Below are 115,343 nucleotides of genomic sequence, written 5' to 3' on the forward strand. Positions count from 1 at the left end.
CGGAGCGTTTTTATTATCAAGTCAATGTAGAGCCGACGTTACTCTCGATCCCTACCGTAAAATTCTGGATGCAGCCTTTGGCTGAAAATTTTTTCATCCATGGCTTTAACGCTAATCATGAGTTTAATCTGTATGTCGTAAATGGTTGGGAGGCTGAAGACCGTTATGTACTAGAATTCGTGGACAACGGACGCGGTATTCCTGCGGAGCGTTTAAATAGCGTGCGAAGCACACTGTCTAACCATGATGATGCATCTTCCAATAGTATCGGTTTACGAAACGTATACACGCGCCTTCACTTCTTCTATGGAAACAGCCTTTCTATAGAGATTGAGAATAATAAGGAAGCCGGAGTCAAGATTTCTGTACGGATTTCAAAAGAGGTGATTGAACATGTACAAACTGATGATTGTGGATGACGAACCTCAGATTTTAGAGGGAATGAAGCGAATCCTGGATTGGAAACAATACGGATTTGGTCGGATCGAAACCTGCGAATCTACGGAGCAGGCCATGTCCAAAGTGGTAGACCTGCTGCCGGATGTCGCCATATTCGATGTTTGCATTGGCAAGGAACTTGGATATGAAGCGATCCGCAGACTCAACGAACTTCAGATCCCTACAAAATATATTATTATGAGCGGTTATAGTGAATTTAAGTATGCCCAAGAAGCCATTAGCTGTGGTGTCAAAGACTATCTGCTCAAGCCTGTAGAACGTACCAAGCTACAGCAAGTGATTGAGAAGATCATAGTCGAAGATCTGGGCGGTTCGATAGGTAATATGAACGGCGAGAGCTTGAACAAGGATCCGGTATTAGGTGTGAGCTACGACAGCTTATCCAAACTGGTCAACCGTATTCTACTGATGATCAAGACAGAGTACGCTCAGAATATAACCTTAAAATCAGTGGCAGAGCGTTTCCAGATGAACAGCACCTACCTTGGACAATTGTTTCTTAAAGAAACCGCTATGAAGTTTTCAGAATACCTAATGGCTTACCGAATGCTTCTTGCACAAGAACGAATTCAATCAACAGATGAAAAAATTTCCTACATCGCGTTTTCCGTCGGCTATAACAATCTCAATTATTTCTATACGCACTTTCATAGCTTTTTCGGAAAATCTCCTTCTGAACTGCGGGGAAAAGGTTAACAACGAACGCTGCGAAAAAGGAGGATATCGATGTTTAAGCACCCAAGACACAGACGCATCTTAATGATCATCAGTCTTATATTGCTACTCATATCATATACAACCGGCTGCTTCCGGCAGCCTGGTCATAACGACGATAACTATGATGGTGACACGGTAAACCTGATCTATTATACGATAGGAGAGCCAGACAAGGATCTACGGATCGTAAACGATAAAATCAATGAAATCATGGCTCGTAAAATAGGCGTAACGATCACCTATGTCAAGGTAGGTTGGCAGGATTATGAAGATCGGCTGAACACGCTTATATCCGCCGGAAGTCCATTTGACATTGCTTTTGCACCCGATTATGCAACCAGCGCGATGCGCGGCGCATGGCTGAGACTTGATGACTACCTTGTAGGCCTGGGTAAGGAGATGTACGACGCCATTGACCCAACCTTTTGGCAAGGGGTACGTATGTACGATGGCAGCATTTACGGTGTGCCGACCAATAAAGAGTTAGCCGTGCGTGATCAGTGGATGTATCCCGCTTCCATCGTAAATAAGTACAATATCGACATTACCAAGTACAATACACTGGAATCGCTTGAACCGTTGCTCCGGATGATAGGGCAGGAAGAGCCGGCATACATGCCCATGGAATTGGACCGGGATTCGCACAACTTCTTCGCTCTCCATGGATACGAATATATTATGAACCACAAGCTTCCCTTGATGATAAAATCTCTGGACCCGAGCGCCCAGGTGGTGAATATCTTCGAAACACAGGAAGCGCGGCAAGTACTGGATACGTTACGACGTTATTACAAAGAGGGCTTCATTAATGAGGACGCCGCGCTGCGAGAGCCTGGAGGACTTAAACGAGGAGCCAAAGTGTTCTGGAAGTCCTCAGGTGGCGGTCCGCTCTCGGAGACGACTTGGAGTAAGGATCGCGGCTACAAGGTTGTAGCGAATCCCGTAACCCCAAGCACCGTCACCACGGAATCCGTTCGGGGAGGCATCATGACTGTTAATGCCAATACCAAGCATCCCGTAGAGAGTATCAAGTTTCTGAATTTACTCAATACGGACCCTGAAATACGAAACTTATTCAATTATGGGATTGAAGGCGTGAACTACACACTGGATGAACATGGGCAAGTGGTTCTAACTACGGGCAAAGACAGCAATGGCGACCCAATCCCGGATGCACCTGTAAGCAGCTACTCAGGAGTACAATACACACAAGGTAATTGGTTTATCCTGAACACCATGGGCGGCGATAACCCGGAACCCCTCGACAAATGGAATCAATTCCGTAAATACAACACTGGCGTCATCAAGTCTACCGTGCTTGGATTTACTCCTGATCTATCCAAACTAACCGCCCAAACCGATAACATCGAAATGGTCTGGCAGAAATATTATCCAAGCCTCATGACGGGCTCCGTCGATGTTGACACGATCCTCCCCAAGTTTAACGAGGAGCTAAAGCATGCAGGCATGGACGAAGTACGGCAAGAAGTGCAGAAGCAGTTGGATGCTTGGCGGGGCGAAAGGAAGTAAGTGCTAGCAGCTCCGCTTTCCGCGAGCGGAGCGGGTCCAATATTGAAAAGTTGATAATATCAAAAAAAGAGACCCTGAAGCTATTAGCTTCAGGGTCTCTTCACCGATTTTTCCGAATTGTATATCGGTTCTTCCGTATATGTTGACTTAATTTACAGTTATATTTTTTACCTCTGACATATTCCCCAAATAATCTTCCAATGTAATACCAATGACGGATCCCTTCTTAGGCACAGCAAGTCCATTCAAATCATGATATCCCCTAATAAAGTAATCCGTTGTTGTCCCGTTATACTCTTTCTTAGGTTTTACCGCTTCGCCATTGATTGTAATGTACATATGCCACCAATCTTTTGATGAAGGAACATCAATCCCTAATGTATTGCCATCGATATAGTAACTGCCATCGAATGGTTCGGAATAAATATCTTTCATTTTACCTGCGTAACTGACGGTATCAATGGCTTTGCCTGTAGAATCCAAATTTGATATTTTTAAGAGGTAACGATCATCGTCTTTCACGGGCACTTCAAATTTGGTAGAAGCCAGATTTTTATCTACCGTCTTGGTGTACGTATCTTTTCGGCCATCGGTAAAGCTTAAGTCCAATTGAATCTTACTACCGCTGTTTTCTTTGCCCCAGCTTATATCAAATCCTTCATTCGTTTCATTAACCTTAACATTTGAAAGGTAGTCCTTCCTGTTAAGAGAAATGATAGCCGGCTCACTTTCCGTATTATCAGGGCCAACAGCAGTTAATTTAAGGGCCACGACATGTTTATCTAGGTTTTTCACATAAAAATTGTCGCCGTATACGCCGCCCAAAAACTCCTCTTTACCATTATTCAGCTCTGCATAAAGATGGTATTGTTTTACCTTGCTATAATCTTCTCGATTCCATACGACATTGATCTCATTGGTGTTAAACCTATTTTTGACTTCAAATCCACTTGGCGTACTTGGCGTATAATCTTGCCCATCTGTGAGTTTTAGCTCACCAATATTGACTTGATAATCTTGGACAGACTCTCCCTTTGGATCAAACGCAAGTCCTAAGACCGCAATTTCTCGATTCGCGTAAGCGCTTAAATCAAGTTTTGCTGTGACATAGCCTTTTGTTTTCTCACCGCTATTAGGTACAGCGATATATTCAACTTGATCGGGAGCATCTTTGAAGATAATCCCTAACTGAATCTCAGAACGATCTTTAGCTGACGTTTTGTTATACGTAATCGAAGCTGTTGATGTACTCTTTACATCCAGATCAGTTTTATAAAGGCGCAGGAAGTTTTTCGCATCTAGGGTTCCGTTCACGACAAGTGAGCTTCCACCTTTGTAGCCACCAATCTGTTGATAGGTGAATTTATCGCCGTTCTCCACTGAGTTCCCATAATCAAAATCCGCTTGCAGCTTGGTTCCCTCTGTATCGATCCACCACTGCCACGTTGGAAGAATATCCTGTAAATTGATGTTTGACCACTCTTCGTCATTCGATACTTTGCCATTCATATAGTATCTCATGCCGTGCCCCGTATTAAAGTTCGTCACAAAGGTGCTTTCATTAATGACGGAACGTTCTGTGATGTATCTGGAAATCCCTGTCCATTCCGAGGCGTCTTTCACGCCCACATCGGGTCTTGCGTACCCTTTCTGTTCCTCCGTATCGGTCGGATCAATCTTAACGCCGGTATACCACATACGCTCACGCTCAGCGATCATCCACTGATGATCGTCATCTCCCCGAAGGTTCTTGCTTGGATCGCCTAGATGCTCGTCCAGCGCATGCTGAACGAAATTTCCGCCCAATGTTGCAATCGATGTCAATGGATTCCCTGTCTCTTGATCTAAAATGATATCCATATTGCGAGTCGAGTTATGGGATCCCCCAAAGCTTCCCATTCCTGCCTCTACACCGGAAAAGACTGTTTTTAGCGGATCTATGCCTCTCCGTTTCGCTTCTTCGACGGTTTTCTTAATATACTTTTGATCCGTACTATCTCCATTATTCCAACCATCCGGCGAATTCCAGTTATAGTTCATAAAGACAGAGTTATTTATGGTTCCGCCCATTTCGTCATCTCGAACAAAAGAGCTGTGGGATGGAATAAGCGAAGGCTGATAGGTCAGTTTCCCCTGTTTATCATCCACCGTGTCATACCACTGTGTGTATACCCCTGCATCTATCAACGTTTTTGTGAATGCTTTATATTTCTTAATATGTTCAGGTTTGATCGAGGTTTCCTGGTTGATGAAATACCCGTCAAAGCCGAAGTATTCCTTCATTTCAATCAGCTTCTCAGCTACAGGGAATGTCCCGTCTTCTCGTTGTTTGAGCAAAAGATCATATGGCTGTCCTCCGCGCGGAATAAATATGCAGCCTACGGATTTCACACCATTTTTGTGGGCAGCATTCGTATAAGCCGGATTAGGTAAATCTACGATACCGAATTCAAATGCTCGTTTCTCCCACGATTCGTTAGGGTCGTATAAGTTGGAGGGCACATCCTCAGTTGCTGTTCCATGCCAACCGCCATAATAGTCTGTATACTGCCAGAAATTAAATAAATAGTTCGAAAACTCGTTATTGTAAGGTGTAGATCCAAAGAAATAGTTGTCATAATCCCCGGTCAAGTTAAAAAACTCGGTTTCTGGACTTAATTTCGGATTGGCTTGTGTTGGTGCAAATGACTGGTTTCTTTTTTGTAAAGGCACATGGGCTCTTAATCTTTCTGCATCCGGGTCAGTCTCTGGATTCCAATTCTCAATGTCCACAGCTCGATATCCGTGGGTTACCGGTTGATTCTTCTTAAAGACAGCATCGCCTGTAGGCGGCATGGCGTCTCCTGCAAACACATGAAGGGGAGGTGTTGAAAGCGTCATCACTAATGCTGATAGAAGTGCTAGTTTTCTTTTTTTCACTGATCTTTCCTCCTAGGTTGTAATGTTGGCCCTCTGCATACTTGAGGCGATGGAGACTAGTGTTACGTATAGACTGACAGTCCCAGCATTTTTCCAAATGAATGAAAGGGGTTTCATAAAGACTGTGAAAATGTACATGGCACCGCCTCATCCACGCCTTGCCGGCTGGTTTTGAAGCATATCAGTACCATGCAGAGAATTGATTATTGAGAAGATCGGCAGCAGATAGATACTCTCGTACACAATATTACCATAATCAACCGCGCATTTCTTTGTATAAATGGGACATATTTTTGCTAGAAAAGGACATACTTCATGTGGTTTGGAAACTCCTGACCTCATCGCTGCCAGTGATGTTAATTCATTCCATAACTTGACTAACAAAAAATTGCGTGCAATGACGGTTGGCTACCTCCGATAGAGAAAGGTTCGACCAAAAACGTCATATTACCTGTTCTATGTCCGGCGCATATAGGCACGTACCGTTAGCGGTGCAAATACCGCAACAATGGCAAAGGCTCCAATGAGGGAGAAGGCAAGATCCACGGCAATCGTTCCGGTGTTCGCAAGATCTCGAACGGCAGTGACCAAATGCGAGATCGGGTTGATGTTCACGAACCACTGGAGCCATTCAGGCATAGTATTGACCGGTACGAAAGCGTTGGAGAGGAAGGTGAGCGGAAACAGCACAATCATCGAGACCCCCTGTACACTTGAAGCAGTACGAGCAATCACGCCAAAGAAGGCAATAATCCAGCTGATGGCCCAGGAACACACAATTACTAGAATCCCGGAGATGGCGACGTACACAAGGCCTCCCTCAGGCTGATCGATCGGTCTCAAGTCGGAGCCGAAATATGATGCTTAGGCTAAGCACCAAAATAAAAAACGCAACCCTTAAAAGGTTGCGTGAAATACGAAGTAAACCATAGTTCTATTTCAACTTTGTTTTAATTGGAAGAAGCAGATCCAATTGAATAACTTTGTCCATTTTTTCATTGCTCAATTGATATTGATTGATGTAATTTAAATGTTCTTCCATTGAGCCATTCATGCAATCTGGGTCTCCCCAATTCGGTTCATATTCATTGCTGTTATTAACCCATTCGCTAAGCCAACCCCATTCCTCGAAATTCCCCATAGGTATCATATGGGCAGCATATAAACCGCCAAGAAATTTCTTTTTAACAAATGGTTCATTTACTTCCATATCGTCTGGAATGGTGACCCATCTTTCATACCCATGGTCAGACCCATCAGGTTTAACTCCATTCGGATGGTTAAAGCCATATTGACGTAGATCAGGCTTGAGACTGGCAAGATTCGTCTGAATCATAAATTGTTGAAGTTTTACCCCTGTATCATATTCCGGTGTACCGCCTACCAATTGTATTGAGGCCACTGTTGATGGGGGTAAATACACAATTCTTACATCCTTTAGCTGTGATAATTGATTGTCGGCCATATTCAAATCATTCATGGTTACTTCCTCCTTTAAGTTTGATTTTATTTCCGGGAGGGTTTCAATCATCTGCCACATCTTTTCATCTGCAAATCCCAGATTCATTTCCAATCCAGTATGATCTCTGAGAACGATCACAAACTGTTCCAAAACTGTCCTAACCTCCGACAATGCCGTTATTTCATTGGATAGTTCTTTGATCTTATCTTGAAACACAGCCATTGCTATCCTTGATTCCTTACTTTGCAAAACGCTCTGGATTTCTTTTAATGGAATTCTCAGCTTTCGTAAGATCAATATTTGTTCCAATCTTTTCAACGAATCTTCATCATAGGTGCGATAAGCATAGCCCTCCTTCTTCGAGCTCTGAAGCAGTCCGATTTGCTCATAGTATCTGAGTGTTCTTGTTGAGATTTGATAGCTTTTTGTAACCTCGCTTATTGTCTGGAGCTCCATGTTTTCCTCCTTTCAATTACCAGCTTAAAGTACGACACGACGTCAAAGTCAACTGTTCTATTAACAGTATTTCTTATTGCGATTTCGTAGAGTTTCACCATAGGCCATACTTAGCTTGGACTCCGTATGCCACATGGCCGCATACTTCTCGCCTTTTTCGAGAAGCTCCTGATGAGTTCCCCCTTCTGCCATTTTGCCTCCATCCATCACCAAAATCTTGTCTGCATTTTTAATAATGGAAAGCGTATGGGCGATCATCACGACTGTTTTTTTCTTTCTCAAAAGATTTTTAATGGCTTCTTTTACGGCTAATTCGTTTTCTATATCCAAAGACGCTGTAGCTTCATCTAGCAACAAAATAGGACTGTCCTTTAATATAGCGCGCGCTATAGATATTCGCTGTCTCTCGCCCCCGGAGAACTTATTGCCGTTTTCTCCGGCCATCGTATAGTAGCCTTGCTCCAGCTTTTCAATGAACGCATGGCAGCCTGCTTCCTTCGCTGCCGCAATAACCTCTTGTTCCGTGGCTCCCGGTTTCGCATAACGGATATTGTTTAGAATGGTATCGTTAAACAGAAAAACATCCTGGTCCACCATAGAAATCTTCTGCAGCACCTTCTCTGAGGTAACCTCTTGAATATTTTGCTTGCCGATATATACATTGCCGCGATCCGGTTCATAATATTTGGTTATCAGATTTAAAATGGTTGATTTTCCTGATCCGGAAGGTCCGACAATAGCCGTAAATTTTGCCGAAGCCATCGTAATATTTATGCCGCGCAAAACATCTTCGCCTTTGTTATATGCAAAATCCACATCCTGAAAAGTGATACTGTAATCCCCCGGTACAAGCGGATTCTGGTTTAACGGCTCTTCCGGTACCTCAAATAATTGTTCAATTTGCTTTTTGGCAATCATTAAATTTTTATAAGAAGTTAAATCGACAAACAAGGTGCCAAACAATTTACATGTGAACAGCGGTACAATTCCAATTAGAAAAAAGGAGGAGGCGTCCAACCCCCCGTTCATCCACTGATTTCCAGCCAGAAATAAAACAATAGGAAGACTTAGCCAGCACAGTATACTAAAAACGGTGCCGATCGGTATAACTTTTATTTCATATATATAGCTAATGTCACTATAAGCCTTCATAGATTCCGTAGTTGCTCTGTTTTTAATACCGCCCAGTCCATACGCACGCATCGTTTGAATGCCGTTTATATACTCGACTACCGCACTTGTATTGCTGGTCATAATCTCTTTTTTCCGGTTGCCGTATTTTTTCACCATAAGAAAAGAAAGATAGAGCGATGGAATCAGAAGCAAACCTGCGCTTAAAATGACCGTCCCGGCAGGTGCATAAATCGTTGCAACATAACCTGTAAGCAATAAAGCAAATGAAGCATTTTTAATAATATCGCCGATTTTATGCGTCAACACTTTCTCATAGCTGTTAACACTGGCAGTTGCCGCATTAATATACTCACCGGTTTGCGCTTTGGTAAAGGAAGAGAGCGGAATCTTCCTCATTTTATCGCCCAAAGCAAGTCGCAAAATTTTGCTTACGCCCGCTCCTCCGATTTGCCCTCTGGTATAACCATACGCATAAACAACTAAACGAATAAGAAATATGACGCTTAACAGGAGGATCGTTTGGTATAGCATTTGTGGCGTCAATTGCTCCGTCATTAAAGCTTTAATAACATGATACAACACGATAAAATTAAAGCCTGCCAGCATACCTTCAATTACATTGAATAAAACAGAGATATAAACGGAGGCATTCTTCTTAAATGCTTTTTTATAGTTCATTTTCCTGAATCTCCTCCACAAATTCGTACGTAATTTCTCTAGCTTTACTGTAATTTTGCCAGGCCTTTCTGTATGACGGACTCTTCTCTAGCATTTCCTGATGAGTGCCGCATGCCTGAACAGTCTGATTCTCTACAATCGCAACCCGGTTGCAATGCTTAATAACACCAAGCCGGTGTGCAATAATAATGACGGTTTTGCCGACGCAAAGCCCAGCTATAGCTTGATCAATTTCAGCTTGATTCTCCGGGTCAGCCGCAGAAGTCGCCTCATCCAAAATGAGAATCGGGGAGTTTTTCAAAATAGCGCGTGCTATAGCAATCCTCTGTTTTTCGCCACCCGAAAACCGGGTGCCATAGCTGCCTACCTTGGTATCGTAAGCGTCCGGCAGAGAATGGATAAAATCGTCTATCTGCGCTTTTCTGGCCGCTTCCCTTACCTCCTCCAGTGTTGCATGAGAACCCATTACAATGTTTTCAAAAACAGTGCCGCTCGTTAAAAAGGACTTTTGAAACACAATAGTGATATGTTTTAACAGTTCCTCATAGTCAATGTCTTTAACATTTATATTGCCAATCAACACTTCACCCTGATCTGCATCATAGAAACGGGAAATTAATTGAACGATTGTGCTTTTTCCGGCTCCGGAAGCGCCAACAATGGCTATTCTCTCATTTTCATCAATCGACAAATTGACATTTTTCAGCTGCTCCTTTTGGCCGTCATACGAAAAGCTGACATTTTTTAAATGTATGGCATAATGGCTTGGAAAAGCTTTGCCCTTCTCAAAGACCGGCGTCTCTAAAAAAGCGTTGCACTTCTTGACTGCGTTTAACACTTGTGCAAAATTAGAACCCAGCTCCTGCAAAGGACGCAGCTCAGTTAAATACAAGGAGCCTACAAAAGCAAACAGGATAAACATACTGCCTGTCAAACTGCCATTTAGAAACCACATGCCACCGATCGGAACCATAAGCAATAAGCCGCATTCTATAATAATGACATAACTGGCATAGGGCGGGCCCATTTTCAAAGACATTTCCTTCCAAACATTAAACTCATCGTCTACAGCGTCAGCATACTTTTTAAACGATTTACTGCTCATATTGTATGCCTTAATTAAGCGCATTCCTTGAATATACTCTATAATGGCCGCATTCAAGCCAGCTATAGAACGTGTTGCCCGGTCCATCAACTGATTCGTGCCGCGGAACATAACCGCCATTACTGCAACTGCAATGATTAACGGGATCAATGAAATGAATGCGAGCGGCAAATTGACTGTGCACAGATAGATAAAAACTGCTACAGGACCGCTCATATAAAATATAAGCTCCGGCAAATGATGGGCTAAAAAAAGCTCCAGCTTTTCAATCTCCTCATTTAACAAAGACTTCATTTCTCCTGTATGGCGTTCATTTAAAGAACCTAGTGAAACTTGCGACATATGTTCTGTAACCCGGCAACGCACTTCAAATAAAGTATTATAGGCCCCTTTATGAGACAATGTAGCTGAAACAGCAAACAATCCGAAACGAACAATAATTGCCGCTGCCAAAAGCAATAAATTTTGCGCAAAAAAGGATTCTGTTAACTGGTTATGATAGACGCGCTCTATAATGCGGTAAATCACAAAATAAGGTACAATCGTAGACAATCCGCTAATGAACGAACACAGAACTGATAAATACAAATAAATCCTGTTTTTCCCTGCCCAAGCAAGGAGTGTGGTTATTGGATTTTTTTCTTGTTTCCGCGTTTTTTCCATTACCGTTCCGCCTTTGCCTTGTAATTTGCAAAATAATGAATGGTGCGCTGTTCATTTTCTTCATTCAGAAGATAGTCCTCCTGCATTCCTCCAGTTCCAAGCCTAACAATACGGGTGCAGCAAGACGCAATAAATTCCAAATCATGTGTAATAACGAAAATGATTTTATTGGCTGCAGCCAAACCGCGCAAAATTGAGGCAACATTGTGCATACTGCCAAAATCCAGGCCGCTTGTCGGTTCATCAAACACTAAAATTTCCTTCTTGCTGATTATACTGGCTGCTACCGCCAGCCTCTGCTTTTGTCCTCCTGATAAAGTGTTAGGATGGCGGGTTGCAAATGCTGCCAGCTCCATATGTTCTAATGCTCGCCATACAGCATGCGGATCGGCGTTTTTCACACCAAAGGCGCATTCCTTCTCAACCGTTTCAGCAAACAACTGATAATTAACATCCTGCATAACCATGTAAGCCAAGCCAGCTTGTTTTTTGGCAGTTAACTTTTGACCATTAAAATCAATACTGCCGGAAGCAATTTTATGCACCCCGCACAGCGCTCTGGCAAAGGTCGTTTTTCCTGCCCCATTATGCCCGGTAACAGCAATAATTTCGCCGCTCTTGGCGGTTAATTGAATGCCTTGCAATACTTTTTTCTTGTTATGCGAAACAGCAACATCTCGCATAACAAGTTCATGCAACGGATCACGATTCCGAGGCTCCGGCTTATCGTGATGGCTAAAACGTACTTTATTCAGTTCAAGCGCACGCAAACCCATTTGTTGCCGATCCTGGTCCGTTAGACGCAAAAAAGCTTCCCGCGTATAGACAGACATAACTCTTCCTCTGTTTAACACAATTGCCTTATCTATTAAATCTCTCAAATAGTAAATCCTATGCTCCGATATAATAATTGTCTTACCCTGCCTTTTTAATAAGGCAATCATATCCTTCAGCTCTTCAATTGCTTCGGCATCCAAATTAGACGACGGTTCATCTAATACAAATACCTCTGGTGAGACTGCGTATACACTGGAAAAAGCAATCTTCTGTTTTTCCCCGCCCGATAAATGAAAAATATTACGCTTGCGCAGTTTCTCCAAATGCAGCTCTTTCGTTACTTGCTGCATCCTCTCCTCCATCTTTTCTCTGGGGTACGCCATATTTTCCATTCCGAATACAATCTCACTGTCTGTATCCACATTAAAAAACTGGGATCTAGGGTTTTGAAAAACGGTGCCGGTCAATTCGCTCAATTCATACATTTCTCTGCTCTCCACAGCCTGTCCGTCCAGCAGCACTTCACCCTCGCGCTTCCCATCATAAAAATAAGGAATCAAACCGTTTATAGCACGAACCATTGTCGTTTTGCCGCAGCCGCTTTTTCCGCATAATAAGACGCATTCTCCTTTATTAACATGAAAACTGATATTTTCGACGCCCTCGTCCTGGTCATTCGCATACGAAAACGAAAATTGAGAGATTTCTAACATATAAACACCCCTGCCACAACATAAAATGTGAACAATAATGCTGTCAGTACATCAATAAATTGAAAAGACACCTGTTGATAACAGGTGCGCTCTTTGGGATTCTCTATTCCTCTGGTTATGCTTGCAGCAGCCAATTCATCAGCAATTTTAGATGCTGCCATCAATAAAGGAACATAGACGCATTCAACCGTCAGCACAGGCTGCTTTAGAAAGCCAATCGCTGAAGGAGAAATGCCCCTCAATTTCATCGCATCCTTAATATACCGCCAATCTTCGCCTATCATTGGAAAGTAGCGCAACATTACAGCAAGCGGAATAATGGCTTTTTTAGATATGCGGATTTTGGTTAATGCCGTCATAAACTCATTAATTTTTGTCGTTCCAACCAATAGCCCCCCTAATACCACGCAGGGATAAATCTTCCTGATAAACATGGCAAAGGATACAAACATTAGCTCCCATGCGCCAGACAGAAACTTTTCGCTTAACAGTTGTACAGCAATAATGGAGCCGTAGCCAAGTATCATTTTTAATGAAAAGGAATACACCCCCATAAGCAAACAGAGCAGAAAGATCATAGCCATTAAAATAAGCTCATATTGAAAAGAAGGCGATACAAAAACTGCGACATTGGCTAATAGTAAAAGATATATTTTCATTCTAGGATCAAGCTTGATAGCGGAAATATGCGTTGGTACATGATCCTGCTTATACATACCCATCTTCTCCCTCAATCTGCCAACACCCCTGATTTCTCAAACTGCTTTCTCAGCAGTCTTTTGCCTAATAGAGCACTAATCCATGCACACAGCATGGTGCCGACAATCATAGCTGGAAGCATCCAGGATTGTGCAGTGGAAAGCATAGTATCCATATAAGCCTGCTCTGTTCCTTGTCCAACCAAATACTCCCTATAGGCTTGCTGATTAAACCACAACATAATATATGAACCCATTGGATGAAGCGAAAAGATAATATAGCTGATTACATTAGCATTCATGCTCTTATATTTGCCGATAGAAGCAATCAGTTCCCCTATAACCGCTAACAAAACACAAGTCAGTGACCATAGCCAGTACATCCCCGTTACAAAAGTAATCATGGCCAAAATAATCCCCAAAATTAAAATAGGACCAAAACGCGGCACTTTTGCTATCATTAATAAATAGATTGGTCCTGTCAGCAACGCGGCGCCTGCCGGCATTAAGAAGGTCAGCACCGGATTAGGCGCAAAAAAAGCTGCTCCAATCATCATGAACATAAAAAACAGAGCTGAAAAAACACCTGTAATAATTAAATCTTTAATACTAAGTGCTTGTTTTTGACCAGCTTGCCGATACATACTCATATCCCCATCCCTTTTCTGCAAATTGTATCTGTCTTCCTTTTTCAAAAACAATTGCTTTATAATTGATAATGATTATTATTATTAATTATATTGAAGTGAGAACTTTTTGAAATAGCTGTGAAGCGGATATGTCCAAATCTGGACAAGAATCGTCTGATTGAGGAAAGGAGGAAAATTATGTGTTCCCATCCTTTTGAGCGTCTTTTATTAGAAAATGGTTTTTCTAAATGCAAACAAGTCGGAAACTACAATCTGGCTGGAACCACTTATACTTTGGACCCGAAATTGGGCCAAGGTTATTACTGGATATATGATTACAATTCATTATTTTCTATTCTAATTCACAACTTTTATTTCTATGAGGACTTCCATTTCGATTTAACAATGCCTGAGCTTCTGACAGTTACATATTACGAATCTATCTCAGGCACGGAGATGGATCATCCGGAGCATGGCTTGCAGAAAGGGAGCATCCAATGTTATTGGGGAAAAGGGGAGAAATACCGTGCTTTAATTCACAAAGAGGTGCCTGTGCATTGTATTGGCATTGAACTTACGCCTGCTTTTTGCGACCAATTTTTGAGACAAAAATATGGCGAAAAGTCCGTTAATCTGTATCAAACATTAACCCAAATGGAAGAAACAAACTCCTTCCCCGAACTGGTTATGCTGCTTCGCCAGATTGCAGCTTATCGCGGTTCTTCTCTTGCTTCGGCCTTGTTTTATGAGGGGAAAGTGTATGAGGCGATCGCGCTTATTATTGAGCGGGAGCTGTCCCAAAAAAGCAACCAATGTCTGCGCATAACAACAAAGGATATGGAGCAGATCCAACATGTAGCAGCATATATAGACAGCTATTATGCACTTAAGCTATCGCTGGATCAATTAACTAAAATCACTTATATGGGAGCGACAAAATTAAAAAAACTGTTCAGACTCGTTCATCACTGCACCATAACAGAATATATTCAAAAGCAGCGCATTCATCAAGCAGAACAGTTGCTTACAAAAACGGATCTCTCTATTAACGAAATCGCCCGGACAGTAGGCTATCAAAGTGCAGGAAGATTTTCTGAATTGTTTAAACGTTTTGTTTATTTGACACCGACAGAATACCGGCAACGCCTGACAAAAAGCTGAACATCAAGCTGAACAATAAATAGGGGTCTTTCCAACCCTTCAACGCAAAAATAAAGAGTACCCTATAGAGTAGACATGTAAAAAGTCTACCTATAGGGTACTTTTCTGTATAATATAGGGATTTTTGGCATTAACCAACTCGAGAGTTTCCAACAATGCGCGTGATGTAGATCATAGTCACCATGGGTACATATTCGTAAACTAAAAATCAAGTAAGTACTTGCTTGCCAAATAAGAGAGGAGGATGAGCAATGAAACTGACAACGAGAGATAAAATTATGTCAGCTGCTCTTGAACATATGGCGCTCCACGGTTTTAAGGGAACCACCACGAAATGTATCGCCATACAAGCTTCTGTGAATGAAGCGACTATATTTAAGCACTTTAAGGGAAAAGATGAACTTATACATGAGGCGCTTGAACAGCAGATGAGCTTGGTTAAGACAGAGGTCGACACCTTTTTCCATACCGATCATGAGAACATCCGAGAGCTATTGCTGGCGAAGATTGATTTCATCAATCATATCTACGAAAGCCATAAGGACTTTTTCTTGGTCACCATTAAGGAAAAAGGCAGCAAAGAGCTCGAATTCATGTATCCGTCGATCTTTGAATACATCACGGAGGAGTTGGAAAAGGAACTTGCGAAGATGGCAGATGACTCGATTCCAGAGGAAGAGCTGCAGGCCATCGCCATGATCGCGAATAGCGTGCTCATGGCCATCATTCTTGAAAAGATGAAAGCCGAATGTTACGGGCATCCTGTACGACTGGATATCAAAAAGGAGATGCTCATTGAGATGTTAATTCGACTTTGGGGACAATAGAAATCATTTAAAGAGAGGTGCATTTGATGAAGTGGATGGAAAGAAAACTGGAGGATATCTTTAAGGCGCTTAAGACAAATAGAGAGAATGGCCTTAGCAGCAAGCAGGCAGCAGAGGTGCTGCAGCAGAAGGGCTACAATGAGTTCGAAGAGGAGAAAAAAGAGGGCATTGGAGCCAAGCTGCTGCATCAATTGTCTGAGGTAACGACGATAATCTTGTTGGTAGCAGCATTGATATCGACGTATCTAGCGGTTACGGAAGGGCATGGCTATGCGGAGCCGCTCGTGATCATCGCAATCGTAGCCTTAAACGCGGTGCTTGGCATCAGGCAAGAGCTTAGTGCAGAGAAGGCGCTTGATGCACTTAAAAATATGAATACGCCTGCAGCAAAGGTTGTACGAGATGGAATCTTGCAGCCCATCAATTCGAAGGAGCTAGTTCCAGGCGATATTATCGTGCTGGAAGCAGGAGACATGATTCCTGCAGACGCCCGTCTTATAGAGAGTTCCAACCTGCTCGTTGAGGAATCGGCCTTGACGGGAGAGAGTGTTCCATCCGAGAAAAATGCACGGGCAGAGGTGAAAGAGTCCGATCCGCTAGGGGATCGAGTCAATATGCTCTTCTCCGGCTGCTTGGTTACGAATGGCCGTGGCAGAGCTGTAGTAGTAGCAACCGGGATGGAGACAGAGATGGGAAAGATCGCTTCTCTTCTCAACAACACGAAGAAGTCCAAGACGCCACTCCAGCAGCGTCTGATAGAGCTTGGCAAGAAGCTGAGTTTGGTAGCGGTCGTATCTGGCGTCATCATCTTTGGTATTGGTCTTCTCCATGGAGAGACGATCATGGAGATGCTGATGACGGCGGTATCCTTGGCGGTAGCGGCCGTTCCGGAGACACTGCCGGTTATTGTAACGGTTACGCTAGCCTTTGGTATTCAAAACATGGTTCGCAAAAATGCGATCATTCGCCGCATTCCAGCGGTAGAAGCATTGGGAAGTGCGTCGGTTATCTGTTCTGACAAGACTGGAACGTTGACGCAGAACCAGATGACAATTAAGCAGGTCTGGGCTGTGTCTCACGAACCGAAGGCAGATACAGAAGCGTTTAATGATACAGAAACTGAGTTGCTCACGATGTTCAGTCTTGCGAGCAATGCATCGATTGAACTCAATAATGGCGAAGAAACCATCATTGGAGATCCAACAGAGACTGCGATTATTCGTTTGCTGCATCAAAAGGGAATGAAGAAGTCCGAGCTTGAGGCGAAGTATCCTCGCGTGCATGAGCTACCATTCGATTCCTCACGCAAGCTTATGACGACGGTACATCGCACGGAGGACGGATATATCTCCATTACGAAGGGCGCCTTCGACCGTATTCCGCTAGACCCTCATGCATCGTGCACGAATGAGTATCAGGTTCGAGCGAATGAGGTGCACGATAAGTTTGCAGAGCAAGCGCTGCGTGTTCTAGCGCTAGGGTACAAGCATTATGAGGAGCTCCCAGAGCAGCTGGATGCTGCTGTGCTGGAGCAGGGCCTTCGCTTTGCGGGATTGGTCGGCATGATCGACCCTCCTCGTCCGGAGAGCAAGGCTGCGGTACAAGCTGCGATGGATGCAGGCATCAAGACGGTCATGATCACAGGTGACCATATGGCTACAGCATCAGCGATTGCGCGCGAGATTGGTATTTTGAAAGAAGGAGATCTTGCCATCTCTGGAGCTGAGCTTGAGCGTATGTCCAATGAAGAGTTGAAGCAAAAGGTACGTCAAATCTCTGTATATGGTCGTGTTTCTCCTGAAGACAAGATTCGTATCGTACAAGCTTGGCAGGCTAACGGAGAAGTAGTAGCCATGACTGGAGACGGCGTAAATGATGCTCCAGCCTTGAAGGCGGCAGATGTCGGTACGGCGATGGGTATAACCGGAACGGATGTAGCGAAGAGCGCTTCCGATATGGTTCTTACGGATGATAACTTTGCAACGATTGTCGATGCAGTTGCGGAAGGCAGACGCGTATATGAGAATATCCGCAAGACACTCTATTTCTTGCTTAGCTGTAACTTCTCCGAGATTATGATCATGATTATTGCAGTTGCGTTTGGCTGGGGCCTTCCGGTTATCGCCATCCAATTGCTCTTGATTAACGTTGTCGCGGATGGGATTCCAGGCTTCTGCTTGAGCCGTGAGAAGATGGAGCCGGATACAATGCGTCAGAAACCGGTCTCTAAATATGCAGGCATCTTCTCTAACGGATTAGGTAAGAAGATTGCGCTTCAAGCATCACTCTATACGGTATTGACATTGCTTGGCTTCTATATCGGAAAGTTTGTTCACATTTCGGATCAAGTATCGACTTCCCATGAAGTTGGACAAACAATGGCCTTTGTTATCTTGGGCTGGTCCTCCGTTGTTCATATCTTCAATGTGAGAAGCAACACCCAATCGATCTTTACGATTGGATTCATGTCCAACCGTTCGTTGTTCTGGTGCGCAATGCTCTCCATTGCGATTATATTCGGAATTGCGATTATTCCTGCACTGATGGAGATCTTCCAGCTCGTTTCCCTAAGCTTCACGCACTGGGTGATTGTCACGATTCTCTCCATCGTTCCACTAATCGTTGTGGAGCTTGCGAAGCTCAGCAGGCGTAAGAAGCTAAGAGCACAAGGACAGTCGATTTAATTGGCAAAAAAAACGTCACTACGATTATCGTAGTGACGTTTTTATATGGAGCCTAGGGGGATCGAACCCCTGACCTCATCGCTGCCAGTGGAGCGACTGGAGTTTGTACATTAAGAAAACTGCGGAGGAAAGCCCTTTAGAGCTAGACCTTTTGAGGTTTCACCTATCTACATTCAAGTGGAACGTTGCTCTCACAAAAGAAAAAGTGTGACCAAAAACGTGACCAATTCTTTAAAGTTAATAGTTGGTCGATCACTTGGAGAGCTCTCACAATTGATTCACATAAATAGACGCTCAAGATCTCCCCGAACAATCTCCGAAACCTGATTTCCGATCTTCTTTCCATAATTATCATCAGCATCCGTGTACAGATTACCAAATATTTTATTCTGATTAGTGATCAACCACTTCTTCAATTGATTTGATCCTCTACCCGCTTCGAATCCTCTTTCGCTTTGACACTGTCAATCTCAGGCGTTATAGCTTTCTCTTGAATAGGGCTCGGTTCTCCATTAAGCGACCTATATTCGTGTCTACCATATTGAGAAACTTTCAATACTTCATTAACATCATTGGTCTTAGATTGTGCAAATGCTACAGATACGACTCATAGCGAAGAACCCCCAACAATAACAGCAATCTTTACTAGCTTTTCGAACCTAGTGTTATATCCCAAAATAAGAAACAGCAGACTAGGATGAAATTTCAGTCTGCTGTTTCTATTAAAATGACTTCAATGATTAAGGATTTGACGTCAATGTTATCAATTCCATACTACCCTTAATGCATATTCCGCCTCTCAGCTATGCTGTATATCTCTTCGCTTGTGTAAGAAACATCTCAGCGTATTGTCCATTCTTATGTAATAAGTCGTCATGACTTCCTTCTTCAATGATCTTGCCATCCTTCAGTACAATAATGCGATCAGCATGACGACAACTACTTAAGCGATGCGAAATCATGATCGTCGTCTTACCTTCGTACTGACTAGCAAAGTGATCGTAAATCTCTGCCTCTGCTTTAGGATCAAGCGCCGAGGTTGGTTCATCAAGAATGACCAGCTGGGCATCCTTCATATACGCTCGACTTAACGCAATTTTCTGCCACTGCCCGCCTGACAGCTCGTATCCACCATCGAACATCGGACCTAACTCCGTGTCCAGCCCTTCAGGCAAACGGCTTAACAGCTCTCCTGCACCCGATTGATTCGCTGCCTCCTTAATGCCGGCATCATCGGTCAAGCGATCCAATCGCCCCATAGCAATATTCTCCCTAGCCGTAAGCTGATACTTCATAAAATCCTGAAACACCACAGATACTCGATTTCTCATACTTTCTAAATTGATCTCGCGTATATTGATACCGTCAAAGTGAATGGTTCCCTCGTCTGGCATGTATAAACCTAATAAACACTTCACGAATGTGCTCTTGCCCGCACCGTTGGCCCCAACTATTGCAATCTTCTCCCCTGACTTGATGCGAAGGTTTATTCCGTTCAAGACAGGTGTAGACTGACCAGCATATGTGTATGTAAGGTTATTAATCTCAATATGACCCTGTAACTTATCGGGGAATTGTTCTGTTCGGCTATCACCCTCCCCTTCCGTTTCTAAATCGAGATAATGCAATACCTCACTCATAAATAAAGACTCTTCATACACATTGGCAATACTTCTCCCTAATCCAGCAATCATCGATTCCATTTGGAATAATGCTTGTGTTAACGAAACATAGTGCCCAACCGTCAGTGATCCCAGATAGCCGAACCAGACAAGCAGACACATGGAAATGATATTGAGAGTTGCATGAACTGAGTCTACGATCAACGTTTTCCAACTCGCCGATTTGCGTAATATATAACTTTCATTCGTTGTTTTCCAAAAAAGAGCTCGCCACTTCGTTAATAAATATTGACTGATATTATGTACTCGCAATTCTTTAGCTGCTTCTCTGCTATGAAGCATTAACATTAAGTATTGTGTTTTCCTTTGTGTTGGTGTTTGATGAACCATTTGTGCATACCTCTGCTGACCTAAGTAAGCACTTATCCATAAATTCGGCACTACCATCAGTAATACTGCTACAGCTAACACCCAGTGGAAAGAAATAAGTATATAGAACATACCAACCAGTGACACGATATTACGGAATATTCTCATAAATAATACAAAAATATTAAACCCCTTAAGATCCAAACCCATAGCCGTTCGCTCTAGCTGATCAAAATAGTCTGGACGATCAAAATAATACAAGGGTAACCGTGCTGCTTGTTCAGCAAGCATCTTCTCGAAATGGTACTTCAAATGCTGTTGCGCTCTAAATGTGATTAATTCTTCGATGACGACTAATATTTTGTCCAATAATAATAAAACACCCTGTAAAATGATTAATTGCAACGTATTCATGAGTGCGCCAGGCTGTTGATCGAATGCTGCTGTTACCGCATCAATCGTTTCTTTGACTAGGAAAATAGTCAATATAGGCACTAAGGAGGATAGAATCTTGATAAGCACTAAAGAAGCTGTCATGCCGGGAATAATCTTAAATATGAGGGGCATTAATCTATAGAATACCCCCAGAACAACTTTCTTCTTTTGCTTTAAACTAATCGTTGCTTTGTTATTTGAATCATTCTCCATTAATATCACCTATTTAATGAAACATATAATATAAATGAATGCGCATTTCTTCGAGAGGCATAAGCCTGCGTATCAAACTGCTGTTTTCAATCGGCCTTCCTCAACTAGACGTTTAAGTTGTCCCTCGTGGTTAATTATACTCTTCGTTCTGACTTGAGTTGTAGAATCCAGATAATAGAAGAATGGATAGTGACCTGTCTCTAATCTCTGCATATCTGAAGGAGCGATCTGTACGACTGGCATATTCAACTCGTAATCCTGGATATTCTGAAGTATGGACTCCTCATCTCCTTGCATCAATACAACGACCTGCACATCTGTATGTTGTTCATGAAAGTTCTTTAGTAGAGGGTAAACAAGCTTGCATGACGCACATCTCACCGAAGTAAAGGCAACCAAATAACCGCCGGATTTACGGGTTCGTTGAAGATCAAAGCTACCATGATTAATGGAGTCAAATTGTTGTTGAGGGAAAACCTTCCCCTTCGCAATTCCATGGTTTTCTTCGACCAAAGAAAATTCCATCTGATTATTGGCAGTTGTGACAACCTTCTTCTTGCCGATCTGCACAATGTAATAAGTCTGTACGGCGATTATTGCCCATAGAACTAAGTATGATATATCAAATATACTCATTATGCTTGTCCTCCTTCTATAACAACACCACGGTGTACTCCAGCGAAAAGATAAACAAAGGAAAACCAGCTAAGAAAAAAACTAGCTGGCTCTTAGTCTAGTTCCTAATTAACATTTGCAAGAAGTGGAAGTGGTTATTTCGTTCTTCCCATTCACTACGCATACTTCTTTTTTAGTCTCAATAAATTGCTCAAATGGATAATGTCCACATTTTTCGCCACATGAAGTTGTAGTTGTGCAAGCCATTATGAAAACCTCCTTTCTTGTAGGTCTATTTATAGTCAAAGGCATATGCCTTGGCTATCAAACTGCTGCTTTCAACTTACCCTTTAGGAATAAGGAATAAACTCATTTTACTAGTCCTTTTCTATGATCAAACCACGGTTTGTCCAAAGTGAGTACATACTAAGTATGCCAACTGTCATTCCTGCAATGCTAATCCATTGAATTGGATTGATCGTTACTAGTTGAACAGAAGATTGTAAAATGCAACTAATAAGTGATGCAAGGAATAACGGCGTTATCTTAATCATCGTACTCCAACCTAATTCCTCTTCCGTTGACTTACCAAAACAATTACAAACGACCTTCAACTTCTTTCTCATTGCCATTCCCGTTACGATATAAAAAGAGAGAAATAATAGTAAGGCAATAATTTCTCCAATAGAACGCGTTGGATCGAACAGCAGCATCAATGCGCTTACCATTTCTAAACCTATTACTAGCCATGCTAGAAATAAAGGATAACCAAGTTGACTAATCGTTTTTTTAAAGTCTTTATAACTAATTACTTTAGCTATCGAAGAATAACAAAGAATCGTACATAAAAATATGGATAACCCAATATCTACATTCACTCAAACCAACCTTTCATTAACTTATTAGATGATGGCGTGATAACATCCTTCTTTTGTGTGTATGTAACAAATCCTGGTACAATATCTATTTTACATCATGTATGGTAAAATAATAAATACCATTAATCAACGATTTTTTATAAAAATCAACTATTTTAACATTTTTTAACTCTGACATCAGAGTAACCCAGGCTCCTAAAGTGCCCCATAAAGAAATGAAGCGGAGACCAAGTATTTCTGACTGTCTCATCCCGGTAGATAGCGCGAGAAGAAACTGTTAACCGTATATTCTTATCCATTTCACATGAGTGAAACAAAGGGGATGTAATTTGATTAAACAAAAAACCGCCAAACACCCGGAAATCCTTGTGTTTGGCGGTTTCTTTAATTATGGAGCCTAGGGGGATCGAACCCCTGACCTCATCGCTGCCAGCGATGCGCTCTCCCAGCTGAGCTAAGGCCCCTTATTAAGCAAATTATTTTCAAAAATAGTACCTTAATAATATATCACAGCATTGTACTACTTGCAACAACAAATTTGATTCAATAGATCACGATTATACACCATTCAAAGCCCCATCTTTACTTCACATGTTACGCTATTTCCTCACCCTACCTGGATGAGAAAAAGTCCTCATATCCTTGAGGACTTCCTCTACCCTGCTATACACATACCGATCAGATGTTTGAGTCCGGCAGTGAATCTTTGGATAGCAGACTTTTTAATTCTTTCATAAACATGTTGATGTCTTTAAAGTGCCGGTACACCGAAGCGAAGCGAACATAGGCTACCTCATCCACGGGATACAGCTGTTCCATTAGAAGCTCGCCAATCTGACGACTCTCTACCTCGGCAGCGGCTGTTTTACGAAGTGCACTCTCCACCTCAGAGACGATCATATCCAGCTGGTCTGCAGATACAGGGCGTTTCTCACAAGCCCGAATTAAGCCGCGAAGTACTTTCTCTCGACTGAATTCCTCCCGGCTGCCGTCCTTCTTAATGACCATGAGCGGGGTCTCCTCAATCATTTCAAACGTTGTGAAACGGCGGCTGCACTGCTCGCATTCTCTGCGGCGGCGGATAGATTTATTCTCATTAGCTGGACGGGAATCAAGCACCTTCGTTCCGGCGTAACTGCAGTATGGGCATTTCATAAAGCTAAATCACTTCCTTTGTATGAACTAATCACATGGCTTCCAATCTAATTTCCATAAACTGGACTGCAATTGATTGTTATGAAGATTGCAGTTCCGAGACATAATACTTTTACCAACTCAAGGAGGTGAACAGATATGGGACAAGGCGGTAACAGCAGAAGCAGCAACAACCTGGTAGTACCTCGTGCAACTGGTGCCCTGGAGCAAATGAAATATGAGGTTGCTCAAGAGCTTGGCATCAGCATTCCACAAGACGGTTACCAAGGTAACATGACTTCCTACGAGAACGGTTCGATCGGGGGATACATTACCAAACGTCTGGTAACCCTGGCCGAGCAACAATTGGCTGGTCAATATTCCGGTCAATAATTAATTCTTCATTCAAAGAGTGTTAGACAGGCTTGGTTCTCAAGCCTGTCCAATGCTCTTTTTATTGTTCTTCCCGTTTTAGAACGTATCATACACATCGGTATATTGATTATAATAATAAATGACCCTTTGTACATAGTGACGGGTTTCCCCTATCGGAATGTTCTTGACATCTTCATATGTCCCGTCCCACATCCCCTTCTTTATCCAGTTGCGGACATTTCCCGGTCCTGCGTTATACGCAGCAATAACAGCAATCGGATTACCGTCCATTTCATCGTGGAGCTTCTTAATGTACCATGTGCCGAGCTGGATATTGGCATCCGCTTCATGCTTGACACTATCCAGTGTCACAGTTGGTAGCTTGGCCATTTCCATCGCCCAATTGGCCGTATCTGGCATGAGCTGCATGATCCCGAGAGCCCCTCTTTTAGACTCCTTACCCGGTTTGTAGTTGGTTTCTACTCGGATAATGGACGCGACCAGAAACGGATCGACTTCATAGTGAACAGCATGCTCGCGAATTTGATCTTTATAATAAATCGGATATAACCATGTCATCCAGATGTTATTCATGAAGAGTACCGCCACAAAAGAGATCAGCAGAACCAACAGCACACGTTTTTTACGAAACCAACTCATAATCCGTATAACCTATTCCACAGCTCGTCCACCTGCTGGCTCGTCTCTGCAAGGGTTCCGCTGTTATCGATTACGTAATCCGCCATGTTCTTCTTCTGTTCAATATCCATCTGGCTATTCAGCCTGGCCTCTGCCCGCTCTTCCGTAATCTCATCACGATCCACCAGACGACGAAGCTGTTTCTCTCTCGGTACATATACAACCATGACCTTCTCAAAAAGTAACTGCAGTTCTGACTCGTACAACAGCGGAATATCCACCACGACCAGTCGATCAGGATAAGCAGCTTCATAATCAGCCATCTGCTTCCGTATCTCATGCCGTATCGCAGGATGAGTAATTCCGTTCAGCGCCAGCCGTTTTTTATCATCATTAAAAATGATCTCGCTCAGCTTCTTCCGATCCAGCTGCCCGTCCGCTTGTATCACATCTTGTCCAAAGTACGCGGCCACCTCTGCCAAAACCGGATGGCCCGGGAGCATTACCTCCCGAGCAATTACATCTGCATCCACGAGAAGTGCTCCCTTCCGGATCAGCATGGAGGACACGGTGCTTTTACCTGTTGCAATTCCCCCGGTTAAACCGATATTCATGATTTCACCTCATAACAACTTCATTATACCCATGAAGATTAATAAAAACGCCGGCGCGTATGAGATAAATCTCATACCGCCTTTGGAAGCAACTCGAAACCCGGTTTTCATACCGAGCACGAGAAACAGTCCGCTAAACAGTGCAACCACCCCTGATGTCAATAAGGGTGAAAATCCGAGCATAGCTGCGCCAAGTCCGGCACCAAAAGCGTCCAGGGATAGTGCAATCCCTAGCCACATGGCCTCCCATGATGAAATGCTGCCGGAGTCGTCCATATCCGCCCGTGTAGGACTTCGCAAAATCTGAATAACAAGTCCCAGCTTGCGGATTTCCAGAGAGAACACAGCCGTTTGGGGCTGTGAACCAGCACCATCAGCAAGAACCGTAAGACCTGCTGTGCTTGCTTTTGGCGATATCGGTTCTGCGTCACCCGCACGATCTGATCTGGACCTGATCTGTTGAATAAAGGACCAACATCCGAGCGCAATAAGAATGGCCGCTCCGATCATCGAAGCAAATGCAGGGGAGAAAACCCGCTGCAATAATACCCCAGCCTGCATTGAGATACAGAGCACGAGACCCGAACACAGCGAAATAATAAGCACCGACAACAGCGGGATTTTCGTTCTACGCAGCCCGTATGTAATGCCGGCTCCAAAGCCGTCAAGGCTTAGCGCCATAGCCAGCAGTACAGGTGAAAAAATAAGACTGAGCACCCATTTCCCTCCTCCGGCCGTTAACGAGCTTTATCACACGTCTTTCGGCTATTCTCCAATAGTATATGGATTCAGGAAGTGATGGGTGCACGCCTATGACTTAACGTTTAACGGGCTGACAGCGTGGACAGTAATGGGTACCGCGGCCGCCAACCACCGTCTTCATGACTGGACCACCGCAGTTGTCGCATGGCTCGTCCTTCCGTCCGTAGATACGAAGGCTGTGCTGGAACATACCCATTTCGCCTTGTCCGTTCACATAGGATTTAATCGAAGAGCCGCCTGCTTTTACGGATTCCGACAGAGTGTCGATAATAGCCTCATACAAAGATTTCAACTCGGCATCGCTTAATGTATTGGCATTTCGTTCGGGATGAATGCCCGACCGAAAGAGTGCTTCATCTACATAAATATTACCGATCCCAACGATATATGCCTGGTTCAACAGGACAGCCTTAATTTTGGTCTTCTTCCCGCTAATAATTTCTTTAAATATATTAAGCGTAAATGTATCGTCAAGCGGTTCGATGCCCAGCTTCGAAAGCGGAGGATTGCTGAATTCCTCCCCTGAAGCGAACAGATGCATCGTTCCAAACTGACGAACATCCTTATAGCGCAGCTCAGTCCCATCATCAAAATGAAAAATGACATGCGTATGCTTCTCCACCGGATCTCCGGAAGAATAAAGTCCATATCGTCCCTCCATCCGAAGATGGGAGACGATCACCAGACCGTCCAGTTTGATTCTCAGAAACTTCCCGCGTCGTTCTACACCTTCAATGGTATGTCCCTGCAGAAGAAAAGCGAATGCCTCACTATCATCTGGGCGCTGAATGATCCGCGGAAGATTTACAGTGACATGATCTATATGTTTACCCCTAATGAGCTGATTAAGTGTTCTTTTTATCGTTTCTACTTCCGGTAATTCCGGCATGATGTCTTCACCTCTTCCCCATTATAACGGATGTGAAGCGTCTGCGGGACCACGGTTTTTGGAAAAAAGGCTGCTCTACCGCTTACTTCGCTTCGTACCAGTTCTTACCGTAACTTACTTCAGACTTCAGAGGAACTACCAATTCCAGCGCCTTGCTCATCACTTCAGGTACAAGTGTCTTCATCGTTTCCATCTCATCTTCAGGCACTTCAAACACCAATTCATCGTGAACTTGAAGCAGCATACGGCTCTTCAATTGACGTTCATGCAGCGCCGCATCCATATGAACCATGGCGAGCTTGATTACATCAGCTGCCGTTCCTTGAATCGGCGTATTCATAGCGGTCCGTTCGGCAAATGATCTAAGGTTGAAGTTACTGGCATTGATCTCAGGCAAATAACGTCTTCGTTCCAATAGTGTTTTGACATATCCGTACTGCTTCGCCTGCTTCACAATCTCATCCATATAACGGCGAACGCCTTGGAATACCTCGAAGTATTGATCGATAAATTTGGCTGCTTCTTTCCGGGTAATATTCAAGTTCTGAGACAGACCATAGTCACTGATTCCGTACACAATACCGAAGTTAACAGCCTTGGCCGATCGGCGCATGTTCGAATCCACATCTTCTTCGCTTACGCCGAATACATCCATAGCGGTCTTCGTATGAATGTCCATGTCATGCAAAAACGCTTCTTTCAGACGATCGTCGTCAGAGATATGTGCAAGAACCCGCAACTCGATTTGAGAATAGTCAGCCGCGAGAATAGACCAGCCAGGCTCGGACGGAACGAACACTTTGCGGAGCTTGCGTCCTTCTTCCAGCCGGATTGGAATATTTTGCAGGTTTGGAAATTGGCTGCTAAGCCGTCCGGTCGCAGCAATGGTCTGGCGGTAGTACGTATGCACCTTGCCGGTTTGCGGCGATATCTCCTTAAGCAATCCCTCCACATAGGTCGATTGGAGCTTCGCAATCGTGCGGTACTGGAGAATATAACGGACGATTTCATGATATGGCGCCAGCTTCTCGAGCACTTCCGCATCTGTGGAATAACCGGTCTTTGTCTTTTTGACGACCGGCAGCTCCAACTTCACGAACAAAATCTCGCCAAGCTGCTTCGGAGAATTCAAGTTGAACTCCGTGCCGGCAATCTCGTATATTTTCTCAACCAAAGACTTGATCTGCTCTTCGAATTCACGTCCGAGTTGTTTCAGATCTTCCACGTTAACTGATATTCCCTGCTTCTCCATGTCGGCCAAAATGCGGGACAGCGGCATTTCAAGTTCGTGGAATAGCGGCAGCATTTCGTTATGGCTCAGCTCCTGCTCCTGCAGTGGTATAACCTGGGCGACAGCTGCACATTTCCGCGCGAGATGTTTGCTGAGGATTTCCACATCCGGTATTTTGTATTTCGCGCCTTTTCCAAACACATCCTCATCCGAGGTAAGAAAAGAGAGGCCGTACTTGGCCGCTAAACCGCTGAGCGTTTGGTTTGATTCCGTAGGATCAAGCAAATATGCAGCCAAATGAACATCAAAGGATGCACCGGCAAAAGCGATACCGTGCCAATGAAGTGCCAGATCGATACGGTGCAGGTCGTACCCCCGTTTAGGAATACTGCTGTCAGCCAACCAGTTTCGAATAGGTTCAGCTGTATCTTCTTTCAACAGTTCGAACGGAACATAATATTGAAGGTTTTCCGTAGCCAGTACGATACCAATCACACTCGCGTGATGCGGATTATCTCCATACGTTTCCACATGCATAACCCTGATTTGATCAAGTAGATTTACGACCTCTGGAAGAAGGTCCACATCTACAGTCACTACTTCAACCTCGGCTTCAGGCTGCTCTGCTTCTGCGTTACCTACTCTGCCTGCATCCAGATTTAATCGCTCCAGTAGCGATTTGAACTCCAACTTCGCCAGTGCCGGTCCGGCGGTTTCCTTGTTTAGTCCATCAAACTTCATATCATCCCAAGACTGTTCCAGCGGAACCTCGCGGAATATTGTCGCCAGTTTTTTGCTCAATATGGCAGACTCGGCATTGTCCTCAATCTTTTCCTTCATTTTGCCCTTAAGCTCGTTCGTTCGGGCTAATACCTGCTCAACGGAACCGAACTCATGAAGCAGTTTAAGTGCCGTCTTCTCGCCGACACCCGGCACACCGGGAATGTTATCCGACGCATCCCCCATCAAACCTTTTAGATCAATAATCTGTTCGGGTGTCAGGTCATATCGCTCTTTAATCTGAGCTGGGCGGTACTGTTCAATTTCGGTTACGCCTTTGCGGACCATGCCAATCGTGATGTGGTCAGAGGCCAGCTGCAGCATATCCTTGTCCCCTGAAATGACCATAACTTGACGGCCCTGCTCATCAGCCTGTCGGGTAATCGTACCGATGATGTCGTCCGCTTCATAGCCTTTAATCTCGAATTGGGCTACTCCAAGTCCCTGCAAAAGCTCCTTAAGCAGTGGGAACTGTCCAGACAATTCCGGCGGCGTCTTCTCGCGCTTGCCTTTATAATCCTGAAAATCCGCATGACGGAACGTTTCTTTCCCCGCATCAAATGCAACCATCATATGTGTAGGCTTATGCTCGTCGATCAGACGAAGCAGCATCGTAGTAAATCCATAGACGGCGTTTGTCTGCTGCCCGCTGGCATTCGTAAGCGGAGGCATCGCAAAAAACGCACGGTAAATAATGTTGTTTCCATCAATTACAATCAACTTGTCCATTCAGGCACCTACCCCTTTATAACTTCCTTCACACATGATAACATAGGTTCCCCATAAAACCGAAGGCCGAGCCTAAGTCTCCTGTATATTCATAGGAAATAGGTGAACTACTCACCACTTACTCACTGACGCTCGTTGAAGTGGGAGCTTCTTGGGTAACATTTGCTTCTATTAGCCAAATGAATTCACCAAGCTCTAAGGGCAGTTCCTGCCCCGAAGATCAATGCCAATTAGTTGGCTAGTTTAAGCAGATTCAGACTTGCATTGAAGTCTCTGTCGTGATGTGCGTTACAAGATGGACAATCCCATTCACGCAAGTTTACGTTTTTGACTTCTTTGTTTTGGTATCCGCAGTTTGAACAAAGCTGACTACTCGCGTAATTCTTAGGCGCAACGATGATGTCACGACCTTTCCATTGAGCTTTGTACTCAAGCATCGTTCTGAACTTTGCCCAAGATATCTCGCTGATCGCTTTAGATAATTTGCGGTTTTGTAGCATATTCTTCACACGCAAGTCTTCGATCACCATTACTTGGTTGTCGTTTGTGATCTCATGGCTTACCTTATGGAGATAGTCATTTCGCTGATTATTGATCTTTTCATGAAGCTTGGCAACCTTAAGCCTCATCTTGTTGCGGTTTGCTGAGCCTTTCTTTTTACGAGACAGCGATCGTTGCAAAAAGGCTAAACGCTGTTCAGCTTTGCGAAACCACTTTGGATTCTCATATTTCGTTCCGTTCGACAGAATGGCAAAGTCCTTGAGTCCAACATCTATCCCTACACTAGTGTCTAGCCTAGGGAACAATTGTTCATTCTCCTCGACCAAGATAGAGATGAAATACTTATTGCTCGGTGTTTGAGAAATGGTAACAGATTTAATCAACCCTTGGAATTGACGATGTTGATTGATTAGCGTCTTGAGCTTTGGAATCTTCAAGTATCCACCGCCAATGCTCACCGTTCCCTTTTGGTTGTTAGTCGTGTAGCTCTTATGGTTGTCTTTCTTGCTTTTGAACTTTGGGAATCCCACAGATTTATCTCGAAAGAAATTAGCGTATGCCTTATTTAGATTCATTTGTGCATTAGCTAAAGCAAGGCTATCCACTTCTTTGAGAAATGGAAATTCTGTTTTGTATTGTGCCGGTGTAGGATACTTGATGGACTTATCCATGCTTTTTTGACATTCTTGATAAGAATTGATTCTATCAGCAAGCATTTTGTTATATACAAAGCGTACACAACCAAATGTTTTTGCGAAAAATATCCGCTGTTCCGCATTCGGATAAATACGATACTTGTATGCTTTTAACATTACCTACACCTACTTTCTGCCTTGTTTTTCAATATACTGTTTAATCGTTTCTATGGATGCGCCGCCTGTTGTAATCAAACAGAAACTTCTTGACCAAAACATTTCCTTCCAAAGCTTTTTGCGAACAATGGGAAAGTCACGTTTTATCAATCGAGAACTAGCACTTTTATACGCATTTAGAAATTTTGACAATTCACTATTGGGATGTGCTTTGAACATCACATGAATATGGTCTTTATCGTGATTCCAATCTTCAACCGTAATGTTGTATGACTGCCCTATTCTCACAAAAATGTCTTTAGCATAATTGGATAGGTCATCATCAAATACTTGTCTACGGTATTTTACTACTAGTACAAGATGATAATGCAGGAGAAAGACTGAATGTTTATTACTATCTAATTTCACTGTGTTATCAACCTTTCCTTATGTATAGACTGATTGTAACACGATTATCAGATAACTACGAATGCTTTGGCTTAACCAACCGAAAATTCATCTCCCACTTACTCACTGGGCTACGCCTTACACATTCCTTGAAGTGTAAGAATTCTTTTCGGAAATCTAATTAAAATAAAAAACGCCGGCTTTCGCCGACGCTCTATTTATTGGTTAAGATCTGGCCGATGCCCTGTCACCAGATAAACAGTGCTTTCTCCGATATTCGTTGCATGATCGGCAATCCGTTCAATGTAGCGACCGACCATGACGAGCAGCATCGCCTGATTCGCTGTCTCCGGATCACCCGTCAGATGCGATAATAGATCATGAAAGATCACACTATAAAGATGATCAACTTGATCATCAACCTGTGCCATTTTGTAGGCCATATCCGTATTCTCTGTCAAATAGGACTCGATGGATTCCGTTACCATCGATTTCACAATATCTGACATGCGGGGAATATCCACAAGCGGCTTGATCAGCTGCTGGCCTTGCAATCGAATGGTTACCTTCGCAACGTCACGTGCCAGATCGCCCATTCGTTCCAGATCACTCGCAATCCGAAAAGCAACCAAGATTCGGCGCAAATCCTTTGCTACAGGCTGCTGAGTTACAATAAGGCGGGAACCGATGTCCATAATTTGCTCTTCCATCGCATTCAAATCGGTATCCTGCTTAACGACATTTTGAGCTTTTTCCGTATCCAATGTTTGAAGTGATGACACAGCAGCCGCCAGTGCCTCCTCCATATGCGTACTCATATCCCGCAGCAGCGTTCTCAGTTCATCGAGCTGCTGATCAAACTCAATTCTCCGGATCATGTAAGATGCCCCTCCAATTCATTATTTAACAAGCGATCAGCCGAAGCGGCCGGAAATATAATCCTCGGTACGAGCATCAGAAGGTGTGGAGAACAATACATCCGTATCTGCCGACTCAATTACCTCACCATTTAGGAAAAATACTGTCCGACCTGATATCCGCGCGGCCTGGTGCATGTTGTGAGTAACCATAACAATGGTATATTTGCTCTTCAATTCTTGAACTAATTCCTCAATCTTAAGTGTTGAGATCGGATCTAATGCCGAAGTTGCCTCGTCCATCAACAGAATATCAGGCTGAACTGCCAAGGCGCGGGCAATACATAAACGCTGCTGTTGACCGCCGGACAGACTGAACGCGGAACGTTTCAAATAGTCTTTTACCTCTCCCCACAGAGCAGCCTGTTTAAGACTCTGCTCCACAATACCGTCCAGATCTGACTTGTTGCGGATGCCATGCAGGCGTGGTCCGTAAGCGATATTGTCATAGATCGATTTAGGAAAAGGGTTAGGCTGCTGAAATACCATGCCGACCTGTTTGCGCAGAGCCTCAACATGGACTTCCTCACTGTAAATTTCTGTACCGCCGATCTTCACGCTGCCCTCAATCCGTGTGCCCGGGATCATGTCGTTCATCCGATTGAGTGTGCGCAGCAATGTCGATTTGCCGCAACCGGAAGGACCGATAAACGCCGTCACCGTTTTTTCCGGTATATCAAGGTCCACACTTTTCAGCGCATGATAAGACTCGTAATAGAGATTCAATTTCTCAATATGAATAATGGCTTCCATAAAATAATCATGTCTCCTTCTTCTGAACATTCACGATATCGATTTGGCAGTTGCATCAAAGTCTTAGGTGTTCTTCTGATATTTGTTCCGCAGCCAGATAGCGAGCAGGTTCATAATGAACAGCATAATCAGCAGCAAAATAATACCTGAGGCAGCCAGTTCATGGAACTCCGAACTCGGTCTCGATATCCAGTTGAAAATTTGAATCGGCATTACCGTGAATGAATCCAGCAGATTTTCCGGCAAAAAGGCAACATAGGTGAGAGCCCCGATCATAATGAGCGGTGCCGTTTCCCCGATTGCGCGGGACAGTGCCAATATAACCCCTGTCATAATACCAGGCATGGCGGATGGCAATACCGACTTGGAAACCGTCTGCCACTTCGTCGCTCCAAGAGCATAAGATGCATCACGCCGGTTCTTCGGCACTGCTCGGAGCGCCTCTTGAGAGGAAACAATAATAATCGGTAAGACAAGCAATGTCATGGTCAATACCCCAGACAGCAAGCTTCGTCCAAGACCCATACCGCGGACGAAAATCGCGAGGCCGAGAATACCATATATAATAGAAGGAACGCCTGCAAGCGTACTGATATTTAGCTGAATGAGACGTACCCAGCGGCTTCGTCCGGCGTACTCCTCCAGAAATATCGCAGCCCCAACACCAAGAATAAATGATAGTGGTGCCATGAGCAAGAGCAAGTAAACTGTGCCAACTATAGGCGATTTCATCCCTGCCTTTGCTGCAATACGTGATGGATAATTCGTGAATAGTTCTGGCGAAAGCCTGTGAAGACCGTCCATCAAAATCGTCACGATTAATGCCATCAATGCCACAATTCCGATACTTGTACAGATCAGAAAAACAAGGTGCAGGGTGCGGTCGCCGCGGCGTCTCCGGGTTATGCCTTTGGTTTCGCCCAGATTCATTGATTCCATCTAATATTCCTCCCTGAAGCGGCGAGCAACCCACTGCGCCAAGATGTTAAGCAAAAAGGTAATGACAAACAAAGTCAGACCGACGGCAAAGATCGTTCCATATTCAATCGTTCCGCGCGGAACGTCACCGCTGCTGACCTGAACGATATATGAAGTCATCGTTTGTATGCTTTCCAGCGGATTGGCTGTCAGACGCGGTGTTGCCCCTGCGGCAACTGTAACGATCATGGTCTCACCAATCGCGCGGGAGAATGCCAGCACGAACGAAGAAACGACACCGGACATGGCAGCCGGCAGCACAATCTTCAGCGCCACTTCAAAGCGGGTGGCACCAAGTGCATAGGCTCCGTGCCGGAGGCTCTTCGGAACGGCTCGCATTGCATCTTCACTAAGAGATGAAATCATAGGCAGCACCATAATGCCTACAACAATACCTGCACTCAGTGCATTGAACAGGCTCATATCCGGAAATATTTTTTGTAATAAAGGTGTTACGGTCTCCAGCGCAAAATAACCGTACACAATCGTCGGCACACCAGCCAGCACTTCCAATACCGGCTTAACAACTCCCCGAACCCGGGCAGGCGCATATTCATTTAAATAAATAGCGGATGCCAAGCCGATAGGCACTGCGAATATAATCGCAATGCCTGTAATCAGCAATGTGCCGCCCAGCAGGGGCAGCACGCCGAATTCTTTTGGGGAGAGAATAGGGCTCCATACCGTTCCTGTCAAGAAGGACCATACCGGTACCTCTTTGAAGAAAATGATGGATTCCTGTAGAAGTGTGTACACAATACCGATGGTGGTAAATACCGAAAGCGCTGCGCATAATCCTAGAAAAATCGGTATGATTTTGTCGGATAAACGCGTTTTGCTTCTGCGGAACGTCATTTTCCCGGAACTACTCGCCACGGATGATGTTTTATTCATTCTTCTCTTCCCTTTCTATCCAAGACTTATTGAGCCAACTTGTCTTTTTCTTGTTGATACTGGTCATCTTGAAGTGGTACGAATCCAACCTCACCAGCCAGTGTTCCTGCGTTGCTCAGGTAGAAATCAAGGAAAGCCTTCACTTCTGGACGATCCATTTCCTTCTTGCTTACATAGATGAACAAAGGACGGGACAATGGCGCGTAGCTGTTATCTTTAATTGTATCTGTATTTGGTGAGACAGTAGCTGTTCCGTTATCAATAGGAACCAGTTTCAATTTGTCTTTGTTCTCTTCATAGAAGGAGAAGCCGAAGTAACCGATCGATTGTTTATCACCTGCTACACCTTGAACAATCGCATTGGTGTCTGCACTGAATGTAATTTGGCTGTCATTACGGCTAACTTGTGCTTCACCGTTAATAACTTCTGTGAAATAATCAAATGTTCCATGGTCCGTACCAGGAGAGTAGATTTTAATTTCCTCAGCAGGCCAACCTTCACGTACATCCGCCCATGTCTTTACTTTGCTTTCTGGCTCATATATTTTCTTCAGCTCATCAATAGTCAGCTTATCAATAAAATCATTCTCCGGATTTACAACAACAGCCAATCCATCATAGGCTACCATAACTTCGAGATATTCAAATCCTTTTTCCTTAGCTTCGGCAGCTTCCTTATCCTTAATCGGACGGGATGCGTTCGTAATGGCGATTTCGCCGTTCAGGAACCGTTTAAAGCCAGCGCCTGTTCCACCTGTTCCAATCGGAATGCGGACATCTTTGTTTACGGCCCCAAACTCTTCAGCGATTGCTTCTGTCATCGGATGAACCGTGCTAGATCCATCAATCTCAATCGTTCCCGTAAGTGAATCACTGGCTCCTGCGTTGTCGCCTTCTGTTTTCTTATCCCCGCCTCCGCAAGCTGCGAGCACTGTGCTCAGCATCATGATCATTACGAGAATACCTGCTGTTTTACGACCCCTTTTTCTAAACAAACCTATCCACTCCTTTAGATCTGGTCTCTTACTTATCGCTTTACAATATTGATATTAATCCTGAAATGTAATTTCAGTTATCGAGAATTGTAAACTCTGTGTAAATTTTTTTAACCATTTTCAAGATTTTCAGACTCAATTTGCGGATCATAGGAATGACTGACATTCATTTCGTCCAGCTCCTTCCTGACCCGCTTGACCCGTTCAGCCGCTTCTTCTGACAGATGATAGACCTGGCTGCCGGCGTCCCTCACCTCCTGAACCACTTGCTCCATCTGAACAAATATCCTGCCCCCTTCGGCAACAATGCTCTCACAAGAACGGATTTCCTTCAGACTAGAAGCGGTAACTTCAGCAGTTTCTGCAACGAGACGCTGGATCTGCAGCAGAAGATTAGAAATGTCTGCGGACAAGTTTCGTGTCTGTTTGGCCAAAGTCTGGACTTCTCCTGCGACAATCTGAAACCCATTCCCATGCTCACCCGCATGCGCTGCTTCAATCGAAGCGTTTATAGTGAGCAGGCTGCTGTGATTAGCGATCTCAGTAATTTGCTTGGTGATCGAGGAAATACTGTCGGCATTTTGTAAAAGCTGCGAGACAAAGTCAGCCCTCTCCTCCATACCATTGACTAGTCCTGTATATGAATTGCTTACCTGTTCCAGCTTCTCTTTTCCGTATTGAGACCATTCCTTCATCACTTGACTTCGGGTCTGCGTTACCTCTGCGGCCTCTGCTACTTGGCTTAAAGACTCTTCAATCTCAATAGTTTGACGATGGTTTTCATTTAAAGTAAATTCCCGTTTGTTCTCCGCTTCTTCTTGCAGTACGGTGGACAGATGCAATAAATCCTTCACGGTGAGAGCACCGATAAACTTGTCCTGATCTGTAATGAGCACACAATCATAAAACTGCGATTCCGGACGTTGCAATGCTTGGTGAAGCAGTTGTGATAGAGGATGCGAAATATCCACAACCATAGGCTTCATATCTGCAATACAGATTGCCGGGCGGTGATCATAAATTTCTCTGGAAAATCTGCCTGTCATACGGCGGTACATATCCCCCCGCATAATAAGTCCTTGAGGTTTGCCCGATTCACTGCAATAAACCATGCATGGTATTTCTCGATTAGCCTTGAACTTGTCCATCACTTCGCGGCAGGTCTCATTCGTCCCGATGACTGGAACCGGCCTGCATAAGACAAGCGCGGTAGTGTCTTGTGATTGTGTCAGATGATTATGGAGCTCTGGCTTATCATCACTTTCCGAATTCATCGTGCCGTGTGTCTTAAGTTGAAGCAGCGTCATGCAGCCCCACTCCTTTATCTAGTTCTTAAGACGCATCTTATCGAAGTAGTATTAACGGAATGTGTTTGGAATATGAAGGGAATGTAAACTCTTAAGTTTTTCTGCACCTTTCCACCTACATATAAAAAAAGCCCTCATCATTTAAGTAATGATGGGAGCTTTTTTAGGGTTTACTACCAGCTTATATCCTACACCCCGAATTGAGTCAATAAATACCGATTCGGGATCCAGTTCCAGCTTCTTGCGAAGAGAACTGACATGCACGTCGACTGTCCGCTGACCGCCAATGTAGTCGAATCCCCAGACGACATTCATGAGATCGTCCCGGGTTAAGACGACTCCTGGCTTTCTAGCCAGGTATAACAACACTTCAAATTCTTTTGGCCGGAGGTTAATGTTCTGACCGCCCAGCTTCACTTCGTATTTATCCGGAAAAATTTCGAGCTGGCCTAGTGTGATTACATTTCGCTGCTCTTCAGTCTCTTTTACTTCTTCAGTGTGTCCGGAAACCCTTCGCATGACGGCCGACACTCTAGCCAACAACTCGGATACACCGAAAGGTTTCGTAATGTAATCGTCGGCCCCCATTTTAAGTCCTTGCACAACCTCTTCCTCGGCATTCTTGGCTGTCAAAATAATAATAGGCGTCGTTATCCCTTGTTGACGAAGCTTCTCCAAAATGAGAAAACCGTTCATGCCCGGAAGCATCACGTCCAGCAATATCAGATCAAAAGATTGCTCACGCGCCCGGTCATACCCTGCCGTTCCGTGTTCCTCCACGGTGACATCAAAGCCTTCCTGCGTCAAATTATACGACAAGAGCCTTGAAAGTGTCGGTTCATCCTCTATAACAAGCAAACGTTGAGCCATGTTAACCCCGCCCTCAGATCCATATATTTTTAATACTTGTCACAGTATATCAACAGAATGTTATCCCAATGTTAAAAAGCAGCCTGACCTCTTAATCATTTTCTTGAAGAAGCGGCATTTCGATTACAAAAGAACTACCAAGGCCAAGCTCACTCTCAACCTTGATGGACCCGTGATGAAGATCAACGAGGTGTTTTACGATTGATAACCCGAGTCCGGTTCCACCTGAGCTCCGGGAACGTGCTTTATCCACCCGATAGAACCGTTCAAAGATGCGAGGCAGATCTTTTTTCGGAATTCCAAGCCCCGAATCTTTGACGATAAACTCAACGGTATCTCCTTGTTCATTCGGATGCATATCCCTAGCCATCAGCTGGACCCGTCCACCTTCCTGCGTGTAGTTGATAGCATTAGACAGGAGATTGGTAAATATTTGTCTGAGCTTATCCTCATCACCTTCCATAAACAACTCTTCCGGAACATGTAGACTCAGGCTGATTTTTTTCTTTTCAGCTTCAGGCCGCATAAATTCGACTAAAGATTCGAAGAACGTAGACAGATGGATCGGTGAAAACTCCATGGCAATCCGCTTGGATTCAATCTTGGACAACTCCAGGATGTCCCGGATCAACCGGTTTAGCCGCTCGGATTCATCATAAATAATCTGCAGGAAAGATCGTGAGGTCTTCTCATCCTTCACTCCCCCGCCAAGCAAAGTCTCGGCAAAACCTTTCACCGCCGCCAGCGGTGTCTTCAGTTCGTGAGAGACATTTGCGACAAACTCGCTGCGCATCCGCTCCAGTCTCCGGATATCAGTCACATCCTGAAGCAGGAACAGCATCCCGCGGTACGATCCGTCATCCTGAACCATAGCTACTCCGTCCAGACGGACTATGGACTCTACCGGAAAATACAAACTGCGTTCTTCACGAAAATTGTTTCTGTGTTCCAGCCCTTCCTCCATGAGCTTGGTAAGTTCATAATGCTGACGCAGCTCCCTGTAAGACTTACCAGTCACATAATCTGCCTTAACACCGAGCATTCCCTCCGCCGCCCGGTTCACCAGCACAATATTTCCGTCATAGCTGAGCATCACAATTCCACCGGTCATATTGTTAAGGACGCTTTGAAGGAGATCCTCGTTGTCCCTTATCGTCTGCAATTGAGTCTGAAGGCTGTCAGCCATTCCGTTGATTGCATGTGCTAGCTGGCCGATCTCATCCTTGCGATGAATTGGGACACGAGCGTCATAATCCTGCCGGGTGATTTGCCGTGCTACACGCGTGATTTTCTCAAGTGGAGATGTCAAATTAGCCGCTACTTTGTAGCTCACAAGGGCAGCAATGATAAACAGGATGACAAGCCCTCCGCCCATAACAAGCCATCCCTGCCAGACGCCTTGATCCACGGCTTTTAAACTCATGGACAACCGGATATATCCATCATAATCTCCCTGCTTTACAGGCAGCGCCACATACAGCATATCTTCCCCAAGTGTGCTACTGTAACGAATCGTACTGCCGATTCCTTCCTCCTGCGCTTGAACCATCTCTTCACGATACGCATGGTTATCCATCGATTCAGGATTACTCTCCGAATCGCCTATAACCGTCCCGTCTTTCGATATAAATGTTACCCTGGCATCTGCCAATTCCTCCAGCTGACGTGACTTCTCGGTGTAATACTGTATTTTCTGCTCCCCGCTGAGGGACGGGAAATCCAAGGTCGCTTGAATGAGATTGATTTCACGGACCATGTTTTCTTCCTGTATGGCAATATGGGATTGTTTGAACATACTGGCCATCGTAAATCCTGCGCCAAGCATGGATAAACCAATCAGTGTCATCATAATAAATGTAAGTCGATTACGAAACGGTTTCATCCATCTCTTCCTTTAACGGTGAATTAGGTACTTGCTTGAACTTGCGGAGCAGTGAATGAATAATCGTGGCCGCCGGCTGCTGAAACATAATAGACAGAACTACAGGCACCGATGCCTTCGGCGAAAAATAGGCTGTCGCCAGCACCATACCGAGCGAGATGTTACGCATGCCGGACGCGTACGTCAGTGTTACCTGCATCTCCCTCGTTCGATTTGGAAGCGAAAACGCACCATAATAACCAAGCCCGTAACAAATACAGATCAATACAATTACAATGGGTACAATGATGACCATCTCCTGCCTCATTCCTGCAGCATGAGGCGCGATGGCTGCAGCATTCAGCATCACCACTAGCATAAAGGCAATCTTTGATAAAGGCTGAGCGACCGGAGCTGACCAAGCTTTAGCTCTGCCTTTCGACAGCTCATACAACACCACACCTACGACAGTGGGTAGCACAACCATTTGCAGCAGATCAATCACGAGACCCGTCATATCCCAGGTCAACGAAGCCGTTCCGAAGTATAGCTCCATGAGTGCAGGAACAACCAATGGACTAAGCAGCGTATCCAGCACAACAACAGACAAAATAAACGGCACACTTCCACCCGAGCTACCAACCCAGAGAACAGACGACACGCCAAGCGGTATAATAGCAAACAGTACCAGTCCGGTCGTATATTCCGAATGTGGCCCGAACACAAGCGTCCCAAGTCCGTACGCCAACAGCGGTGCAGCAGCATGAGCAAGCAGCAGCGTCAATATGACAGGAAGCGGACGCCTCATCACCGCGCGCAGATGTCCAATGCCGCAGCCGAGCGCCATCACCAGTGTAATATACCCGAACAGATACGGGATGGTAGATACATACGGCAGTAGGTGATTTGACAGAAACCAGCCCATTACAAGCGATCCGGGTATCAGAATGAAAGTGTATTTTTCAAAACATGCAGCAAATGACAAGCCGAATTGTTTCACACTTCTCCTCCTGCCGACTTCTTTTCTTTGTTTTCAATGATAAACCTCATTTTCCTGAACCGCAACGTTCATATGATGAGTACAAAAAAATATCCTTCGGCAACAAATTTGCCGAAGGATACTTAAACGTAAATGAGAACTTCATTAATTAAAGGAAAACAGGTTCCTTGAACATTTCGAGTTTGGCAGCCGAATCCTTGCTGACATCCGCATGAAGACTATTGCCATGGGAATCCATCGTTACGATAGCTGCAAAACCATCTACCTCAAGATGCCACATAGCTTCTGGTATGCCGAACTCCATAAAATCGACGCCGTTCACCTTTTTAATGCACTCTGCATAGTACTGTGCCGCACCACCGATCGCGTTTAGGTATACCCCGCCATGCTCTTGAAGTGCTTTCAGTGTTTTGGGTCCCATCCCACCTTTGCCAATGACTGCCCGGATGCCGAACTTTTTCAAAATATCTCCTTGGTAAGGCTCCTCCCGGATGCTTGTGGTCGGTCCTGCCGCCTTCACATGCCATCCCTCGTCATCTTTAAGCATAACGGGACCGCAGTGGTAAATAACAGCGCCGTTCAGATCCAGCGGTGCATCGTGATCCATCAAATATTTGTGCAGGGCGTCGCGTCCCGTGTGCATTTCTCCGCGAATGACGACCATATCTCCTACCCGTAGACTGCGGATTTGCTCTTCACTGATCGGTGTTTGAAGCACGATTTCCTTTCCTTCACGCTCTGCTTCAACTTCGCTAGACTCCGATGCGGCCACTGTAACAGCTTCCGTCTCAGCTTCGGTCATCGCGATCCCGCTTCCGCTTTCATACAACCACTCCTGAATTTCTCCGCTTTCCGCTTCGATCAGCACGCCTTGACGGCGGAATGCCCAGCAGTTATAAGCAACCGAGACAAAGAAGCTTGCCGGAAGCCTGTTCATCGCACCGACCTTGCATCCGAGAAGCGAAACTTCTCCTCCAAAGCCCATCGTACCGATACCAAGCTTGTTCGCGTTATCTAGAACGTAATCCTCTAGCTTTTGCAAATCCGGATTCGGATTTACATCTTCAATATGCCGGAACAACTGCTGCTTAGCCAGCTCGTAGCCTGTTGTACGGTCTCCTCCGATACCAACCCCGATAAAACCTGCGCTGCATCCTTGACCTTGGGCTTGATAAACTGCATGCATAACGCATTTACGGATCCCATCCAGATCACGTCCGGCTTTACCCAATCCCTCAAGCTCGGCAGGCAGACTGTACTGAATGTTCTTGTTCTCGCAGCCGCCACCCTTTAGTATAAGACGGATATCAATTGTATCCTCTTCCCATTGTTCAAAGTGAATTACCGGTGTTCCCGGCCCCAGATTGTCTCCGCTGTTCTTACCTGTCAGTGAGTCCACAGAGTTCGGACGCAGCTTGCCATCTTGAGTAGCCCGGATGACCGCTTTGAAAATATCCTTCTTCATTTCAATCTGGTTGGCCCCTACAGGAGTATGTACAACAAATGTAGGCATGCCCGTATCCTGACAGATCGGCGAAACTTGCGTTTCTGCCATCTCAATATTTTGCGCGATTGTTGCCAGCGCCAAGCCCGCACGGGTAGCCGCATCCTCTGCCTCACGGCCGCGTTTGACCGCTTTTCGAACATCTCCAGGAAGGTTTGTCGAGGTTTCCACGATTAGCCTGTATACACTCTCTTCAAAATGCTTCATGTCTGTTTACTTTCCCCTCTCTTTTTTAACCCGTTAGCTGTGTAAAGTGGTCTGAAATACTCTTATTTAGTCCTATCATATCATACAAAAAAGTTCATGAAAGGGTTTACTTTAAATTTAACTATTCTCTCAAATTGAGCTTTTCTCCCCTGTCTCCTAACCACGCAATAATATCAATCTTACATATATTGATGGAGAAGGAGGTGATCAAACATGAAAAAAGTTTCGATTTCTCAGGTGTTTCCAAGGCTAGCATTGTTCAGTGATGAGAACTATCGGGGTAGAAGATTTGTAGTGCGTGGTAACCTCGGAATCAGAAACCTCGATAGACTTTTCGGTGACATTGAAAGTCTTCGCTTCTTCTCTACTAATCCAAACGCCACTTTGGTATTATTCTCACGTCCGAACTTTAGAGGCGGCTTCAGAGTGTTCCGTGGTAACCGAAACATTGCGGATTTAGATGATATTATTAGAGGGGAAGATGTGGAATCTTTAGTTATGGCTAACTCCCGTCTCACGCTTGCTCAGATCCGTAATATTCGCGACACAGGCGTTCTGCCGCAAGGCTTTAGAAGAATCTAACCGTAAAGGCCCTGCCTCCGCTTGAAGCGGTAGACAGGGCCTTTTTGATGTTAGGGAAGTCGACGAATTAACCGTTAATAACCTCACCGCCGTTAATATGGATGATCTGTCCACTGACATATGAGGAATCAGAAGAAGCCAGATACACATACGCCGGTGCTAGCTCTTCCGGTTGTCCAGGTCGCTTCATCGGCGTGCTTGCACCAAACGTGCTCACCTGGTCTGCCGGGAACGTTGATGGAATGAGAGGTGTCCAGATCGGACCTGGCGCCACTCCATTGACACGGATCCCTTTATCGACGACATTCATAGACAGAGAACGTGTAAAGGACACGATCGCTCCTTTGGTCGATGAATAATCGATGAGTTCAGGACTACCCCGGTAAGCGGTAATGGATGCCGTGTTAATAATCGCACTGCCTGTGCCAAAATGCGGCATAGCCGCTTTCGTCATGTAGAACATCCCAAAAATATTAGTTCGGAATGTGCGCTCCAGTTGATCTTTGGTAATATCCTCGATCTTCTTCTGAAGACGCTGCTCAGCAGCATTGTTAACTAGAATGTCTAATTGACCAAGCTGCTCTACGGTCTGTTTCACTGAGTCCCGGCAAAATGCTTCATCCCCGATATCACCAGCGATAAGGATACATTTCCGACCCTCCTGCTCAACTTGGCGCTTCGTTTCTTCCGCGTCTTTATGCTCGCTCAAATAAACGATAGATACGTCGGCACCTTCCTTAGCGTAGGTTACCGCAACCGCTCTACCGATCCCACTGTCACCCCCAGTAATTAACGCAACCTTCCCTTTAAGCTTGCCGGCTGCTTTGTACTCGCTGGATTCATACTCTGGAAGTGGATGCATTTCCGACTCGGTTCCGGGACGATGATCCTGATGTTGCGGGGGGAGTGTTTGTTTTTGTCCGTCTTGTGGCATATTGCATTTCTCCTTTCAGGTCAGTTCATCTGTTTGCTTCTCATGGTTATACTTCCCTATTAGGATGCGTTAGGCCCGGGCATATTATCACAACCTCTTTATGATATGTTAATAACCACAAACGAGAGTTGATCAAACACAATAGCCTCAGACCTTTGAAAAATGCAAATAAACAAAAAAAGCCATCCCAGCAAATGGGATGACTTCTGATATGAAACATATTTTTTAAATAACTTGGTTATATACCATGAAGAAGATCATAATAATCAAACTGAGTGCCAACAGCGAGCTAAATGTGCGGAGCTTGGCCGTTTCAGGTTTCACATCTCGTTTCTCACGGATACCCGCAAGAGCACTTTTAAGAGGCTTGCTCATAATACCGCCGATGGCAAACATCGCAAGAAGCAGAACGGTGACGATAATCATCCAAGGTACCGAATACTCGTCCTTAGTCATCATGTAACCACCTGTTATAAGCTGAATAACTAAACCATATTGAGCAAATCGATTCGCCACACGAACCGTGTTCACCGCACCTTCCTGTGCGCCCAATGATAGTTTTTGAACGCCTCCTACGATAAACGGAAGAATCAGGTAAAATCCAACAGCTGCTGTTCCGATCATATGCAGCAGAAAGAAAATCTTATACATTATACTACTCCTCCAATTTAATTAGTGTGATATTTATTACACTCACTCTACTGAACAATATTATACTGAACAAATGGCATAAAGAAAAGCAATCCCGTCCCTAAAATTTGGAACGGGATTGCTTTGTCATTCAATCGTCAAAAATAGGTGGGGGAGTATATTACAGCTTCACCACGGAAGTGACATTGCGTACTGACTCTGCAGATTTATCGAGTGCAGCTTTCTCATCTGAAGTCAACTCCAGCTCGAAAACCTTCTCAATGCCGTCTCCACCCAGGATTGCCGGAACGCCCATAAACAGGTTGTCATAGCCGTACTCGCCTTCCAAAAGAGCAATGATCGGCAGGATACGTTTCTTATCCTTCAGAATCGCTTCAGTCATCTGTACAAGGGAAGCAGCCGGTGCATAGTAAGCACTGCCGTTACCTAGCAAGTTGACGATTTCACCACCGCCGACGCGGGTGCGTTGTACAATCGCTTCAATACGATCAGCAGGAATCAGCGTGTCGATAGGAATACCGCCAACGCTGGAGTAACGAACGAGCGGAACCATATCATCCCCGTGTCCGCCCAGAACAAATCCGCGTACGTCTTCAACGGATACGTTAAGTTCCTGTGCAATGAATGTACAGTAACGAGCCGTATCCAGTACACCGGACTGACCGATTACACGATTTTTAGGGAAGCCCAAAGTGTTATAAGCCACGTAAGTCATGGCATCCACCGGGTTACTCAAAATAATAACCGTGGAGTTAGGAGCGTATTTCTTTACGTTCTCACATACGGATTTCACGATTCCCGCATTGGTATTCACGAGGTCATCGCGGCTCATTCCAGGTTTACGGGCTACACCAGCCGTAATAATGACAACATCGGAATCAGAAGCATCCTCATAGTTGGATGTACCAACGATGTTGCTGTCAAAACCTTGAACCGGGCTCGCTTCCATCATATCAAGAGCTTTACCTTTGGTTGGGTTCTCGATCTGTGGAATATCCAACAGTACAACGTCACCCAGTTCTTTCTGTGCGAGCATAAGTGCAGTGGTTGCTCCGGTAAAGCCGGCACCAACTACAGTTATTTTTTTACGAGTAATGGCCACGATGTTTTACCCCTCCCTTACAAATTTTTAATGATTTCGTCCGCGAACTCGGAGCATTTCACTTCTGTAGCGCCTTCCATCAGGCGGGCAAAGTCGTAAGTAACGGTCTTATTATTAATCGATGTTCCCATACCTTTGTAGATGAGGTCAGCTGCTTCCTGCCAGCCAAGATGCTCAAGAAGCATAACGCCGGACAAGATAACCGAACCCGGGTTAACGACGTCTTTGTCAGCGTACTTTGGAGCTGTTCCGTGAGTAGCTTCAAAGATTGCATGTCCTGTCACATAGTTAATGTTCGCTCCAGGAGCGATACCGATACCACCAACTTGAGCTGCAAGCGCATCAGACAGGTAGTCACCGTTCAGGTTCAGTGTCGCAATCACATCAAAGTCTGTAGGACGAGTCAGCACCTGCTGCAAAGCGATGTCAGCAATAGCATCTTTAACGATGATTTTGCCAGCTTCTTCAGCAGCCTTCTGTGCTGCATTCGCTGCATCTACGCCGTCTTTTTCCTTGATAATATCGTATTGTGCCCAAGTGAATACTTTATCGCCAAATTCCTGCTCAGCCACTTCGTATCCCCAGTTCTTGAAAGCACCTTCGGTAAACTTCATGATGTTGCCTTTGTGAACGAGCGTTACACTCTTACGACCGTGCTTGATTGCATATTCAACTGCAGCGCGTACAAGACGCTTGGAACCTTCCGAAGACACTGGTTTAATACCGATACCGGAAGTTTCAGGGAAGCGGATTTTGTTCGCACCCATTTCATCCTGAAGGAATTTGATCATTTTCTTAACTTCTTCAGAACCTTCCTTGTACTCGATACCTGCATAGATGTCTTCTGTGTTCTCACGGAAGATAACCATGTCCACAAGCTCAGGACGCTTCACCGGAGAAGGTACGCCGTTGAAGTAGCGGACAGGACGCAAGCAAGTGTACAGATCAAGCTCCTGGCGCAGAGCCACGTTCAGGGAGCGGATACCGCCGCCGATTGGCGTTGTAAGTGGTCCTTTGATCGCTACGATATACTCACGAATTGCCTCCAGCGTATCATTTGGAAGCCATTCTCCATATGTATTAAAAGCCTTTTCTCCGGCAAACACTTCGTACCATGCAATACTCTTGGAACCGCTGTAAGCTTTCTCTACAGCTGCGTCAAGAACACGTTTGGATGCTCTCCAAATATCACGACCTGTCCCGTCGCCCTCAATAAAAGGAATGATCGGATTGCTAGGCACCTGCAGCTTGCCGTTATCAATCGTAATCTTCTCACCTTCAGTAGGTAATGCGAATTTCTCAAGTTTCATAAGTATGTATTCCTCCTTTGATTTGTTTGATCTCTACAATTCCCGTTAAAAAACACGGGTAAGGGCACAAAGAATACCGCTGCCTGTGGCAAATGTGCCGCTCAAGCGTTTTCTCTGCCCCTATTGTACATGATTGATAGTTAATTAGCGAAGTTCAACCGGCACATATTTTTGATCCGTTAATCCTGTGTACTCTGCGCGCGGACGGATAATCCGGTTACCGTCGTACTGCTCCAGAATATGCGCTGTCCATCCGGAAACGCGGCTGATTGCAAAAATAGGGGTGAATAGCTCATGTTCGATACCAAGTTGCGTATATACCGATGCCGAGTAAAAGTCCACATTGGGCTTCAGACCCTTCTGGCCGGTCACTGTCTCTTCAATCAGAACTGACATATCATACAGGGTTGTGTCACCCTTCATCTTTCCGAGTTCACGAGACATTTTTTGCAGATGCTTGGCACGCGGATCGCCGTTTTTGTATACACGATGTCCGAAACCCATGATTTTCTCGCGGTTGTCCAATTTCTCTTGAATATAGGCTTCTGCTTTATCGAGGGTTCCAACTTCGTTCAGCATCTTCATAACGGCTTCATTAGCTCCTCCATGTAGCGGGCCTTTGAGCGCACCGATAGCGGATGTAACACCCGAGTAAATATCGGACAGCGTAGCCACGGTTACACGAGATGCGAACGTTGAAGCGTTCAGCTCATGATCGGCGTGAAGCACAAGGGCCTGGTCCAGAGCTTTAATCGAGGTTTCATCCGGTTGCTCACCTCTGAGCATGTAAAGGAAATTCTCAGCAATAGATGCGCCAGCTTTCGGAGCTACAGGCTCTTTACCTTGACGAACTCGTGCGATAGCCGCGATGATTGTAGGCAACTGAGCTTGAAGCTGAACCGCTTTCTTTTCATTTGCTTCACGGCTCATATCGTCTGCAGATTCGTCATACAGTGCGAGAGCAGATACGGCGGATCGAAGAGCAGCCATCGTATTCGCATCTTGCGGATACAGTTTGATTTGTTGTATCAGTTTATCCGGAATAGCCGCGTAATTGCTCAAATCCTGTTGCAGCGATTGTAACTCTTGTGCGTTCGGAAGCTTTCCGAACCAAAGCAAATAAGCCACTTCCTCAAAACTGGCATGTTCTGCGAGGTCATCAATGTCATAGCCTCGATATGTGAGAACACCATCAACGATCGAGCTGATCGAGGAAGTTGTGGCTACAATGCCTTCCAAACCCTTGGTAGCTGTCATGCATCATCTCTCCTTTTTGTTCGGGATAAACTGCGTTGGATCGTCATGAAAATGTTTTCATGAAGCCGAATAATAAAGAAAAAACCTTGAAGAGGCCAATAGCCATGTTATCAGTCGTAAAACCTTCTCATATCATACTGGATAATGTCTGATATGTGAACAATGACAGAGTCATTCTCTATATCAAATTGTTTTATCGACATCATAAACTATTTTTTGAAATCACTTACAATTCCATTATAACCGTGATAATTATCATTGTCGAATCTTGATTTTTTCCATTTGATAATATCAAAATTGCATATATTGGAAAAGACCGGCCCCTGTACAATCAGGGATCCGGTCTTCGTAAAAATTAAAAACTGCAAAATTCCCAATGTTAACGCCGAAAAATCGTAATTTTGCCGTTCTTCATATTTTTCTTCATCCACTTCAGCAGCAAGAATCGATACAAAGGCCGTGTCAGAGGAAAAATCAATGTAAACCCAACAATATCTGTCACAAAACCAGGCACAATCAGCAAAATTCCCCCTGCAAAAATACAGAGGCCTTCTGCCATCGATAATCCGGGCACCATACCCGAGTTCATCTTCAGTTTGGCATCCTCCATAGCCTTACGCCCTTCAAATCTCATCATCGCAACACCGATGGCGGAGGTAAGCAGTGTCAGTAGTAGCGTATTCATGCCACCGACCCGCTCCGCTACTAAAGAAAATCCGAATATTTCAATGGCAGGCAGAAAAATAACGGCCGCCAGCATCCACTTCCACATGATTTACTACTCCTTTCCTCCCAAAAGAGAACCTCTTAAAGCATCATACAACTTGGGAACATTTTTATCCAGTCTTGCTGGTTTCCAGTCTCTATTCACCCATACATGACGCGTTGCGCCGATCACGAGTTTATCTCCCGGAAGCTCTCCTTCTTCTTGCTGTCCTACAGTATCCAGCAATCCCCGATCTTCATCATTCAGTCGACGCACCTCATACTCGTAATGAATCCGAAGCGGCGAGAAAACCGTCATACGTGTGAACACCGTTACAAGGTCATCGTATCGTGCCGGACTTTTGTACTGGATATCCAAATCCACGAGAGGGAGAAGGACGCCTTCCTCTTCCATTCCCCTGTACGTAAATCCCAGCTGCCGAATCATCTCAGTTCTTCCAATTTCAAACCAGTTCAAATAGTTAGCGTGATATACCACACCCATTTGATCGCTTTCTTGATAGCGTACCCGGAAGGATGTTGTAAACCAACGACTTACCTGTTCATCTGATACTTTTGGCATAAGTTCACCCCGTTATTTATAGAAAAAGCAATGGGCGATTGCTCGTCCATTGCTTTTTACGACTCTATTCTAACCCAAGGCAGAAGATTAGTTCTGCGCAGGGATTTGACTAACTTTAATCAGGTTTGTAGAACCGGATTTACCAAGCGGTACACCAGCTGTAATAACAACCAGGTCGCCTTCCTTCACAAGCCCGGATTTTTGTCCGCCTTGAAGGGCATATTCAAACATCTCATCTGTAGACGTAGCTCTTTCGCCTTTAACCGGAGTTACACCCCAAGACAATGCTAGATGTCTCATTGTTCTCTCCTGCGTCGTTACAGCGACGATAGGAGCCTTAGGACGGTACTTGGAAACCATACGTGCGGTTTGTCCGGATTCTGTCGAAGAGATGATCGCTTTCGCGTTCAAGTCCAATGCGGAAATAGCAACGGATTGGCTGATCGCTTCTGTAATACTTGTGTCCTGAGCAATACGCTGCTTCAAGAACAGGTCACGGTAGTTCAGAGCGGATTCCGCTTTTTCTGCAATACGGGACATAGTCAGAACAGATTCTACTGGATATTTACCTGCAGCTGTTTCACCTGAAAGCATGATTGCATCTGTGCCATCAAAGATCGCGTTCGCCACGTCACTTGCTTCCGCACGAGTTGGGCGAGGGTTACGTTGCATGGAGTCCAGCATTTGTGTTGCCGTAATAACTGGTTTTCCTGCAATATTACATTTTTCGATCATGCGTTTTTGCGCAAGAGGTACTTCTTCAGCCGGGATTTCAACACCCAAGTCACCACGGGCTACCATCAGGCCGTCGGAAACTTCCAGGATTTCATCCAGGTTATCCACACCCTGTTGGTTCTCGATTTTAGAGATGATCTGCACATGCTCAGCGTTGTGGCTCTTCAACAGTTCGCGGATTTCCAGTACATCACTGGCTTTACGAACGAAGGAAGCTGCGATAAAATCGATGCCCTGCTCGATCCCGAAAATAATATCGTTGGCGTCCTTTTCAGTAATACCTGGAAGGGAAATGTTCACACCCGGTACGTTTACGCCTTTTTTACTCTTGATTGTTCCGCCATTAACGATACGGCATTTAATCTCAGTGCCTTGAACTTCCACGACAGTAAGACCGATCAAACCATCATCGATCAAAATCGTAGATCCCACATGAACATCTTCCGGCAGTTCTTTGTAAGTAATGGAGAGACGGTTCTTGTCACCAAGGATTTCTTCGGTAGTAAGTGTGATGTATTCATCCTGCACAAGCTCCACCGGTTCCACTTCCAATTTGCCGGTACGGATTTCTGGTCCTTTCGTATCCAAAAGGATAGCAACCGTTTTGTTCAATTCCTGACTAGCTTGGCGAATGGTTTTGATCCGGTTGCCATGCTCATCAAAATCGCCATGGGAGAAGTTCAGACGGGCAACGTTCATGCCGGCCATAATGAGCTTCTTAGTGTTTTCCAACGATTCACTGGAAGGACCGATAGTACATACAATTTTAGTTTTACGCATTTGGGTTTCCTCCGTTTTTCAAGGGTTCTCTATATCTCTGTTCCAACAACTAAATCTACTACAAAACTTCTCGTTTGTATAGGAATTTTGTCATATATCTATAATCGAAAGTCCTTTCAAACGAGCTTATCAGTCTGTTCGGACACTGCATAGTCATAACTGCCAATCTTGCGGAACTTCCGATAACGGTCTTCTTTCAGCTCACAAGGATCCATTACAGACAGTTCCTTCAGATGGCGGACGAGTGCATCCTGAATCGCTGAAGCCGTCTCTTCATACCCTCGGTGCGCCCCACCTTTCGGTTCCGGAACAATCTCTTCAATGACTTCCATCTCGAGCAGATCCTCTGCAGTAATCTTCATCGCTTGTGCAGCCTGATCGGCTTTCGATGCATCTTTCCACAGGATAGAAGCTGCTCCGTTCGGTGAAATAGCCGAGTAAATCGCATTCTCAAGCATCAGGACACGGTTACCTACGGCCATCGCAAGAGCACCGCCGCTACCGCCTTCGCCGATGACCACACAAACAATAGGCACTCCGAGTGCCGACATTTCCCTCAGGTTACTGGAAATCGCCTCGGATTGACCTCTCTCTTCAGCTGTATTACCTGGATAAGCACCCTTTGTATCAACAAAAGTGATCACAGGACGCTTAAACTTCTCAGCCTGCCGCATAAGCCGCAGTGCCTTCCTGAAGCCTTCCGGATGCGCGCTTCCGAAGAAACGGGCGATATTATCTTTCGTATCCTTTCCCCGCTGCTGGCCCACAACTGTAACCGGGATACCATTCAGCTTAGCCAATCCGCCAACAACTGCCAGATCGTCACCGTACAGCCGGTCTCCATGCAGTTCGATGAAATCGGTAAATATCAGTTGAATCAAATCAAGCGAAGTTGGCCTCTGCTGATGTCGGGCCAGATGCATTTTTTGTGAAGGTGAAATCGAGGAATAGATCTCTTCTTCTAGACGACTATAGCGTTCTTCCAAACGAGCGATTTCATCCGTAAAATCGATTCCTTTTTCCTGTCCGAACTGCTTTAGTTCTTCAATCTTCTTACGCATTTCTGCAAGCGGCATTTCAAAAGGAAGTTCGCCTGACATCAAAATCCCCCTTTCGAGGTGTGCATTTCCAACAATCTTCCAAGCATCGTACGCAGATCCTTACGATGAACGACCATATCCAGCTGACCATGCGCCAGGTTGAATTCGGCGGTCTGGAAATCATCCGGAAGCTTCTGACGTATCGTCTGCTCGATAACGATGCGTCCGGCAAAGCCGAACACAGCACCGGGTTCAGCAATATTGATATCTCCAAGTGATGCAAAGCTAGCTGAAACACCACCTGTTGTCGGGTCTGTAATGACCGAAATAAAGAGGCCACCCCGTTCGTTGAACCTCGAAAGTGCTGCACTCGTCTTGGCCATCTGCATCAGGCTGAGAATACTTTCCTGCATCCGAGCTCCACCAGAAGTAGAGAAAATAATGAGCGGTAGCCCCTGATCCGTTGCAGACTCGATCGCCCGGGTAATTTTCTCGCCAACAACCGATCCCATGCTCCCAGTAAAGAAGTCGAAACTCATCACTGCCACGATAACAGGTTGTTCACTAATAAAACCTTTACCCGTGATTACCGCATCATGAAGGCCTGATTTCATCTTCTGCTGCTCCAATTTGGCTGCATAACCAGGAAATTGCAAAGGATCAACAGAAATCATATCGGCGTCAAATTCTTCAAAGCCTGTCTCATCCAGCGTCATGCCAATGCGCTCCCATGCGTTCAAACGCATATGGTGACCACACTCTGAGCACACTTTTAGATTTTTCTCAAGTTCCTTACTGTATTGAATACTGCCGCATTTGCTGCACTTATTCATTAGGCCTTCAGGAATTTCCCGTTTCGGACGTTCGCCTTCTTCTGGCTGTCCTGTTCGTCCAAGACGTTCCGAAGGAATGGTGGCATATTTTCTTTTTTTCTGAAACAGATCTTTAAACACAACTACACCTCTCCAGCCGCAAATTTGAATGGCCGCAAACTTAGCAAATCTGTACATCCAAGAGTGTTAAACTTATACTTCCTTAGATTCCAATAAACAAGCTTCGCTATGTATCCCTTAAGCTAGGGGTGCAAAATCGAATTCAACACTTCCTGTACTTCCTCAAGCTCTCCGGAGGGAACCAAAATCTCAAATTGTTGTTTGGAAAGATTTACAGGACGGCTCTGAACCAAAAAACCTTCTTCCGTAAGCTTGGTTTTAATCATTTCCGCCACTTTGGCGGTTGGCGCGATATAGATTACCGTCCACATGCCTTTCAGTTCCCCCTAATCTCGTGCCATAGGCATATCCTGTGCCGATATAATGGATAATGATAACACACTTCACTTTTTACCTCAACAAAAGAGGAAGGGGGTAGAAAGAGCATTTCCCCTTATCAAAAGGGGGATAGCAACACAAAAAAAATTAATCCCCTTCTGCGGTGTAAAGGGTTGCTTGCGGATTGTTATGGGCAATACGTGAAGAAGCGGCAGCGGCAATACCTGCTACAAGATCATCAAGAAACACATGTATGCTGTCCGTCTTCTCGTTCAATGTTTCAATAACTCCTATTTTTTCCTTATCTAAATAACCGAAGCTGGTCAGTCCGATCATACCGTAAATACTCGTAACCCCCAAAGCCATCGTTTCATCCACGCCGTACAGCGGCTCATCCTTCTCCATGATCGATTGAAGTGGCTCTGGAAGAAGCTTTTGCTCGGCCAGCTCATCCAGCGCAATTCCCGTAAACAGTGTGTACTGCACTTCTCTCTTTCCAAGCACTGCCCGCACGCTCTCTTCACACTGCTCCATCGTTAGGGTCGGATGATACTTTCTCTGCAATCGATAGACAATATCCGCAATGGAGGATACACTGACGCCTCTTCGGTTAAGCATACCCTCTGCTAATTCCATTGACATAACTAATCCCTCCCGCGCGTTAACCGGAACAACCGCTGCTGCGCCTTGGATAGGAAAAAGGCCTCGGTAACGATATTCCGGATATTGTTGTCCTGTAGTGTCCTATGTGTATGCGGGAGGGGTATGAAACGTTCATGAATTTTATTTAACGGGAGTAACGTCTATTTAACTTTAACAGTATCCTTTCCAAGCATGTCCTCCATGCGGGTAAACAATGCAGGGGATGGTTTAATCCGATAGGCGTCACTCAGACCGAGCACTTTCTGACTCCGCTCATAAAATAGCACGGTTGCCACGGATCCCGGGTGCTCTTGCAGAAGCTCCTTTAAGCGGGCCAATAGCTGCGGATCTTCCGCCTCCCGCGTAATCTTCACAAAGACGCGCTGTTCGTGCTTCACCGAATCCGTCCGTCCAGCAGTTACAGATCGAGCGTTCGTCTCAACGTTTGTGATGCGGGTCGTGGCATCCGTGTGGGAAACCGTATCCTGAACTATCGGTTTATCCGTCGGGGACACTATTAATGTTGACGTTTGTGGCGTTGTCCGGCGAGTTGAACCAGCACCTTGAGTAGCAGTTCCTCCTGTGCTCTTTCCGGCGGAAGCCGCACGGGCTCGGCCTCGGCGGATCAGCTGGATCAGCCGCTCTTCCTCCAGAGGAGCTAGCTCCTCTGCCAGCAGCTTAAATCCTTCATCCTGCTGCTGAACCTTGGCGCGAAGGGCGAGAAGTGCCCCCTTCTCAATCAGTTGGGCGCTCCGTTTCCATACTTCCGGGAACAGGACCACCTCACAGCGTTCGATCTGATCCTCCCATTCCATGAAGGCCATCGCTTTTCCCTGTTTGGTCGTAATTGTCTTCAGTGACACAACCATACCCGCCACCGTAACCACCGTATCGTCCGGCGCTTCCGTCAAATCCATCAACCGGTCTGCCCCCGATTTCTCAAGCAAAAGATCGTAATCATCGAGCGGGTGTCCGGACAGGTACATACCGAGCAGTTCGCGTTCCAATTCCAACTGTTGTCCCGCAGAATACGGGGGAATGTCCGGATATTCGATGTCCCAATTTGTCGTTTCTACAAAATCAAACAGCTGTATCTGCAAATCTTCGCGTTCTTTCCGCCACTTCACGGCAGCTTCTACGGTTTCATCCAGCATAGCTATCAGCTGGGACCGGTGCCCTGGGAGCGTATCAAAAGCACCCGCCTGAATGAGCGATTCAATAACCCGCTTATTGCACACACGCAGATCAACCCGGCGGCAGAAATCGAGCAGACTTTCAAACGGCTTGTCTTCCCGGATCTGGACGATATTTTCCACAGCCTGAGTCCCAACATTTTTGATTGCCGCCAGTCCAAAGCGTATCCCACCGTTTCGTCCTTCAGTCGCCAGGTTGTCTTCATCCGAATCGGAGCCGGAACGGCCCGATACCGGTGTAAACAAAGCTCTGCTTTCATTCACGTCCGGCGGCATCACATTAATGGTCATACGATGGGATTCAAGCACGTACTCCGCCACTTTCCGATGGCTGCCCATCACAGCCGTCAGCATAGAGGCCATAAATTGAACCGGATAATGAGCCTTAAGATAAGCTGTTTGAAAAGCCAGTACGCCATAAGCAGCTGCGTGCGCCCGCGGAAAACCATAGTCCGCAAAGCGTACAATCATATCGTACACCCGATTTGCATCCTCTTCGTTGTAATTCTGCTTCAAGCTGCCGGACACAAAATGGCCTCGCTCCCTATCGAGTACCTCCCGTTTCTTTTTCGATACCGCTCGTCTCAGCAAATCAGCTTCACCAAGCGAAAATCCCGCCATGGCCGAAGCGATCTGCATAATCTGTTCCTGATAAACAATAATTCCATAGGTATCCCCCAGAATCGGGATCAGGTCAGGGTGCGGGTATTCCGGTTCAATCATGCCATGCTTGGCCTGAATATATTTCGGTATAAACTCCATCGGACCGGGGCGGTACAATGCCAGAACGGACACGATGTCTTCAAACGCCGATGGCTTTAAATCCTTCAATACGCGGCGCATCCCCGCTGATTCCAGCTGAAATACACCTGTTGTTTCACCGCGTCCCAACATTTGATAGGTCCCCGGATCGTCATCAGGCACTTTCTCGAAATCCGGAGCCGCTTCACCAATCCAGTGCATAGTTCGCTCGATAATCGATAAGGTCCGAAGCCCAAGAAAGTCCATTTTCAGGAGGCCTATGCTTTCCAGATGCTCCATGGAATACTGGGTTAGCGCCGTCTTCTCACTGCCTTCCTGCAGCGGAACCGCATCGGTTAACGGATCGCGAGATATGACCACGCCTGCCGCATGAGTTGATGCATGACGAGGCATCCCCTCCACTTTGAGCGCCATATCGAGCAGCTCCCGAACCTTAGGTTTGGTATCGTACTGTTCTTTCAGACCAGGGCTTTCTTTCAACGCTCGTGATATGCTGATACCCAAATGATTCGGAATCAGCTTAGCCGCTCTGTCCACATCTCCATACGGCACATTTAATGCACGTCCGACATCCCTGACCGCAGCCCTTGCAGCCATCGTACCAAAAGTTATAATCTGGGCAACATGCTTCCGCCCGTACTTATGTACCACATAATCAATAACCTCGTCCCGTCGTTCGTCACTGAAGTCAATATCGATATCCGGCATCGTGACACGTTCCGGATTCAAAAACCGTTCAAAGAGCAGATTGTACTTTATCGGGTCCACATTCGTTATGCGCAGTGTATACGCAACAAGACTGCCGGCGGAAGAGCCCCTTCCGGGTCCAACGGCAATGCCCTGCTTGTGAGCGTGTGCGATAAAGTCCCACACGATAAGAAAATAATCGCTAAAGCCCATACTCTCAATGGTGTTCAGCTCATAATCCAGCCGGCGCTCCAGCTCTGCTCGGTTATCTGCCGATGTGAAGCGCTCTGTACCTTCATAACGTTCACGAAGACCGGCACCGCACAGCTGCCGTAAATAAGAAGCTGCATCCATCCCTTCTGGCAAAGGCCGGTATTCCGGAAGAATAGACCTGCCAAACTCCAGTTCAAGGTTGCACTGTTCCGCAATAGCGGCCGTGTTATCCACCGCTTCCAGCACGTGAGGGAACAGCCGTTTCATTTCGTCTTCGCTCTTCAAATATAGCTGGCTGGTTGGGATTTTGAGCCGGTCTTCGTCCTCCACCGTCTTACCTGTCCCGATACAGATTAACACATCCTGTACTTCCGCATCGGCTGACGTCAAATAGTGCACGTCATTTGTTGCCGCCAGTGGAATGCCCAATTCCCGGCTTAAGGCGATGAGCTGTGGATTGACTCGTTTTTGCTCCGGCAATCCGTGATCCTGCAGCTCCAGGTAATAGTCATCTCCGAAAACAGCCTTATAACGCAGCGCAGCAGCTTTGGCCTCTGCTTCCCTGCCGTGCAGCAAATGCTGTGGAACTTCTCCACCAAGACAAGCACTGAGGCATATAATTCCTTCATGATGAGACGCGAGCGCCTCCATATCAATTCTAGGTCTATAATGATAGCCTTCCAGATGGCCGATGGAGCAAAGCTTCATCAGGTTCCGATAGCCGGTTTCATTTTTTGCGAGCAGAATGAGGTGATAGATGGGCTGGTCTTTACGACTCCCCCGCTCCTTACGCGATCCTGCTGTAATATAAGCTTCACATCCGATGATCGGCTTTATGCCATGCTTTCTGCATGATTTATAAAATGGAACGGCGCCGTACATGACCCCGTGATCGGTCAGCGCCAATGATTTCATGCCAAGCGCTGCCGCTTCCCGTACAAGGTCTTCAATACGCGCCGCTCCGTCGAGCAGACTGTATTCGCTATGCACATGCAAATGCACGAAAGTACTCATCATTCGCCTTCCTTTCGCCCCTTAAATTCTTATTCTTATTTTATCATAATGTGGCTCTACCCGCCCATAGAATGAAATCAGGAGCATCTGGACAGGCGGTCAACACCGCCTTCCCGGCAAGAAAGGGGACAAAAAGGATGAGTATTTTTTTATCTAAAGCGATACTGGACTTTTTCATAGCTTTCGGCATCGTGGTTGGGGGGGCTATGGTCGGAGGGGTTGGCGCCGTACTCTCGATGCAGCCTCCGACTTTAACGATGCTTGACATTGCGGGGCGCATCAAAATTTGGGCACTTGCTGCCGCTGTCGGTGGAACCATTGATCCCATGCGTGTTATTGAGAGTAATATGCTGGATGGCAATTTGTCTCCCGCCATAAAACAGATTTTGTATCTGATCTTCGCATTCTTAGGGGCACATATGGGCAGTGAGCTGGTCAAATGGGTCTGCTCCAACCGGAGCTAATGTATGAGAATGCCTCCGTTCCGCCGTTTCCGTCCCTTTTATCAGGCCGCCTCGATCTTTGTGCTCGGTATGGTCATCGGGAGTGTCGTCTATAATTCGTTATACCACGCCAGCTACAACAAGTTATGGATGAATAACAAAGACCTGCAAGTCCAAATTCTCCAATATGAAGAAGATATCAAGACGTTGAAGAAATACAGCAAGCAGCCAACGGTCATCCGGGAAATTAAAATCCGAACGGAACAAAAATCCGAACCGATTGATTCCCTCATTGAGAAAGAAATCGTTCAGATGATGGGTAAAGATCTAGCAGCACTGCGGGGTAGAAGCATATTTGATATCGATACCGACAGTAAGCTCACACGCTCACTGCTGGATGATAAAATATATACCGTCCGGGATAAAGACTACAAGATCAAAATCAGGACCATGCTGGTCATGGAAGGCGTTCTGCAGATCTGGGTGGATATCGGCAACTAAAGTGGACATCACATCTGAATAGATTCATGATACAATACGAGTATTCATGTAACCATGTCCATGCCAAAGGAGTGCCTTTCTACCATGCTTGGTATTATCCGCTATGTCTTATTCGCAGTGCTGGTCATTTCCTGCATCACTGCTGCTTTATACAGCATCCGTGCCCGCAAAATGTCCGACCCGCTCGATCGAGGTATCTTTCATGCGTCGACGAATATCTATATGGGCATTATGCTGGTCGCCCTGTCTTTTATTGCCATGCTTATGTTCAGCGGCTCCACACCCGCAGTGATCGTTGAAGCTGTTTTCATGGTAATGGGCGCCTTTAATATTTTTGCTGGCATTAGAAGTAAAAGCTATTACAGCCGTCAAAAATCGGCTCGCAGCTAGAATACAAACATTCATTTAAAATGAAAAAGGGCTATTCATCGGCCGGAAATACTTCCGCCGGATAAATAGCCCTCTTTGTTATGTGTTCTGCATGAAACATATTCCGTTACCCTGGATCTATCGCCTGCAGTGTCATGACCGATTTCGCGATCAGGTTGGATTGGTGACTGATTTCGATTTCCATCTTGCAAGTCCGCCGGCTCATCTCCAGAAGTCGCGGCGTCACCACGATCGGATCCTCAATCTGAATCGGGCGGATGAAATAAGTGGACAGATTATCGAGCACGTGATCACTACCGCTAATGTCCTTGGCTGCTTTAAAGGCAGCTTGGCTCATAACTGTTGTCAGGACACCTTGCGAAATTGTCCCGAGTTCTGTCGCCATCTGTGGTGTGATAAACCCATTAAAGAACAGATTTCCTTCCCCATCCCGATCTTCAGCCATTCCATTCCAGATCAGCTGATCAAACGTCTCCCCCAGCTGAGGCTGATTACGGGCATTCCGCATCGCCTCAAGCACTTCTTTCCGTGTAACTGTGGCAACGAGCTTACGGTTGCGGTCGACGATGGGAAGGAAGTCAATGCCCTCCCACATCATAATTTGAGCAGCCGAGGCTAGTGATGTTTTTAAAGTGGCCGTAATCGGGTTACGGATAATCGCTCGTTCAATCGCCTGATTATCGGCAAGTCCGCCAACATCCTTTACACCAACGATGCCGATGACACGGTTCCACTCATCCGTAACTGGGAAACGTTGCTCTCCGCACTCCTTCGCCATTTCGATAAGCTCTCGAGCTGTAACCGAGCTCTTAAGCGCGTGAATTCTCGGTTTTTCGCCTGCGATGTCCTCGACAAGCATAATTTTTTTCTTGATTAGCCGGTCAAAAATGGCGCGATTGATCAATGAAGCTACGGTGAAGGTGTCGTGACGTGAAGAAAAGATTGGCAGTCCCAGCTGGTCTGCTAGCTGCTTTACTTCACGGCTTGTCCCAAAACCACCTGTTATGAGTACACCTGCTCCTTGCTCGAGGGCCAGAGAATGCGCATCCTCCCGGTTTCCGACAATCATCAGGCTTCCGGCATCAATATAGCGGACCATCGCTTCAACCTTCATGGCCCCGATTACATACTTATGCAGACTTTTATTAAGACCCTCAGCCCCACCGAGTACATGGCCCTCAACGATCTCCACCACATCAGCGAAGGTCAGCTGCTCTGAAATATTCCGCGGCTTCCGCTCAATACGTACAGTTCCGATCCGTTCCTTCGTTACAACAATTCCCAGCCCTTCTGCTTCCTTAACTGCACGGTAAGCTGTACCTTCACTTACACCAAGCTCTTTGGCGAGCCTCCGGACTGATATTTTGGTTCCTACCTTTAAACTTTCGATATGCTGTACAAGTTGTTCGTGCTTCGTAATTGTCTCATCTCGAACATCCAACTGTTCCACCCCCCTACTCAATCTGTACCATACTGTATCTATTATACCAGACATGCATTATAAAATAACATGCGACACAGCAAAAAACCGTTCGCCAGCGAACGCGAACGGTTTTTTTTATGTTCTATGAAGTAATTTTAGGCGCCACGGCTTTTTTGCTCCTCAGGCCATTTTAGCTGCCATTGGTTCATCTTTTCCTTTCGGATTTCATCCAATGCCTTCTGTTTCGCTTCATCTACACCAATCAAAATATGCAGATGCGATGCAATGACAAGCAGGGCGAATCCAGCCCATACAGCCCCAAACAGCGATGCCCAAGAAAAACCTCCTGCGAACGAAATGCTCGGCAGCGCATATACCAGCATCCCCAGCGCAATCAAGAGATAAGCGGAATGCTTAATCTTACTTTTCTTTTTCTTCATGAGTTATACAGCTCCTCTACTTTCTTCTGAACTCTATATTTCTACTCTATGAGGAGCTGGTCCAAAATATGAAAGAAGAATGAAGAGTGAGCAAAAAAAATCCGCGGCATCCGCCGCGGATTGTTAACTATTATGATTGAGTTGACCCATACAAATGCTGAAGACTGTCTGAAATAATTTTGTTCACGTCCTCAATAATAATGCTCAGACGACGCTCCGCATCAAACAAACGGCGGATGTTCAAGTTAAGACTCAGCACTTCAAACAGCTTCTCCATCTTTTCCATCTCTTCCTGTGAAGGCATATCGCCGGTCATGATTCGCTGCTGTACTTCCATCTGACGCTCACGGAAGTTATCCAGCATCTGCTTGCTTTCTGGATCGGCTTCAATCAGTTTCAATGCAGAGGTAATTTCCTGTACTTCTTGACTTTCCTTCATCGCTTTAGCCAAATCATTCGCCTTGTCATAAATATTCATATTTGTCCTCCTACCGTGCGGACTATCACCGCAACATATTATTTACTCTTATCTCCACAGCAAGGTAATGAACGACTGAAACATTCCGATAAGCCCGCCCAGCAGTACCCCAAGCCAGGTTATAGCTCGGAATTCCCGGCCCGATACGCTCAATATGACTTCTTCAAGACGTTCAACCGGAAATTTCTGTACCTGCTCCTGTACCAGGTTTGGCAGATCTACTGCCTTCATTGCTGCCGGAACGGCGTCCTCAAGCATTCGGAGTCCTTTATCGATCAAGCCTGGCAGTGCACCCTCGATTGCAGGAAGCCGGGGTGTGATGAAATCCGTGATTCGGACATTCTCCAGACGCTCAATCCATGCTTTCCACGGAATCGATTCTTCAAGCTTTCGCGTAATCAAACCTGGACCAAATTCTCCGGCTGCAGCCTCCACCACACGGCCAAGAGACATTTCTCCATATTGCTCCAGCTTACCTGATACAACGGAAACGATCGTCTGGCGAACCTTCTTTCCTTCCAGCTGACCGATCAGCATCGGCGTCAATTTCTGAACCAGCTTGTCCTCATCCACAAAAATAGCGGCCATCGTGCCGAGAAATCCCCCTGCCTTATCCATCATCGCAGAAGCCATTTCTTTAAGCAAACGTTGGCCGTCCGATGACAACAGCGTATCCCCAAGCTCCTTTAATACCGCTTCGGCAGCCACCTCACTCCAGCGCTGCCGGGTTTCCTCGGACCAGCCGGGAATCAGATCCTTCAGCGGCTTGTCTTCTAAGCCATAATCAGACCAGACTGCGGTCACCCCGCGGGCCGTCACCGATTGAGCTGTCAGAACAGCACGATCTTTCAACTGCTGCCACTCTTCCGGGCTCCACAACTTCAATGCCAGATCGCCCAGTGTCTGCTCGCTCTCCAAGAGGAACTTCAACTTCCGGTTTACCGCATCCTCCGCCTTCGTACGAAAAAGCGGTTTGCGAATCATTTCTTGAAGCCCTTCACTCGTCACCAGATAATCGGAGACCACTTCACCGAGAGATTCCGCAATCTCTTCCTTCCGCTTCGGAATCAGTCCAGGTGTAAAAGGCAGCTTCCATCCGCGTATACGAATTTCTTCACGAGGATGGAAGAGCATTTTAATTGCAAAATGGTTCGTAATGCCGCCGACAAACGCAGCCACTCCCACGTTCACCAATATAAACAGCCAATTCGGCATTTTTAAAGTCCTCCCTTTTTCCAAATCCGTACAATCACCAAGGGATATATGTCCTCATATGATGGATTACATGCAATGTTCAGATGAAGTCCAATCTGTCCACTAGACATCAAGTAGTTGTCGGAAGGAGATCCAAGATGTCCAAAACCAAGATATCGGTTCAACTGTTCCGCTCGGGCAATCTGCAGGATAACGATATCAAGCTTGGCGAGAAGCTGATAAAACTGCTCCGAATTCCAACAGAACAACCCATACAGCTTGCCATCGGCTCCTTCAAACAGGAGATACGTGTCATACCTGGGATAAAATCGACTGTACTCCGTATAAGCCCTTCCCTGTCAAGCAGTTCCGGACTTCTTCCTCAATCGGTTCTGAACGTCAAATACAACGTCGCCGACAAAACACTGCGACTCGGTCCCGTAATCGGAGTTATGATAAGCCGTTATGATCCAGAGGATCCAAGCAAACCCTTCGGATCGATCTCATCATTTTGCATGGAGATGGTCAATGCCTGTCAAAAATTAGGTGCGTATGTATACTTTTTCACCCCAGAGATGATCGGTCCGAACCCGTCAACACTTGAAGCGGTACGATATGACGAGGGTTGGAAGAGGGGGCCCGTACCCGCACCGGATGTGGTCAACAACCGGCTTCCCACACGCAAATTGGAGAATAGTCCTAGCGTACAGCATTTTATGAAAGAAGTAAAATCCAGATGGGGCACTCACATTTTTAACGAGAAGTTCCTGGATAAGACGGAAGTTTTTGATGCACTGGGCTCGGATGAGAAGCTTAAGAAATACTTACCCGAATCCTATTCACTGAAAAGCTACCCTATACTCAAAAAAATGTGTGCTGCATATCCGATGGTCTTTCTAAAACCGGTTCGCGGCAGTTTAGGCAAAGGCATTATCAGAATCTCCCGCCAGGCAGACGGCACCTATCAGACCCTAACCACCTCACTTGAGGGGATTAAAAAAAATAGTTACTCGTCCCTTACTAAGCTGTACAGCAGTCTATCCGACAAAATCAAAAAAAACCGCTATCAGATTCAACAAGGCCTGGACTTGGTCCGACTCCATAAAAAAAATGTGGACTTTCGCGCGCTCGTCCACAAAAACAAAAAAGGTAAGTGGAGTTTAACGTCCATTGTGGCCAGAGTTGCGGGAGGAAATCATTATGTATCCAATCTCGCCCGTGGAGGAACGCTGTCCACGGTTAAAGACGCGCTTGCCATGAGCGGTATCCCGCCTACCGCAAAGCTAACAGCGAGCAGCCGGATGGAGAAGGCTGCACTCGATATCGCCAAAGGCATTGAAGCAGCGATTCCTTCACACTTCGGAGAGCTTGGGATTGATTTAGCGGTGGATACTGCAGGACGAATCTGGCTTCTTGAAGTCAACTCCAAGCCGTCCAAGGGCGATAATGCTCCGCTCAATGTTCAGAAGGTCCGTCCATCAGCGATTCGCCTTGTCCAATACAGCCATTACTTGACTGGCTTTTAAAAAAGGAGCAACTATGCCCTCTGATTACATTGGAACACTCGGTGTCATGGTATGCCGGAGAACAGGATCACCTCCATTCGCGGAAAAGGAATATCTTCGCGAATTGTGCCTGGCATCTTCCTGCCTCGGCATTACCGTATTTGTGTTTTTCCCGGAGGATAAACCAGATTCAGTTAAGCTGAATCACCTAATCTCAGGCTATACCTACAGTCGCGGCGGCTGGGAAAAGAGAAACTTTCCTGTCCCGGACATTATATACGACCGCTGCCTATTTAAGAACACTGCTGAAACTTCTTCCGCTGCAGCGTTCCTGAGTGATCTGCCTGACAGCCGTTGGTCTATGTGGTCAAGGGGATTGCCCGGAAAAATCCGTGTGTATAATCTTCTAAAGCGTGAACAGTGCCTCTCGCCTTATCTCCCACATACCCTAATCTATAACGGGAGTGAATCATTAAATCAGGCTTTATCCCTGTTTGACGGGAAGCTGTTTCTGAAACCAAGCGGAGGCTCCCATGGCAAACATACCCTCTATGTGCATTGTACTGGTAATGAAGAAACCGTATTACAGGGAAGAGACCGATCGAACTCAATATTCAAGATGACTTTACCAACCGGTGAACTATCATCCTGGGTAAAAAAGTTCACCGGACGCCGCCGTTTTATCATTCAGCCATATTTAAAGTTAACCAGTCGCGCTGGCAAACCCTATGATGTCAGAGTATTGGTTCAAAAAAATGCACGGGGTCGTTGGACTACAACAGGGATGGCCGTTCGCCAGGGTCCGGCCGAAGGAATGACCTCCAACCTTCATGGCGGGGGCACGGCGTTACCCGTCCCTTCCTTTCTGGAATCTGAGTTCAGCGCTCCCGTGCCCGACAATATCATCGCCTGTATCAACCAACTGAGCGACCTCATCCCCCCCATTCTTGAAGGCGGATTTGGCCGTCTGGGCGAACTCGGCATCGATTTCGGAATAGACTGTTTCGGAAAGGTATGGCTGCTTGAGGTCAATTCAAAACCGGGGCGGCGCGCATTCAGGCAAACAGGGGACATTCCGGCAGCAAAGCTGTCAGTGGAGAACCCCCTTCGTTATGCACGTTATTTATTGCTTCGACAACTTAGGAGGGTTAATACATGAGTTTGACTTTTAGTAATGTTCACTTCTCGCATCAGCCCGAAAAAGTGGTCTTTATGTCTGGCTCGCTCATGAGAAGCCTGGGTCTTACAAGCAGGAGACAAATCCAGCTCCGCCTGGGCAGGAACACCATATCAGCTGCTTTGAAAGCTATTGAGCGTTCCGGCAAACATCTGTATTTGAGTTCCGGCATCCGTAACAGTGTTCACGTCCCAAGAAGCGGGCCAGCATATGTTCATATGCCTAAGGATGGAGAGATTCAGATCGGACCGGTAGTCGGAGTATTATCCGATGGCCCCTCTAGTCCCTCCAGTCCCTTCGGTGCGCGAACAGCTTACATTAAACAGCTACTGCGTGAAGGGAATAAAAAAATGTATGTTTATGCCTTTGCCCCACGGGATATCAATTGGCAGCGTGAGACCGTATATGCCTACTTTTTGGGTGCAAACGGCCAATTTATCCGCAAGACTGTACCGCTTCCGGATGTTGTCTATAATCGACTCCCGAGCAGACGCACAGACTTCTCGCCTTTCACTAATCAGCTGAGGGATCGGTTTTTGAAGCGAAATATCTCCTTTTTCAACTGGGCTTTCTTTAATAAATCAGATATCTATAACCAACTGGAAAATGATCTACAAGCAGGGCGGTATGTGCCTGAAACGTATTCGAATCCAAGCCCGGAACGCATTAAAGATATGCTGGAGCGCCATCGGTTCGTGTACTATAAGCCGTCCGCCGGAAGCCTCGGTAACGGGATCTACCGACTCACCTACCAACCCAAAAAAGGTTACTTCGCCCGCTACCGCAGCACCGGAGGAAACACACTGCTTAAGTTTCCTACATTCACAAGCCTCATGCGCCTGCTACAATCCAGGCACGGTTCCGGCCTGAAAAACTATGTTATCCAGCAGGGAATCCGGCTGATTGAAATTGATGGTTGCCCTATTGATTTCAGGTTCCATATGCATAAAGACGGCAGAAATCGCTGGTCAGCTGTCGGAATTGGAGCCAAGAAGGCCGGGCGGGGAAGCGTAACGACCCACATCAAAAACGGCGGTCAACTGATGACTCCAGAACAGGCCTTAGGCCGTGCGTTTGGTTCAAAGTCTCGGGAAGTTCTGGAGCGAGCTAAGCAGACGGCCGTAATACTTGCGGAAGCCATTGAAAACCACCACTCACATGTTCTGGCTGAAATCGGATTTGACATTGGAATCGACGAAGATGAAAAAATCTGGATGTTTGAAGCCAATTCAAAACCCGGCAGGTCAATCTTCAGTCACCCTTCCCTTCGAGTCGAAGGAAAAGCGTCGGTTGAACATATTTTTGAGCACTGCTTGTATCTCGGCGGGTTCCACAGGGGGGAATGATTCGTGACCAATCGACTTGAGGATGATACCAAACCTGTTGTCGCGATTCTTACAATGCATGATTCCGTCCGACTATTCCGCGGTAATCGGCAAAACTTTCACGAAATCATCAAAACCGGCAAAGATATGGGATATCTCGTCTATGTTGTCACCGTACGTGATCTAAAGCTGAAATCCGGCAAGGTCAGAGGTTTTACGCCTGGCAGTGACCCGCATTCCTGGGAGCAGAGGTTGTTTCCTCTGCCCCGGGTAATCTATAACCGCATTCCTTACCGTGAAGATGAAATGAAGCCGCAGGTACGGCGTAAAATAAAAGAATGTATGCGTCATCCCAACATGGATATTTATAATCCGTTCTTCTTTAACAAGCGGCGGTTATTCTCCTGGTTAGGCAAATCACGGCTGACCCGGAAATGGGCCCCGGTCACCAAAAAACTTAAGGGTCTGCCGTCTCTGTACGAAATGATAAGACTCTGCTCTTACCTCTACCTCAAACCGGAAGAGGGAAAGGCCGGTCAGGGCATCATGAGATTGAGATATCAAAAAAACAAACCTATGCCTTACCGGCTCCAAATTCAAAACAATAAAAACAGCACAACTTATAAAGCGGCAACACTTGAGAGGTTATGGGAACGTGTATATAAAGAAACTAAAGGTGAACCTTACATTATCCAGCAAGGAATTGAACTGACTGCCGTGCACGGACGTGCTTTCGACCTTCGGCTTCTGGTTCAGAAGTCGGATCTCGGCGTATGGGGGGTCACTGGAATTGGCGCCCGTATGGCGGGTACCCATAGCATCACCACCCACGTTCCACGTGGCGGTTCGATTGAGGATCCCGAGAAGCTTCTTCCGCCCCTGTTCGGATCGGAACAAACCGAGGGGATCCTGAGCAAAGTGCGGAACGCGGCCGTGCACATTGCCAAACAAATAGAGCAAGGCTGCCGCTACAGTCTGGGCGAGATGTCTATGGATCTCGGCTTAGATACGTCCGGCGAGCTATGGTTCTTTGAAGCAAACTCCAGACCGATGAAGTTTGATGAACCTGCTATCCGCAAGCGGTCACTCGAACGGATATTCAATTACTGCGAGTATCTTATAGAAAACAGATAATTTTATATTAAAGTGCGAGTTCAAAAAGGTCGGTTTTCAGCACCGAAGCTTATGCTTCCGATGTGCGTTTTTTCAAACGCTTCAGTTGGATGAAGCTATGGACTAAGGAGCGGAGCGTACGTTTTGGGTACGTGAGCACCTGAGATGTTTCCGGAGGAAACATACTTCGTAAGCATTTGCTTAGGACCGGCTGAATTCAAGATTCGATGCCGAGCCCACTTCCTGATTCACTTCGTGATCAAAAGCGGACTTTTTGAACAACCTCTTAAAGGAGGGGATCAAGTGGAGATTATGTCCATCTCGCCCGTCAATCCGGCAGACTGGCCAGACATTCGCGAGCAGTGCTATGATTTCATGTGCCGTTTCGGTAACCGCCGACTCACGCGTGAAGGGTGCAACACCTTGCAGAAGATGTCGTTTGATCAGGTGCAACATCCAGGTACATCTCTTATTGCAACAACCGTCCGCGGAGAGCATGGCAAGATGCCTGTTGGCATTTGCTTCGTGGCCGGTTTCGGAGAGGATGCATGCTTGATTGCTGTTCATCCGCTGTACCGGAACCGACATATCGGCACCTCCCTGATCCTCTTCCAGCTGTCAGTACTTGGGCGGCTGCGATGCAAGGTAGCCGCTGACAATTATTCAAGTCTTAAAATGTGTTTTCATGCCGGTATGCAAGCCGTATCTTTAGAGAAAGGCCCCACAGGAAAACATACGTTCGTCATGAGCGGAGAATGTGAAACGCCTGTCGGTGCCGGTTATAACTTAGACTTAGACTCTTACTCAAGAAGGTGAACCACTGTGTCTCAACCCGTCTTAGGTATCCTGACACTGTATTTGAACAACCGGAAAAGGCTTGAAGAGGTCCCTGTCTATGAGCGTATGATTACGGAAGGACGTGAACTGGGGCTGGATGTGTTCGTATTTACACCTGCTGATGTGAATTCATCCCAAGGGCTCATCCATGCCCTGCAGTTCAATCCGGATACCGGCAGCTGGACCAGACGGTGGCGACCTTTTCCCCATATGATTTATGACCGCTGCCGCATTCAAAAAAGTGAACGATTCCAGCAACTACTACGCTTTCGCTCACGATATAGACACCTTGTGTTTCTTAACAGACCGCTTCGCAATAAATGGACCGTTCATCAGACACTTTCCGGTCTTAAACGGTTTAGACCCCATTTACCTGATACAATGCTCGTAAATAGCATCGGAGACGTCAATCGGATGCTGAGCAAACATCATGCTGTCTACCTGAAGCCAATCAACGGAACGGGAGGACGCGGCATTTTACGAATCTCCAAAAGCATGGGTGTCCATAGCTCTTATGAGATCCATGGTCGAAACACAAACCGGAGTATCATCACCCCGAAGCGGCTTCCAGCAGCTATGCTCAGTTCATTCCTGTCCGGCTGGGATATCAAGGGCCGGTATCTGGTCCAGGAAGGAATTCCGCTTGAACTGCCAAGCGGAAGGGTTCATGATTACCGGATGCTCGTACAGAAAAATGGTTTCGGAGAATGGGAAGTAACTGGTTGTGTGGGCCGTGTTGGCGCGATTAACAGCGTGACTTCGAATCTGCACGGCGGCGGAAGAGCAACAGGGATGAACGAGCTGTTGGATGAATGGATTCCTGAAATACAGAAACGCGAAAAAGTACGAGAGGATTCTGCGAGGCTCGGCGTAGATATATCCCGTTACCTTGAGGAAAAATACGGGGCGCTTTGTGAACTTGCGCTTGATCTGGCTGTTGATAAATCCGGTCGAATCTTGCTTTTGGAAGTGAATCCAAAACCATCACGTGAGGTATTTTCACAGGTTGGCGATAAGGATGCTTATCGTTTATCCTTAATAAGACCGCTAGAATATGCGCTGTGGGTCTATAACAGCCGAAAACATTCGAAGAACGCCTAAAACAGCAACAGAGTAGCCCTGTCGAACTCGATTTGTAGTTATATTGTAAAAGCCCTGCCAAATCGGCAGGGCTTTCATACTTTATAATTCATTTACTCCACAGCGTTTTCATACAGATTCAACAGCTCAGGGAAAGATGTAATGATAGCGTCCGAGCCTTTCAGCTCCTGATCATTTCCGAACCCTGCGTACTGGCAGCCGATGACGGTCTGTCCGTTTTTCTTACCTGCTTCAACATCGGATGAACGGTCTCCTACCATCCATGCACGCTCGATACCATGGTTTTTAAGCAGGAGTGCTACCAAATCCACCTTCGAAGCCGTGCCATGCTGCCCAGCGCTGTAAAGTTCTTCGAACAATGGCATGATGTTCCGTGCGTCCGCGATGCCCTTCACATAATGCTCAAGTCCGTTGCTCGCTACAAACAAACGAACTCCACGGCGCTTAAGTTCCTGCAATGTCTCCCCCACACCGGGATACAGTACAGCATCTGGTTCCTTTAATCCTTCCAACTCCAATTGAAGCAGCAGTTCGTCGGCACGGCGGTGGGCTTCCGGAGAGCCATCAGGCAATACAATTTTCCATATATCCTCAAGCAGCATCCCCAAGCAGCCGAGCATCAATTCTTCTTTCGGTGTTTCTCCCTTATGAAGACCTTCCTCCCGCAATATGTCGAACAATTTATGATATGCGGGCAGCAGCAGTGTCTCTGTCTGAAACAATGTACCATCCATATCAAAAATCATCGCTTGCGGTTTGGTCATACTCTCGTTTCTCTCCATCTCTCTGTCATCCCCTTCATTTCCTCATGATGATTGTAATAATCTTCCCTCATCATAAAGGATGCCCCCCGCCCCTGCAAACGATATCCTCACAGCATCAGATAAAAAAGACATCGATATATGGCAAATAACGTACAACTTTTACCAATTATTATTGTTTATTAAGGTAATACTATTATCCACAATCTCAGTTATTTTACTGTACCCGTGAGGAGAAAGGATCATGATCAAAATGGAGCATGACAATCTTCCCCTGAAGCTTCGTGAGCTGCATAGCTGCATTGAAGCAGAACTTGAAAAATATGATGAAGAGGAATGGGGAGTGATTTTGAACCGATTCTTAAACCAATTGGAGATGAAAAGGCATAGAGCCAACCGTTTAACGGATATAAAAGAAGTCTGGCGCGCTCCTTACATATGGCTCATCATTGCCGGCGGAATTGCCCTGCCTGTTTTGCTGTTGTAATTTTTGTATGGTCGTCTCTGCTGCTAGAGGTTTGACTGCTGCGACAATACTGAGGGCTTGTCCTGATAAGGGGGCTTACCCAAACTTTCCTTTCACTATAAAGAGACGCTACGTGTACGCGTAGCGCCTAACAACAGACAAGGTAGTGCTCTAGGCAACAGATTACAAGCTTTTTAAAAAATCTTTTTCGTACCCCGATCTTCCTTAATAATTTCAACTGCTTCTCGAAAACGGATGGCATGAATGATTTCTCTCTCCCGCAAAAACTTTAACCCGTCCTGCAGGTCCACATCATCCGTCATATCGATCAGCCATTGGTATGTAGCTCTTGCTTTCTCCTCTGCCGCAATGTCCTCGTATAAATCTGCTAAAGGATCACCTTTGGCTTGGATATAGGCCGCAGTAAACGGAACGCCCCCCGCATTCTCGTAATAAAGAGCCTTGTCATGATTCGCATAATGGGCTCCGAGGCCTGCCTCCATCAGCTGTTCAACCGTAGCATCCTTCGTCAACTTATATACCATCGTTGCTATCATTTCCAAGTGGGCAAATTCTTCCGTCCCGATATCGTTGAGTACACCAATGACTTTTTCCGGGATTGTATACCGCTGATTCAAATACCGTAGAGCCGCCGCCAGCTCTCCATCGGCTCCTCCATACTGTTCTATCAGGAATTTAGCCATCATAGGATCGCACTTGCTGACCCTTACGGGATATTGCAACTTTTTCTCATATACCCACATGGGATGAACCGCCTCCTTATTTTAAGACTTGCTGACAGCCGAGCTGAATGACATATCGAGACAGCCCAGCTGCTGACACTGTTACACCTGCCAGGGCCACGGGGTCTCGGACCACTGAAACGGATATCTGGTATAGGAGTGACCGAAATTCATCAAAGGACCATAAAGATCCTGGAACTGCCTTGCCAAAATCATTCGTTCCTGAGCGAGCTTATTATACTGCTCTATGCTCTTCAGATCATTCGGATGTGTATTGAGAAACAGATTGAGCTCCAACAACACAAAATCGATAGCCTGCAGCTGCTCCAGAAGCTCATAATAACGGTGATCTCCGGGCTTAGGTCTGACTTCCTCCATGATCTACTCCCCTTTCAGTTTTCTAGAATTGTAGGGACTATAGAGAGCAGGCCACAACGTTCCATGCCTCAGAGCCTCCGCTGGACTGAACTGCGGCAGGCCGACTGGTTGAAATACGATGAATTGATTTACAGGAACAACATAAGTTCTATATGGTAGTGGAGGGCAAGGATCAAATGGGCCGCGATACGGGACGTACACACGTTCCTCAGGATTCGGTTTCAAAACATATTCCTCCTTCGTGTGGATTTCACTTCAAGCAGCACAAAATCTCGGTTCTTCGTAACTAACATATGTCATCCGCCCAGAAAATGAACTCAGAAAACACAAAAAAGCCCTTTTCTCCGCAAAAATAACGGGAAAAGGGCTTCTCGACAGCCTTATTAAAACTTGATCTTAATCTGGAACAACCCTGCCTTGCGCAAGGCTGAGTATAGAATGATGACCAACGGTCCGATGAAAAAACCAATCACTCCAACAAGCTTAAAACCAACATACATACTGATCAGGGCAGGAAGTGCTCCAATGCCAACCGCATCTCCTATAACCTTAGGCTCCAGAACACGCCGGATCACGGTTATGAGAATGAACAATATAACAAGCCCTATACCTGTAAAAAGATCGCCTACAAACAGCAGGTAGATTGCCCATGGAACGAGCACCGAGCCCACGCCAAGTATCGGTAAAATATCGACAATCGTAACCAATAGCGCAATAGCCAGCGGGTAATTTACGCCGAGCAGCAGGAGACCGAACAGTGTTATCACGTAAGTGAACAAGCTTAGAATTAACTGAGCCCGCAAAAAACCGAAGATTGAGCTTTTCAAGCTGCCGAGAACTTCATTAACTTGAGACTGTGACTTCTCGTCAAAGAAAGAGAGGACGCTTGCCCGCATCGTATCCAGACTGAGACTGAACAGATATAGTGCAACGCAGAAAACAATGGACGTAACGAACAAGTTAGGCAGCGTTTTGGCAAAGGATAGAAATGTAGATGAGAGCGTGTTAACCAAAGACTGCACATATGATGATATGTTAGACATAAATGCAGTTAAACTATCCGCTAGACCCGGTTGAATACCATTTAGCATACCTTGTGCTTGTAAAATGGTATTTTGCAAAAAATGGTTCGCCCCTTCAAAATACTGAGGAGCCTTACTCCAATACTCTACTAATTGGGCGAAAACCTGTAAGCCCATTATATATACCAAGAACATCAGTACGAGCAAAAACAGCGTACAAGTAATTGTTGCTGCCGCTGTCCGGTTCAGACGGGCTCTCTTCATTAGAAGACGGTTGAACGGCTCAAGCGATATAGCAATGATCAACGCCAGTAAAAAGGGGGCCCCTACGGTGAACATACCATAGATTAAAAAGAGGCCCAGACCAATAAAAACTAACTGCTTCCCTGACATAGTCCACCTCCTTACTCATCAAGTTCCGTTCTTTTTATTCCGGTTCTGAGACTTGGTCCGCAGCGCGCTTTTTGTGGATATTTACACGAGTGATGCGCAAGCGGGTGGCCTCCTCAACTTCAAAGACAACACCGTCAAACACAATTTTTTTGCCTTTTTGCGGGCTTCCCTCAAGCTCTTTAAACAACCAGCCGCCAATCGAGTCAACCTTCTGCTCCTCAATAGCTACCCCCGTCAGATCGTTGACATCCTCAATTAACATCCGGCCATCCACGGAAATCATATCTCCGTTCACTTCCACTTCAGGACGCTCGTCCTCAAATTCATCATATAAATCTCCGACAATCTCCTCAAGTATCTTCTCTGCTGTCAGAATACCAGCTGTTCCCCCATACTCATCTACGACCAGCGCCATCTGCTCATGCCTTGTCTGCATTAAACGGAGTACCTGGCTGATCTCCATAGACTCCGGTACGTCCATGATGGGTCTGGCAATAGCGGCTAAATCCCTCTGCTGTTCAGTAGGGGCCATGAGCAAATCGGTAATGTGGATGAACCCGATAATCCTATCCTTGTTCTCACTAGCTACAGGATAGCGGGAATGCTTCGTTTCATTCAAAATTCTTAGATTCTCATCCAAAGATAGATTCGTGTACAGAACATCCATATCCGTACGTGGAAGCATAACCTCTCTTGCCCGCAGATCAGAAAAATCGAACAGGTTGTCCATCAACTTCATTTCGTTCTCATCGATGACTCCGCTCTTGGCGCTCTCATTCATAAGAATGCGTATTTCTTCTTCAGAGTGAGCTGCTTCCGATTCACTCGCTGGTTCGATCCCAACCAACCGTAAAATACCGTTCGCAGATGCATTCAAAACCCAGATGACTGGAAGAAAAATACGATAAAACCACAGAAGTGGAGCGGATAAAAGAAGGGCTGTTCCTTCTGTTCGCTGAATAGCCAATGACTTTGGTGCAAGCTCCCCTAACACTATATGCAGAAATGTAATGATACAGAAGCCGATAGCGACGGAAATCGTCGTAATCAGAGCTCCATCTGTCATTCCCATTCTATGCATCAGTGGCTCTACTAATAGTTTTGAGATGGCCGGTTCCCCGATCCAACCTAGCCCCAATGAGGTTAATGTGATACCGAGCTGCGTGGCAGATAAATAAGAATCCAACTTTCGGTTCACTTTGAGAGCTACACCCGCCATGCGGTTTCCTTCGCTAACCAGTTGGGTTAGTCTGGATTGCCGCATCTTGACGAGAGAAAATTCGGCGGCTACAAACACGCCGTTCAACAGAACAAGCAGGAAAACCAAGAGCAGGTTTAAAATCAGTCTCCCGACCTCAAACTCCTCCATTGCGATACGCCTTCTTTCGGATTCTAGTTTGTAATAGCTTTTCTTGTTTTGAAATCAATACCTTTATAGTACATATCCGCAACGAGTAAATTCGGACCACAGCAACTTGCAGCGTCACAGTGGCAATTTACCGTCTGATTCAACGGATGACCCGTTGACCATGCATCAAATATCTCATCAAGCCTTTGGTCTTTTATGTTTCCAAAAGGAGGAATGTCCGCAAAGTCAGTCACGTAAACATCACCCGAGAACAGGTTAACATTAACACGATTCCGTCCATCCGGGTCGTTCCGAACCGTCACATTCGGTTCGGAACGAAGACGATAAATCAGTTCCTGGTCACTTTTATCGCTGTTGCAAGCAAAGAAAGGAAGTGTGCCAAAAAGCATCCACATATCCGGGTCACGAACGTCGAGTAAACGGTGGATCGCCGATTTCATGTCAGACAAAGACAGTACCGGCAGTGAAGCTGCGAAATTGGAAGCGTACATCGGATGCACTTCATGACGCTTGCAGCCCATCTGCTTGATCAACGTATGAATTCCGTCCAGCTTCTCATGCGTACGATAGTTAATCATAGACTCGGCCGAGATGAACATGCCTTCCTTGCTAAGCTTCTCTGAGTTGAGCATCATGGTATCGTAAAGTCGATACGCCGCCTCTTTGGACACGGGATGTCCACTGTTCGCAAAACCAACCTCATGAAAATCATCTCCGTTCAAATAATTGAACGAGATATGCATAACATCGAGATAGGGTAGCATTTTCTCGTACCTGCCGATTTCCAGCGTCAAATTGGAGTTAATCTGTGTACGGATGCCGCGCTCCTTGGCATACTTCAACAAGGGTACGATAACGTTATCCACCGTTTTACCCAGAAAAGCCGGCTCTCCTCCTGTAATGCTGATCGTCTGCAAATGCTCCACCTCATCCAGCCGCTTCAGCATGATATCCAGCGGCAGCATCGGCGCCTCTTTCATGACAAGCATATCGCCAACCGCACAGTGCTCACAGCGCATATTACATAAATGGGTAACCGTCATTTCCACACTGGTCAGTACATGTCGTCCGTGATCACGCAATGATGTGATCGGATCCCACGGATCATAACTCGGAGAAAGTGGTTTAAAGACTGGCTGATAGGTCCTTGCTGTATTACTCATTGTTTTCCACCTTTATTTCTTTTATTAACCGAATGCTTAAATTACAATCGATCTATGTAGTAACTTAAAAGTCTGGATAAGTCTATTCCCCTATTATAGCATACCCCTAAACCGGACTCTCATTGGCATCTACCTTATATCTCGCTTGGATCTGATCCCGATCTTATTTCACCGAATCCCCTGAACCACGGCGCCGCCGGAACATCCATGCCGGACTCCACCAATTCGCTTTACCCAGCAGCTTCATGAAAGCTGGAACGAGCAATACCCGAATGACGGTTGCATCTAGCAAGACGGCGACAGTCAATCCAAGGCCAATGGCTTTCATCACTTCATTGTCTGTAAATATAAACGCCCCTACGACAAAGGCCAGAATAAGTGCCGCACTTGTAATTAATCCTCCTGTGTTCTCCAGTCCCTCAGCCGTACTCAGCTCATTATCTCCCGTAGCCTCGTAGCTTTCCATGATACGTGATAGCAGAATAACCTCGTAGTCCATAGATATACCGAATACGACGCAAAAGATTAGTATGGGCAAAAGCGCAAAAATAGAACCGGTGTGTGTAATTCCAAACCACTGCGCGCCCATTCCTTCCTGGAACACCCACACAACGATGCCAAGTCCCGCTCCTAAACTGAGGACGTTCATAATTACCGCTTTCAGCGGAAGTATAACAGAACGGAAAGCAAACAGCAGCACGACATACGTGGTGACAAACACAAACAGAAGTACATAGGGTATTCCCTGCTTGATTTTCTCTACAATATCGAGCTTGTAGGGCGGAGTCCCCGTAATGTAAGTCTGAATCCCAGGCATATCCATATTTCGCAGTTGGACGATGAGTTCTTCTGTCACTTTATCAGAATCGCCATATTTCGGTACAATGGCAGCCGCAGCCATCTTGTCCCGAACAACATGATACTTCTCCAGTTGCTGACGAATCTCTGGCCGCGACAGGTACTCTGTTACTTGCTCAACGCTACCGCGGGAGACACTGGTGTAACTTTCCACCCGTTGAACGCCTGGGAGCTGCCGCACCTGATCCATGTAGCTCTTCATTGCCCCGACGCTTTGCGCTGTTTCATAGGAATCCGGCAATTCAACGGCTACCAATATCGAACTCAATTCCCGTATATCATAAGCCTGTTTCAACAGGTCATATCCATAACGGGATTCATAGGATGGCGGCAGCACCTCCGCCGCCGGAATTTCGACCTTCATGGATTTGACCGGATATATAGCAATAACCAACAGCACGATAACCGAAATGGAGATGATAATAGGCCGTGCCATGACAAAAGCTGAAATCTTACGCCACATGCCCGATTCTCGTCCATGGAGAGCATGACGAAAACGACTTCCGAAAACAGGCAAGGTATCGATTTTGGGACCGAGCATAGATAATAAAGCCGGCAGCAGTGTATTGGCAGCCAACACCGATACGAGCACGACCGCAATTCCACCGATACTGAACGACCGAAAGATTGGCAAGTCAATAAATGCCATGCCTAGAAAACCGATCCAAACCGCTGCACCTGAGAATACAACCGCTTTTCCTGCCGAATCGCATGAAATAGCTATTGCCCGCTCCGTGTTCCCTTTTGATATTTCCTCTCGGAAGCGGCTGACAACAAAGAGAGCATAATCTATTCCTACCGCAAGGCCCAGCATGGTAACTACATTCGGAAGAAAGTTGCTGATACTTCCATCAAAATCAGCAACAAAATAAAGCAAGCCCATCGTCACCATTACGCTGACCAAACCTGCAACCAGCGGCAGCACTGCTGCCGTAAATGTGCCAAAGACAAACAGCAAAATAAGAAGGGCCAATGGCAAGCCGATAATTTCTGCCGTGAAAATATCATTCTTCACAGCTTCGTTCATGTCCGCAAACACAGCTGTATTACCGGTCAGATATGTATCTGCTCCTGTAATCGGAGGGATGTCCGCTCTAATCTCATCAAAATGCTTCAGCGCCTCTACCGTATCTTCATTCAGCATTACAGTTACAGAAATAATATGATCCTGCCCAGGCTGCCTTGAAGCGATGTTGATAAACATATCACGAACATAGGGCTTGTCCTGCAGCAGAGCAAGTTCATTAAGTATCCGCTTCTGCTGCTTTCCTGTCGTCAGATTCTCGCCTTCTTTGCCCACGATGACGATATCGATTGTAGTTGAAGACAGGCCCAGTCCTTCCTCAAGCTTCTCGATCCCGATCAGGTATGGACTGTCTTCCGGTGAGAATCCGTTTTGCTGCAGTTGTGAGGGGAGCTGCAGTGCAAACGGAATTAAGACGCAGAACAAAACAAACCATGCAGCAACAATGGCACGGCGGAAGCGGTAAACAAAACGTCCCCACCTGTAAAGCATATTTCCCTCGCCATGTTGATTCACGGTTCATCCTCCTTGCATCTCTATTAATCTAGGTTGGTCTGTCCGGTACCGGCTATCATCACAGCAAGTGATTCCGACAAGTCAATTTCATAGAGTTGTCTAAGTTCCTCTCCGGCAGCGTTGTTCAATATACGAACCACTGGCCGGTGAGGCACTTCAGAGTGAATCTTGGAGACCACTCCGGTTTCCCCCGTTGAAAGTTGAACCGTCATCCCTGGGGGATATATGGCAACCCGATCCCGGAATATTGCAAGAAAACTTTGTTCATACAGCGTTCCCGAACCGGCGTACATTACTTCTACCGCTTGATGAGGCAGCATTGCAGGTTTGTATACCCGGTGTGTTGTCATCGCGTCATAAGAGTCGGTTATTGCGATCCATTTGGCATATTCATGGGTCTCCGGACCCTTCAGGCCTCTTGGATATCCTGAGCCATCCAGACGCTCATGATGTTGGAGCGCACAGTGCGCAGAGATAAGCGGAATATTCGGCTCGTCCTTTAAAATTTTGAATCCAATCTCGGTATGCTTCTGTACTTCCCGGAATTCCTCATCGGTCAATCGTCCCGGTTTCTGAATCAGACCCGGAGGAATCCGGGTTTTGCCGATGTCATGCATCAGTGCTCCGAGGCCTAGTACTCTGATTTCCTCCCGGCTGTAACCGTAGGAGATACCAAGCACCATTGAATACAGACATACATTCAGGGAATGCTGGTACAGGTTAAAATCATTCGTGTTCATATCGGTAAGCAGCACCATCGATTCGTCCACCGCCGATATTTCGTCCATGATCGTCTCCATCATCCCGGAAAAGGTTTTGCCCAAATGAAGAAAACTGCCTTTCATCGTTGGCCGTTCCTCCAGGTTCTTGAAGCCCGTTCGGATGGAGCGGATCGCCTCTAGCTTGGTCTGCTCGCTCAGCAGTTCCGGAATTACGATATCTTCTGTCTTCGCATCCTCTATATAAATATAACTAAGGTCTAGACCGCCCAACCGACGGATTAAGCCATCCGTCAGCTTCACACCCTCCGCGAGCAGAATCAATCCGTCGCTATTGTATATTTTTTTGCCAAGAACCATTCCTGGCTTCAATAAGTTTACGGGTATAAGACGCAAACTGCCACTTCCTCTGCATTTCGATATATGAATTGTTTCGCACCAAAAAATGTTGTGCTTGGGGTTTGTGAATGAAGGATTTCAAATTAATGCAGACAGCATTAATTACTGCATGATAAATAGCCAGAAAACAGCGGCCAGTACAAAACGGTAGATTGCAAAATGAGTCAGTCGGATTTTTTGGATCAGCTTCATAAATGCCAGAACTACAAAGTAAGCTACCACGAATGATACGATAAAACCGGTAATAAACAGTCCCAGCACATCTGTTGTAAAGTAACGATACGATTCCAACAGCTCATACCCTGCCGCCGCACACATAATCGGAATTGCAATCAGAAACGAAAAGTCTGCAGCTGCCTTGTAGCTCACTCCGCTCAGCATCCCTCCGGAAATCGTCGAGCCTGAACGGGAGAAACCGGGCCACAACACCGAAATAATCTGATACAAGCCGATCAAAAGCGCCTGCTTGTACGTCAGGTCATCCATATCATGGGCAGTAATCCGAGATTTTGTTTTATTGTACCACTCCGCAAACATCATAAATATACCACCTGCCACAAGAGCATACAGCACAGTTTGGGCGCTAAACAAACCTTTAATGAAATCCTTCGCAAAAAAAGCAACGGTGAGAGCCGGAGCTATCCCCAGAATAACATGCATAAGGTTCAATCTCTTCTTCGGTACCCCTTGCTTGAACAACGGTTCACTATGGCTCCAGCCCAGTAGATTCGTAATACGACTCCAATAAACAATCGCGATCGCGAGGATCGCACCGAGCTGAATGACGATCTCAAACGTCTTCATAATCGGTGTCTGATCGTCATACCCCATCACCTTAGCGGTTAAGATCATATGCCCCGTCGATGATACCGGAATAAATTCCGTTAGTCCTTCAACAATTCCCAAAATAATGGATGCGATAAAATCCATGGCCATCCCCTCTCATCCTTCAGCTTTGTCCTACTCATATGTATGCTCGGCCAAAGGAAGATAGTCGGATGTTCAGGATAACCACCGGGTAAGAAAGCTTTCCTCCAGCGCTCCAGGGCGCGAAAGTTCCTGCCTCAGCAGATCGCGGATGAACTCAGGAAGCATATAAAGTACATCTTGGCCTTTAGCCAATGTTTCATATCCGACTTTAAAGGTGAACATATCCAGCGTTCCAACAGCATACTCCCGGTCCTTCTCAATCGGTACACCTTGGATACTGGCCTGAGTTATTTTGTGGTAATGAAGACCTGCTTCGTTGTACAGTACCTCTAATCCATCTAGAGCCAAAACTCCAAGGACTTTTCCCCTAAAGCCAAAACCCATGATCTTCTTATTATAAAACTCAGGGAGCAAGCTCTCTTCCAGAGCTTGAAGAATATCGGAGCCACAAAGCTTCACAACGCAAGGATTGATAGGCGATGGACATAGACCATGTATCATTCCGACACTAATCTGTCCTGCAGGAAGATGACCAAGCAGCTGTCCGGAATTTACGATTGCAATATCTGTGTTTGTGTGATGGCGAACCGCCTGTGCAAGCAAATTGGCCAATGAGGATTCCTTCTCATAATCCACTTCAAGCTTTCGATCCGTAACCGCAACAGCTTCCTGCAAACGCTCTTCAGCTTGTTCACGATGTATTAACACAGCATTCTCCACTTCAAGATCAATCTCCGTACACTCCACAGGAATACAGCACCCGCTCATAACGGTAAAATGCTCTTGTGGAGCTTTGCGTTCCAGCTCGACTTTGCCTACATAATGACCGAATTTTCCAGCTCCACAAACAGCAGTTCCATTAATAAATAAAGGTTCCTCTAATACATGGTGGGTGTGACCGCCCAGAATGATATCGATGCCGGATACACGATCTGCTATAGCTTTGTCGGCTGTAATGCCTAGATGAGACATGACAATCACTACATCTACCTGATTTCTCAGGATTTGTACCTGTTCCGCAATTGAAGCTTCAGGATCCTTGGCATCCCAACCCAAAAGTTTATAAAAGCTGTCAAAAGCTGCCGTTGCTCCTGTTATTCCTACTTTAATGCCATTCTTCTCTAGAATGACATGCTCTTTCATCCAGACGGGGGGCTTGCCTCCGATAATCTCAAAAATGTTGCAACATACGACAGGACACAGCAATCCTGAATAAGCTGTTTCCAAAGCTTCCACTGGAACAGTCAGGCCTTCATTATTGCCGATCGTGATGGCGTCATAGCCGGTCAGATTTATCACATCCACATTTGCCTGCCCCATCGTACCTTCCGTCTCAACGGCTGCTCTGTCCATATGATCACCTATATCCAGGACTAACACAGCTTCTTCCCCTGCAGCTTTTCTTTCCCGGGAAATAACCGCCGCATTTGCACTCATCATTTCAAAATGGCTGTGAATATCGTTAGTGTGCAATATCGTCAGCTTATCAGTCGCCATCTGACTCATAGCGGCCCCTCCCCGTGACATAATCGATTTTTTCGGTCTTACAAGCATAACATTTTAACCAGGATTATGGTATATTGAAGCCCATAAGAATTCGAGGTGAACCTATATGAAAAATAACGTTCAAGTCTTACTTTTTGCAGGTTTAGCAGACCGAATCGGTACATCAGTCCTTAGCGTTCCCGTCAAGGAATTTCCCATCAGTACCGGAGAGCTTAAAGCTATTATCCGCGAGACCTACCCCCACGCAGGCTCGCTAATCGATATATCATTCGCTGCTGTAAACCAACAATACGCAGCTAAGGATAGCCTTATTACTGAAACCGACGAAGTAGCTCTGATTCCTCCCGTTTCCGGCGGTGACGGATTGTCTGGTGATGAAGAGGAACATATGAAACATGCTGGATATACACCGGATGGCATGTGTGTCATCACAACCGATATATTATCTCCTGAAGATACACTCGCAAAAGTTCTCCACCCAAACCACGGAGCCTCGTTGAATTTTATCGGAACGACAAGAGAGATGACAGGCGACCTTCGCACAATCACATTGGAGTACGAGGCTTATATCCCGATGGCATTGCAAGAAATGCAAAAAATCCGTTCTAACATTCAGACCTCTTGGCCTGGTACAGCATGTGCAATTTCACACCGGATTGGCACCGTCGATATAGGAGAAATCAGTGTCGTTATTGCCGTTTCTTCCCCACATCGTGATACATGTTATGACGCAAGTCGCTACGCTATCGAGGAATTAAAACGAACGGTTCCTATTTGGAAGAAAGAACGCTGGGAAGACGGGTCTCAATGGCAAGGGCCACAGACAGGGACTTGGGACCCACTCAAAAATGACTGTTAGTCAATAAGTCATTGTAAATCCATTTTTTTCTTGCTAAGATTGATTTATAATAAAACTATATACTTAATTACACAGGTAAGAGGTGCAATGATTTGAGAGTACACGTCACAGACCTGATACCCGGTGATACAATGCTGCGAGAAATTTTCAACAGAAATGGTGTCCATGTCCTAAAAAAAGGAACGATTGTTCAGCTCGAGGAAATATCTAGGCTTTTGCAGCATAGTATCGACTATATTGATATTGAACCCCGTGAGATCCTCTTGTCTATTGATCCGTCGTCTGAAACACCGGAATCACTGAACAAGGTCAAACCGCATTTTGACCAAGCCATTGACGGATTTTCCACTATTTTTATGGAAGCGTTTAAAACCGGAAAATTTAACAAAAGTGTCGTTGATGATTCATTTCAGCCTGTTGTTGGTTCCTTAATGGGACAAAAAGACGTCGTTTCTCTTCTTCTGCTACTGAACGGTAAGGACGATTATACATACAAGCATTCCATGCAGGTCGGTATGCTTTCCTATTACCTTGCTACATGGATGGGCTACTCCTCTAGAGAATCCTATGACATTGGCAAAGCTGGTTATCTGCACGATATCGGCAAGAGCAAAATACCGAAAGAAATACTGGACAAGCCTGGTAAACTCTCTCCTCAGGAGTTCGAAGAGATTAAACTGCATACGGTTTATGGTTATGATATCATTCGCGAGTCCATCGACGACAAGGTTACAGCACTTGTTGCTCTGCAGCATCATGAACGGGATGACGGAACTGGATATCCAAAGGGCCTTCGTGAAGAACAGATTCACCCATACTCTCATATTACAGCTGTAGCGGACGTTTACAGTGCCATGACGACCAACAGGGTCTATCAGTCCAAACAACAGCTGCTTATCGTTCTGAGGGAGCTCTACAGCCTTAGTTTCGGTAAATTGAATGGCAAACCTTCACATGCTTTTATCCAGAACATGCTTCCGAACTTTATCGGAAAAAAAGTCATTCTCTCCTCAGGGGAGTCCGGAATCATTATCATGAATAACCAATTGGACTATTTCCGTCCACTCGTTCAAACCTCTGACCGATTTATTGATCTTTCCAAGGAACGGGAATTCGCGATTCAAGAAATACTATTTTAATTTTAATTATCATCCACGAAAAAAGGGGTGTCCCAAAAGGTCCATTTACCTGGGACGCCCCCTCTGTCTGTTATGAGACGCTACGCGTACAAATCGTTCCTCCAATCGCTCTTGCCCCCGAGTTTCTTGAATTATTCCTTGGCGGAAGAAATTCGGGGACAAAGGCGAACGCTACGCTTTTACGGAATCGCTTTGTCCTCTCTGCTGCTTCGTGCATGCCCAATTCAAAAATACATAAACAAAGAAACCGCCCTTTGGTAGAATGGAAGTGTCGAGCAACCATCTAAAAAGAGCGGTTTCTTTTTACATTCAATATACCATGGACCAACTCTATCTGCCAATGGACTTAGAAGAGGACGTTCCGTCAAATCATCTTGTTCGTGTTGTGAATGAGGCCGTGAATCGGCTAGACGACAACATCTTTGCATCGGCCTGTCCCGGTGGTGGCCGAAACAGCTACCACTCTAAGATGCTGACTAAAGTCATTATTTACGCCTACACCCAACGCATTTACTCCTCTCGTCAATGCCGAAAGTGAGCCTAGAGGCCCTAGTGGCTTTCGCTCGCCCATAATCTAATCAAGAATAGCGAATGTAATATTCACCTATGTTAGAAAATAATCCGCCATCGTACAGAACAGGATCACCATACTGATCACCTGATTCAAATTGTAGGAGGCCACATTCATCCGCTTGCGATTTGATGGCTTAATGATGTTATGCTCAACTGCAAGCAGTATTGTCGCGAACAGGATGCCAATCAAGTACAACCAACCGAGATCTTGAAGAACGTACAGGGAGAATAGCAGAAGTACCATAATCGTATGCAAGCCGCGCGCAATAAAGAGCGCTTCATCCAGACCGAACACGCGCGGCACACTCCAGAGGCCTGTCTCGCGGTCGAATTCTATATCCTGTGTCGCGTAGATAATATCGAAGCCGCCGATCCACAGCATGACAATCGTGCCGATCACGAATGGCGTGAAGGCGAATTCGCCCGTTACAGCGAACCACGCGCCGATCGGTGCGGAGGCGATGGTAAAGCCAAGATACAGGTGGCAGAGCCATGTAAAGCGCTTTGTGTAAGAGTACGAGCAGATTAGTATGATGGCCACCGGCGACAACCACAAGCAGAGCGGATTCAGCATACCCGCTGCGAGTATGAAAATTGCAAAGTTGATGACAACGAAGGTCGTCACTTCACGTTCATGCAGTAGCTTGCGCGGCAGATGGCGATGCGCCGTACGCGGATTCGCCGCGTCGAATTGCCGATCAATGAGGCGATTAAAAGCGTTGGCTCCGTTACGTGCGGCAACAAGCGCAATAAGTGACCATAGGAGCACATACCCGGACGGGATGCCTCCTGCTGCCCACACCATCGAGATGAGTGCGAAAGGCAGGGAGAATAATGTATGCGAAAACATGACGAGCTCACCGAACATTCGGGTCTTGCGCGTAAACTTGCGAATCAGTTCCATGACCGGATCAGCACTCCCTTGCTTCGCAAGCTGTCAACACGTCGTCCAGCGCCTTCAGCATTGCATCAACGTCTTGAGACGGCATGATGATCGGCGGCTGGAAAGCCAGCACATTGCGGCCAGTGCCGTTCTTGCCGATAATATAGCCGAGATCCTTCATCTGTTCTAGCACAGCATCCGTCAAGTCAGCACTCGCTTGTGCATCTGCTCCGCGCAATTCCGCTCCGCACATAAAGCCTTTACCACGTACATCCACGATAAGCGGATGCTTCTCCTGCAGGATACGAAGCCCTTTAATGAGGCGTCCGCCCACCCGCTCCGCACGCTCAACCAGGCCTTCATGCTCGATATAATCCAGCACAGCCAGTGCTGTCACAGCTGACATTGGATTACCGCCGAAAGTAGACGCCGACGGTCGATTGAAGCTCGCTGCAATTACATCTGTCGTCGCAAATGCTCCGATCGGCACCCCGTTTCCGAGCGCCTTCGCCATCGCCATAATGTCCGGTACGACGCCGTAATGCTCCATGGCGAACATCTTACCCGTGCGGCCGAAACCAGTCTGAATCTCATCTGCGATGAGCAGAACGCCATACTGTTCGAGCAGCGCCTTTACCTCGCGGAAGTACCAATCCGGCGGAGTAATCATGCCGCCGTTGCCTTGAATAGGCTCAACAATCATCGCTGCGATCGTATCTCCCTTATTGTCAAGCACCTCACGGAGCGCTTCAACCGAGCGGCGTGCAGCCGTCTCATCATCCAGTTCCGGATCATAAGGGCGCGGAATGAACGTAACGCCTGTATCCAGGTGATCATCCGAGCGCCACATCGGAATACCTGTCACGCCCATCGTCAGATACGTGCGGCCATGCAGTCCGTACTCAAGTGCGATAAAGTCTCGGCGCTTTGTATGCAGCCGAGCAAGCAGCATAGCGCCTTCATTCGCCTCTGATCCACTATTGCAGAAGAAGGTGCGCTTCAGGCTGCCCGGCAGCACTCCGTTCGCTAACCGTTCAGCCAGATCGACCATTGGCTGCGTCAGATAGATCGTCGTTGTATGCTGCAGCGTCTGAAGCTGCTCGATCGTCTTCGCCGTAATCTGCTCATTGCAGTGTCCGCAGGCAACGACAGATACGCCTGCGAAGAAGTCCACATATTCACTTCCCTGCTCATCATACAGATATTGCATCTTTCCCCGCACAATTTGCGGCGGATTTCTGTAAAAATGATGCGTACACGGGAAAAAATATTGTTTACGCTTCTCCAATACTCCTTCTGGACCGATATATGACGCCTGCTGACTATGACCATGATCTTGATTCAAGTTACTCACGTTCATCCACCCTTTGTATATATGATTTCCCGCAAGAAGCGGCAGACAAGGATGTCTGCCGCCCTCCTTGAGTGCTGCGATGATGTATGACAGATATAAACAAATATTAATTAATCCCTATACCTCTACTGGCTCTAGCTTAAGCGCTTGACCGAACTGCAGTGAGCCAAGGGTATAGCCTGCAAAAACGGGCTGCATCCCCTTAAACAGAGAATCACACTGCGTCAGATCCTTAACGGCCTCCTTATAGACAGAGACGATATGGCCTAGCTGCTCAGGCGTATAAGTCTTACCTTCAATGCGGAAATGATCGACCCCTGCTTCGTGCAATTCTTTTAGCATAGGCAAATAGCACAGCTCTTTCGAGAGAGCCAGATGATTACGTCCGCTCCAATCACGGTATACCGGGTTCTCCCCTTTATCCGTCATAAGTACGAGGTACTGGTTATCGACGAATTTATTATCCTCTTCACCAATGGATTCCATCACTTCCGTGTTCTCGTACAGATCAAGCTCCAGATACATGACGATTGGCGAACCGTGCACAATAACCTCAATTGGAACATTCGTGTTGTCCAGCAGCTTCGTCAAGTCATTCAGAGGAAGCTCAAGCGAAGCATGAAGACGCTCCATATTGAAACGCTCATGATAGAGAGCAGCCGACATATGATTAAACACGTTCAGATTGAAATCCGCAACCATCGGCAACTGTACATCACGGAACTTATGCATCGCACCGATATTTGTCACGAGTAAGCCGTCCAATCCATAGAAGCCATTGCCTGCACCCGCACGAATAAATTGATTGTATTGCTCCATATGAAGCTCCGTCATCATTCTCGGCATGCCGAGCAGAATTTGTGTATGGCCCTTTTCAGCAGTAAGTGCCTCAATCTCTTCGCGGGTAAAAGGACGATCCGGCTGGTACACATCTCCGGTCAGATATATCACATCAGCGCCTGCTGCGAGAGCAGCACGGGCTTGTTCGACATTGTTCACATGGACGCTCACCTTAGGTGCTGCATGAGCAGTTCCTTCACGCTTTGCACTGCCCAATCTGTCACGGACTTGCTCTACACGATCAAGCTTAAGCTCACGCTCCGCCGTCGGCGTGCTGAAAACCTTGCCCGTGCTGTAAAACTTGCCTGTGCCCTCATAACGGCGGTTAATGTAATTCAAGCCAGGCTTATCGAAAGCATAGCCTGTCGAGAAATCACGCTTGCGATTCTCATACAACGCTTCTGCATCCTGCTTACGATTAAAGCCGATTGGATCGGCGATATAGCGATCAATTGCATCACCATAGCTATTGACAAGCAAGCGGAGAAACTCCTCGTCACGCATTCGTCCTTCAATCTTGAAAGACACAATGCCGGACTTGATGAGCTCTGGAATATGCTCATACATGTACATGTCCTTCGCTGCTAACGGATATTCCGTAGGATAGATATGCCCATCCTTCTTCACCCGATAATCCCAGCGGCAAGGCTTCATACAGCGTCCACGGTTCGCGCTGTTGCCATACAGCATTGAGCTAATCAAGCAGTTCCCTCCGTGAACCGTACACATGTCACCATGGATAAAGTATTCAAACTCCATGTCTGTCTTCGACTGTAAAAGTTCCGCTGTGCGCAGGTCCATCTCGCGAGAGGCAACGACACGTGTTACCCCCATTTCCTTCAGAGCTTCAATCATATCCATATTGTGAACATTCATCATTACGGAAGAGTGCACCGGGATATTCGTATAATTCATGCTCTGAATGAGTGGGAACACGGCCAAGTCCTGTGCAATGATGGCATCGGGTTTAGCCTCATTCAAGAAGGCAAAATAACGTTTAGCTTCATCCAGATCCTCTTCATTCATGAGATTGTTCACTGTAACATACGCACGCTTGCCGCGTTCATGTGTCATCTCGATTGCTTGACGAACTTCCTCATAGCTCAGGTTGTATCCTTTGCGCATCATACGCATATTCAGGGAAGGTCCACCAAAATACACCGCGTCACAATTCATATCAATAACTGATTTAAAAATATCAAATGTTCCAGCAGGAGCTAACAGTTCGACTTCTTTTCCGTTAAAAAATCTGGCCATAGTCGTTCCTCCTTACCACTCTGGGTAAACATGTTAAAATTTGAATTATATTAATTATAGCATCGAACATTCATATTGTGATTGAATTCACAAATTGTTAAATGTAAAGCGATTACATGACCATTCTACGGCTAGAAACCATCGTGAAAACACCAATACTATGATGTTAATCACAAATAACAAGGTGTGCGTTAGACAAACAAAAAGAAACTATTTTGAACAAAGATTGATCAGAATGGTTTCTTCTATATAGAACTGCTAATTTAGTTTTTAACAATAAGTTAAATATAATTTGTTATCTGTTCTTGATTTATAATTTTTTTTATTTTGAGATTAAATATCATCTGTACACACGTATAAATTACATTTAATATTAACAAAATTATTAGTATAGTAATCGCATTTGTTTGAAAAGGCATATAGTCACCAGTTTGTATAGATAGTCCCTTTTGTATTAATTGGCTTATCCAGATACTCGGAAAAAGTGTCACGATAAATGAGAAGCACAAAATTGGTCTATATATATTGATTAGCATTTTATTAATTTTCTTTGTTTGGTATCCTAATAAATCCAATACTAATATATCTTTTATTTTTTCTTGAAAATGGAGTAATAACACTAAATAAATTAAAAGGCAGCCAATTATACATCCCAATACTTGATTAATGACCCCACTCATGCGGTTAGATACCGCATTTTTATCCAATTCTATCAATCTGTCTGTCATCGTGATAGTCTTTCCACTGTGCATATTTAAAGGCTCCGTACTCAAAACGCCTGTATGAACGTTTTTCGGAATACCTAACCACTCGGCCACTTGCTTTTTAGAGATATAAATCGAATTCGTCTCTGCATTTTCAGCTATATCTAATATGATTGCCGTTTGCCTTTGTCCAGAAATCGTAAAATTAATTTTGTCCCCTTTGTGGAATCCATACAGTTCCTTGAGTGCCGGATTAATTAAAACTTGATTATCTGTTGGAATTGTCAATGATGTGCCTTGTTCATTTTTTAGTTCAAGCAGATGCACAGGTCCATCCATTCCAACGATCTGTTGAACAACTTCTTGTTTAGATTCAATTTCTATGGCGATAGGTGTTCGTAAATAATAGCTAACTTCATAATTACTTTCATCGTCTGTCTGATACTCGTCGTATTTTGTGTCAAAGCTATATCTATGTCCTTCTGTTTGGGATGTATATACTTTTTTACTACTTAAATTTAAAGAAATACTTATGACAAACAAAGATGTAACTATTCCTACAGTAATAACTGTTAATAAAATGGTTATTGGTTTTCTCATTGCTATCCTGACAGACAATTTATATCGTTTTGGTACAATATTTGCGAGTTTTTCAGCCAAGCGATTTTCTTTTTGCTTGTCTGAACCATTGAGAAGTAATGCTGTTTCTTTATTATAAAACGGGTAACAAGCCCAAAATGTAATAACGCACAAGACAATAACTACTGATACAACGCCCAACAGGAAACTAAAGAGATGAATACCTTTTTTTACATTTTCAACAGAATAAGCTTCAATGCTGGCAGTTAGTAATAGATCAGAACCGAACCATCCTAGTATCATTCCTAGCAATGAGCCTACTATTGAAATTAGGAAAGTAAATGAGATGAATAGAAAACATATCGTTTGATCAGTATAGCCTAAAGCCTTAAAACATCCGATTTCCTTTTTATGAAGAGTAAAATATCGTTTATAGAACATGTAGAAAATAAATCCAGTTATCAGAATTAGAATAATTAGAAAACTACGTGCAAGAATGGTATTGGATTGTAAAGCTGCAAGAAATTTTTCCTGATTATCCGTTAAAGTCTGGCCTAATTGAATCATTGAATTTAATGTACTCATATTTTCATCTACTGAGAATTGGACAAAAAAATACATAAAAGACGTCAATGTTACCAATGCAAAAAGGATGATAATATTGCTTTTCGTTTTTAAAAAGCTTGTAAATGACTGTTTAAATAAATATTTCATTTAATTGATCTCCCAATCTATTTCATTTGCAGATAAAGGGGTTTCATTCCATATATCTTTATAAACAGCACCATCTTTCACTGTAATGACTCGATCTGCCGTTTCGGCAATTTTTAAATTGTGAGTAGTAAAAATAACGGTTACACCATATCTCTTTTTGATTTCATGTAAAAGGGCGACAACTATTTTACTGTTTTCTTCATCAAGTGAGCCTGTAGCTTCATCGCAAAATAGAACATGAGGTTTTTTTATAATCGCTCTTGCAATGGCAACACGCTGTTGCTGACCTCCTGATAATTGAGATGGAAATTTAGATAGAATGTCCTCAATTCCTAATATTTTTGTTATTTCGTTATACGATAGATCTACTTTTTGAGGAGACATGCCAATTTTGATATTTTCTTCGGCGGTTAAATCTGCAAGCAATAAATAATTTTGAAAAATAATACTAAGTTCATTGCGCTTTAAATTTGATAGTTCTCTTTTGCTTAATTTGGTGATATCAATATCATTGTAAAAAACTTTGCCAGAAGTCGGACGTAATAGACCAGATAAAACATTAAGTAATGTAGACTTTCCAGAACCACTTTGACCTAAAATAACCGTGAACGAATTAGATGAGATGGACAGGTCTATTCCTTTTAAGACCGTTTCGTTATTGTTAAATTTTTTTATTATTTTTTCTGCCCTGATCATTCGCTTCATTATTGTCCTCCATTCTCAAGCTGAAACTATTCTTTCCACCATCATGTCTATCTGCTCATCTATCAGTGTTGGTGAAACAGACATGCTCAAAGCCATAATCGTTAACCCTTCAAGCAAAATCACAATTTGCCTTGCCATTCCATCTGTATCTAGAGGCATTATTTCTTTTCGCTCAATTCCATAGGAGAGTGTTTTCGAAATCATAGCAACAGCATCATTAAAGTACTGCTCTAAAATCCCCTCGAACGAATTATCTTTTTGAGATAAGAAAAACTCATAAATGGCTAACCTGATAGTGCTACCAATATTTAACAATTCCTCTTTCTGCTGCTGCAAAAATTCAGTTAAAATGGCTACGGCATTTTTTTCATTTTTCATGCTCTCAAAAAAATAAGATTTATCTATGCTTTTCTGAGACGTTAAAATCCCCTCGAAAATTTCTTTAGTGGAGCTAAAATATTTGTATAAACCGCCTCGACTTATACCACATTCCTCAACAATGTCTTTCATAGTCACGGAGGTATAGCCCTCCCGAATAAAAACATGTGTAGCCTTTGCTAAAATATAATTCCTTTTCTCAACAGCTTTTGACCCCATATAAAAATGTACCTCCTGGAATTACTAATAAGTAGCGAGTGACACATGTGTCACTTTATTACTTATTAGAATATACGACACGCGTGTCACTTTTTCAAGCCTTTTAAATCATTCGGTACCTTCGCCCTAAAAATAAAAATGTATCCTTTAATGGCCATGAAAAAATGCACCCCCAAAAATGTCAATCAGATTAACCCAGAGGTTTTTCCAATGTCCATTTAGGAGGTGCACTTTCTTACTTGCTTACTTATAATGAGAAGTTGGATAAACAACTGCCTTGCCTTTTATTGCTACGTCAAGTCTCTTGATCCCGGTTATATTTATTTCAATTTGCTCCTTGGAATCTTTGGATATCAATAAAGATTTCATCTCTTCATTTTTATCTTGGTTATTAATGACAACGATTGCATCTTCTTCAATTGCCATAATATCTAAAACCAATGTTTGATATTTAGCTTCCGGATAAAGGTATACACTAGGCACAGATCCCTTAGTTATAATGACCTCTTTAAAATTAGAAGTATATGTTTTGTCCCTAGTTAAAAAAGCATCGTAGTACGTTACTTGCTTACTCAAAATAGGTGTTTCTTTTAAATTTTCTCCAATATGTACTGTACCTTTTGCCTTATCAATCGTTACGTTTGTCTTTGTCGCTTCCTTTACAACACTAACGGGGAGATAATACTGTCCATTCACCAGAATAGGTTTATCGGAGTGATTCCAGCTCTTTCCGTTCAGAAGATACTTAAAGTTTTGAATCGTACCTTTAATCTGCGGACTTGCAGCATAGACCGCCGTCCCCCCGAGCATAAATAATGCACAAATAGCCAAAGCAACTCTCTTTTTCTTCATTCTTACAACTTCCTCCTTCTCACAATTATTAACTTATATTCCCTACAATATCATAATTACGGAGATTTTTGTCGAAATATTGTATAGATTAGAGGCAACAGTTAAAAAAATAACGAACAAGGATCAAGCGAGCCGATTGATATTGCTTCGATATAGTTATTTGGATAGTACATATGCCTTCAAGTCTTCAAATTTTGTAGGGAGATATTGTTATTACGAAGCGTCCTGTTCCCATGAAAGACAAATAAGATGTTTAGAACGCAAAAGAGACCCTACCAGCATATAAGCCGGTAGGGTCTTTGTATTTATTTTAATGTGTTAAAATTTATACATAAGGAGGGTCTCATGAGAAAACTATACATTACATTAGGACTTATTTTATTTGTACTGGTTGCCTGCTCCCCGAGTTTACCAACAGCAACAACACCAGAAAACCAAGCATTCCCGAAGGAGCAAGCAGCAGGTGAGTTACAGGTCTACTATTTTGACGTCGGCCAAGGTGACTCGACATTGATCCGAACGCCTAAAGGACAGCATGTATTGATCGACGGTGGAGACAACCACAAGGGCGACGATATGGTAGATTATCTTAAGCAGCTCGGTGTAAAGAGTCTTGATGCGGTCATTGCTACTCACCCGGACGCCGACCACATTGGCGGACTGGATACGGTCATAGATGCAATTCCAGTCAAGTCCGTATATGCACCACGAGTTTCACATACCACGAACACATACAAAGACTTCTTGATGGCTGTGAAGAATAAGAACCTAAAGATTAAATCAGCAAAGGCAGGGATAGAGTTACCTTTAGATGGTGTGACTGCTAAGTTCATTACGCCGATTGGAGAATACGGCAAGGATCTTAATGCCTGGAGCGCTGTTCTAAAGGTTACATACAAAGATACTTCGTTCCTGTTCATGGGGGATGCTGAGCACAAGAGCGAAACTGATATGTTGAAGTCTCCTGAGGAACTGGGTGCTGACGTGCTTAAAGTCGGGCATCACGGCTCGGAAACATCATCCTCTCCCCAATTTTTAAAGGCCGTAAATCCTAAGTATGCTGTAATCAGCGTAGGTAAGGATAACAAATATGGTCACCCGAAGGGGATTGTCACGAACCGATTAAAGAAAGCGGATGTAAAAGTATACCAGACAGACCAGCGAGGAACGATTACGGCAATGAGTGATGGGAAGAGAATAATATTTAAGACTGCGAGGTAATGGAGAATGATAAAAGGTGTTATCGACCAGATTGAATGCGATATAGCAAAAATCGAAATGGAAGATGGGCATACTATCGAATACCCGAAGCATCTGCTGCCAAGCGAAGCGGATGTAGGGGATGTTGTTCAAATAAGTGGGAACGTTATAACTGTCGATAAACAGGCGACTAAAGAACGTAGACGTGAAGTTGACAAGCTAGTGGAAGAATTGTTTGAAGATTAACAAATAAGAGCCGTGGGATTCTTCCTCCACGGCTCTTAACTTATATGTCAGACGCCGAAAGAATCAATCCCACGGCCACAGGCCGACCATTTATCTTGATCGCCGCGCTTCAGAAGATAATATTATCTTCCATAACAGGACGGAAGATGGTTAAGAACAAATGTTGTACGTGATTATTTTAATAAAGTATGTAAAAGAGTGAAGATTCCCGTTCTGTCTCCCTATGCATTAAGACATACTCACGCCGTTCATTTACTCGAAGCTGGCGCAAATATAAAATACGTGTCCGAGCGACTAGGACACGCAAGCGTGAAAGTCACAGCGGACACGTATTTACATATTACCGATAAAATTGAAGATGATGCTATTGCCCTGTACGAGCAATATGTGAAGTAACCGGACAAAAAACGGACAAACCCCTAAATCAAAGCCAGAAAACCTTGGTGTAACAAGGTTAACCGATGCTGCCTTCCATCTCGAACTTGATCAGACGGTTCATCTCTACCGCATATTCCATCGGCAGTTCTTTGGTGAACGGCTCGATAAAGCCCATAATGATCATTTGAGTCGCTTCCGATTCACTCAGTCCGCGGCTCATGAGATAGAACAACTGTTCCTCGGACACCTTGGATACCGTTGCCTCATGCTCCAGCATCACATTATCATTCTTAATCTCATTATATGGGATTGTATCCGATGTGGATTCGTTATCGAGAATCAAGGTGTCGCATTGGATGTTAGCTTTAGCACCTTCAGCGTTACGTCCGAAGGAAGCAAGTCCACGATAAGTCACTTTACCACCGTGCTTACTAATCGATTTAGATACGATTGTTGACGTGGTATCCGGAGCCAAGTGAATCATTTTGGCGCCTGCATCCTGATGCTGGCCTTTACCGGCAACAGCGATGGAGAGCACCATACCTTTCGCTCCGCGGCCTTTCAGGATAACGGCAGGATACTTCATCGTCAGCTTGGAACCAATGTTACCGTCTACCCATTCCATAGTCGCGTTCTCTTCTGCAACTGCACGCTTCGTAACCAGGTTGTAAATGTTCGGAGCCCAGTTTTGAATCGTCGTGTAACGGACACGTGCATTTTTCTTACAGATGATCTCAACAACTGCACTGTGAAGCGAGTTCGTGCTATAGATTGGAGCCGTACATCCTTCAACATAGTGAACGAAGCTGTCTTCGTCCGCAATGATCAGTGTGCGTTCGAATTGGCCCATATTCTCGGAGTTAATGCGGAAGTATGCCTGCAGCGGAATTTCACATTTTACGCCTTTTGGAACGTAAATAAAGCTACCGCCGGACCATACAGCGCTGTTCAACGCCGCGAACTTGTTGTCAGAAGGTGGAACTATTGTCGAGAAGTACTCTTTGAAGATTTCAGGATGCTCTCTCAGAGCCGTATCGGTATCTGTAAAGATAACGCCTTGGTCTTCAAGATCCTTTTGCATGTTGTGGTATACAACCTCAGATTCGTACTGAGCCGATACACCAGCAAGGAACTTCTGCTCAGCTTCAGGAATGCCCAGCTTGTCAAAGGTTTCCTTAATCTCGGAAGGAACCTCTTCCCAGGTCTTACCTTGTTTCTCAGATGGTCTTACATAGTATTGGATGTCGTTGAAATCCAGTTCATCGAGATCTCCACCCCATTTAGGCATTGGCATTTTCTCGAACTGTTCTAAAGACTTCAGACGGAAGTCAAGCATCCACTCCGGCTCGTTCTTGATCTTAGAAATCTCAGTCACGATTTCGCGAGTCAGACCTTTACCAGTTTGAAAAACTGCCTTGTGTTCATCACGAAAACCATATTTATACTCTTCCATTTCAGGAGCTTTTTTGGCCATTCGTCTTACCTCCCTATCGTTCTAATGTTTCTATTCTGTATCGTCTATTCCTTTTCGCAGTGCATTCCAGGCCAGCGTTGCGCATTTGATGCGTGCAGGAAACTTGTTCACACCGGATAGGGCTTCAATATCTTCATATTCTTCAAATTCCACATCTTCGCCCTGCATCAGACAGGAGAATTTGGAAGCCAGCTCAAGAGCTTCTTCCAACGTTTTTCCTTTAACGGCATCCGTCATCATCGACGCGGAGGACATGCTGATCGAACATCCTTCGCCCGTATATTTGGCGTCTTTTACAATACCGTCCTCCACCTTCATCTGCAGTGAAATCCGGTCTCCGCATGTCGGATTGTTCAAGTCAATCGTGACGGCATCGTCTTCGAATTTCCCACGGTTACGAGGATTTTTATAATGATCCATAATGACACGTCTGTACAAATCGTCAAGTTGCATCGCCAAAATACTCCTTTGTCTGGATTAAGGCACTGACAAGCCTGTCGACGTCTTCTTCTGTATTATACAGATAAAAACTTGCGCGTGCTGTAGAAGACACCTTGAGCCAGCGCATCAGCGGTTGGCAGCAATGATGACCAGCGCGAATCGCAATGCCTTGTGCATCAAGCACAGTTGCGACATCATGCGGATGGACATCACCCAGATTAAAAGTGATGAGACCAACATCCCGCTTACGCGGACCATACAGGCTAATCCCTTCAATCTCATCCAAACGGTTCATGGCATAAGCCGCAAGGCGGCTTTCATGACGCTCAATCTCATCCATGCCGATCTCTTCAAGAAAGTCTATGGCTGCACCTAATCCAACAGCACCAGCAATAATCGGGGTTCCGCCTTCAAACTTCCAAGGCAGCTCCTTCCAATTGGACTCATAGAGGCCCACATCGTTGATCATCTCACCACCGAACTCTATCGGCTCCATCTCCTGAAGCAGTGCCTTCTTACCGTATAGTGCCCCGATACCAGTCGGAGCACACATTTTATGCCCAGACAGGGCGTAAAAGTCGCAGTCCAGGTCCCGAACATCCACTTTCATGTGAGGAGTGCTCTGGGCTCCATCGACAACAATCACAGCACCGTTGCGATGAGCAATCTCTGCAATTTCCTTCACCCGGTGAACCACACCCATTACATTAGACACATGTGCAATAGCCACGATCTTGGTGCGGTTTGTTACGGTCTTCTCTACATCTTCTAATGTGATTGTACCATCCGGTTGAATCGGTATATATTTCAGCGTAGCGCCGACGGCAAGAGCCACCTGCTGCCACGGTATGAGATTACTGTGATGCTCCATTTCCGTCAGAACGATTTCATCACCGGGTCCGCAGACGGAACGTGCATACGATGAGGCTACCAGGTTAAGAGCTGTCGTTGTCCCGCGTGTGAAAATAATTTCCTCCGTGCTTTTCGCATGGATGAATCGGGCAACTTTCTCTCGGGCTCCTTCATACGCATCCGTTGCCCGGCTACCAAGTGTATGAACGCCACGGTGTACGTTGGCGTTCTCCCACTCGTAGTAATGTTTAACGGCGTCAATAACAGCACGCGGCTTCTGGGAAGTCGCAGCGTTATCGAGATACACTAGCGGATGCCCGTTTATTTCCTGATGTAGGATAGGAAACTGTTCGCGGATTGAGGCATTCATTGTCCCAGCTTCCTTTCAACAAGTCCTTGAAGCTGGTCGCGCAGTCCTTCCAAAGGAATCTCGCTTACTACCGGCGCCAAGAAACCGTAAATGATCAAGGATTCCGCTGTCGTACGGGAAATACCACGAGACATCAGGTAGTAAATCTGCTCTTGATTCACTTGTCCTACCGAAGCCGCGTGTCCTGCGGTAACATCATCTTCATCAATCAGAAGAATTGGGTTCGCATCACCGCGTGCTTTCGGACTGAGCATCAGTACACGTTCGGTTTGCTGTCCGTCCGCTTTTGTTGCCCCCTTCTCGATCTTCGTAATTCCGTTAATGATCGCTTGAGCGTCTTCACGCATAACCGCACGGGTAATCATTTGGCTCGCAGAGCTTTTGCCGAAATGGCGTGCTTGTGTTGTGTAATTAATCTTCTGGGATCCGGAACCGACAGCAATTACCTTCTGATCTGACAAGGAACCGTTTCCTTGCAATATGCTCATCGTGTCGCTTGCCGTGTCGCCATCATTCATTTCACCGACAATCCATTCGATGGAACCGTCGTTCTCAACAACTGCACGGCGGTAAGTGATATCCGTCGTTTCCGATGTCAGTTGGTGAACCGATGCGAAACGAACCTTGGCTCCATTTTTAACAAACACTTCAACAGCACCGTTATGAGTAACATGCCCCGACAAGCCATTGGATAAATAGTTGTCTACATAAGTGACGCGACTATTCGCTTCAGCAACGATGAGCACATGCGGTGCAAACAGCGCTTCAGCGTTATCTGTCAACATTACAGCCTGTAGCGGCAGTTCTACCTCTACATTTTTAGGGACATACAGGAATACTCCACCGTTCCAAGTTGCAGCGTGCAATGCAGCAAGGTAATGTTCATCCCGTTTCACAGCCTCGTGCAAATAAGGCTTCACGAGATTCTCATGTTCTTTAACCGCTGTTTCCAAATCGGTAAAAATTACGCCTTGTGCAGCCAGCTCCTCAGACAGCTTCGAGTACACTGTACCCGAGTTGCGCTGAATAACGAGTCCGCCTTCTCTTGAACCTTCGACAAGTTTTGCCGCTTCCTGTGGAAGATCTTCAAAAGATGACAGCTGCTCACTTTGCTTGTATTCACCAAACGCCTGGATGTTCCAGCGGTCAATCCGCTGCTTCTCCAGCTTAGGCAGTTCCAACTGGCCGGCCAGTTCCAGCGATGTCAGGCGGCTTTCCGTTACCCAAGCAGGCTCCTGCTTGCTTGCGGACAGTGCCTTCAATGCTTCAGCGTTGACCAGAAGAATGGTTTGTGTTGTCATTTCTTCTCCTCCTCCCGTCTATTTACGCTTCTTGACCTACAGTTTCGTCAGTGATGCCGAGCTCTTCCTTAATCCAATCGTAACCTTCCGCTTCCAGACGCTGAGCCAATTCAGGACCACCGGATTTAACGATGCGTCCTTGCATCATCACGTGTACAAAATCCGGAGTGATGTAGTTAAGCAAACGCTGATAGTGGGTAATAATCAAGAAACCACGATCTTCGGTTTTCATTGCATTGACACCGTTAGCCACGATTCTCAGTGCGTCAATATCCAGACCGGAGTCGATTTCGTCCAAAATAACGACCTTCGGTTCCATCATCATCATCTGCAAAATTTCGTTACGTTTCTTCTCACCGCCGGAGAAGCCTTCGTTCAGGTAACGATGAGCAAATTCTGGATTCATCTCAAGCTCTTTCATCTTGCCTTCCATTTGGCGGATGAATTTAATAAGAGAAATCTCATTTCCTTCACCGCGGCGTGCGTTGATCGAACTGCGAAGGAAGTCGGAGTTGGTCACACCAGCGATTTCGCTTGGGTATTGCATCGCCAGGAACAATCCTGCCAAAGCGCGCTCATCCACTTCCATTTCAAGCAGATCTTCACCGTTCAAAGTCGCGCTTCCTTCTGTAACTTCGTATTTTGGATGACCCATCAAAGCTGAAGCTAGAGTACTTTTACCTGTTCCGTTCGGTCCCATGATGGCATGTACTTCGCCGCCATTCATCTCCAGGTTAATACCCTTAAGGATTTCTTTGCCTTCGATTTGTGCTTTCAAACCTTCAATGACAAACTTCGTTGACATGTGATATTCCCTCCGTCGAAAAAAAGTATAGTGGTGTGATATGATAACAGGATCGGTCGCCCTGATTTATCACAAGATAATTTATTTATAATTATTCTAAACTGATTCTCAGTGATTCTCAACCCATCTTATAATAAAAGGTACTTTAATTCAACCGGACAAGCCAATGTGTGATATTTATCATTGCATCAATGTCCATAAAAAAAGCCTGACCGTCTATACGGCCAAGCCCTTTATTCTACAGCCTGTCTCTGGAACAGCTGTTACTATAAGCTGAGCCCTCTCCCCTTTCGATCTGCATCCAGCACCGTTGTTCAATAACTGTACCTCACCAGACGGTTGTCACATTCGGAAGGATTAAGGTGTTACGACTGCCCAGGCATATTTGTATTTTTCAACAAAAGAATGAATTTCTTGACCTTATCCACCAGTCATCCCGTTCAATCTATTTTCTTATCCTAGGAAAGAACGAAGCATCCACATATGCTTCTCAAAGTCCGCTTTAAAGCCTGTCAACATATCAGCAGTAGGCATATCCTCCGCTTTCTCGGCAATTTCGATACCTTCCTGCAGTTCCTCAGACAGTGTAGCAAAATCCTCTACGAGCTGCTGCACCATGCCGCGGGTATCCTCATTGCCTGCCGCCTCCTGAATCGTAGAGATTTCAAGATATTCTTTCATCGTAGCAGCCGGCTGTCCTTTGATTGCAAGCAGCCGTTCAGCCACCTCATCCATCTTCAAGGTAACCTCATCATATAGTTCTTCGAATTTAGCATGAAGGGAAAAAAACTGCTCGCCACCAACATACCAATGGTAATTATGGAGTTTCACATAGAGGACATTTAAATTAGCTACCTGCTGGTTTAGTGCTTGCTCTACACCAGAGTTTCTCGTTTTGCTGCTCGATTTAGTCGATTGAGTTTTAGCCATAAGTAATCCCTTCCTTTTCCATATATGATTCACCCTTAAATGCGGTAAATAAGCGTAATAAGTCGGCTTTACCAGCCGAGTACTTGCTTCCCGCTTTACCTCACTATACATTTATGAATAAGCCGGGCGTCTACTTATAGTTTACCCCAGCGGGCTGGCTCCGAATCAAGTCAAAAGCCGAATGAGTCATTGTTAAAAAAATGTACAAAAGTGCCTGGTTTGCCGTTATACTGAATTATACCTACTAGAAAAGTTGGTTTTTCTTTTTTCTATTATATATGGAGGTGACCATCTATGTCCGCATATCATCCACTGACTTCGGAAGAAGCGATCACGCTTGCGCAACGCCTTCCTGGGGTCTTTTCCGAAAACGCTGTGCTTAACTGCCGAGAGATCGGTGACGGTAATCTAAATCTTGTATTCCATGTGACCACGGAAAATTCCGCTGAAAGTATCATTATCAAACAAGCCGTTCCTTATGCAAAGGTTGTCGGGGAATCCTGGCCTCTATCACTTGAACGGGCGCGTATTGAACGACAATCTCTCGAAATACAGCATCGGCTTTGTCCCGATTTCGTTCCAAAGGTATTCGCCTATTCAGACGAACTTGCTTATACTATAATGGAGGATCTGAGCCAATATACCATTATGCGAAAGGGATTAATCGATGGGATTACATATCCCCGGTTTGCGGAGCATATTGGTCAATTTCTCGCAAGAACACTATTCTACACCTCTGACCTTGGCATGAATCAACAGGAGAAAAAAGAACTTGCAGGGCGCTTCGTCAATCCGGATTTGTGCAAAATTACGGAAGATCTCATTTTTGAAGATCCTTACCGCACCTCAGCCAACAACAGCTACTCGGATAGCATTGAAGATGAAGCCGAAGCCTTACGAAACGATATTCCTCTTCATTTTGAGGTAGCACTTCTTCGGGAGAAATTCCTGACACACAGCCAAGCCCTCCTGCACGGAGATTTGCATACAGGAAGTATCTTCGTCACTCCTGAATCTACCAAGGTGATCGATCCCGAATTTGCCTACTTTGGACCGATGGGATTTGATATTGGCGCTGTAATCGGAAATCTGCTGCTCAACTATGCTTCCCAACCGGGAAGGAACCCAAGCGGTGAAGACTTAACATTACGAGAAGAACGTCTTCTTGAGATGGTTAAGGATGTATGGAATCATTTTGAATCATCCTTCCGCAGCCTGTGGAACAAAGACCTGGTTGACGAAATGTCGCGGACACCTGGGTATCAGGAGCATTACCTGACTGAGGTATTACGAGATGCTACAGGTTTCGCGGGATGCAAAATGATACGCAGAATTGTCGGCTTGTCGCATGTAGCAGACATTGATGGAATTGAAAATGATATGGCACGTGAAACAGCGCAGCGTAAAGCACTCGCTGTCGGAAAAAATCTGGTCCGCCACCACCGGAATGTCGGTACCGTGGATGACTTACTAAAACTTGTACATCTTGCAACTACAGAAATAGGGGTGTCTATATGAGCAACACAAACACAATTCTTGATTCAACAACTGGCCCACTAAGATCCCTCCTATGGGGCGGCGACCATCTTGTTATGCTGGATCAGCGGCTTCTCCCGGGTGAGATCGTTAACCTGAAGCTCTATACCCCGGAAGATGTCTGGGAAGGAATACACTCCATGAAGGTCCGCGGAGCCCCAGCCATCGGCATCGCCGCAGCATACGGTGCCGTTCTTGGCGCAAACAGCTATCCAGGCAATGTTACAGCTGAATGGGTAAATCATGTTCATCAAACTTGTGCTTATCTGGCAACATCACGACCAACCGCAGTCAATTTATTCTGGGCTTTGGACCGGATGAAACTGGCTGCCGAGAAACTTGCCAGCGGGAATCAAAATATAACTAGTCTAAATGAAGGACTTCTCGCTGAAGCTCATGCTATCCGCTCCGAAGACGAAGAAGTATGCCGGCAGATCGGTGAACATGCGCTACCGCTTATTCAGGACGGCATGGGTATTCTTACCCACTGCAATGCAGGAGGTCTGGCAACAGCCAGATACGGTACAGCACTCGCTCCCATGTATCTCGCTCACGAACAAGGGATTTCCTTTAAAGTATTTGCTGATGAGACAAGACCTGTACTTCAGGGAGCGCGTCTTACCGCCTTCGAGCTCCAGCAAGCGGGAATTGATGTAACTCTGCTCGCCGACAACATGGCGGCCATGGTCATGTCTAAAGGATGGATACAGGCTGTCATCGTGGGAACCGATAGGGTTGCTGCGAACGGAGACGTCGCCAACAAGATCGGAACCTATGGGGTCGCTGTTTTAGCTAAAGCACATGGAATACCATTTTATGTAGCTTGTCCTTTATCCACCATCGACTTGAACACACCGACAGGTGCAGACATTCCGATTGAAGAACGTCCGGCAGAAGAAATTACCGAAGGCTTCGGTAAACGAACGGCTCCATCCGGCGTGAAGGTTTATAATCCGGCGTTTGATATCACACCTCATGAATATGTAACGGCTATTATTACAGAAAAAGGAATTATTGAGGCTCCATATCCGGAAAACCTGAAGGCTTTATTCGCTGAATAAACAAAACAACCAAGAAAAGGACGATTCTATTCGGAATCGTCCTTTTCTTGTAGATCAGTACCTCTTACAACATCCGGATGATTGCGTCCTTGCCTTTCAAACCCGGATGAACCCCCCATTTTTCAGCTTCAACGGTAACTGACTCCAATGGTGCTTCAAGTAGATCCTCTAGTGTACGGACTCCGACAGCTCTTCCGGCAATAATCTGGCGGTCTCCAAGTTTTTGGTTAAGTAGACCTACGTCCAGAGCCCCACACATAATATATCCACGGGTCGTGTAAATCGCCAAAAGTGTAGTCTTAGGCAATTTTACTTCCACACCCATGACGGTATGTCCCTCAATTTCGATAGGCAACAGTGTAACCATGAAACACACCTCCCCTCACATGGCTAAGATTATGTGTATTCTGTAGGATACAGTATGGTGCTAACGTCTCTAGCTAATAAAACATTTTTATGAAATTCCGCGTGACATTAGGACTATGATTATCTGAAAGGTATGATATAGTTGTGTTTAGGAAAGTTTTTGAAAGCTGGTGAACCATAAACCTATGAACAATAACGCAACTACTGATGATAACGGTTTTTTATTTAACGTTGATATTCTAATAAAAAGCCGCTCCAACGCACTAGCTTTGCAACATTTACTGGAGATGCTAAACAATCATGAAGAAGTCATTGATTTTCGCGTCAAATCGGGGTTAGAGCTTGGTGAAATCATCGACACCTTGATCCAAGCCAAAAAACGCTCTGTCATCTCCAAAGTCTCTAAGTCTTCTACGTTAAACGAATCATCACCCTCTACCAAAATAGAAAATACCGCCAAGACTAATTCAGCTAAAGGCGCTTCCTTACCGGAAAAGGAAAAGAAGCCTGCTGCCGCCAGCACTCCAGTCCCCCCTGAGAGTGACCCTTATGAATGGATAAAAATATACTCAAAGGATAACCGCCTTGTGAGGCTGACGGCGAACCGTAACGGTAAACAGGTAAGTCTGCCCTGCCGAATTCTCAACTATGATGACAGCAATCAGCTGGTGAATGTTTATCATGTGGATGAAAAGCAGGTTTATACTTTTAATGTGAATGAAATTGACGAATTCAGTACCAGCTAGAACATATAAGAAAGACGTATCTCAAGAAGACAGACCACACTTAGTAGTAGTTTTGCTTGCGAAAATAAGCATGCCGTATACTCCGAAGTGTTTATTACTTGCTTATCTCTAAAAAAAACGGCTTCGCCTCCCATACGGGAACAGGCAAGCCGTTTTGATTTACTTACTGCCTACTGCTATCTCCTTTTTCCAGACCAGGCCGAAGACATAAGAACCAGCCAGCCGGCAATAAAGGATACGCCTCCGATCGGCGTGATCGCACCAAGCCACTTGATTCCGCTCAGGCTCAGCACATACAAACTTCCGGAGAAAATAAGAACTCCTGTGATAAACAGCACACCGGCCCAGAACAACTTTCTGGATTCGCCGAACAAACCTGCAGCAAGTCCCGTAATGATGACAGCAATACCATGAATCATGTGGTAATGTACGCCAGTCTCATATACTGCCATTTCATCCGCACTGATTCTTCCTTCCAGCATATGAGCGCCGAATGCGCCGATAGCTACGGACAGTGCCATTAGGACAGCTCCCCATGCCATGAATGTCCTCTGCATCTTTTTTGACAACTCCTTTTGCATTTCCTTATACAGCGTTTTCTTGTAATCGATGCTTATTATTCAGTTTAACCGATGGAATACACGTTTGCCATCAATCTAGCAAAAGCAAAGTACTTGATTTCACGGCTGTTTTGTGAAAAATTAATACAGATACGATTCGAAATTAAATGTTTGATAAGGAGAGAAATAATTATGGACCATCAGACCCCGTCCCCTCCTTCGAAGCCGAAGGAGCCTTCAAAACAATCTAAGAATACATTCATCCCACCAGAGGACAGAAAGCAATCCCGTTTTGGAATTGCATCTTTTATCATCTCTATTATAACTTTATTGGGTTATATTATTATGGCTTCGCTCGGAACGACAATGATAGAGCCATATGTTACTCCGGAAGGTCCGATACTACAACCACCTCAGGAGGCACTCGAAGCCATGACATCCCTGGCCGCTGTGTTCGTTATTATCCTGGCTATCAATCTGATCGGTTTTTTGTTGGGACTGGCTGGAAGCTTCTCCAAAAATCACAAAAGATCTCACTCGGTTATCGGCGCAATTATTAACGGTATCGTCCTATTTATAATTCTGATTCTGTTCGTATTCGTTCTGAACGGATAGCATAAAATCCCTGCGATATTACCCAGCGTTTGATCGACTGACAAAGGCCCTTTATCCTCATTATTTATGAGGTTAAGGGCCTTTGTATTTTCCTGAATCTTTTTATGGCAGACCAGCGTATAACCCGTATATAATAGCCAAGTGATCCAATTTCAGGGATACGAAGCGGGGTGAAAAAAATCTTGTATCTACTGTTAAGACGTTTGTCCAATCGCTTGTTCCGTCTCCCTGCTCCTTTTCTTATTGTGTTCTCGGGGATATTTATCATCCTGGCTTCAAGCATCATGTACCTTCTCGAACCGGACACATTTAAAAATCCGTTTAACGCCTTCTGGTATGTCATGACTACCCTGACTACAGTCGGTTATGGTGATTTTTATCCGGTAACAGCTGCTGGCAAAGTATTCGCAATATTTCTGTATTTGTTCGGTATTGGCCTACTCAGCTTGGTTATCGGAAAAATCATAGATCTGTTCGTAAACGCCAAAGAAAGGAGGATGAGCGGTAAAGTGAATTATCCGAATGGGAGCCATATCATCATTATCCACTGGAACAAAAAAGCCCAATCTGCGATAGATGAACTGCTTGGTGCCGGAAATCTGAACGAGATTGTCCTAATCGATGATCTGGACAGAATGCCTGTTGAACATCCGAGAGTGCATTTTATAAGCGGTGATCCGGCATCGGAAGACACGCTCCGGAAAGCAGGCATCGAACGGGCGAAATCAGCCATTATCTTTGGTGACATAAGGATCGACGATCCTTCACTCACAGACGGCAAGTCACTGTTAATCTCCTCCAGCATTGAAAGGCTGGCTCCGGAAGTACATACGACCGTGGAAATTATGCTAGAAAAGCATATTCACAATTTCCGTCATGTAAACATCAATGATTTTATCGTTTCCCATGATGCGGTATCACGCTTGGCTGTACGTTCCGCATTACATGAGGGCAGTACAGAGATATACACCCAGCTTCTCAGCAGCCGGTTCGGAGATGATCTGTATGAAATTCCATGTGATCCTGCCTGGGTAACCTACAGAAATGCTTTCGAGGCACTGCTGACACAAGGTGCAACACTCATCGCTAATCGCGGCAATCTCGGAATTAACCGTATGCTTGATGATCCCATCGGTCAGGATCCGAAGCTGTATGTTATTTGTAATCCCGAGACTTACGCCGGGATAATCAAGAAAGGCAGGTAATTGCTATTTATTATTTATTAAAATATGTCGTTTGGCCGGAAGAAAAGCGTGGAAGATCGAAGCCAGCAGAGGAATCATCGGTTTCACAAGATGAGCTGTTTATTAGAAAATTAGTTGATGCCACGCTATTATCCGGACAGCTGTTCGTGCATTTGTCCCATGAAAGTGATGATCAGTCCGGAGAGTTCATATACGTTACACCCTTTAATCCAGAGGAAGTGGAGACCTACGGCAATGCTATCGAATCTGCTGTCAAAGGCAGTTCCGTTGGCTTCTCCCGTATAGAGTATCTGCTCTGGGATGGCACAGCCTTTCAAACACCGGAACGGCTTTTTCCCGCTCCGTCGTTTAAACGGGATATCGCCGCCTACCTTCTCAATCATTATCTAGTATTCAGCAGTCTGACCTATGAAATATTATTCAGCATATATGATCCAACCCACGATAGAGTCTTACTGTTCCTGAAGGAGGCAGATAGTGATGAACAATAACGACATGGCCCCCGGTTCAAAAATGAGATTGGCGGCTTTTGCTTTAATGCTGGCTGTTCCGGCGACCTTAACCGGATGCGGGGACAACTATTATGATGACTGCGATCCCAATATTGAATACTGCGAATATGATTCAGCCGGCGGCTATTATTACTATAACGGTGGATCCGGAGTTTATCACGGTAAAGGCACACCTCTTACCCGTTCTCAAAGTGATTCGATTCGTTCTTCAAAAAGCCATTCAGGATTCGGCAGCGGCGGCTCGAGCGGTGTAAGATCTGGAGGTTGATTGACGATGACCGATTCATTACGACCTATATATCCTCTGGGCAGTACTCAGGAGGACGTATATGGTGGAGAAACCTCCCGCACCGTTCCTTATCACCGTATGTATGGAAAAGCTTACTGCCTTCCTTCTATCGCTTTATACCGTCCTGAAGAAATATCAGAACTGAGCGCCGCTTCAGAAGCGATGGATGCCATATTCCGTAAAACCATGCGTTTTGTACAACGGTATATGCCAGATAGCTACCTGATTCAGCAGCTCGACATCCCCCCCTCTCTTCTGCCGCTTATTCGCGAAGAAATTCCGTTAGGCGGAATAACCCGGCAGGATTGGATCCTTGGACCGCAAGGGATGAAAATAATCGAGAACAATGCCGACACACCGACAGGTATTCCGGAGTCTGCTTACCTTGAGGGACAGATTCTTAAACGCCATACATCATGGAAGGGCCCTTCGGTTAACCTGCAAGGCTTGCTGGGGGAAGAATTAGCTGCCTTCGCCGATTTTTATAAAGCTCGAGGCCTTGAGCAATCCGTTACATTCAGCTGCTATGATTGGCACGATGAAGACCGCTTCAATACGCTCTATCTGATGGAGCAGCTGCGTAGAATGAACGTTCCTGCTCACTATGCTCCGCTGGAGGAGCTGGACATCATACCAGGTAAAGGCCTTTACCATAACGGACGCCAAATCGACATTTGGTACCGGCTTTACCCGCTTGAGTATCTGACACAGGACCGGGATGAGACCTCGGGTCTCAATGTCGGTGAAGCATTGTTGGAGTTGGCAGCTGCGGGCAAGATCGGATTAATCAATCCGCCGCAAAATTTCATTTTGCAGAGCAAAGGATTTCTCGCGACACTTTGGTCGCTGTATGAGCGAAATCATCAGACCGCTGATTACTGTGGATTCACATTGTTTGAACCTGAAGAGCTTGAGATTATTTCAACGTACTGTTTGCCCACCTATTTTAGTCCTGAGCCCTTTAAGCTGCAGAATATACCGTATGTCGCCAAAAGCTATTGGGGCCGTGAAGGGAAAGGAACCTCGCTTCATGGGAGTCAGGAAAAAGATGCTGATGCACCTTCGACGAACGAAAGTCCCGATGAGGAAGACGAGGATATTCTCGCATATTACGGCAATCAACCAAAGATTTATCAACAGTACTGGACTATGCCTTCGGCAGAGGTCGAAACAGAAGAAGGTGTGTACAACGGCCGTCTCCTGACAGGAGCTTTCGTGGTGGGCGGCCGCTTCGGCGGCGTTTTATCCAGAATAGGAGGAAAGGTTACCGGAGACGGTGCTTACTACCTTCCTGCCGCCATCTTCGCACCTGAAGATTAAATTTCATCATTATTAAAGGAGGAGCATCTTTTTGCAAAATTTTGGGTCGAATCTACTCAATGTCATGATCGGTTTAGGTATTATTCTCGGTGTACTTATCATTGGTTATTTTGTGTTTAGTTCTCTGACACGTTTTGACGACCGCAAAGAAATCACGGGAGGAAATACGGCAGCAGGTCTGTACATGGGAAGCAAGCTGCTTGGTCTCTGTATCATCGTTGCCATGGTATCCTACAGTTCGCATTCCTGGTTGCAGATGATCATTTGGTCACTGATCGGAATGGCCATTCTCTGTCTCGTATATCTCATCTTTGACTGGATCACGCCGCAATTTAAAGTTTGCGAAGAAATCGCGAAGGGCAATATGGCGGTCGCCCAGCTACTGCGTTCGATCATCATCGGGGTTTCCATCGTAGTAGGCACTTTCTTAATGTAAAGAGTATGCATTTTATTAAAGGGCCTGTCACAGCTTACACATCATGTGAGCTGAGGCAGGCTCTTTCGTTATTCAAAAATAGACCAAGCTGAAAACCGAGTTCCCTGCCATCCACACTCACATAACAACCGCTTGCGAGAATATAATGAAATACTACAGACCTTATGACCGTATTAGGCAAAGGCCGAAAGTGGGAGGTGCCTGTCCGTGAAAAACGAAGATGCCCTGTCGTTCGTCGTATCCCGTGAAGATTGGTCGCTCCACCGCAAAGGCTACCAGGACCAGGTTCGCCATCAACGTAAGATCAAGGAAGTAATCAAGCAGAACCTGCCTGATCTCATCACAGAGGAGAACATTATTCTCTCGGATGGCAAGCAGATTATCAAAGTGCCGATCCGCAGCCTTGACGAGTACCGGTTCATTTATAATTACCAGAAGCAAAAGCATGTTGGGCAGGGAGACGGTGACAGCCAGGTTGGTGACGTTCTCGGCCGCGATCCTTCACAACAGGCACCCGGAAAGGGAGAGAAGGCCGGAGACCAGCCGGGTCAGGATGTGGTGGAGACAGAGGTCAGTATCGAAGAGCTTGAAAACATGCTGTTCGAAGAACTCGAGCTCCCACTGCTTCAGCCCAAGGATAAAGAACAGATCGAAACGCATTCCATCGTCTTCAACGATATTCGTAAAAAAGGCATCATGTCGAATATCGATAAAAAGAGAACGATTCTGGAAAATCTCCGCCGTAATGCAACAACAGGCAATCCAGGTATTCATCACATCAGTCCAGACGATCTGCGTTATAAAACGTGGGATGACACGGTCATTCCCGAGTCTAATGCAGTGATCATTGCCATGATGGATACATCAGGATCGATGGGCTCCTTCGAGAAGTATTGTGCCCGCAGCTTCTTCTTCTGGATGACACGTTTCCTTCGCCGGCAGTACGAAAAAGTTGAAATTGTGTTCATCGCACACCATACGGAAGCCAAAGAAGTAACCGAGCAGGATTTTTTCACACGTGGTGAGAGCGGAGGTACAATCTGTTCTTCGGCTTACATTAAGGCACTCGATATTATCCACTCACGCTATCCCCCTTCCAAATACAACATCTACCCCTTTCATTTCTCGGATGGCGACAACCTGACCTCAGATAATGAACGATGTGTTAAGCTGATCGGTGAGCTTCTCAAAGTAAGTAATATGTTCGGGTATGGCGAAGTCAACCAGTACAACCGCAGCAGCACGCTGATGTCAGCGTATAAGAACATAAAAATGGATCAGTTTTTATACCATGTGATCAAGGACAAAGGCGAGGTTTACGAGGCACTCAAAACTTTTTTCAAAAAAAAGGAGGGGGCTATTAGCTAGTAATTATTGGAATACACATTAAAGGCTACGGGGGGAGGTTACAGACACCTCCTCTTCTTTATGGAGCTGCAGACGGTAGTTAACAACGAGCCGACACCTCTTTCTACCTTTCGTTTTTTTTCGACATGAGGGTTAGTTAAAATTCTGTCTTTTTATTGACATCGATATGTTTCCTCAGGTTTACCTTTTTGTCACCTACTTTTTTTCCTGCAGTGCTAGTATTAACCTACGACATCTTGTTTTGGAAAGGGAAGGTTTAACATGTTCCAAATGACTTTCTTGTATAATAGCACCCAGACGTTTGTGAATATGAACTTCACTGCGGCAAACCGGTTTTTTTACGACAAAAACTTCCGTAATTCGTGCAAGGCAGGGGTGATAACCTGTGCCTGAACCATTGAAAAAAGAATCTCGCTACATGCCGGGACTGGATGGACTTAGAGCTTTAGCGTTGATCGGCGTCATGAGCTATCATTGGGGCCTTGAATTTGCCCCTGGTGGTTTCTTGGGAGTTAGCATATTTTTCGTGCTCTCCGGCTACTTGATCACAGATATACTGGCAGCGCAGTGGCGCACAAATGGCAGACTCGACCTGAAGGATTTCTGGTACAGAAGATTCCGGCGGCTGCTTCCAGCCATGTTCGCTATGCTTATCATCATTGTTGCATGGGTTACTCTATTCGATCACTCCCGAATGTCAACGCTCCGAGGAGACGTCACAGCGGCACTTACATACATAAGCAACTGGCAGTTTATTTTTCAAGACATATCTTATTTCGAATCTTTCGGCCCTCCTTCTCCCTTAGGACATATGTGGTCCCTAGCGGTAGAAGAGCAGTTTTATCTTTTATGGCCGCTCATTATGCTAATCGGTCTTCATGTATTTCCACGCCGTGGACAGATGTTATACTTTATTTGCATCCTTGCGAGTATCTCAGCGTTAACCATGGTACTGCTTTACGAGCCTGGCAGCGATCCAAGCCGTGTATATTTCGGAACAGATACTCGGGCATTCGGACTACTGATTGGAGCCGCACTCGCCATTATTTGGCCTAGCTATAAGCGGTCCTCCAATGCCTCACCTCTCGTTCGTCTGGGGTTGGATACCGCCGGAACAGCCGCTCTCGTCCTTGTCTTGTACATGATGTGGAAAACAGACCGCTATGATGCGAGTCTTTATCAGGGCGGTATGGTCATTCTGTCTCTTGCCTCAGCTGTCGTCGTTGCTGTCTTGGCTCATCCAGCAGCACTGCTCGGCAAAATATTGGGAAGTAAACCTCTACGATGGATCGGTGTCCGTTCCTACGGTATTTACTTATGGCATTATCCGGTTCTCATCCTTACAAGCCCTGACGGGAACCCGATAGGGAACAGCGTCTTGCACACATCCTTGCAGGTTGCAGCCAGCGTTATTCTGGCCTCCCTATCCTGGAAGTTTATTGAGGAGCCGATTCGCCATGGAGCCCTTAAAACACTATGGCAAAAAGTGCGTCATCCACAATGGCGTCTGAGACGGATCTCTCTAAAAAGCTGGGTCGTTTCATGCAGCACTCTTGTGTTGATCGGAATATTTTGTGCAGGGATGATGACAAGCGTCTCCGGAGCTACAACGGCTCAGGAATCCGAAGAAGCTTTCGTGGACGTCCTTATACCCCCTGCTGATCCAGCTGTAGAGCCAGAGCAGGATAACAGTATAGAAGCTCCTTCCCAAGGTAATGACACCCCTCCGGACAGTACGGCTACTTCCGGAGATCAAGGAGCAACACCTGTAAAGAAACCCAAGCCGGACCAGAATCCTGAAGAGGACCATGCAGCTGTGCCAACAGAAAATCCTGTACATAAAGAGCCAGCAGCTAAGAATCCCGATGGCAGCAAGAATGGAAACGAGTCTTCCGGTAAACCAGGTACACCCGAAAAGGAAAAACCTGCCGAGAATCCGGATAAATCCAAGGTACCAGGCAACAAACCATCGGATAGTACAGTCAAGAAACCCAACAACTCGAAACAGCCAGGCGGCGGTACACAAAAGCCTCAGGACGGATCATCCGTCACAGCGATAGGCGATTCTGTAATGGTCGGTGTCACGCCTTATCTGCAAAAACAGCTTCCTGGAATAATGATTGATGCCAAGATCGGCCGGCAAATGTATCAGGCGGATGAGCTAATCCCAGGGCTAAAAGCCAAAGGACGGCTGAACGGGGTCGTAATCATTGGCCTGGGAACGAACGGAGCTTTTGCTGAGAAGGATTTGAAGTCTCTGCTCAGTTCCTTGAGCACGGCCAAACAAGTAATTCTTGTAAACACTAAAGTTCCAAGAGACTGGGAGCGCAACGTAAACACCATGCTGGCTGAGACCAGCAAGAAGTTCCCGAATACCACGCTTGTGGATTGGTATGCTGCAAGTAAGGATCATCCCGAATATTTCAGATCAGACCGTGTACATCTGGAGCCTGAAGGAGCTGCTGTATACACCTCTCTTATTATGAATGCCATTAAAAAATAAACATTCGCACTTATACCTGTTGAATAGAAGAACATGGTTAATTCACCCAAAAGGCTTATTCCCTTCTCTTTCAAAGAAGGGAATAAGCCTTAATTTTGTCTTTTTTTATAAGAAATTATCGAAAATACAGGGTAATCCCAGTTCAACAGGTGGTCAAATTATATATTATCTTTTATGATATTATAGATGAGTTATAATTAATCCGTTAAACAACCATTTGAGGAGTGAGTTTTTTGAACAAGATAGGTAGAAATGATGCCTGTCACTGCGGCAGCGGCAAAAAATACAAAAAATGTTGTCTTGAGAAAGACCGCGAGGCAGAAAGACAACCCCATCATATCGAACCTTCCCAAGAAGAGAAGCAGGCTATGCTGAATGCACCGTCTAATATGATGGAGTTCACAGCATCGCTTCGGGAAATGAAATGGGATAACGATTCTTACCGTGAGCTGGCGGAAGAACTATTCCCACAGCTATACAACGATTATGAGCACAATGAGAAAGAAAAAATGGTCGTTCTTTTTAACGTTCTCATTCTCTGGAATGGTTTCTGTCTGAAGGAATCTCCGCGATTCCGCAAGCCAGGCGGCTTTAAGGCAGCTTTGGATCAGCTGTACACACGTGCGCTCGATATTCCTGTCACTCAAACCGAGCTTGCTACCAAACATGAAGTGGCGGCCACTACTCTATCCAAATCTTTCGGTCAACTCAACCAATTCATGGAGCAGCTGGCTGCAGCTTAATATAAATCCCATGTACATTCCAGCAAAGGCGGTGCCTTTCTTTATGAAATATATTGTATCCATGAAGTGGCTCCTTGCCCGAATGTTTGAACCGGACCTGGTCATTGTTGACTGCCGTTTTACATTAGGGCAGCCCGAAACCGGAAGGCAGGGTTACAAGGAGGGGCATATTCCACGCGCAGTATACTTGGATTTGGATAAAGACCTCTCATCCCCCCTTTCATCGCATGGCGGACGCCATCCCTTGCCGGACATGAACGTATTTTCCGGGAAGCTCGGCCATGCAGGCATCGATAAAGACAAACGTGTTGTCATATACGATGATCAGAGCGGCATGGTAGCCAGCCGGCTTTGGTGGATGTTGAAATATACGGGGCACCAGAACGTTTATATTATGGATCAAGGGTTCTCGGCGTGGAAGAACGCGAGTTACCCGATGACGGCAGAAACACCGGTCGTCATTCCGGTCCGTTATGAACCGGAAATCCAGCAGACCATGCTGGTGGATGTTG

The 115,343-nt window shown here is 45.5% G+C and carries 107 protein-coding genes, 1 tRNA gene and 3 pseudogenes (2 of these 111 only partly in view); 37 read left to right on the top strand and 74 right to left on the bottom strand.

Annotated elements, in window-relative coordinates; all coding sequences use genetic code 11:
• The 3 genes in view from MNQ98_RS22535 to MNQ98_RS22545 are tightly spaced (at most 30 nt apart) and all read left to right on the top strand, a layout consistent with a single transcriptional unit that may run on beyond the window.
• Positions 1-419, top strand: partial view of a sensor histidine kinase gene (locus MNQ98_RS22535; RefSeq protein WP_241930250.1) — the end only. Its footprint begins 1,345 nt before the window's first position; only the last 419 of its 1,764 coding nucleotides appear in the window; its start codon lies beyond the left edge, outside the window; the stop codon is at positions 417-419.
• Positions 394-1,155 carry a response regulator transcription factor gene (locus MNQ98_RS22540; RefSeq protein WP_241930251.1) on the top strand — a complete coding sequence of 254 codons (762 nt, stop codon included), beginning with the start codon at positions 394-396 and terminating at the stop codon, positions 1,153-1,155. The genes MNQ98_RS22535 and MNQ98_RS22540 overlap by 26 nt, the downstream gene beginning before the upstream one ends.
• Before the next feature lie 30 nt (positions 1,156-1,185).
• Complete coding sequence (locus MNQ98_RS22545) at positions 1,186-2,706, top strand: ABC transporter substrate-binding protein (RefSeq protein ID WP_241930252.1); 1,521 nt, start codon at positions 1,186-1,188, stop codon at positions 2,704-2,706.
• 147 nt (positions 2,707-2,853) lie between these two features.
• Here the strand turns inward: MNQ98_RS22545 and MNQ98_RS22550 are convergent, their stop codons facing one another.
• From MNQ98_RS22550 to MNQ98_RS22585, 8 genes and pseudogenes are all read right to left on the bottom strand, one after another.
• Positions 2,854-5,625 carry an endo-beta-N-acetylglucosaminidase gene (locus MNQ98_RS22550; protein ID WP_241930253.1) on the bottom strand — a complete coding sequence of 924 codons (2,772 nt, stop codon included), beginning with the start codon at positions 5,623-5,625 and terminating at the stop codon, positions 2,854-2,856.
• Positions 5,626-6,081: 456 nt separating this feature from the next.
• Positions 6,082-6,453, bottom strand: a pseudogene (locus MNQ98_RS22555) (ABC transporter permease); the annotation flags it as partial.
• 106 nt (positions 6,454-6,559) lie between these two features.
• Positions 6,560-7,543: an effector binding domain-containing protein gene (locus tag MNQ98_RS22560; RefSeq protein WP_241930254.1), complete on the bottom strand. Its 984-nt coding sequence runs from the start codon at positions 7,541-7,543 to the stop codon at positions 6,560-6,562.
• Between the two features lie 60 nt (positions 7,544-7,603).
• The gene (locus MNQ98_RS22565; RefSeq protein ID WP_241930255.1) at positions 7,604-9,355 is read right to left on the bottom strand and encodes an ABC transporter ATP-binding protein; all 1,752 of its coding nucleotides are present in this window, start codon (positions 9,353-9,355) and stop codon (positions 7,604-7,606) included.
• A complete protein-coding gene (locus MNQ98_RS22570; RefSeq protein WP_241930256.1) occupies positions 9,345-11,123 on the bottom strand; it encodes an ABC transporter ATP-binding protein in 1,779 nt (592 codons plus the stop codon). Before MNQ98_RS22570 ends, MNQ98_RS22565 begins: the two co-directional genes overlap by 11 nt.
• Positions 11,123-12,613, bottom strand: coding sequence for an ABC transporter ATP-binding protein (locus MNQ98_RS22575; RefSeq protein ID WP_241930257.1), 1,491 nt, complete (start codon positions 12,611-12,613; stop codon positions 11,123-11,125). The genes MNQ98_RS22570 and MNQ98_RS22575 overlap by 1 nt, the downstream gene beginning before the upstream one ends.
• A complete protein-coding gene (locus tag MNQ98_RS22580; RefSeq protein ID WP_241930258.1) occupies positions 12,607-13,329 on the bottom strand; it encodes an energy-coupling factor transporter transmembrane component T in 723 nt (240 codons plus the stop codon). The genes MNQ98_RS22575 and MNQ98_RS22580 overlap by 7 nt, the downstream gene beginning before the upstream one ends.
• A gap of 14 nt (positions 13,330-13,343) precedes the next feature.
• Complete coding sequence (locus MNQ98_RS22585; RefSeq protein ID WP_241930259.1) at positions 13,344-13,961, bottom strand: MptD family putative ECF transporter S component; 618 nt, start codon at positions 13,959-13,961, stop codon at positions 13,344-13,346.
• Between the two features lie 177 nt (positions 13,962-14,138).
• Here MNQ98_RS22585 and MNQ98_RS22590 point away from each other — a divergent pair, with 177 nt between their 5' ends.
• The 3 genes from MNQ98_RS22590 (at position 14,139) to MNQ98_RS22600 (ending at position 18,612) form a co-directional block, all read left to right on the top strand.
• Positions 14,139-15,101, top strand: coding sequence for a helix-turn-helix domain-containing protein (locus MNQ98_RS22590; RefSeq protein WP_241930260.1), 963 nt, complete (start codon positions 14,139-14,141; stop codon positions 15,099-15,101).
• A gap of 251 nt (positions 15,102-15,352) precedes the next feature.
• The gene (locus MNQ98_RS22595; protein WP_241930261.1) at positions 15,353-15,928 is read left to right on the top strand and encodes a TetR/AcrR family transcriptional regulator; all 576 of its coding nucleotides are present in this window, start codon (positions 15,353-15,355) and stop codon (positions 15,926-15,928) included.
• Positions 15,929-15,954: 26 nt separating this feature from the next.
• Positions 15,955-18,612: a cation-translocating P-type ATPase gene (locus tag MNQ98_RS22600; RefSeq protein WP_241930262.1), complete on the top strand. Its 2,658-nt coding sequence runs from the start codon at positions 15,955-15,957 to the stop codon at positions 18,610-18,612.
• A 278-nt stretch (positions 18,613-18,890) separates the two neighbouring features.
• On the opposite strand, the gene MNQ98_RS22605 is transcribed toward MNQ98_RS22600, so the two are convergent.
• From MNQ98_RS22605 to nrdR, 6 genes are all read right to left on the bottom strand, one after another.
• Positions 18,891-19,028 carry a hypothetical protein gene (locus MNQ98_RS22605; RefSeq protein WP_241930263.1) on the bottom strand — a complete coding sequence of 46 codons (138 nt, stop codon included), beginning with the start codon at positions 19,026-19,028 and terminating at the stop codon, positions 18,891-18,893.
• A 387-nt stretch (positions 19,029-19,415) separates the two neighbouring features.
• Positions 19,416-21,251, bottom strand: a complete 1,836-nt coding sequence (locus MNQ98_RS22610) for an ABC transporter ATP-binding protein (protein ID WP_241930264.1) — start codon at positions 21,249-21,251, stop codon at positions 19,416-19,418.
• A 72-nt stretch (positions 21,252-21,323) separates the two neighbouring features.
• Positions 21,324-21,887 carry a TlpA family protein disulfide reductase gene (locus MNQ98_RS22615; protein ID WP_241930265.1) on the bottom strand — a complete coding sequence of 188 codons (564 nt, stop codon included), beginning with the start codon at positions 21,885-21,887 and terminating at the stop codon, positions 21,324-21,326.
• A 356-nt stretch (positions 21,888-22,243) separates the two neighbouring features.
• A complete protein-coding gene (locus MNQ98_RS22620; RefSeq protein WP_241930266.1) occupies positions 22,244-22,744 on the bottom strand; it encodes a MauE/DoxX family redox-associated membrane protein in 501 nt (166 codons plus the stop codon).
• A gap of 391 nt (positions 22,745-23,135) precedes the next feature.
• A tRNA-Ala gene (locus MNQ98_RS22625) sits at positions 23,136-23,208 on the bottom strand.
• Positions 23,209-23,422: 214 nt separating this feature from the next.
• The gene (nrdR, locus tag MNQ98_RS22630) at positions 23,423-23,899 is read right to left on the bottom strand and encodes a transcriptional regulator NrdR (RefSeq protein WP_208918312.1); all 477 of its coding nucleotides are present in this window, start codon (positions 23,897-23,899) and stop codon (positions 23,423-23,425) included.
• 138 nt (positions 23,900-24,037) lie between these two features.
• Here nrdR and MNQ98_RS22635 point away from each other — a divergent pair, with 138 nt between their 5' ends.
• Positions 24,038-24,271 (top strand): alpha/beta-type small acid-soluble spore protein, encoded by a 234-nt coding sequence (locus tag MNQ98_RS22635; protein WP_208918311.1) that lies wholly within the window; start codon positions 24,038-24,040, stop codon positions 24,269-24,271.
• 78 nt (positions 24,272-24,349) lie between these two features.
• On the opposite strand, the gene MNQ98_RS22640 is transcribed toward MNQ98_RS22635, so the two are convergent.
• The 17 genes from MNQ98_RS22640 to MNQ98_RS22720 all read right to left on the bottom strand — a co-directional run bounded on the left by MNQ98_RS22640 (position 24,350) and on the right by MNQ98_RS22720 (position 42,883).
• Positions 24,350-24,913, bottom strand: coding sequence for a lytic transglycosylase domain-containing protein (locus MNQ98_RS22640; RefSeq protein WP_208920138.1), 564 nt, complete (start codon positions 24,911-24,913; stop codon positions 24,350-24,352).
• Entirely contained in the window at positions 24,910-25,506 is a 597-nt protein-coding gene (gene coaE, locus MNQ98_RS22645) for a dephospho-CoA kinase (RefSeq protein WP_241930267.1), read from the bottom strand. Before coaE ends, MNQ98_RS22640 begins: the two co-directional genes overlap by 4 nt.
• Positions 25,507-25,515: 9 nt before the next feature.
• A complete protein-coding gene (gene ytaF / locus MNQ98_RS22650) occupies positions 25,516-26,223 on the bottom strand; it encodes a sporulation membrane protein YtaF (RefSeq protein WP_241930268.1) in 708 nt (235 codons plus the stop codon).
• Positions 26,224-26,323: 100 nt separating this feature from the next.
• The gene (mutM, locus tag MNQ98_RS22655) at positions 26,324-27,157 is read right to left on the bottom strand and encodes a DNA-formamidopyrimidine glycosylase (protein WP_241930269.1); all 834 of its coding nucleotides are present in this window, start codon (positions 27,155-27,157) and stop codon (positions 26,324-26,326) included.
• 82 nt (positions 27,158-27,239) lie between these two features.
• The gene (polA, locus tag MNQ98_RS22660; protein ID WP_241930270.1) at positions 27,240-29,897 is read right to left on the bottom strand and encodes a DNA polymerase I; all 2,658 of its coding nucleotides are present in this window, start codon (positions 29,895-29,897) and stop codon (positions 27,240-27,242) included.
• 230 nt (positions 29,898-30,127) lie between these two features.
• Entirely contained in the window at positions 30,128-31,210 is a 1,083-nt protein-coding gene (gene tnpB / locus MNQ98_RS22665; RefSeq protein WP_241930271.1) for an IS200/IS605 family element RNA-guided endonuclease TnpB, read from the bottom strand.
• 9 nt (positions 31,211-31,219) lie between these two features.
• Positions 31,220-31,618 carry an IS200/IS605 family transposase gene (gene tnpA / locus MNQ98_RS22670; RefSeq protein WP_241930272.1) on the bottom strand — a complete coding sequence of 133 codons (399 nt, stop codon included), beginning with the start codon at positions 31,616-31,618 and terminating at the stop codon, positions 31,220-31,222.
• Positions 31,619-31,815: 197 nt separating this feature from the next.
• Positions 31,816-32,475 (bottom strand): phosphate signaling complex protein PhoU, encoded by a 660-nt coding sequence (gene phoU / locus MNQ98_RS22675; RefSeq protein WP_241930273.1) that lies wholly within the window; start codon positions 32,473-32,475, stop codon positions 31,816-31,818.
• A 36-nt stretch (positions 32,476-32,511) separates the two neighbouring features.
• Positions 32,512-33,267, bottom strand: a complete 756-nt coding sequence (gene pstB / locus MNQ98_RS22680) for a phosphate ABC transporter ATP-binding protein PstB (protein ID WP_241930274.1) — start codon at positions 33,265-33,267, stop codon at positions 32,512-32,514.
• A 63-nt stretch (positions 33,268-33,330) separates the two neighbouring features.
• Positions 33,331-34,206, bottom strand: a complete 876-nt coding sequence (gene pstA, locus MNQ98_RS22685; RefSeq protein ID WP_241930275.1) for a phosphate ABC transporter permease PstA — start codon at positions 34,204-34,206, stop codon at positions 33,331-33,333.
• Positions 34,207-35,139 (bottom strand): phosphate ABC transporter permease subunit PstC, encoded by a 933-nt coding sequence (pstC, locus tag MNQ98_RS22690; protein WP_208918303.1) that lies wholly within the window; start codon positions 35,137-35,139, stop codon positions 34,207-34,209.
• 26 nt (positions 35,140-35,165) lie between these two features.
• Positions 35,166-36,134 carry a PstS family phosphate ABC transporter substrate-binding protein gene (locus MNQ98_RS22695; protein ID WP_241930276.1) on the bottom strand — a complete coding sequence of 323 codons (969 nt, stop codon included), beginning with the start codon at positions 36,132-36,134 and terminating at the stop codon, positions 35,166-35,168.
• 110 nt (positions 36,135-36,244) lie between these two features.
• Positions 36,245-37,441 (bottom strand): methyl-accepting chemotaxis protein, encoded by a 1,197-nt coding sequence (locus MNQ98_RS22700; protein ID WP_241930277.1) that lies wholly within the window; start codon positions 37,439-37,441, stop codon positions 36,245-36,247.
• A gap of 141 nt (positions 37,442-37,582) precedes the next feature.
• On the bottom strand, positions 37,583-38,311 hold the full coding sequence (locus MNQ98_RS22705; RefSeq protein WP_208918300.1) for a response regulator transcription factor: 729 nt from the start codon (positions 38,309-38,311) through the stop codon (positions 37,583-37,585).
• Between the two features lie 91 nt (positions 38,312-38,402).
• Positions 38,403-40,193: a two-component system histidine kinase PnpS gene (gene pnpS / locus MNQ98_RS22710; protein ID WP_241930278.1), complete on the bottom strand. Its 1,791-nt coding sequence runs from the start codon at positions 40,191-40,193 to the stop codon at positions 38,403-38,405.
• The gene (locus tag MNQ98_RS22715; RefSeq protein WP_241930279.1) at positions 40,177-41,172 is read right to left on the bottom strand and encodes a bile acid:sodium symporter family protein; all 996 of its coding nucleotides are present in this window, start codon (positions 41,170-41,172) and stop codon (positions 40,177-40,179) included. The genes pnpS and MNQ98_RS22715 overlap by 17 nt, the downstream gene beginning before the upstream one ends.
• Positions 41,173-41,320: 148 nt before the next feature.
• Positions 41,321-42,883: a fumarate hydratase gene (locus MNQ98_RS22720; RefSeq protein WP_241930280.1), complete on the bottom strand. Its 1,563-nt coding sequence runs from the start codon at positions 42,881-42,883 to the stop codon at positions 41,321-41,323.
• Positions 42,884-43,096: 213 nt separating this feature from the next.
• Between MNQ98_RS22720 and MNQ98_RS22725 the strand changes: the two genes are divergently transcribed.
• The gene (locus MNQ98_RS22725; protein WP_241930281.1) at positions 43,097-43,465 is read left to right on the top strand and encodes a hypothetical protein; all 369 of its coding nucleotides are present in this window, start codon (positions 43,097-43,099) and stop codon (positions 43,463-43,465) included.
• Between the two features lie 67 nt (positions 43,466-43,532).
• On the opposite strand, the gene MNQ98_RS22730 is transcribed toward MNQ98_RS22725, so the two are convergent.
• The 13 genes from MNQ98_RS22730 to MNQ98_RS22790 all read right to left on the bottom strand — a co-directional run bounded on the left by MNQ98_RS22730 (position 43,533) and on the right by MNQ98_RS22790 (position 58,344).
• Complete coding sequence (locus MNQ98_RS22730; RefSeq protein ID WP_241930282.1) at positions 43,533-44,399, bottom strand: SDR family oxidoreductase; 867 nt, start codon at positions 44,397-44,399, stop codon at positions 43,533-43,535.
• A 225-nt stretch (positions 44,400-44,624) separates the two neighbouring features.
• Positions 44,625-45,050: a hypothetical protein gene (locus tag MNQ98_RS22735; RefSeq protein ID WP_241930283.1), complete on the bottom strand. Its 426-nt coding sequence runs from the start codon at positions 45,048-45,050 to the stop codon at positions 44,625-44,627.
• Positions 45,051-45,210: 160 nt separating this feature from the next.
• A complete protein-coding gene (mdh, locus tag MNQ98_RS22740) occupies positions 45,211-46,152 on the bottom strand; it encodes a malate dehydrogenase (protein WP_241930284.1) in 942 nt (313 codons plus the stop codon).
• Between the two features lie 17 nt (positions 46,153-46,169).
• Entirely contained in the window at positions 46,170-47,462 is a 1,293-nt protein-coding gene (gene icd, locus MNQ98_RS22745) for an NADP-dependent isocitrate dehydrogenase (protein ID WP_241930285.1), read from the bottom strand.
• 144 nt (positions 47,463-47,606) lie between these two features.
• Complete coding sequence (gene citZ, locus MNQ98_RS22750) at positions 47,607-48,719, bottom strand: citrate synthase (RefSeq protein ID WP_241930286.1); 1,113 nt, start codon at positions 48,717-48,719, stop codon at positions 47,607-47,609.
• A gap of 379 nt (positions 48,720-49,098) precedes the next feature.
• Positions 49,099-49,491 (bottom strand): FxsA family protein, encoded by a 393-nt coding sequence (locus MNQ98_RS22755; RefSeq protein ID WP_208918290.1) that lies wholly within the window; start codon positions 49,489-49,491, stop codon positions 49,099-49,101.
• Between the two features lie 6 nt (positions 49,492-49,497).
• Positions 49,498-50,007 carry an acyl-CoA thioesterase gene (locus MNQ98_RS22760; RefSeq protein WP_241930287.1) on the bottom strand — a complete coding sequence of 170 codons (510 nt, stop codon included), beginning with the start codon at positions 50,005-50,007 and terminating at the stop codon, positions 49,498-49,500.
• Positions 50,008-50,094: 87 nt separating this feature from the next.
• Positions 50,095-51,522 carry a pyruvate kinase gene (gene pyk, locus MNQ98_RS22765; RefSeq protein WP_241930288.1) on the bottom strand — a complete coding sequence of 476 codons (1,428 nt, stop codon included), beginning with the start codon at positions 51,520-51,522 and terminating at the stop codon, positions 50,095-50,097.
• Between the two features lie 116 nt (positions 51,523-51,638).
• A complete protein-coding gene (locus tag MNQ98_RS22770) occupies positions 51,639-52,622 on the bottom strand; it encodes an acetyl-CoA carboxylase carboxyltransferase subunit alpha (RefSeq protein WP_241930289.1) in 984 nt (327 codons plus the stop codon).
• Positions 52,622-53,515 carry an acetyl-CoA carboxylase, carboxyltransferase subunit beta gene (gene accD, locus MNQ98_RS22775; protein WP_208920137.1) on the bottom strand — a complete coding sequence of 298 codons (894 nt, stop codon included), beginning with the start codon at positions 53,513-53,515 and terminating at the stop codon, positions 52,622-52,624. The genes MNQ98_RS22770 and accD overlap by 1 nt, the downstream gene beginning before the upstream one ends.
• A 122-nt stretch (positions 53,516-53,637) precedes the next feature.
• Entirely contained in the window at positions 53,638-53,826 is a 189-nt protein-coding gene (locus MNQ98_RS22780) for a glutamate decarboxylase (protein WP_208918286.1), read from the bottom strand.
• A gap of 154 nt (positions 53,827-53,980) precedes the next feature.
• On the bottom strand, positions 53,981-54,475 hold the full coding sequence (locus MNQ98_RS22785) for a phosphatidylglycerophosphatase A family protein (RefSeq protein WP_241930290.1): 495 nt from the start codon (positions 54,473-54,475) through the stop codon (positions 53,981-53,983).
• 161 nt (positions 54,476-54,636) lie between these two features.
• A complete protein-coding gene (locus MNQ98_RS22790) occupies positions 54,637-58,344 on the bottom strand; it encodes a DNA polymerase III subunit alpha (RefSeq protein WP_241934009.1) in 3,708 nt (1,235 codons plus the stop codon).
• A gap of 137 nt (positions 58,345-58,481) precedes the next feature.
• Between MNQ98_RS22790 and MNQ98_RS22795 the strand changes: the two genes are divergently transcribed.
• The 3 genes from MNQ98_RS22795 to MNQ98_RS22805 all read left to right on the top strand — a co-directional run bounded on the left by MNQ98_RS22795 (position 58,482) and on the right by MNQ98_RS22805 (position 59,678).
• Positions 58,482-58,808, top strand: coding sequence for a YtrH family sporulation protein (locus tag MNQ98_RS22795; RefSeq protein WP_241930291.1), 327 nt, complete (start codon positions 58,482-58,484; stop codon positions 58,806-58,808).
• 3 nt (positions 58,809-58,811) lie between these two features.
• Complete coding sequence (locus tag MNQ98_RS22800; RefSeq protein WP_241930292.1) at positions 58,812-59,288, top strand: sporulation membrane protein YtrI; 477 nt, start codon at positions 58,812-58,814, stop codon at positions 59,286-59,288.
• Positions 59,289-59,372: 84 nt separating this feature from the next.
• Positions 59,373-59,678 (top strand): YtpI family protein, encoded by a 306-nt coding sequence (locus MNQ98_RS22805; RefSeq protein ID WP_208918282.1) that lies wholly within the window; start codon positions 59,373-59,375, stop codon positions 59,676-59,678.
• A 106-nt stretch (positions 59,679-59,784) separates the two neighbouring features.
• On the opposite strand, the gene MNQ98_RS22810 is transcribed toward MNQ98_RS22805, so the two are convergent.
• The 4 genes from MNQ98_RS22810 to MNQ98_RS22825 all read right to left on the bottom strand — a co-directional run bounded on the left by MNQ98_RS22810 (position 59,785) and on the right by MNQ98_RS22825 (position 63,234).
• Positions 59,785-61,119, bottom strand: a complete 1,335-nt coding sequence (locus tag MNQ98_RS22810) for a DRTGG domain-containing protein (protein ID WP_241930293.1) — start codon at positions 61,117-61,119, stop codon at positions 59,785-59,787.
• 137 nt (positions 61,120-61,256) lie between these two features.
• Positions 61,257-61,541, bottom strand: coding sequence for a hypothetical protein (locus MNQ98_RS22815; RefSeq protein WP_208918280.1), 285 nt, complete (start codon positions 61,539-61,541; stop codon positions 61,257-61,259).
• Between the two features lie 130 nt (positions 61,542-61,671).
• On the bottom strand, positions 61,672-62,019 hold the full coding sequence (locus MNQ98_RS22820; RefSeq protein WP_241930294.1) for a YlbF/YmcA family competence regulator: 348 nt from the start codon (positions 62,017-62,019) through the stop codon (positions 61,672-61,674).
• Between the two features lie 48 nt (positions 62,020-62,067).
• Complete coding sequence (locus tag MNQ98_RS22825; RefSeq protein WP_241930295.1) at positions 62,068-63,234, bottom strand: DUF445 family protein; 1,167 nt, start codon at positions 63,232-63,234, stop codon at positions 62,068-62,070.
• Between the two features lie 137 nt (positions 63,235-63,371).
• Here MNQ98_RS22825 and MNQ98_RS22830 point away from each other — a divergent pair, with 137 nt between their 5' ends.
• The 6 genes from MNQ98_RS22830 (at position 63,372) to MNQ98_RS22855 (ending at position 70,271) form a co-directional block, all read left to right on the top strand.
• Positions 63,372-64,739 (top strand): YheC/YheD family endospore coat-associated protein, encoded by a 1,368-nt coding sequence (locus MNQ98_RS22830; protein ID WP_241930296.1) that lies wholly within the window; start codon positions 63,372-63,374, stop codon positions 64,737-64,739.
• A 13-nt stretch (positions 64,740-64,752) separates the two neighbouring features.
• Positions 64,753-65,877 (top strand): YheC/YheD family endospore coat-associated protein, encoded by a 1,125-nt coding sequence (locus MNQ98_RS22835; RefSeq protein WP_241930297.1) that lies wholly within the window; start codon positions 64,753-64,755, stop codon positions 65,875-65,877.
• Positions 65,874-67,241 carry a YheC/YheD family endospore coat-associated protein gene (locus tag MNQ98_RS22840; RefSeq protein ID WP_241930298.1) on the top strand — a complete coding sequence of 456 codons (1,368 nt, stop codon included), beginning with the start codon at positions 65,874-65,876 and terminating at the stop codon, positions 67,239-67,241. The genes MNQ98_RS22835 and MNQ98_RS22840 overlap by 4 nt, the downstream gene beginning before the upstream one ends.
• Positions 67,242-67,244: 3 nt before the next feature.
• Complete coding sequence (locus MNQ98_RS22845) at positions 67,245-68,354, top strand: YheC/YheD family endospore coat-associated protein (RefSeq protein ID WP_241930299.1); 1,110 nt, start codon at positions 67,245-67,247, stop codon at positions 68,352-68,354.
• 291 nt (positions 68,355-68,645) lie between these two features.
• The gene (locus tag MNQ98_RS22850; RefSeq protein WP_241934010.1) at positions 68,646-69,149 is read left to right on the top strand and encodes a GNAT family N-acetyltransferase; all 504 of its coding nucleotides are present in this window, start codon (positions 68,646-68,648) and stop codon (positions 69,147-69,149) included.
• 6 nt (positions 69,150-69,155) lie between these two features.
• On the top strand, positions 69,156-70,271 hold the full coding sequence (locus MNQ98_RS22855) for a YheC/YheD family endospore coat-associated protein (protein WP_241930300.1): 1,116 nt from the start codon (positions 69,156-69,158) through the stop codon (positions 70,269-70,271).
• A gap of 92 nt (positions 70,272-70,363) precedes the next feature.
• Here MNQ98_RS22855 and MNQ98_RS22860 read toward each other — a convergent pair whose 3' ends face one another.
• A complete protein-coding gene (locus MNQ98_RS22860; protein WP_241930301.1) occupies positions 70,364-71,053 on the bottom strand; it encodes an HAD family hydrolase in 690 nt (229 codons plus the stop codon).
• Between the two features lie 223 nt (positions 71,054-71,276).
• Here MNQ98_RS22860 and MNQ98_RS22865 point away from each other — a divergent pair, with 223 nt between their 5' ends.
• On the top strand, positions 71,277-71,519 hold the full coding sequence (locus MNQ98_RS22865) for a hypothetical protein (RefSeq protein WP_241930302.1): 243 nt from the start codon (positions 71,277-71,279) through the stop codon (positions 71,517-71,519).
• 173 nt (positions 71,520-71,692) lie between these two features.
• Here MNQ98_RS22865 and MNQ98_RS22870 read toward each other — a convergent pair whose 3' ends face one another.
• The 10 genes from MNQ98_RS22870 to MNQ98_RS22915 all read right to left on the bottom strand — a co-directional run bounded on the left by MNQ98_RS22870 (position 71,693) and on the right by MNQ98_RS22915 (position 82,518).
• On the bottom strand, positions 71,693-72,262 hold the full coding sequence (locus tag MNQ98_RS22870) for a manganese catalase family protein (protein ID WP_241930303.1): 570 nt from the start codon (positions 72,260-72,262) through the stop codon (positions 71,693-71,695).
• Positions 72,263-72,343: 81 nt separating this feature from the next.
• The gene (locus tag MNQ98_RS22875) at positions 72,344-72,619 is read right to left on the bottom strand and encodes a spore coat protein CotJB (protein ID WP_241930304.1); all 276 of its coding nucleotides are present in this window, start codon (positions 72,617-72,619) and stop codon (positions 72,344-72,346) included.
• A 3-nt stretch (positions 72,620-72,622) separates the two neighbouring features.
• The gene (locus MNQ98_RS22880) at positions 72,623-72,844 is read right to left on the bottom strand and encodes a spore coat associated protein CotJA (RefSeq protein ID WP_241930305.1); all 222 of its coding nucleotides are present in this window, start codon (positions 72,842-72,844) and stop codon (positions 72,623-72,625) included.
• A 158-nt stretch (positions 72,845-73,002) separates the two neighbouring features.
• Complete coding sequence (gene ytvI / locus MNQ98_RS22885) at positions 73,003-74,034, bottom strand: sporulation integral membrane protein YtvI (protein WP_241930306.1); 1,032 nt, start codon at positions 74,032-74,034, stop codon at positions 73,003-73,005.
• Between the two features lie 34 nt (positions 74,035-74,068).
• Positions 74,069-75,403: a hemolysin family protein gene (locus tag MNQ98_RS22890; protein ID WP_241930307.1), complete on the bottom strand. Its 1,335-nt coding sequence runs from the start codon at positions 75,401-75,403 to the stop codon at positions 74,069-74,071.
• Positions 75,404-75,426: 23 nt separating this feature from the next.
• Positions 75,427-76,566, bottom strand: coding sequence for a radical SAM/CxCxxxxC motif protein YfkAB (gene yfkAB, locus MNQ98_RS22895; RefSeq protein WP_241930308.1), 1,140 nt, complete (start codon positions 76,564-76,566; stop codon positions 75,427-75,429).
• Between the two features lie 163 nt (positions 76,567-76,729).
• Entirely contained in the window at positions 76,730-78,964 is a 2,235-nt protein-coding gene (locus MNQ98_RS22900; protein ID WP_241930309.1) for an MMPL family transporter, read from the bottom strand.
• Between the two features lie 23 nt (positions 78,965-78,987).
• On the bottom strand, positions 78,988-80,079 hold the full coding sequence (locus MNQ98_RS22905; RefSeq protein ID WP_241930310.1) for an HD-GYP domain-containing protein: 1,092 nt from the start codon (positions 80,077-80,079) through the stop codon (positions 78,988-78,990).
• A 105-nt stretch (positions 80,080-80,184) separates the two neighbouring features.
• Complete coding sequence (locus MNQ98_RS22910) at positions 80,185-81,012, bottom strand: undecaprenyl-diphosphate phosphatase (protein WP_241934011.1); 828 nt, start codon at positions 81,010-81,012, stop codon at positions 80,185-80,187.
• Between the two features lie 72 nt (positions 81,013-81,084).
• Positions 81,085-82,518 (bottom strand): bifunctional metallophosphatase/5'-nucleotidase, encoded by a 1,434-nt coding sequence (locus MNQ98_RS22915; protein WP_241930311.1) that lies wholly within the window; start codon positions 82,516-82,518, stop codon positions 81,085-81,087.
• Between the two features lie 106 nt (positions 82,519-82,624).
• On the opposite strand from MNQ98_RS22915, the gene MNQ98_RS22920 reads away from it, so the two are divergent.
• The 3 genes and pseudogenes from MNQ98_RS22920 to MNQ98_RS22930 all read left to right on the top strand — a co-directional run.
• The gene (locus MNQ98_RS22920) at positions 82,625-83,377 is read left to right on the top strand and encodes a molybdenum cofactor biosynthesis protein (protein WP_241930312.1); all 753 of its coding nucleotides are present in this window, start codon (positions 82,625-82,627) and stop codon (positions 83,375-83,377) included.
• Between the two features lie 92 nt (positions 83,378-83,469).
• Complete coding sequence (locus MNQ98_RS22925) at positions 83,470-84,516, top strand: HD-GYP domain-containing protein (protein WP_241930313.1); 1,047 nt, start codon at positions 83,470-83,472, stop codon at positions 84,514-84,516.
• Between the two features lie 262 nt (positions 84,517-84,778).
• Positions 84,779-85,051, top strand: a pseudogene (locus MNQ98_RS22930) (transposase); the annotation flags it as partial.
• A 69-nt stretch (positions 85,052-85,120) separates the two neighbouring features.
• On the opposite strand, the gene MNQ98_RS22935 reads toward MNQ98_RS22930, so the two are convergent.
• The 7 genes from MNQ98_RS22935 to MNQ98_RS22965 form a co-directional block, all read right to left on the bottom strand.
• A complete protein-coding gene (locus MNQ98_RS22935; protein WP_241930315.1) occupies positions 85,121-85,993 on the bottom strand; it encodes a UbiA-like polyprenyltransferase in 873 nt (290 codons plus the stop codon).
• Positions 85,994-86,000: 7 nt separating this feature from the next.
• Positions 86,001-87,326, bottom strand: a complete 1,326-nt coding sequence (locus MNQ98_RS22940) for an aspartate aminotransferase family protein (RefSeq protein ID WP_241930316.1) — start codon at positions 87,324-87,326, stop codon at positions 86,001-86,003.
• 117 nt (positions 87,327-87,443) lie between these two features.
• The gene (locus MNQ98_RS22945) at positions 87,444-89,423 is read right to left on the bottom strand and encodes a peptidase U32 family protein (protein WP_241930317.1); all 1,980 of its coding nucleotides are present in this window, start codon (positions 89,421-89,423) and stop codon (positions 87,444-87,446) included.
• Between the two features lie 281 nt (positions 89,424-89,704).
• Positions 89,705-91,420: an ABC transporter permease gene (locus tag MNQ98_RS22950; protein WP_241930318.1), complete on the bottom strand. Its 1,716-nt coding sequence runs from the start codon at positions 91,418-91,420 to the stop codon at positions 89,705-89,707.
• Positions 91,421-92,125, bottom strand: a complete 705-nt coding sequence (locus MNQ98_RS22955) for an ABC transporter ATP-binding protein (RefSeq protein WP_241930319.1) — start codon at positions 92,123-92,125, stop codon at positions 91,421-91,423. It abuts the gene before it with no gap.
• 15 nt (positions 92,126-92,140) lie between these two features.
• On the bottom strand, positions 92,141-92,722 hold the full coding sequence (locus MNQ98_RS22960) for a TetR/AcrR family transcriptional regulator (protein ID WP_241930320.1): 582 nt from the start codon (positions 92,720-92,722) through the stop codon (positions 92,141-92,143).
• A 243-nt stretch (positions 92,723-92,965) separates the two neighbouring features.
• The gene (locus MNQ98_RS22965) at positions 92,966-93,574 is read right to left on the bottom strand and encodes a stalk domain-containing protein (RefSeq protein WP_241930321.1); all 609 of its coding nucleotides are present in this window, start codon (positions 93,572-93,574) and stop codon (positions 92,966-92,968) included.
• Between the two features lie 345 nt (positions 93,575-93,919).
• On the opposite strand from MNQ98_RS22965, the gene MNQ98_RS22970 reads away from it, so the two are divergent.
• The 3 genes and pseudogenes from MNQ98_RS22970 to MNQ98_RS22980 form a co-directional block, all read left to right on the top strand.
• On the top strand, positions 93,920-94,795 hold the full coding sequence (locus tag MNQ98_RS22970) for a ComEC/Rec2 family competence protein (RefSeq protein WP_241930322.1): 876 nt from the start codon (positions 93,920-93,922) through the stop codon (positions 94,793-94,795).
• Positions 94,796-94,801: 6 nt separating this feature from the next.
• Positions 94,802-95,020, top strand: a complete 219-nt coding sequence (locus tag MNQ98_RS22975; protein WP_241930323.1) for a DUF3006 domain-containing protein — start codon at positions 94,802-94,804, stop codon at positions 95,018-95,020.
• A gap of 112 nt (positions 95,021-95,132) precedes the next feature.
• Positions 95,133-95,416, top strand: a pseudogene (locus MNQ98_RS22980) (tyrosine-type recombinase/integrase); the annotation flags it as partial.
• A 58-nt stretch (positions 95,417-95,474) separates the two neighbouring features.
• Here MNQ98_RS22980 and sufB read toward each other — a convergent pair.
• The 6 genes from sufB to MNQ98_RS23010 form a co-directional block, all read right to left on the bottom strand.
• A complete protein-coding gene (gene sufB / locus MNQ98_RS22985) occupies positions 95,475-96,872 on the bottom strand; it encodes a Fe-S cluster assembly protein SufB (RefSeq protein ID WP_241930325.1) in 1,398 nt (465 codons plus the stop codon).
• A 30-nt stretch (positions 96,873-96,902) separates the two neighbouring features.
• Positions 96,903-97,325 (bottom strand): Fe-S cluster assembly sulfur transfer protein SufU, encoded by a 423-nt coding sequence (gene sufU / locus MNQ98_RS22990; protein ID WP_208918248.1) that lies wholly within the window; start codon positions 97,323-97,325, stop codon positions 96,903-96,905.
• A complete protein-coding gene (locus tag MNQ98_RS22995; RefSeq protein WP_241930326.1) occupies positions 97,315-98,535 on the bottom strand; it encodes a cysteine desulfurase in 1,221 nt (406 codons plus the stop codon). Before MNQ98_RS22995 ends, sufU begins: the two co-directional genes overlap by 11 nt.
• A complete protein-coding gene (gene sufD, locus MNQ98_RS23000; protein WP_241930327.1) occupies positions 98,532-99,836 on the bottom strand; it encodes a Fe-S cluster assembly protein SufD in 1,305 nt (434 codons plus the stop codon). Before sufD ends, MNQ98_RS22995 begins: the two co-directional genes overlap by 4 nt.
• A gap of 22 nt (positions 99,837-99,858) precedes the next feature.
• Positions 99,859-100,641 (bottom strand): Fe-S cluster assembly ATPase SufC, encoded by a 783-nt coding sequence (gene sufC, locus MNQ98_RS23005; protein ID WP_241930328.1) that lies wholly within the window; start codon positions 100,639-100,641, stop codon positions 99,859-99,861.
• A 453-nt stretch (positions 100,642-101,094) separates the two neighbouring features.
• The gene (locus MNQ98_RS23010; protein WP_241930329.1) at positions 101,095-101,571 is read right to left on the bottom strand and encodes a Dps family protein; all 477 of its coding nucleotides are present in this window, start codon (positions 101,569-101,571) and stop codon (positions 101,095-101,097) included.
• A gap of 294 nt (positions 101,572-101,865) precedes the next feature.
• On the opposite strand from MNQ98_RS23010, the gene mtnK reads away from it, so the two are divergent.
• Both mtnK and mtnA read left to right on the top strand, forming a co-directional pair.
• On the top strand, positions 101,866-103,089 hold the full coding sequence (mtnK, locus tag MNQ98_RS23015) for an S-methyl-5-thioribose kinase (RefSeq protein WP_241930330.1): 1,224 nt from the start codon (positions 101,866-101,868) through the stop codon (positions 103,087-103,089).
• Positions 103,086-104,168: an S-methyl-5-thioribose-1-phosphate isomerase gene (gene mtnA / locus MNQ98_RS23020; RefSeq protein ID WP_241930331.1), complete on the top strand. Its 1,083-nt coding sequence runs from the start codon at positions 103,086-103,088 to the stop codon at positions 104,166-104,168. Before mtnK ends, mtnA begins: the two co-directional genes overlap by 4 nt.
• Before the next feature lie 64 nt (positions 104,169-104,232).
• On the opposite strand, the gene MNQ98_RS23025 is transcribed toward mtnA, so the two are convergent.
• Entirely contained in the window at positions 104,233-104,535 is a 303-nt protein-coding gene (locus MNQ98_RS23025; RefSeq protein WP_208918241.1) for a YunC family protein, read from the bottom strand.
• Positions 104,536-104,719: 184 nt separating this feature from the next.
• Between MNQ98_RS23025 and MNQ98_RS23030 the strand changes: the two genes are divergently transcribed.
• A complete protein-coding gene (locus MNQ98_RS23030) occupies positions 104,720-105,280 on the top strand; it encodes a hypothetical protein (RefSeq protein ID WP_241930332.1) in 561 nt (186 codons plus the stop codon).
• Positions 105,281-105,456: 176 nt separating this feature from the next.
• Here the strand turns inward: MNQ98_RS23030 and MNQ98_RS23035 are convergent, their stop codons facing one another.
• Positions 105,457-105,837 (bottom strand): DUF423 domain-containing protein, encoded by a 381-nt coding sequence (locus tag MNQ98_RS23035; protein ID WP_241930333.1) that lies wholly within the window; start codon positions 105,835-105,837, stop codon positions 105,457-105,459.
• A gap of 195 nt (positions 105,838-106,032) precedes the next feature.
• Between MNQ98_RS23035 and MNQ98_RS23040 the strand changes: the two genes are divergently transcribed.
• From MNQ98_RS23040 to MNQ98_RS23085, 10 genes are all read left to right on the top strand, one after another.
• The gene (locus MNQ98_RS23040) at positions 106,033-106,455 is read left to right on the top strand and encodes a hypothetical protein (protein ID WP_241930334.1); all 423 of its coding nucleotides are present in this window, start codon (positions 106,033-106,035) and stop codon (positions 106,453-106,455) included.
• Positions 106,456-106,625: 170 nt separating this feature from the next.
• Entirely contained in the window at positions 106,626-107,660 is a 1,035-nt protein-coding gene (locus tag MNQ98_RS23045) for a potassium channel family protein (protein ID WP_241930335.1), read from the top strand.
• Positions 107,661-107,812: 152 nt separating this feature from the next.
• Entirely contained in the window at positions 107,813-108,151 is a 339-nt protein-coding gene (locus MNQ98_RS23050) for a hypothetical protein (protein WP_241930336.1), read from the top strand.
• Complete coding sequence (locus tag MNQ98_RS23055; protein WP_241930337.1) at positions 108,141-108,440, top strand: hypothetical protein; 300 nt, start codon at positions 108,141-108,143, stop codon at positions 108,438-108,440. The genes MNQ98_RS23050 and MNQ98_RS23055 overlap by 11 nt, the downstream gene beginning before the upstream one ends.
• A 6-nt stretch (positions 108,441-108,446) precedes the next feature.
• On the top strand, positions 108,447-109,781 hold the full coding sequence (locus tag MNQ98_RS23060) for a glutathionylspermidine synthase family protein (RefSeq protein WP_241930338.1): 1,335 nt from the start codon (positions 108,447-108,449) through the stop codon (positions 109,779-109,781).
• Positions 109,782-109,845: 64 nt separating this feature from the next.
• The gene (locus tag MNQ98_RS23065; RefSeq protein ID WP_481856785.1) at positions 109,846-110,217 is read left to right on the top strand and encodes a DUF350 domain-containing protein; all 372 of its coding nucleotides are present in this window, start codon (positions 109,846-109,848) and stop codon (positions 110,215-110,217) included.
• 207 nt (positions 110,218-110,424) lie between these two features.
• Entirely contained in the window at positions 110,425-111,585 is a 1,161-nt protein-coding gene (yhbH, locus tag MNQ98_RS23070; protein WP_241930339.1) for a sporulation protein YhbH, read from the top strand.
• A 385-nt stretch (positions 111,586-111,970) separates the two neighbouring features.
• Positions 111,971-114,088, top strand: a complete 2,118-nt coding sequence (locus MNQ98_RS23075) for an acyltransferase family protein (RefSeq protein WP_347272232.1) — start codon at positions 111,971-111,973, stop codon at positions 114,086-114,088.
• Positions 114,089-114,321: 233 nt separating this feature from the next.
• Entirely contained in the window at positions 114,322-114,831 is a 510-nt protein-coding gene (locus MNQ98_RS23080; protein ID WP_241930340.1) for an SEC-C metal-binding domain-containing protein, read from the top strand.
• Between the two features lie 43 nt (positions 114,832-114,874).
• Positions 114,875-115,343 carry the 5' portion of a sulfurtransferase gene (locus tag MNQ98_RS23085; protein WP_241930341.1) on the top strand. 368 nt of this gene lie beyond the right edge of the window, so only the first 469 of its 837 coding nucleotides appear in the window; the start codon lies at positions 114,875-114,877; its stop codon lies beyond the right edge, outside the window.

Origin of the sequence: Paenibacillus sp. N3/727 (genome assembly GCF_022637315.1) — a bacterium.
GTDB classification, from domain to species: Bacteria; Bacillota; Bacilli; order Paenibacillales; family Paenibacillaceae; genus Paenibacillus_AQ; species Paenibacillus_AQ uliginis.

Bases quoted from the DNA above. Each gene is read 5' to 3' on its own strand.
- nrdR (WP_208918312.1), bottom strand. From the start codon at position 23,899: ATGAAATGCCCATACTGCAGTTACGCCGGAACGAAGGTGCTTGATTCC.
- MNQ98_RS22615 (WP_241930265.1), bottom strand. From the start codon at position 21,887: ATGAGTATATTTGATATATCATACTTAGTTCTATGGGCAATAATCGCC.
- mtnK (WP_241930330.1), top strand. From the start codon at position 101,866: ATGTCCGCATATCATCCACTGACTTCGGAAGAAGCGATCACGCTTGCG.
- MNQ98_RS23065 (WP_481856785.1), top strand. From the start codon at position 109,846: ATGATCGGTTTAGGTATTATTCTCGGTGTACTTATCATTGGTTATTTT.
- MNQ98_RS22840 (WP_241930298.1), top strand. From the start codon at position 65,874: ATGAGTTTGACTTTTAGTAATGTTCACTTCTCGCATCAGCCCGAAAAA.
- sufB (WP_241930325.1), bottom strand. From the start codon at position 96,872: ATGGCCAAAAAAGCTCCTGAAATGGAAGAGTATAAATATGGTTTTCGT.
- MNQ98_RS22920 (WP_241930312.1), top strand. From the start codon at position 82,625: ATGAAAAATAACGTTCAAGTCTTACTTTTTGCAGGTTTAGCAGACCGA.
- MNQ98_RS22700 (WP_241930277.1), bottom strand. From the start codon at position 37,441: ATGACGCTGCTTCAACTTAAGACACACGGCACGATGAATTCGGAAAGT.
- MNQ98_RS22975 (WP_241930323.1), top strand. From the start codon at position 94,802: ATGATAAAAGGTGTTATCGACCAGATTGAATGCGATATAGCAAAAATC.
- MNQ98_RS22730 (WP_241930282.1), bottom strand. From the start codon at position 44,399: ATGCCACAAGACGGACAAAAACAAACACTCCCCCCGCAACATCAGGAT.
- MNQ98_RS22950 (WP_241930318.1), bottom strand. From the start codon at position 91,420: ATGAAATATTTATTTAAACAGTCATTTACAAGCTTTTTAAAAACGAAA.
- MNQ98_RS23055 (WP_241930337.1), top strand. From the start codon at position 108,141: ATGAACAATAACGACATGGCCCCCGGTTCAAAAATGAGATTGGCGGCT.
- MNQ98_RS22755 (WP_208918290.1), bottom strand. From the start codon at position 49,491: ATGTGGAAGTGGATGCTGGCGGCCGTTATTTTTCTGCCTGCCATTGAA.
- MNQ98_RS22770 (WP_241930289.1), bottom strand. From the start codon at position 52,622: ATGTCAGGCGAACTTCCTTTTGAAATGCCGCTTGCAGAAATGCGTAAG.
- MNQ98_RS22860 (WP_241930301.1), bottom strand. From the start codon at position 71,053: ATGGAGAGAAACGAGAGTATGACCAAACCGCAAGCGATGATTTTTGAT.
- MNQ98_RS22540 (WP_241930251.1), top strand. From the start codon at position 394: ATGTACAAACTGATGATTGTGGATGACGAACCTCAGATTTTAGAGGGA.
- MNQ98_RS22945 (WP_241930317.1), bottom strand. From the start codon at position 89,423: ATGGCCAGATTTTTTAACGGAAAAGAAGTCGAACTGTTAGCTCCTGCT.
- MNQ98_RS22815 (WP_208918280.1), bottom strand. From the start codon at position 61,541: ATGAAGAAAAAGAAAAGTAAGATTAAGCATTCCGCTTATCTCTTGATT.
- mtnA (WP_241930331.1), top strand. From the start codon at position 103,086: ATGAGCAACACAAACACAATTCTTGATTCAACAACTGGCCCACTAAGA.
- MNQ98_RS22965 (WP_241930321.1), bottom strand. From the start codon at position 93,574: ATGAAGAAAAAGAGAGTTGCTTTGGCTATTTGTGCATTATTTATGCTC.
- MNQ98_RS22870 (WP_241930303.1), bottom strand. From the start codon at position 72,262: ATGTGGGTATATGAGAAAAAGTTGCAATATCCCGTAAGGGTCAGCAAG.
- citZ (WP_241930286.1), bottom strand. From the start codon at position 48,719: ATGACAGCTACCAAGGGTTTGGAAGGCATTGTAGCCACAACTTCCTCG.
- MNQ98_RS22575 (WP_241930257.1), bottom strand. From the start codon at position 12,613: ATGTTAGAAATCTCTCAATTTTCGTTTTCGTATGCGAATGACCAGGAC.
- sufD (WP_241930327.1), bottom strand. From the start codon at position 99,836: ATGACAACACAAACCATTCTTCTGGTCAACGCTGAAGCATTGAAGGCA.
- MNQ98_RS22820 (WP_241930294.1), bottom strand. From the start codon at position 62,019: ATGAATATTTATGACAAGGCGAATGATTTGGCTAAAGCGATGAAGGAA.
- MNQ98_RS23010 (WP_241930329.1), bottom strand. From the start codon at position 101,571: ATGGCTAAAACTCAATCGACTAAATCGAGCAGCAAAACGAGAAACTCT.
- MNQ98_RS23025 (WP_208918241.1), bottom strand. From the start codon at position 104,535: ATGGTTACACTGTTGCCTATCGAAATTGAGGGACATACCGTCATGGGT.
- MNQ98_RS22720 (WP_241930280.1), bottom strand. From the start codon at position 42,883: ATGAAGCATTTTGAAGAGAGTGTATACAGGCTAATCGTGGAAACCTCG.
- MNQ98_RS22960 (WP_241930320.1), bottom strand. From the start codon at position 92,722: ATGGGGTCAAAAGCTGTTGAGAAAAGGAATTATATTTTAGCAAAGGCT.
- MNQ98_RS22635 (WP_208918311.1), top strand. From the start codon at position 24,038: ATGGGACAAGGCGGTAACAGCAGAAGCAGCAACAACCTGGTAGTACCT.
- MNQ98_RS22795 (WP_241930291.1), top strand. From the start codon at position 58,482: ATGAGTATTTTTTTATCTAAAGCGATACTGGACTTTTTCATAGCTTTC.
- pstB (WP_241930274.1), bottom strand. From the start codon at position 33,267: ATGGAAGCCATTATTCATATTGAGAAATTGAATCTCTATTACGAGTCT.
- MNQ98_RS22565 (WP_241930255.1), bottom strand. From the start codon at position 9,355: ATGAACTATAAAAAAGCATTTAAGAAGAATGCCTCCGTTTATATCTCT.
- MNQ98_RS22915 (WP_241930311.1), bottom strand. From the start codon at position 82,518: ATGAGTCAGATGGCGACTGATAAGCTGACGATATTGCACACTAACGAT.
- MNQ98_RS22725 (WP_241930281.1), top strand. From the start codon at position 43,097: ATGAAAAAAGTTTCGATTTCTCAGGTGTTTCCAAGGCTAGCATTGTTC.
- MNQ98_RS22805 (WP_208918282.1), top strand. From the start codon at position 59,373: ATGCTTGGTATTATCCGCTATGTCTTATTCGCAGTGCTGGTCATTTCC.
- MNQ98_RS22735 (WP_241930283.1), bottom strand. From the start codon at position 45,050: ATGTATAAGATTTTCTTTCTGCTGCATATGATCGGAACAGCAGCTGTT.
- MNQ98_RS22580 (WP_241930258.1), bottom strand. From the start codon at position 13,329: ATGTATAAGCAGGATCATGTACCAACGCATATTTCCGCTATCAAGCTT.
- MNQ98_RS22970 (WP_241930322.1), top strand. From the start codon at position 93,920: ATGAGAAAACTATACATTACATTAGGACTTATTTTATTTGTACTGGTT.
- MNQ98_RS22640 (WP_208920138.1), bottom strand. From the start codon at position 24,913: ATGAGTTGGTTTCGTAAAAAACGTGTGCTGTTGGTTCTGCTGATCTCT.
- MNQ98_RS22865 (WP_241930302.1), top strand. From the start codon at position 71,277: ATGATCAAAATGGAGCATGACAATCTTCCCCTGAAGCTTCGTGAGCTG.
- pstA (WP_241930275.1), bottom strand. From the start codon at position 34,206: ATGGAATCAATGAATCTGGGCGAAACCAAAGGCATAACCCGGAGACGC.
- MNQ98_RS22835 (WP_241930297.1), top strand. From the start codon at position 64,753: ATGCCCTCTGATTACATTGGAACACTCGGTGTCATGGTATGCCGGAGA.
- pnpS (WP_241930278.1), bottom strand. From the start codon at position 40,193: ATGAAACCGTTTCGTAATCGACTTACATTTATTATGATGACACTGATT.
- polA (WP_241930270.1), bottom strand. From the start codon at position 29,897: ATGGACAAGTTGATTGTAATTGATGGAAACAACATTATTTACCGTGCG.
- MNQ98_RS22560 (WP_241930254.1), bottom strand. From the start codon at position 7,543: ATGGAGCTCCAGACAATAAGCGAGGTTACAAAAAGCTATCAAATCTCA.
- MNQ98_RS22955 (WP_241930319.1), bottom strand. From the start codon at position 92,125: ATGAAGCGAATGATCAGGGCAGAAAAAATAATAAAAAAATTTAACAAT.
- icd (WP_241930285.1), bottom strand. From the start codon at position 47,462: ATGAAACTTGAGAAATTCGCATTACCTACTGAAGGTGAGAAGATTACG.
- MNQ98_RS22590 (WP_241930260.1), top strand. From the start codon at position 14,139: ATGTGTTCCCATCCTTTTGAGCGTCTTTTATTAGAAAATGGTTTTTCT.
- mutM (WP_241930269.1), bottom strand. From the start codon at position 27,157: ATGCCGGAATTACCGGAAGTAGAAACGATAAAAAGAACACTTAATCAG.
- MNQ98_RS22705 (WP_208918300.1), bottom strand. From the start codon at position 38,311: ATGGCTCAACGTTTGCTTGTTATAGAGGATGAACCGACACTTTCAAGG.
- MNQ98_RS23040 (WP_241930334.1), top strand. From the start codon at position 106,033: ATGGACCATCAGACCCCGTCCCCTCCTTCGAAGCCGAAGGAGCCTTCA.
- coaE (WP_241930267.1), bottom strand. From the start codon at position 25,506: ATGAATATCGGTTTAACCGGGGGAATTGCAACAGGTAAAAGCACCGTG.
- MNQ98_RS22910 (WP_241934011.1), bottom strand. From the start codon at position 81,012: ATGGATTTTATCGCATCCATTATTTTGGGAATTGTTGAAGGACTAACG.
- MNQ98_RS22780 (WP_208918286.1), bottom strand. From the start codon at position 53,826: ATGTGGACGGTAATCTATATCGCGCCAACCGCCAAAGTGGCGGAAATG.
- sufU (WP_208918248.1), bottom strand. From the start codon at position 97,325: ATGCAACTTGACGATTTGTACAGACGTGTCATTATGGATCATTATAAA.
- MNQ98_RS22600 (WP_241930262.1), top strand. From the start codon at position 15,955: ATGAAGTGGATGGAAAGAAAACTGGAGGATATCTTTAAGGCGCTTAAG.
- MNQ98_RS23030 (WP_241930332.1), top strand. From the start codon at position 104,720: ATGAACAATAACGCAACTACTGATGATAACGGTTTTTTATTTAACGTT.
- MNQ98_RS22800 (WP_241930292.1), top strand. From the start codon at position 58,812: ATGAGAATGCCTCCGTTCCGCCGTTTCCGTCCCTTTTATCAGGCCGCC.
- MNQ98_RS23035 (WP_241930333.1), bottom strand. From the start codon at position 105,837: ATGCAGAGGACATTCATGGCATGGGGAGCTGTCCTAATGGCACTGTCC.
- MNQ98_RS22760 (WP_241930287.1), bottom strand. From the start codon at position 50,007: ATGCCAAAAGTATCAGATGAACAGGTAAGTCGTTGGTTTACAACATCC.
- MNQ98_RS22610 (WP_241930264.1), bottom strand. From the start codon at position 21,251: ATGGAGAATGATTCAAATAACAAAGCAACGATTAGTTTAAAGCAAAAG.
- sufC (WP_241930328.1), bottom strand. From the start codon at position 100,641: ATGTCAACGAAGTTTGTCATTGAAGGTTTGAAAGCACAAATCGAAGGC.
- MNQ98_RS22595 (WP_241930261.1), top strand. From the start codon at position 15,353: ATGAAACTGACAACGAGAGATAAAATTATGTCAGCTGCTCTTGAACAT.
- MNQ98_RS22850 (WP_241934010.1), top strand. From the start codon at position 68,646: ATGTCCATCTCGCCCGTCAATCCGGCAGACTGGCCAGACATTCGCGAG.
- MNQ98_RS22790 (WP_241934009.1), bottom strand. From the start codon at position 58,344: ATGAGTACTTTCGTGCATTTGCATGTGCATAGCGAATACAGTCTGCTC.
- MNQ98_RS22935 (WP_241930315.1), bottom strand. From the start codon at position 85,993: ATGGAACTGATTCGCAAGTTTACGCGCAAGACCCGAATGTTCGGTGAG.
- MNQ98_RS22830 (WP_241930296.1), top strand. From the start codon at position 63,372: ATGTCCAAAACCAAGATATCGGTTCAACTGTTCCGCTCGGGCAATCTG.
- MNQ98_RS22570 (WP_241930256.1), bottom strand. From the start codon at position 11,123: ATGGAAAAAACGCGGAAACAAGAAAAAAATCCAATAACCACACTCCTT.
- MNQ98_RS23060 (WP_241930338.1), top strand. From the start codon at position 108,447: ATGACCGATTCATTACGACCTATATATCCTCTGGGCAGTACTCAGGAG.
- MNQ98_RS22875 (WP_241930304.1), bottom strand. From the start codon at position 72,619: ATGGAGGAAGTCAGACCTAAGCCCGGAGATCACCGTTATTATGAGCTT.
- pstC (WP_208918303.1), bottom strand. From the start codon at position 35,139: ATGAATAAAACATCATCCGTGGCGAGTAGTTCCGGGAAAATGACGTTC.
- pyk (WP_241930288.1), bottom strand. From the start codon at position 51,522: ATGCGTAAAACTAAAATTGTATGTACTATCGGTCCTTCCAGTGAATCG.
- MNQ98_RS22545 (WP_241930252.1), top strand. From the start codon at position 1,186: ATGTTTAAGCACCCAAGACACAGACGCATCTTAATGATCATCAGTCTT.
- yfkAB (WP_241930308.1), bottom strand. From the start codon at position 76,566: ATGAGTAATACAGCAAGGACCTATCAGCCAGTCTTTAAACCACTTTCT.
- MNQ98_RS22825 (WP_241930295.1), bottom strand. From the start codon at position 63,234: ATGCCGAATTGGCTGTTTATATTGGTGAACGTGGGAGTGGCTGCGTTT.
- MNQ98_RS22995 (WP_241930326.1), bottom strand. From the start codon at position 98,535: ATGAATGCCTCAATCCGCGAACAGTTTCCTATCCTACATCAGGAAATA.
- phoU (WP_241930273.1), bottom strand. From the start codon at position 32,475: ATGATCCGGAGAATTGAGTTTGATCAGCAGCTCGATGAACTGAGAACG.
- tnpB (WP_241930271.1), bottom strand. From the start codon at position 31,210: ATGTTAAAAGCATACAAGTATCGTATTTATCCGAATGCGGAACAGCGG.
- ytvI (WP_241930306.1), bottom strand. From the start codon at position 74,034: ATGTCAGGGAAGCAGTTAGTTTTTATTGGTCTGGGCCTCTTTTTAATC.
- MNQ98_RS22890 (WP_241930307.1), bottom strand. From the start codon at position 75,403: ATGGAGGAGTTTGAGGTCGGGAGACTGATTTTAAACCTGCTCTTGGTT.
- MNQ98_RS22585 (WP_241930259.1), bottom strand. From the start codon at position 13,961: ATGAGTATGTATCGGCAAGCTGGTCAAAAACAAGCACTTAGTATTAAA.
- MNQ98_RS22785 (WP_241930290.1), bottom strand. From the start codon at position 54,475: ATGTCAATGGAATTAGCAGAGGGTATGCTTAACCGAAGAGGCGTCAGT.